This window comes from Mycetohabitans endofungorum (assembly GCF_002927045.1).
Taxonomy (GTDB): domain Bacteria; phylum Pseudomonadota; class Gammaproteobacteria; order Burkholderiales; family Burkholderiaceae; genus Mycetohabitans; species Mycetohabitans endofungorum.
Genome location: NZ_PRDW01000011.1, coordinates 1 through 110,720, shown reverse-complemented (window position 1 = coordinate 110,720; position 110,720 = coordinate 1). Strand labels below are relative to the sequence as shown.

At 61.9% G+C, this 110,720-nt stretch carries 91 protein-coding genes, 1 tRNA gene, 12 pseudogenes and 2 riboswitches; of the genes and pseudogenes, 37 read left to right on the top strand and 67 right to left on the bottom strand.

Going from position 1 to position 110,720, the window contains the following annotated elements; genetic code table 11:
• Nucleotides 1-423: 423 nt before the first annotated feature.
• Nucleotides 424-1,526 (bottom strand): annotated as a pseudogene (locus tag B0O95_RS17220) (SGNH/GDSL hydrolase family protein).
• A gap of 232 nt (nt 1,527-1,758) precedes the next feature.
• Here B0O95_RS17220 and paaA point away from each other — a divergent pair.
• From paaA to B0O95_RS11680, 8 genes are all read left to right on the top strand, one after another.
• Nucleotides 1,759-2,757 (top strand): 1,2-phenylacetyl-CoA epoxidase subunit PaaA, encoded by a 999-nt coding sequence (paaA, locus tag B0O95_RS11715; protein ID WP_104078049.1) that lies wholly within the window; start codon nt 1,759-1,761, stop codon nt 2,755-2,757.
• 31 nt (nt 2,758-2,788) lie between these two features.
• A complete protein-coding gene (gene paaB / locus B0O95_RS11710; protein WP_104078048.1) occupies nt 2,789-3,073 on the top strand; it encodes a 1,2-phenylacetyl-CoA epoxidase subunit PaaB in 285 nt (94 codons plus the stop codon).
• Nucleotides 3,074-3,093: 20 nt separating this feature from the next.
• Nucleotides 3,094-3,894: a 1,2-phenylacetyl-CoA epoxidase subunit PaaC gene (paaC, locus tag B0O95_RS11705; protein ID WP_104078047.1), complete on the top strand. Its 801-nt coding sequence runs from the start codon at nt 3,094-3,096 to the stop codon at nt 3,892-3,894.
• A 68-nt stretch (nt 3,895-3,962) separates the two neighbouring features.
• The gene (paaD, locus tag B0O95_RS11700; protein WP_104078046.1) at nt 3,963-4,508 is read left to right on the top strand and encodes a 1,2-phenylacetyl-CoA epoxidase subunit PaaD; all 546 of its coding nucleotides are present in this window, start codon (nt 3,963-3,965) and stop codon (nt 4,506-4,508) included.
• A 1-nt stretch (nt 4,509) separates the two neighbouring features.
• Complete coding sequence (paaE, locus tag B0O95_RS11695; protein WP_104078045.1) at nt 4,510-5,598, top strand: 1,2-phenylacetyl-CoA epoxidase subunit PaaE; 1,089 nt, start codon at nt 4,510-4,512, stop codon at nt 5,596-5,598.
• Between the two features lie 170 nt (nt 5,599-5,768).
• The gene (locus B0O95_RS11690; protein WP_104078044.1) at nt 5,769-6,557 is read left to right on the top strand and encodes a DUF1835 domain-containing protein; all 789 of its coding nucleotides are present in this window, start codon (nt 5,769-5,771) and stop codon (nt 6,555-6,557) included.
• A gap of 54 nt (nt 6,558-6,611) precedes the next feature.
• Nucleotides 6,612-7,226, top strand: coding sequence for a TetR/AcrR family transcriptional regulator (locus B0O95_RS11685; protein WP_104078043.1), 615 nt, complete (start codon nt 6,612-6,614; stop codon nt 7,224-7,226).
• A 237-nt stretch (nt 7,227-7,463) separates the two neighbouring features.
• Nucleotides 7,464-8,129 carry a GNAT family N-acetyltransferase gene (locus B0O95_RS11680; RefSeq protein WP_104078042.1) on the top strand — a complete coding sequence of 222 codons (666 nt, stop codon included), beginning with the start codon at nt 7,464-7,466 and terminating at the stop codon, nt 8,127-8,129.
• A 47-nt stretch (nt 8,130-8,176) separates the two neighbouring features.
• Here B0O95_RS11680 and B0O95_RS17215 read toward each other — a convergent pair.
• Nucleotides 8,177-8,445: pseudogene (locus B0O95_RS17215) on the bottom strand (Lrp/AsnC family transcriptional regulator); the annotation flags it as partial.
• A 192-nt stretch (nt 8,446-8,637) separates the two neighbouring features.
• Between B0O95_RS17215 and B0O95_RS11675 the strand changes: the two are divergent.
• Nucleotides 8,638-12,258, top strand: a complete 3,621-nt coding sequence (locus B0O95_RS11675) for an indolepyruvate ferredoxin oxidoreductase family protein (RefSeq protein WP_104078041.1) — start codon at nt 8,638-8,640, stop codon at nt 12,256-12,258.
• Between the two features lie 230 nt (nt 12,259-12,488).
• On the opposite strand, the gene B0O95_RS11670 is transcribed toward B0O95_RS11675, so the two are convergent.
• On the bottom strand, nt 12,489-14,759 hold the full coding sequence (locus B0O95_RS11670; protein WP_104078040.1) for an NADP-dependent malic enzyme: 2,271 nt from the start codon (nt 14,757-14,759) through the stop codon (nt 12,489-12,491).
• A gap of 220 nt (nt 14,760-14,979) precedes the next feature.
• Here B0O95_RS11670 and B0O95_RS11665 point away from each other — a divergent pair, with 220 nt between their 5' ends.
• The 3 genes from B0O95_RS11665 (at nt 14,980) to argC (ending at nt 17,589) form a co-directional block, all read left to right on the top strand.
• Nucleotides 14,980-15,666 (top strand): orotate phosphoribosyltransferase, encoded by a 687-nt coding sequence (locus tag B0O95_RS11665; RefSeq protein WP_104078039.1) that lies wholly within the window; start codon nt 14,980-14,982, stop codon nt 15,664-15,666.
• A gap of 313 nt (nt 15,667-15,979) precedes the next feature.
• A complete protein-coding gene (locus B0O95_RS11660; protein ID WP_104078038.1) occupies nt 15,980-16,552 on the top strand; it encodes a YbhB/YbcL family Raf kinase inhibitor-like protein in 573 nt (190 codons plus the stop codon).
• An 89-nt stretch (nt 16,553-16,641) separates the two neighbouring features.
• Nucleotides 16,642-17,589, top strand: a complete 948-nt coding sequence (argC, locus tag B0O95_RS11655) for an N-acetyl-gamma-glutamyl-phosphate reductase (protein ID WP_104078037.1) — start codon at nt 16,642-16,644, stop codon at nt 17,587-17,589.
• Between the two features lie 507 nt (nt 17,590-18,096).
• Here the strand turns inward: argC and B0O95_RS11650 are convergent.
• The 6 genes from B0O95_RS11650 to ku form a co-directional block, all read right to left on the bottom strand.
• On the bottom strand, nt 18,097-18,744 hold the full coding sequence (locus B0O95_RS11650) for a LysE family translocator (protein WP_104078036.1): 648 nt from the start codon (nt 18,742-18,744) through the stop codon (nt 18,097-18,099).
• Nucleotides 18,745-18,967: 223 nt separating this feature from the next.
• Entirely contained in the window at nt 18,968-19,621 is a 654-nt protein-coding gene (locus tag B0O95_RS11645; protein ID WP_104078035.1) for a peroxiredoxin, read from the bottom strand.
• Nucleotides 19,622-20,114: 493 nt separating this feature from the next.
• The gene (locus tag B0O95_RS11640) at nt 20,115-22,478 is read right to left on the bottom strand and encodes a fimbria/pilus outer membrane usher protein (protein WP_233203316.1); all 2,364 of its coding nucleotides are present in this window, start codon (nt 22,476-22,478) and stop codon (nt 20,115-20,117) included.
• Between the two features lie 131 nt (nt 22,479-22,609).
• Nucleotides 22,610-23,308 carry a fimbria/pilus chaperone family protein gene (locus B0O95_RS11635; protein ID WP_255779207.1) on the bottom strand — a complete coding sequence of 233 codons (699 nt, stop codon included), beginning with the start codon at nt 23,306-23,308 and terminating at the stop codon, nt 22,610-22,612.
• Between the two features lie 93 nt (nt 23,309-23,401).
• Nucleotides 23,402-24,100, bottom strand: a complete 699-nt coding sequence (locus tag B0O95_RS11630; RefSeq protein WP_104078032.1) for a DUF1120 domain-containing protein — start codon at nt 24,098-24,100, stop codon at nt 23,402-23,404.
• Nucleotides 24,101-24,354: 254 nt separating this feature from the next.
• Nucleotides 24,355-25,314: a non-homologous end joining protein Ku gene (gene ku / locus B0O95_RS11625; RefSeq protein WP_104078031.1), complete on the bottom strand. Its 960-nt coding sequence runs from the start codon at nt 25,312-25,314 to the stop codon at nt 24,355-24,357.
• Between the two features lie 303 nt (nt 25,315-25,617).
• Here ku and B0O95_RS11620 point away from each other — a divergent pair, with 303 nt between their 5' ends.
• A complete protein-coding gene (locus tag B0O95_RS11620) occupies nt 25,618-26,382 on the top strand; it encodes a DUF4397 domain-containing protein (protein ID WP_104078030.1) in 765 nt (254 codons plus the stop codon).
• A gap of 268 nt (nt 26,383-26,650) precedes the next feature.
• Here the strand turns inward: B0O95_RS11620 and B0O95_RS11615 are convergent, their stop codons facing one another.
• Nucleotides 26,651-26,953, bottom strand: coding sequence for a DUF2795 domain-containing protein (locus tag B0O95_RS11615; RefSeq protein WP_199180499.1), 303 nt, complete (start codon nt 26,951-26,953; stop codon nt 26,651-26,653).
• Nucleotides 26,954-27,259: 306 nt separating this feature from the next.
• Between B0O95_RS11615 and B0O95_RS11610 the strand changes: the two genes are divergently transcribed.
• From B0O95_RS11610 to B0O95_RS11595, 4 genes are read left to right on the top strand one after another with little or no spacing between them, the layout of a single operon-like run.
• Nucleotides 27,260-28,588, top strand: coding sequence for a glycosyltransferase family 4 protein (locus B0O95_RS11610; protein WP_104078029.1), 1,329 nt, complete (start codon nt 27,260-27,262; stop codon nt 28,586-28,588).
• The gene (locus B0O95_RS11605) at nt 28,588-29,649 is read left to right on the top strand and encodes a UDP-glucuronic acid decarboxylase family protein (RefSeq protein WP_104078028.1); all 1,062 of its coding nucleotides are present in this window, start codon (nt 28,588-28,590) and stop codon (nt 29,647-29,649) included. The genes B0O95_RS11610 and B0O95_RS11605 overlap by 1 nt, the downstream gene beginning before the upstream one ends.
• Complete coding sequence (locus B0O95_RS11600) at nt 29,646-30,338, top strand: PIG-L deacetylase family protein (protein WP_104078027.1); 693 nt, start codon at nt 29,646-29,648, stop codon at nt 30,336-30,338. Before B0O95_RS11605 ends, B0O95_RS11600 begins: the two co-directional genes overlap by 4 nt.
• Nucleotides 30,339-30,346: 8 nt before the next feature.
• Entirely contained in the window at nt 30,347-31,234 is an 888-nt protein-coding gene (locus tag B0O95_RS11595) for a glycosyltransferase family 2 protein (RefSeq protein WP_104078026.1), read from the top strand.
• Between the two features lie 16 nt (nt 31,235-31,250).
• On the opposite strand, the gene B0O95_RS11590 is transcribed toward B0O95_RS11595, so the two are convergent.
• From B0O95_RS11590 to B0O95_RS17210, 9 genes are all read right to left on the bottom strand, one after another.
• Complete coding sequence (locus B0O95_RS11590) at nt 31,251-32,201, bottom strand: glycosyltransferase (RefSeq protein ID WP_104078025.1); 951 nt, start codon at nt 32,199-32,201, stop codon at nt 31,251-31,253.
• Complete coding sequence (locus tag B0O95_RS11585; protein WP_304611015.1) at nt 32,191-33,306, bottom strand: glycosyltransferase family 9 protein; 1,116 nt, start codon at nt 33,304-33,306, stop codon at nt 32,191-32,193. The genes B0O95_RS11590 and B0O95_RS11585 overlap by 11 nt, the downstream gene beginning before the upstream one ends.
• Nucleotides 33,303-34,310, bottom strand: coding sequence for a glycosyltransferase family 2 protein (locus B0O95_RS11580; protein ID WP_104078024.1), 1,008 nt, complete (start codon nt 34,308-34,310; stop codon nt 33,303-33,305). The genes B0O95_RS11585 and B0O95_RS11580 overlap by 4 nt, the downstream gene beginning before the upstream one ends.
• A complete protein-coding gene (locus tag B0O95_RS11575) occupies nt 34,307-36,061 on the bottom strand; it encodes a carbamoyltransferase family protein (RefSeq protein WP_104078023.1) in 1,755 nt (584 codons plus the stop codon). The genes B0O95_RS11580 and B0O95_RS11575 overlap by 4 nt, the downstream gene beginning before the upstream one ends.
• A 2-nt stretch (nt 36,062-36,063) precedes the next feature.
• Nucleotides 36,064-37,254 carry a glycosyltransferase family 9 protein gene (locus tag B0O95_RS11570; protein WP_104078022.1) on the bottom strand — a complete coding sequence of 397 codons (1,191 nt, stop codon included), beginning with the start codon at nt 37,252-37,254 and terminating at the stop codon, nt 36,064-36,066.
• Nucleotides 37,251-37,871 carry a D-glycero-alpha-D-manno-heptose-1,7-bisphosphate 7-phosphatase gene (locus B0O95_RS11565; protein WP_104078021.1) on the bottom strand — a complete coding sequence of 207 codons (621 nt, stop codon included), beginning with the start codon at nt 37,869-37,871 and terminating at the stop codon, nt 37,251-37,253. The genes B0O95_RS11570 and B0O95_RS11565 overlap by 4 nt, the downstream gene beginning before the upstream one ends.
• A complete protein-coding gene (locus tag B0O95_RS11560) occupies nt 37,862-38,611 on the bottom strand; it encodes an SDR family oxidoreductase (protein WP_104078020.1) in 750 nt (249 codons plus the stop codon). Before B0O95_RS11560 ends, B0O95_RS11565 begins: the two co-directional genes overlap by 10 nt.
• Before the next feature lie 227 nt (nt 38,612-38,838).
• Nucleotides 38,839-39,366 (bottom strand): hypothetical protein, encoded by a 528-nt coding sequence (locus B0O95_RS11555; RefSeq protein ID WP_104078019.1) that lies wholly within the window; start codon nt 39,364-39,366, stop codon nt 38,839-38,841.
• Between the two features lie 69 nt (nt 39,367-39,435).
• Nucleotides 39,436-39,723, bottom strand: a complete 288-nt coding sequence (locus B0O95_RS17210) for a hypothetical protein (RefSeq protein WP_199180498.1) — start codon at nt 39,721-39,723, stop codon at nt 39,436-39,438.
• A 295-nt stretch (nt 39,724-40,018) separates the two neighbouring features.
• Between B0O95_RS17210 and B0O95_RS11540 the strand changes: the two genes are divergently transcribed.
• Nucleotides 40,019-40,279, top strand: coding sequence for a hypothetical protein (locus tag B0O95_RS11540; RefSeq protein WP_104078018.1), 261 nt, complete (start codon nt 40,019-40,021; stop codon nt 40,277-40,279).
• A 61-nt stretch (nt 40,280-40,340) separates the two neighbouring features.
• Nucleotides 40,341-40,583, top strand: a pseudogene (locus tag B0O95_RS11535) (zinc-dependent alcohol dehydrogenase); the annotation flags it as partial.
• A 147-nt stretch (nt 40,584-40,730) separates the two neighbouring features.
• Here B0O95_RS11535 and B0O95_RS11530 read toward each other — a convergent pair.
• The 6 genes from B0O95_RS11530 to B0O95_RS11505 all read right to left on the bottom strand — a co-directional run bounded on the left by B0O95_RS11530 (nt 40,731) and on the right by B0O95_RS11505 (nt 46,954).
• Nucleotides 40,731-41,384, bottom strand: a complete 654-nt coding sequence (locus tag B0O95_RS11530) for a GNAT family N-acetyltransferase (RefSeq protein ID WP_104078017.1) — start codon at nt 41,382-41,384, stop codon at nt 40,731-40,733.
• A 3-nt stretch (nt 41,385-41,387) separates the two neighbouring features.
• Entirely contained in the window at nt 41,388-43,205 is a 1,818-nt protein-coding gene (gene glmS, locus B0O95_RS11525) for a glutamine--fructose-6-phosphate transaminase (isomerizing) (RefSeq protein ID WP_104078016.1), read from the bottom strand.
• 59 nt (nt 43,206-43,264) lie between these two features.
• On the bottom strand, nt 43,265-44,626 hold the full coding sequence (gene glmU / locus B0O95_RS11520; RefSeq protein ID WP_104078057.1) for a bifunctional UDP-N-acetylglucosamine diphosphorylase/glucosamine-1-phosphate N-acetyltransferase GlmU: 1,362 nt from the start codon (nt 44,624-44,626) through the stop codon (nt 43,265-43,267).
• A 97-nt stretch (nt 44,627-44,723) separates the two neighbouring features.
• Nucleotides 44,724-45,647 (bottom strand): tRNA 2-thiocytidine(32) synthetase TtcA, encoded by a 924-nt coding sequence (ttcA, locus tag B0O95_RS11515; RefSeq protein WP_104078015.1) that lies wholly within the window; start codon nt 45,645-45,647, stop codon nt 44,724-44,726.
• 1 nt (nt 45,648) lies between these two features.
• A complete protein-coding gene (locus B0O95_RS11510) occupies nt 45,649-46,044 on the bottom strand; it encodes a dihydroneopterin aldolase (protein ID WP_104078014.1) in 396 nt (131 codons plus the stop codon).
• Nucleotides 46,045-46,120: 76 nt separating this feature from the next.
• Nucleotides 46,121-46,954, bottom strand: a complete 834-nt coding sequence (locus B0O95_RS11505; protein WP_104078013.1) for an SDR family oxidoreductase — start codon at nt 46,952-46,954, stop codon at nt 46,121-46,123.
• Between the two features lie 13 nt (nt 46,955-46,967).
• Between B0O95_RS11505 and B0O95_RS11500 the strand changes: the two genes are divergently transcribed.
• Nucleotides 46,968-48,158 (top strand): class I SAM-dependent methyltransferase, encoded by a 1,191-nt coding sequence (locus tag B0O95_RS11500; protein WP_104078012.1) that lies wholly within the window; start codon nt 46,968-46,970, stop codon nt 48,156-48,158.
• Between the two features lie 20 nt (nt 48,159-48,178).
• Nucleotides 48,179-48,373 carry a DUF2905 family protein gene (locus B0O95_RS11495; protein ID WP_104078011.1) on the top strand — a complete coding sequence of 65 codons (195 nt, stop codon included), beginning with the start codon at nt 48,179-48,181 and terminating at the stop codon, nt 48,371-48,373.
• Nucleotides 48,374-48,403: 30 nt separating this feature from the next.
• On the opposite strand, the gene B0O95_RS11490 is transcribed toward B0O95_RS11495, so the two are convergent.
• On the bottom strand, nt 48,404-49,381 hold the full coding sequence (locus tag B0O95_RS11490; protein WP_104078056.1) for an AAA family ATPase: 978 nt from the start codon (nt 49,379-49,381) through the stop codon (nt 48,404-48,406).
• Nucleotides 49,382-49,599: 218 nt separating this feature from the next.
• Between B0O95_RS11490 and B0O95_RS11485 the strand changes: the two genes are divergently transcribed.
• From B0O95_RS11485 to B0O95_RS11475, 3 genes are all read left to right on the top strand, one after another.
• Entirely contained in the window at nt 49,600-50,103 is a 504-nt protein-coding gene (locus B0O95_RS11485) for a hypothetical protein (RefSeq protein ID WP_233203312.1), read from the top strand.
• A 34-nt stretch (nt 50,104-50,137) separates the two neighbouring features.
• A complete protein-coding gene (locus B0O95_RS11480) occupies nt 50,138-50,941 on the top strand; it encodes an endonuclease/exonuclease/phosphatase family protein (protein ID WP_104078055.1) in 804 nt (267 codons plus the stop codon).
• A 192-nt stretch (nt 50,942-51,133) separates the two neighbouring features.
• Complete coding sequence (locus tag B0O95_RS11475) at nt 51,134-51,904, top strand: ferredoxin--NADP reductase (RefSeq protein WP_104078009.1); 771 nt, start codon at nt 51,134-51,136, stop codon at nt 51,902-51,904.
• 353 nt (nt 51,905-52,257) lie between these two features.
• On the opposite strand, the gene B0O95_RS11470 is transcribed toward B0O95_RS11475, so the two are convergent.
• The 3 genes from B0O95_RS11470 to B0O95_RS11460 are packed head-to-tail and all read right to left on the bottom strand — an operon-like array spanning nt 52,258 to nt 54,078.
• On the bottom strand, nt 52,258-53,475 hold the full coding sequence (locus B0O95_RS11470) for a DUF3443 domain-containing protein (protein WP_233203311.1): 1,218 nt from the start codon (nt 53,473-53,475) through the stop codon (nt 52,258-52,260).
• Between the two features lie 16 nt (nt 53,476-53,491).
• On the bottom strand, nt 53,492-53,836 hold the full coding sequence (locus B0O95_RS11465) for a DUF2844 domain-containing protein (protein WP_255779200.1): 345 nt from the start codon (nt 53,834-53,836) through the stop codon (nt 53,492-53,494).
• Nucleotides 53,837-53,838: 2 nt separating this feature from the next.
• On the bottom strand, nt 53,839-54,078 hold the full coding sequence (locus tag B0O95_RS11460; protein ID WP_104078006.1) for a hypothetical protein: 240 nt from the start codon (nt 54,076-54,078) through the stop codon (nt 53,839-53,841).
• Between the two features lie 359 nt (nt 54,079-54,437).
• On the opposite strand from B0O95_RS11460, the gene B0O95_RS11455 reads away from it, so the two are divergent.
• Nucleotides 54,438-55,502, top strand: a complete 1,065-nt coding sequence (locus B0O95_RS11455; RefSeq protein ID WP_104078005.1) for a glycosyltransferase family 4 protein — start codon at nt 54,438-54,440, stop codon at nt 55,500-55,502.
• A 110-nt stretch (nt 55,503-55,612) separates the two neighbouring features.
• Here B0O95_RS11455 and B0O95_RS11450 read toward each other — a convergent pair whose 3' ends face one another.
• From B0O95_RS11450 to B0O95_RS11430, 5 genes and pseudogenes are all read right to left on the bottom strand, one after another.
• Nucleotides 55,613-56,431 carry a Cof-type HAD-IIB family hydrolase gene (locus B0O95_RS11450; RefSeq protein WP_104078004.1) on the bottom strand — a complete coding sequence of 273 codons (819 nt, stop codon included), beginning with the start codon at nt 56,429-56,431 and terminating at the stop codon, nt 55,613-55,615.
• Between the two features lie 116 nt (nt 56,432-56,547).
• A complete protein-coding gene (locus tag B0O95_RS15880; protein ID WP_158249484.1) occupies nt 56,548-56,706 on the bottom strand; it encodes a hypothetical protein in 159 nt (52 codons plus the stop codon).
• Between the two features lie 315 nt (nt 56,707-57,021).
• On the bottom strand, nt 57,022-57,234 hold the full coding sequence (gene rpsU / locus B0O95_RS11440) for a 30S ribosomal protein S21 (protein WP_041752963.1): 213 nt from the start codon (nt 57,232-57,234) through the stop codon (nt 57,022-57,024).
• 784 nt (nt 57,235-58,018) lie between these two features.
• Nucleotides 58,019-58,198, bottom strand: a complete 180-nt coding sequence (locus B0O95_RS11435; RefSeq protein ID WP_104078002.1) for a hypothetical protein — start codon at nt 58,196-58,198, stop codon at nt 58,019-58,021.
• A gap of 195 nt (nt 58,199-58,393) precedes the next feature.
• Nucleotides 58,394-58,663: pseudogene (locus B0O95_RS11430) on the bottom strand (DODA-type extradiol aromatic ring-opening family dioxygenase); the annotation flags it as partial.
• A gap of 71 nt (nt 58,664-58,734) precedes the next feature.
• Here B0O95_RS11430 and B0O95_RS11425 point away from each other — a divergent pair.
• Nucleotides 58,735-59,265: a cytochrome b gene (locus B0O95_RS11425; RefSeq protein WP_104078054.1), complete on the top strand. Its 531-nt coding sequence runs from the start codon at nt 58,735-58,737 to the stop codon at nt 59,263-59,265.
• Nucleotides 59,266-59,415: 150 nt separating this feature from the next.
• Here B0O95_RS11425 and B0O95_RS11420 read toward each other — a convergent pair whose 3' ends face one another.
• Entirely contained in the window at nt 59,416-60,675 is a 1,260-nt protein-coding gene (locus tag B0O95_RS11420; RefSeq protein WP_370641717.1) for an NAD(P)H-dependent flavin oxidoreductase, read from the bottom strand.
• Between the two features lie 113 nt (nt 60,676-60,788).
• Between B0O95_RS11420 and B0O95_RS11415 the strand changes: the two are divergent.
• Nucleotides 60,789-61,100, top strand: a pseudogene (locus B0O95_RS11415) (integrase catalytic domain-containing protein); the annotation flags it as partial.
• Between the two features lie 188 nt (nt 61,101-61,288).
• On the opposite strand, the gene B0O95_RS15580 reads toward B0O95_RS11415, so the two are convergent.
• Complete coding sequence (locus tag B0O95_RS15580) at nt 61,289-62,338, bottom strand: hypothetical protein (protein ID WP_146064061.1); 1,050 nt, start codon at nt 62,336-62,338, stop codon at nt 61,289-61,291.
• A 98-nt stretch (nt 62,339-62,436) separates the two neighbouring features.
• Between B0O95_RS15580 and B0O95_RS11410 the strand changes: the two are divergent.
• Nucleotides 62,437-63,226: pseudogene (locus B0O95_RS11410) on the top strand (IS5 family transposase).
• 532 nt (nt 63,227-63,758) lie between these two features.
• On the opposite strand, the gene B0O95_RS11400 reads toward B0O95_RS11410, so the two are convergent.
• From B0O95_RS11400 to B0O95_RS11385, 4 genes and pseudogenes are all read right to left on the bottom strand, one after another.
• Complete coding sequence (locus B0O95_RS11400) at nt 63,759-64,001, bottom strand: hypothetical protein (RefSeq protein ID WP_146064060.1); 243 nt, start codon at nt 63,999-64,001, stop codon at nt 63,759-63,761.
• 469 nt (nt 64,002-64,470) lie between these two features.
• Nucleotides 64,471-65,166, bottom strand: a complete 696-nt coding sequence (locus B0O95_RS11395; protein WP_233203309.1) for a TetR/AcrR family transcriptional regulator — start codon at nt 65,164-65,166, stop codon at nt 64,471-64,473.
• A complete protein-coding gene (locus tag B0O95_RS11390; RefSeq protein WP_104077999.1) occupies nt 65,163-65,564 on the bottom strand; it encodes a DoxX family protein in 402 nt (133 codons plus the stop codon). Before B0O95_RS11390 ends, B0O95_RS11395 begins: the two co-directional genes overlap by 4 nt.
• A 185-nt stretch (nt 65,565-65,749) precedes the next feature.
• Nucleotides 65,750-66,235: pseudogene (locus tag B0O95_RS11385) on the bottom strand (phage portal protein); the annotation flags it as partial.
• Nucleotides 66,236-66,239: 4 nt separating this feature from the next.
• Here B0O95_RS11385 and B0O95_RS11380 point away from each other — a divergent pair.
• The gene (locus B0O95_RS11380; RefSeq protein WP_158249483.1) at nt 66,240-66,569 is read left to right on the top strand and encodes a S24 family peptidase; all 330 of its coding nucleotides are present in this window, start codon (nt 66,240-66,242) and stop codon (nt 66,567-66,569) included.
• A gap of 1,591 nt (nt 66,570-68,160) precedes the next feature.
• Here the strand turns inward: B0O95_RS11380 and B0O95_RS16570 are convergent.
• From B0O95_RS16570 to B0O95_RS11360, 3 genes are all read right to left on the bottom strand, one after another.
• Nucleotides 68,161-68,478, bottom strand: coding sequence for a hypothetical protein (locus B0O95_RS16570; RefSeq protein WP_233203308.1), 318 nt, complete (start codon nt 68,476-68,478; stop codon nt 68,161-68,163).
• A 299-nt stretch (nt 68,479-68,777) separates the two neighbouring features.
• On the bottom strand, nt 68,778-69,113 hold the full coding sequence (locus B0O95_RS11365; protein WP_013433931.1) for a helix-turn-helix domain-containing protein: 336 nt from the start codon (nt 69,111-69,113) through the stop codon (nt 68,778-68,780).
• A complete protein-coding gene (locus B0O95_RS11360; RefSeq protein WP_104077998.1) occupies nt 69,094-69,471 on the bottom strand; it encodes a type II toxin-antitoxin system RelE/ParE family toxin in 378 nt (125 codons plus the stop codon). Before B0O95_RS11360 ends, B0O95_RS11365 begins: the two co-directional genes overlap by 20 nt.
• Before the next feature lie 197 nt (nt 69,472-69,668).
• Between B0O95_RS11360 and B0O95_RS17205 the strand changes: the two are divergent.
• Nucleotides 69,669-69,951 (top strand): annotated as a pseudogene (locus B0O95_RS17205) (tyrosine-type recombinase/integrase); the annotation flags it as partial.
• Between the two features lie 53 nt (nt 69,952-70,004).
• Here B0O95_RS17205 and B0O95_RS11345 read toward each other — a convergent pair.
• Nucleotides 70,005-70,080: transfer RNA gene (locus B0O95_RS11345), tRNA-Arg, on the bottom strand.
• Between the two features lie 371 nt (nt 70,081-70,451).
• Here B0O95_RS11345 and B0O95_RS11340 point away from each other — a divergent pair.
• The 7 genes and pseudogenes from B0O95_RS11340 (at nt 70,452) to B0O95_RS11310 (ending at nt 81,298) form a co-directional block, all read left to right on the top strand.
• Complete coding sequence (locus tag B0O95_RS11340; protein WP_104077997.1) at nt 70,452-71,066, top strand: c-type cytochrome; 615 nt, start codon at nt 70,452-70,454, stop codon at nt 71,064-71,066.
• Between the two features lie 182 nt (nt 71,067-71,248).
• The gene (locus B0O95_RS11335) at nt 71,249-73,387 is read left to right on the top strand and encodes a UvrD-helicase domain-containing protein (RefSeq protein ID WP_104077996.1); all 2,139 of its coding nucleotides are present in this window, start codon (nt 71,249-71,251) and stop codon (nt 73,385-73,387) included.
• Nucleotides 73,388-73,688: 301 nt separating this feature from the next.
• A riboswitch (glycine riboswitch) is annotated at nt 73,689-73,792 on the top strand.
• Between the two features lie 60 nt (nt 73,793-73,852).
• Nucleotides 73,853-73,996, top strand: a riboswitch (glycine riboswitch).
• A gap of 63 nt (nt 73,997-74,059) precedes the next feature.
• The gene (gene gcvT, locus B0O95_RS11330) at nt 74,060-75,178 is read left to right on the top strand and encodes a glycine cleavage system aminomethyltransferase GcvT (RefSeq protein WP_104077995.1); all 1,119 of its coding nucleotides are present in this window, start codon (nt 74,060-74,062) and stop codon (nt 75,176-75,178) included.
• Nucleotides 75,179-75,268: 90 nt separating this feature from the next.
• Nucleotides 75,269-75,649 carry a glycine cleavage system protein GcvH gene (gene gcvH / locus B0O95_RS11325; RefSeq protein WP_104077994.1) on the top strand — a complete coding sequence of 127 codons (381 nt, stop codon included), beginning with the start codon at nt 75,269-75,271 and terminating at the stop codon, nt 75,647-75,649.
• 64 nt (nt 75,650-75,713) lie between these two features.
• A complete protein-coding gene (gcvP, locus tag B0O95_RS11320; protein WP_104077993.1) occupies nt 75,714-78,716 on the top strand; it encodes an aminomethyl-transferring glycine dehydrogenase in 3,003 nt (1,000 codons plus the stop codon).
• Between the two features lie 355 nt (nt 78,717-79,071).
• Nucleotides 79,072-79,869 (top strand): annotated as a pseudogene (locus B0O95_RS11315) (alginate lyase family protein); the annotation flags it as partial.
• A 40-nt stretch (nt 79,870-79,909) separates the two neighbouring features.
• Complete coding sequence (locus B0O95_RS11310; protein ID WP_104077992.1) at nt 79,910-81,298, top strand: L-serine ammonia-lyase; 1,389 nt, start codon at nt 79,910-79,912, stop codon at nt 81,296-81,298.
• 214 nt (nt 81,299-81,512) lie between these two features.
• Here B0O95_RS11310 and B0O95_RS11305 read toward each other — a convergent pair whose 3' ends face one another.
• From B0O95_RS11305 to B0O95_RS11185, 23 genes and pseudogenes are all read right to left on the bottom strand, one after another.
• The gene (locus B0O95_RS11305) at nt 81,513-82,664 is read right to left on the bottom strand and encodes a branched-chain amino acid ABC transporter substrate-binding protein (RefSeq protein ID WP_104077991.1); all 1,152 of its coding nucleotides are present in this window, start codon (nt 82,662-82,664) and stop codon (nt 81,513-81,515) included.
• A gap of 90 nt (nt 82,665-82,754) precedes the next feature.
• A complete protein-coding gene (gene putA, locus B0O95_RS11300) occupies nt 82,755-86,675 on the bottom strand; it encodes a trifunctional transcriptional regulator/proline dehydrogenase/L-glutamate gamma-semialdehyde dehydrogenase (RefSeq protein WP_104077990.1) in 3,921 nt (1,306 codons plus the stop codon).
• A gap of 272 nt (nt 86,676-86,947) precedes the next feature.
• Nucleotides 86,948-87,148: a hypothetical protein gene (locus tag B0O95_RS11295; RefSeq protein WP_146064059.1), complete on the bottom strand. Its 201-nt coding sequence runs from the start codon at nt 87,146-87,148 to the stop codon at nt 86,948-86,950.
• Between the two features lie 241 nt (nt 87,149-87,389).
• A complete protein-coding gene (locus tag B0O95_RS11290) occupies nt 87,390-89,681 on the bottom strand; it encodes a primosomal protein N' (RefSeq protein WP_104077988.1) in 2,292 nt (763 codons plus the stop codon).
• Nucleotides 89,682-90,136: 455 nt separating this feature from the next.
• Complete coding sequence (gene hemE, locus B0O95_RS11285) at nt 90,137-91,225, bottom strand: uroporphyrinogen decarboxylase (protein ID WP_104077987.1); 1,089 nt, start codon at nt 91,223-91,225, stop codon at nt 90,137-90,139.
• A gap of 375 nt (nt 91,226-91,600) precedes the next feature.
• On the bottom strand, nt 91,601-93,331 hold the full coding sequence (locus B0O95_RS11280) for an AMP-binding protein (protein WP_104077986.1): 1,731 nt from the start codon (nt 93,329-93,331) through the stop codon (nt 91,601-91,603).
• 213 nt (nt 93,332-93,544) lie between these two features.
• The gene (locus B0O95_RS11275; RefSeq protein WP_041752940.1) at nt 93,545-93,970 is read right to left on the bottom strand and encodes a F0F1 ATP synthase subunit epsilon; all 426 of its coding nucleotides are present in this window, start codon (nt 93,968-93,970) and stop codon (nt 93,545-93,547) included.
• Between the two features lie 105 nt (nt 93,971-94,075).
• Entirely contained in the window at nt 94,076-95,467 is a 1,392-nt protein-coding gene (atpD, locus tag B0O95_RS11270; protein WP_104077985.1) for a F0F1 ATP synthase subunit beta, read from the bottom strand.
• Between the two features lie 71 nt (nt 95,468-95,538).
• A complete protein-coding gene (atpG, locus tag B0O95_RS11265; protein WP_104077984.1) occupies nt 95,539-96,423 on the bottom strand; it encodes a F0F1 ATP synthase subunit gamma in 885 nt (294 codons plus the stop codon).
• Between the two features lie 79 nt (nt 96,424-96,502).
• The gene (gene atpA, locus B0O95_RS11260) at nt 96,503-98,044 is read right to left on the bottom strand and encodes a F0F1 ATP synthase subunit alpha (RefSeq protein WP_104077983.1); all 1,542 of its coding nucleotides are present in this window, start codon (nt 98,042-98,044) and stop codon (nt 96,503-96,505) included.
• A gap of 66 nt (nt 98,045-98,110) precedes the next feature.
• On the bottom strand, nt 98,111-98,659 hold the full coding sequence (locus tag B0O95_RS11255) for a F0F1 ATP synthase subunit delta (RefSeq protein ID WP_104077982.1): 549 nt from the start codon (nt 98,657-98,659) through the stop codon (nt 98,111-98,113).
• A gap of 2 nt (nt 98,660-98,661) precedes the next feature.
• A complete protein-coding gene (locus tag B0O95_RS11250; RefSeq protein ID WP_104077981.1) occupies nt 98,662-99,132 on the bottom strand; it encodes a F0F1 ATP synthase subunit B in 471 nt (156 codons plus the stop codon).
• Between the two features lie 121 nt (nt 99,133-99,253).
• Nucleotides 99,254-99,523 (bottom strand): F0F1 ATP synthase subunit C, encoded by a 270-nt coding sequence (atpE, locus tag B0O95_RS11245; RefSeq protein ID WP_041752938.1) that lies wholly within the window; start codon nt 99,521-99,523, stop codon nt 99,254-99,256.
• Nucleotides 99,524-99,585: 62 nt separating this feature from the next.
• Nucleotides 99,586-100,434: a F0F1 ATP synthase subunit A gene (atpB, locus tag B0O95_RS11240; protein WP_104077980.1), complete on the bottom strand. Its 849-nt coding sequence runs from the start codon at nt 100,432-100,434 to the stop codon at nt 99,586-99,588.
• A gap of 51 nt (nt 100,435-100,485) precedes the next feature.
• A complete protein-coding gene (locus tag B0O95_RS11235; RefSeq protein WP_255779199.1) occupies nt 100,486-101,025 on the bottom strand; it encodes an ATP synthase subunit I in 540 nt (179 codons plus the stop codon).
• A 220-nt stretch (nt 101,026-101,245) separates the two neighbouring features.
• Nucleotides 101,246-102,349, bottom strand: a complete 1,104-nt coding sequence (locus B0O95_RS11230; protein ID WP_199180500.1) for an SLC13 family permease — start codon at nt 102,347-102,349, stop codon at nt 101,246-101,248.
• A gap of 86 nt (nt 102,350-102,435) precedes the next feature.
• Nucleotides 102,436-103,326, bottom strand: coding sequence for a ParB/RepB/Spo0J family partition protein (locus B0O95_RS11225; protein WP_104078050.1), 891 nt, complete (start codon nt 103,324-103,326; stop codon nt 102,436-102,438).
• 69 nt (nt 103,327-103,395) lie between these two features.
• Nucleotides 103,396-104,166, bottom strand: a complete 771-nt coding sequence (locus B0O95_RS11220; RefSeq protein ID WP_076787542.1) for a ParA family protein — start codon at nt 104,164-104,166, stop codon at nt 103,396-103,398.
• Nucleotides 104,167-104,234: 68 nt separating this feature from the next.
• Complete coding sequence (gene rsmG / locus B0O95_RS11215) at nt 104,235-104,945, bottom strand: 16S rRNA (guanine(527)-N(7))-methyltransferase RsmG (protein ID WP_104077977.1); 711 nt, start codon at nt 104,943-104,945, stop codon at nt 104,235-104,237.
• Nucleotides 104,942-106,951, bottom strand: a complete 2,010-nt coding sequence (gene mnmG, locus B0O95_RS11210; RefSeq protein WP_104077976.1) for a tRNA uridine-5-carboxymethylaminomethyl(34) synthesis enzyme MnmG — start codon at nt 106,949-106,951, stop codon at nt 104,942-104,944. The genes rsmG and mnmG overlap by 4 nt, the downstream gene beginning before the upstream one ends.
• Nucleotides 106,952-107,276: 325 nt before the next feature.
• Nucleotides 107,277-107,967 (bottom strand): annotated as a pseudogene (locus B0O95_RS11200) (ABC transporter ATP-binding protein).
• 17 nt (nt 107,968-107,984) lie between these two features.
• Nucleotides 107,985-109,403 (bottom strand): annotated as a pseudogene (locus B0O95_RS11195) (branched-chain amino acid ABC transporter ATP-binding protein/permease); the annotation flags it as partial.
• Nucleotides 109,404-110,417: 1,014 nt separating this feature from the next.
• Nucleotides 110,418-110,720 (bottom strand): annotated as a pseudogene (locus B0O95_RS11185) (two-component system response regulator); the annotation flags it as partial.

Sequence of the window (110,720 nt, the reverse complement as noted above, 5' to 3'; positions counted from 1 at the left end):
ACCCGGGCTGTTACCCCCGGGCGCAGCTCGCCCGCACCATCAAGTACCCACACTTATCGGCTGTTACTTGTTAAAGAGCATCGCGCCGACTTCGCTTCAACCTGTCCGGCCTCAGCACCTGCGTCGCGTCGCTGCATCAGCAGCAGAGAAACGAGATTATGAACACAATCTTGCGAAGCGTCAACAACTTTTTTACCACCCCGGTGCGATGCTGATCGCCTCACACCCCGTTGCCCACCCCGCCCGCTGCGTTTGCTCCTTCAGCGGCCCCACTGCCTGCAGCGAGGCAGCGAATCATAGGCGAATGTCGCGCTCACCACAAGGGCTAGCAGATATTTTTTCAGCGCACCCTCTTTGTCACCTTGCTCGCCCCTCCCTAGTACGCCCCATACCCCCACCCCGGCACGCCGCTTGCCACCCCATTTAACGCGGCGGCGCAAACCACGCCAGCGGTACCGCGCCGGCCATCGCGCGATAGCCGGCATCGCTTGGATGTACGCGGTCGCCGCTATCGTAGCGGACCGCCATCCGCGTCGGGTGGGCGGAATTACGCAGCGCCGCGTCGAAATCGATGACGCCGTCGAATTGGTGCTGCTTTCTGATCCAGTCGTTCACCGCGCTGCGCACGGCTTCGCGCGACGCAGGAAGATCCGTCGGCGTAAGTGTCCCGATATAGATTCGGACGTTGCGCCGGCGCGCATCTACAGCCACTCGCTGATAGCCGTCAATCAGTTGCGGCGCACCGACGACCGTATGCGGGAAATCGCAGTCGAGGCCAGCCCGCGGCGACATGGCGCCGAAATTGATATCGTTGATCCCGACCAGCACGATGACTGCGCGCACGCCCGGTTGTTGCAGTGCGTCGCGCTCGAATCGCGAGACGAGCCGTTCACCGTAGCAAGCCGAGTCGCTCAACAAACGATTGCCGCTGATCCCCAGATTGACCACCGATACGCCGCCCAAGCCCTGGCGCGCGAGCCTTGCCGCCAACTCGTCCAGCCACCGCCGGTTCAAGTTCAGCGTCGAGCGCATGCCGTCGGTGATCGAATCGCCGATGGCCACCACGGTATAGGCGGCGGCACGCCCGCGTCTACATAGACGCTGATCGCCACCGGCTCGCCCGGCCGCATCGCAATGTGCACCGGATCGCTGATCAACGTGCCACCCGGCGCGATCGTGGCCGCGACATGCCTGCCAAATGTCACCTCCCGTAGCGTCCCCGCCCTCACCGCGCCGCCGCCCGCAGCAAGCGCAATGGCCGTACGGCCGATGCGCATCGGTCGCGTGCCATAGACGTTCGACAAGCGCACGCGTACCGCCCCGGACGCCATGCGCGAATAGACGATCTGCCGGACCGTGCGACCCGCGACATCCGGCGCACGGTTGAATGAAGGTGTCTGCGGATGCTGCACCACCGCCTGTGGGGCCACCGCCCATACGGTAATCCAGCGAGCCGGCTGAGACGCGCCTAGCGCGTCGGGTTGGCGTTGCGCCATCGCAGGCACGCCCATCAGCGCCGCGGCCATCAGCAAGACGATCGCCACCCGGCGCGTCAGGCGCCCGGGCAGCAGGCAACGATGCAGGACGCTCGCCTGGCTCGACATAGCTTGCAAGGGCATGGAAGGCCGCGCGATCGACAAGGCGCGGCCATCGGCATGACGCGCCGCCCGGGCCGGCAGCGGATTCACAGGATAAAAAACTATTAACCGACCGGTCGGTAGGTTTATACTGCTCGAAGAATCCTGATGGAGACTCCCCATGTATACGCAGTCGCTCGACCTACCGAGCAACGCCGCGCTGGCCGACAGCCCCGTTGCCAGCATAGATCAGCAGCGCTTTGACGCGCGCATCGCCGCGGACGACAAGATCGAGCCGCAGGACTGGATGCCTGATGCCTATCGCAAGACGTTAGTGCGGCAAATCTCGCAGCACGCGCACTCCGAAATCGTCGGCATGTTGCCCGAAGGCAACTGGATCAGTCGCGCGCCGAGCTTGAAACGCAAGGTGATCCTGTTAGCCAAGGTGCAGGACGAGGGTGGTCATGGGCTGTACCTGTACAGCGCCGCGGAAACGCTGGGCGTGTCGCGCGATCAGATGCTCGATGCGCTGCACAGCGGCCGTGCGAAATATTCGAGCATTTTTAACTATCCTACGCCGAGTTGGGCCGACGTCGGCGTGATCGGGTGGCTAGTCGATGGCGCTGCGATCATGAACCAGATCCCGCTGTGCCGCTGCACGTATGGCCCTTATGCGCGCGCGATGATCCGCATCTGCAAGGAAGAGTCGTTCCACCAACGCCAAGGTTTCGATGCGTTGCTGGTCATGATGCAGGGTACCGCAGCACAGCGCGAGATGGTGCAACAGGCCGTGGACCGCTGGTGGTGGCCAGTGCTCATGATGTTCGGTCCGAGCGACAAGGACTCGGTGCACAGCAACCAGTCCGCCAAATGGGGTATCAAGCGCATATCGAACGATGACCTTCGGCAAAAATTTGTCGACGCGACCGTCGAGCAGGCCAAGGTCCTCGGCGTCACGCTACCCGATCCGGACTTGAAGTGGAATGAGGCGCGCGGCCACTACGACTACGGCACGGTGGACTGGGAAGAATTCTGGCGCGTGGTCAACGGCGACGGCCCCTGCAACCGCGAGCGGCTGGCCACGCGCGTGAAGGCGCATGAGGACGGCGCTTGGGTACGCGAGGCGGCGCTAGCGTACGAGGCCAAGCAGGCTCGGCGCAACAAACAGAAAGCGGCGTAGTGGTGCGCCAGCAAGGATCGAGGAGGAACCCATGAGCAAAGAATGGCCGATTTGGGAAGTATTTGTACGCAGCAAACAGGGGCTGGACCACAAACATTGTGGCAGCCTGCATGCGGCGGACGCACAAATGGCGCTGCGCATGGCGCGTGACGTCTACACGCGCCGGCAGGAAGGCGTGAGCATCTGGGTCGTACCAGCCGCGGCGATTACCGCGTCGGCGCCCGACGAAAAGTCCGAACTGTTCGATCCGGCCGGCGACAAGATCTATCGCCATCCGACCTTCTATCAGTTACCGGACAAAGTCAACCATATGTAAAGTCAGGACGGACCACGCCCATGCCAACGCAACACCATCTGGCGTATGTGCTGCGCCTCGCGGACAACGCCTTGATTCTCGGCCAGCGCAATGCCGAATGGACCGGGCATGGCCCGGTCCTCGAAGAGGATATCGCGCTGGCCAATATCAGCCTGGACCTGATCGGCCAGGCCCGGCTGCTCTATACGCACGCCGGCTCACTGGAGGCCGCGCTCACTGGCCAAGCACGCGATGAAGACGACTACGCGTTCTTCCGTGAGGAGCGCGAGTTCTGCAATTACACGATGCTCGAGCTGCCGCACGCCGGCCCGTATGGCAGTACTGTACGCCCCGACCGAGACTATGCGGTAACGATCGTGCGTAATTTCCTGTATTCGACGCTGATGCTGCACGTCTGGAATGCGCTGCTGCACTCAAGCGATGCCGAGTTGGCCGCGATCGCCGCCAAGTCGCTCAAGGAAACGCGATACCACGTGCACCACGCGCGCGACTGGCTGGTACGGCTCGGCGACGGCACAGACGAATCGCATCGCCGCACACAGGCCGCAGTCGACTTCCTGATGCCGTACACGAGCGAGTTCTTCTCCAGCGACGAACTCGAGCAGTCCATCGCGGCACAGGGCATCGGCCCGCGGAACGCGACGCTGCAGCCGGATTGGTCGGCGCATGTCCGGGCGGCGCTCAACGAAGCCACGCTTGCGTGGCCGACCACGGGTCAATATGTGACGACCGGCAAGCTGGGCGAGCACTCCGAGCACATGGGCTATCTGCTGGCGGAAATGCAGAGCCTGGCCCGCCAGCATCCCGGCGCCCGCTGGTAGGACGGTGCGGGCCACTCCCGGTCCCATTCCGACATTCGCGCCAGCTTCCGGATTCGACAGAGAAACGCATGCCAGACAGTTCGACCGACACTTCACCCGTTGCCCGCGCGTGGGCGGCGCTGGACGCGGTACCCGACCCGGAAATCCCGGTCGTGTCGATCCGCGAACTCGGCATTCTTCGCGACGTGCGACAAGCACCGGACGGCGTCATTGAAGCGGTGATCACGCCAACCTACTCGGGTTGTCCGGCAATGGAGCAGATCGCCAAGGACATCGGCGCGGCGCTGGATGGCGTGGGGCTCGCGCCGCACCGTGTCATCAGTGTACTCGCGCCTGCGTGGACCACCGACTGGATCACCGAGGGCGCGCGCGAGAAGCTGCGCCGCTACGGGATCGCACCGCCGTCACGGGCTTGCGCGACGCAGGGAACGCAAGCGCAGCAGCCGGTCAGGATCGTGTCGCGCGACGAACGCGAGCAAACGCAGCAGCCCGCCTGCCCGCACTGCGGCTCGCCGAACACCGAGCGGCTGTCGCAGTTTGGGTCGACCGCGTGCAAGGCGCTATACCGCTGTATTACCTGCCGTGAACCTTTCGATTACTTCAAACCGTATTAATATGGCCACTGTGCAATTTCATCCGCTGCGCATCCGCGAAGTGCGCGCCGAAACGCCGGACGCAGTCTCGGTCGCTTTCGAGGTCCCTGTCGAACTGCGCGATGCGTACCGGTTCACGCAGGGGCAGTTCGTCACGCTCAAGGCCCATATCAACGGTGAGGAAACGCGCCGCTCGTACTCGATCTGCGTCGGCGTCACCGACTACGAGCGGGATGGCGAATTGCGCATCGGCATCAAACGGGTGCGCGGCGGCCGCTTCTCAAACTTTGCATTCGACACACTGCAACCGGGGCACACGATCGATGTGATGACGCCCGATGGTCGCTTTTTTACACACTTAAATGCCGATCACGACAAACAGTATCTCGCGTTCGCGGGAGGCTCGGGCATCACACCGGTGCTGGCCATTATCAAAACGACCTTGGATGTCGAGCCGCGCAGCACTTTTACGCTGATCTACGGCAATCGCAGCGTCGACGCAATCATGTTCGCCGAGGAATTGGAAGACCTGAAGAACCGGTACATGAACCGGCTGATCCTGTATCACGTGCTGTCGGACGATGTGCAGGATGTCGAGCTGTTCAATGGCGTGCTGGACCGGGACAAGTGCGACGCCTTCCTGCAGTCGCTGGTGCCGGCCGAATCAATCGACGAAGCCTTCATCTGCGGCCCAGCGCCGATGATGGATGCCGCCGAGGACGCCTTGAAAGCCGCCGGGGTGCCGCAACAGCGCATCCATGTGGAGCGCTTCGGCACGCCGCTGCCGCAAGCCGGCGTACCACCGGTCGAAATAACCGAACACACTCCTGCGGCGGACCTGGAAATCGTGCTCGACGGCAAGCGCCGCAAGCTGCGCCTGCCCTATGAGGGCGTGAGCTTACTCGATGTTGGACTGCGCGCGGGGCTCGCGCTGCCGTACGCGTGCAAGGGCGGCGTGTGCTGCACGTGCCGCGCCAAGGTGATCGAGGGAGAAGTCCGGATGGAGAAGAACTACACGCTCGAGCCCCAAGAAGTGGATGCCGGCTTTGTCCTCACTTGTCAATGCCACCCGGTCAGCGAACGCGTGGTAGTCAGCTACGACGAACGCTGAGCCGTGCCCTGCGCTGTCGGCCGTTCTCATTTGCTGCGTCGCCGGCCACGATCCGGAACGATCGCTTACACTAGCGCCTGTTCACATATAGCCTGGCTCGCGCAGCGCACTGGCGGCATGCCGGGAACCACGCAGCGCGGGCCCGCTTGCCGCGTAAGCGGGCGACTTCCATGACAACAATCCATATTACCAACGGGGATGTGGCGGCCGCCTCGCTTCGTGCAGCGCTGGCCAGTACGCAACGCAACGAGGAAGTCCTCGCGTTGCGTGACGATCTCGCGTTTGGCCCGATCCGCGCGCTCGACAGCGACGTGCATGGACGCGCGGCGTTCTGGCAGCAGGTCCTCGACGAACGGGACCGGGATGTCGTGTCCGAACTGAACGAGCAGAACGCCACGTTGGAACGTCTCGTCGGATCAGCGATGAATATCGTCGTCTGGCACGCGCAAAGCGCGTCGGACCAACTGATGCTGCGTCGGGTTGCATGGTATCTGCGCACCCAACCGCAACGGCTCAATGAAGTGGCCCTTGGCGCACGCGAGTTGCCACGCGAGACCGCGCCGCGTGCCGACGGCGCGAGCGCAATCGGCATGTTCGGAGCCGACGCGCTGGCCACGCGCATCCGGAAGGCCGCGCCGATTTCGGTGTTGCGCATCGGGCGGCTTGCGCTGGAGTGGCAGGACGTGCGGCGGCTCAATGGCGACGTGCGATGCTGGCGCGAGAACCGCTTCGTGACCGGCACCTATGCGCCGATCGACGACGCATGGTTGCAGCATACCGATGATCGATGGCAAATGGCGACCAACGTTGCCGCCCAGGTCATGAAGATCGACTGCGGCGTCTGCGTGACCGATGCGATCGCGTTGTGGCGCTGCAGGGAACTGGCCACGGCTGGCCGCCTCGCGCTCAGCGGCGAGGCGCGTCAACAGTGGCGTGATGTGCAAGTGCGACGGCCGTAGGCTAGCGACGTGTATGTCACGCTAACCGGACAGATCCTCAACCGAATTGCCCCCATGGCACGCACCCGAGCCCCTGATCACGAAAGCCAGCGCGAGCAGATCTTGAATCTGGCCGCCGAGAAATTCGCGCAGACCAGCTACCCGAGCACGTCGATGGCGGAGCTGGCCGCGGCCAGCGGCACGTCGAAGGCGCGCCTGTACCATTATTACGAGAGCAAGGAGGCCATTCTGTTCGATTTGCTGGACCGGTACACGAAGCGACTGATGCTGATCATCGCCGAGGTCGAGGGCGCCAGTCAGCGACGGGAACTGAACGAGCAACAAACCTTCGCGGAGTTAATCCGCGCTTTCCTCGCTGAGTATGAGACGTCGCACATGCGACACGTCGCGCTGCTCAACGACGTCAAGTATCTGGTGCAAACGCAGCGCGAAATCATCCTGGACCGGCAACGCGACATCGTTGCCGCGTTTGCACGCCAGCTGGCTCGCGCCTATCCGCGGCGCGTGACCAAGTCCAACCAAATGGCGCTCACCATGATGGTGTTCGGCATGATCAACTGGACCTTCACGTGGCTCAAGCCGAGCGGCACGATGACCTACGCGAACTTCGCGAACGAGGTCGTCGCCGTGCTCGAGCGCGGGCTGGTCGCGCCGCCGGACGTTGCATAGCAGCATCGTGCCCCGAGTGTGACAATTCGCCCGGCGTTGGGGGGTGCAACAACACCCGCAACGCCTGTCATAAGGCGTTTTTACGCTACTTGATGGCGATTTTAGAACATCAACTCCAATCCAACTCAGGGTTTTCCCGGGGAAATCTAGGGTTTTCCTGTAAAATGCATATTGCAGCGCATCAGAAGCTGATGCGAAACGGGCAGGCGGTAAGCCCGCCGCCCGCAGGAGAACCCGATGAAAGCGTTGAACCCGGCCCCTGGTCCGATAACGGTGCATGATCTGCGCCGCGCCTCGCCAAAAGCGGCGCTCGTGCGTGAATTGTCGTCACGCGATCGCGCACGGCTGCACGCACACTTCCTGTCGCTGAGCGATGACGACCGGCTGCTGCGGTTTGGGCAAAGGGTTCCCGACCATTTGATCGAACACTACGTCGAGGGCATCGACTTTTCCCGCGATACGGTGTTCGGCGTCTTCGACGACAACCTCGAGTTGGTCGGTGTCGGTCATCTTGCCTATCTGCCTGGCAACGGCGACAAGCGTACCGCGGAGTTCGGCGTGTCGGTGCTTGAGCGCGCCCGCGGCCGCGGCATCGGCACGCAACTGTTTGAGCGCGCCGCGATGCGTAGCCGGAATACCCGCGTGACAACGCTGTATATGCATTGCCTGTCGCGCAATTTGACGATGATGCACATCGCGAAGAAGGCCGGCATGAAAATCGAATACGCGCACGGGGAAGCCGACGCATACCTGACGCTGCCGCCAGCGGACCCATCCAGCATCATGGCCGAGCTGCTGCAAGAACAGGCTGCGATGTTCGACTACGCGATGAAGCGCCAGGCGCGGCGCGCGGCGCAGCTATTCGATGTTTTCCGCATGGTACCTGCCGGGCTGGCCGCTTGATACCCTTCGCGCCGCACCGATGGTGTGAGGCTGGACGCGTCAACCCATCGCTGCAGATAGTCCATGTCGCCGGTCATCGCATAGCACGCTACGACCTCTAGCCACGACCCGACCGCGGCACAAAAGTCTGCCGTCGGCGTCGCAGTGCTTAGCCAGCGCGGCGCACACCACCAGTGGGTGCGTCCGCACGCGGATCATCGTCCGCCCCGCCTCCCAATCCGCCCCACTTTTCCAGCCGCACATTCACTTACGCCAGCAAGCCCAGTCCCACTGCACCGGGATCGAACAATGCGGCGTATCCGCGTATTCCCCCCACGCCTCCAGCCGACACTGTCGCTGGCCTGTTGCCGGGCAGGAGCGCATCCTACCGCTGCGCATGTGGGGGGTTGACCCAAGTGCGAATATTTTTGGCAACGACAAAAATAACGCACTGAGTCCATGTGTCCACAAGACGCCACGACTCTTTTGAAGTTTTGGTGATCCCAAGCTCCATCGGAGGAAGACAAACATGAACGCCCCGCTCGACTCGAAGGCGGCATCGGAAACGGCATTGCTGGAAGCGTCGCGATCGAATGTCTCGCTCGACGACAAATACACCCTCCAACATGGCCGGGTTTACATGAGCGGCATCCAGGCACTGGTACGGCTGCCGATGTTGCAACGCGAACGCGACTTGGCCGCCGGCCTGAATACCGCCGGCTTCATCTCTGGGTATCGTGGCTCACCGCTCGGCGGGCTCGACCTCGCGTTATGGAACGCCAGGCAGCATCTGAGCCAACACGAAGTCGTATTCCAACCCGGGCTGAACGAGGACCTGGCGGTCACCGCCGTCTGGGGCACGCAGCAGGTCAACTTGTATCCCGGCGCAAAATACGACGGCGTGTTCGGCATGTGGTACGGCAAAGGTCCCGGCGTAGACCGCTCCGGCGATGTGCTCAAGCACGGCAACTCCGCTGGGTCGTCCCGCCACGGCGGAGTGCTAATGCTGGCCGGCGACGACCACGCCGCCAAGTCGTCGTCGCTGGCTCACCAATCTGAGCATATCTTCAAGGCGTGCGGCCTGCCGGTGCTGTTTCCCGCCAATGTCCAGGAATACCTCGACTTCGGGCTGCATGGCTGGTCCATGAGCCGCTATTCGGGGCTGTGGACCGCCATGAAATGCGTGACCGATGTCGTCGAGTCCTCCGCCTCCGTCGATGTGGATTCCGAACGCGTGCGCATCGTCCTGCCCGAGGATTTCACGATGCCGGACGGCGGACTCAATATCCGCTGGCCTGATCCGCCGCTGATTCAAGAGGCGCGCCTTTTGGACTACAAGTGGTATGCCGCGCTGGCGTATGTGCGCGCGAACAAGCTCGATCGCATCGAGATCGATTCGCCGAATGCGCGCTTCGGGATTGTAACCAGCGGCAAGGCCTACTTAGACGTGCGCCAGGCACTGGTCGACCTGGGCCTGGACGACGAAACATGCAAGCGGATCGGCATCCGCCTATACAAGGTGGGCTGCGTCTGGCCGCTCGAGGCGCAGGGCGCACAGGCATTCGCCAAAGGCCTGCGGGAGATCCTGGTGGTCGAGGAAAAGCGCCAGATTCTCGAGTACGCCATCAAGGAAGAGCTGTATAACTGGCCGGATGGGCAACGGCCGCGCGTATTCGGCAAATTCGACGAAAAAGACGATGGCGGCGGCGAATGGTCGGTGCCGATGGGCAACTGGCTGCTGCCGGCCCACTATGAGTTATCTCCCGCTGTCATCGCCAAGGCACTCGCCACGCGACTGGATAAATTTGAGTTGCCCTCCGACGTGCGCGCGCGCATCGCCGCGCGCATGGCGGTGATCGGAGCCAAGGAAAAGGCGCAAGCGGTGCCGCGCGTGGAAGTCGAGCGCAAGCCGTGGTTTTGCTCAGGATGTCCGCACAATACATCGACCAACGTGCCTGAAGGCTCGCGCGCGATGGCGGGCATCGGATGCCATTACATGACCGTGTGGATGGATCGCAGCACGAGCACCTTCAGCCAGATGGGCGGCGAAGGCGTCGCCTGGATCGGCCAAGCCCCCTTCACCACGGACAAACATGTGTTCGCCAATTTGGGCGACGGCACGTACTTCCATTCCGGGTTGCTTGCGATCCGTGCCGCGATCGCATCGAAGGCGAACATCACCTACAAGATCCTGTACAACGATGCCGTGGCCATGACCGGGGGACAGCCGGTGGACGGCGTGCTGACCGTGCCGCAAATCACCTTCCAGCTTACCGCGGAAGGCGCCAGGAAGATCGTGGTGGTCACCGATGAGCCGCAAAAGTACCAGGGCGTGCGGCTAGCCGAGGATGTCGCCGTGCGCCATCGCGATACGCTCGACGCGGTCCAGTGCGAGCTGCGCGACATTCCGGGCACCACGATCCTGATCTATGATCAAACGTGTGCGACCGAGAAGCGGCGCCGGCGCAAGCGCGGCACGTATCCGGATCCCGCGCGCCGCGTGGTCATCAACGAGGCTGTGTGCGAGGGTTGCGGAGACTGTTCGGCGCAGTCCAATTGCCTGTCGGTCGAACCGCTGGAGACGGAATACGGCACGAAGCGGCGAATCAACCAATCGACGTGTAACAAGGACTTCTCGTGCCTGAAGGGCTTCTGCCCGAGCTTCGTGACAGTCGAAGGCGGCCAATTACGCCAACCGCAGGCTGCCGAAATTGACCTGAGCGCGCTCCCCGCTGTGCCGCCGCCGCCGTTGCCAGCCATCGCACGCCCGTACGGGATTCTGGTGACGGGCGTCGGCGGCACGGGGGTGGTCACGATCGGTGCGTTGCTGGGCATGGCCGCCCATCTGGAGCGCAAGGGCGTCACCGTCTTGGACGTGACAGGACTCGCGCAGAAGGGCGGTGCGGTCATGAGCCACGTGCAGATCGCGAACCAGCCGCAGGACATCCACGCAACCCGGATTGCGATGGGCGAGGCCGAATTAGTGATTGGCTGCGACGAGATCGTGACAGCCAGCGGCGAATGCACGTCAAAGATGTGTGTCGGCGTGACGCGCGTCGTCGTGAACAGCGCAAAGACGCCGACGGCCGAATTCATCAAGAACCCGAATTGGACCTTCCCCGGAGCCAGCACCGAGCGAAATATCCGCGCTGCTGCCGGCGACAATGTTGAGCTTGTCGACGCCAATCGCTACGCGGTCGCACTGCTCGGCGATGCGATCTACACCAACCCGTTCGTGCTCGGCTATGCATGGCAGCGTGGCTGGATACCGCTGTCGCATGCATCGCTGACTCACGCCATCGAACTCAACGGCGTCCAGATCGACAAGAATCTTGCCGCGTTCGAATGGGGGCGCCGTGCGGCGCACGACCCCGAGCGGGTCAAGCAAGCCGCAGTGCCGACCATGCCCCGCAAGGGCGCGGCTGCGCCGCCGGGCAGTAACGCGACGGTAATCTCGCTGCATACGAAGCACGCTCTGGACGCGTCGATCAAACATCGCATCGACTACCTGCGTGCCTACCAGAATGACGCTTACGCGACGCGCTACAGCACGCTGGTCGAGCGCGTGCGCAACGCCGAATCGGCCCTCGGCGCAAACGGCGGGACGTCACCGCAGGAGCCGTTGACCAAGGCGGTGGCGCACAACCTGCACAAGCTGATGGCGTACAAGGACGAGTACGAGGTAGCGCGTCTGCATGCGGATCCGGCGTTCGTCGGCAAACTGCGCGCGCAGTTTGCCGGTGATTGGAAGCCCAAGTTCTACCTTGCACCGCCGTGGCTGGCCAAGAAAAATGCGCATGGCCACTTGATCAAGCGGTCCTACGGGCCGTGGATGCTCACCGCCTTCAAGCTGCTCGCCAAGCTGAAGTTCCTGCGAGGCGGACCACTGGACCTGTTCGGGCGTACCGCAGAGCGGCGTAGCGAGCGGGCACTGATCGGCGAATACGAGATGCTGGTGAACGAGTTGATCAGCGGCTTGACGCGGAAAAACCTGCCCCTGGCCGTCGAGCTCGCGAGCCTGCCCGACGGGATCCGCGGCTACGGTCACGTGAAGGAAAACAACCTGCGGACCGTGCGGGCAAAGTGGGATGTGCTGCTTGCACGCTGGCGCGCGTCACCGGCTGGGGGTCCCGAGTGGGCAGTGGCCTGACGGCAAACGGCTCAGACGAGGTTGGCCCACCGGAGCACGGGGCCGCCGCATAGGCGCCGGGCTCACCGGCCGACGACCGAAAAGAGGTGCAAAACCGGCCCGGCTCGGGACACGCGCCGGACGCGGCCGCGGCCGCATCGCGCTCGCCGGCGCGAGCGGTCCGAACCCGCAACTGCGCAACCGGCTACGGCAGCCGACAGGGGCAACCGACTGCAACCATGAGGCGCCGCTCAGCCAACGCGTGCGTTGGCCGATGCCACCGCAGTCATGTTGATGATGCGGCGCACGGTGGACGCCGGCGTCAGAATGTGCACAGCCTTTGCTGCGCCGAGCAGGAATGGCCCGACCGTCACGCCCTCCCCGCCAATCATCTTCAGCAGGTTGTACGTAATGTTGGCCGCCTCGACGTTCGGCATAATCAGTAGATTCGCCTCGCCGCTGAGCGTGGTGCCGGGCATCGCCTGCTTGCGGATCACCTCGGACAGCGCCGCATCGCCGTGCATTTCGCCATCGACCTCCAGATGCGCGGCACGCTCGGCAATCAGCGCACGAGCCTGAGCCATGCGCTGCGAGGAAGCCGTCGGCACGCTGCCGAAATTTGAGTTCGACAACAATGCGATCTTCGGCACGATGCCGAATTTCTCGACCTCGCGCGCCGCCAGGATCGCCATGTCGGCAAGCTGCTCCGCGCTCGGCACTTCGTTCACGTAGGTATCGCAAATGAACAAGTTACGGCCGGGCAACATCAGCAGGTTCATCGCCGCATAGTGCTGCGCGTCGCTGGCGCGGCCCAGCACCTGATCAATGTACTTTAGATGGCTATGGAACGATTCGATCAAGCCGCACACCATGCCGTCGGCGTCGCCGAGCCGCACCAGCATGGCGCCAATCAATGTGTTCGACTTGCGCATCGCGGCCTTGGCCACTTCAGGCGTCACGCCCGCGCGCGCACCAAGCTCGTGGTAGGCCTGCCAGCACCGGTGGTAACGTGGATCGTCTTCCGGATCGACGACCTCGAAGTCATGGCCGGCGCGCAGCTTCGAGCCCATCTTCTTCAAACGCATCTCGACCACGGCCGGACGTCCGACGATGATCGGCTTGGCGATGCGCTCGGTCAGCACGAATTGTGCGGCGCGCAGCACACGCTCGTCCTCGCCCTCGGCGAACACGATCCGTGCGTTGGACGCCTTGGCTGCGGCGAATACGGGTCGCATTACCATGCCGGTGCGATACACCGTCGTGGCAAGCTGCTCCCGATAGGCTTCCATGTCGGCGATCGGACGCGTCGCGACGCGTGAATCCATCGCCGCCTGCGCGACAGCCGGCGCAATCTTGATGATCAGTCGCGGATCGAACGGCTTCGGGATCAGATACTCAGGACCGAATTCGAGCGTGTGGCCCTCGTACGCCTTGGCCACCTCGTCGCCCTGGTCACTCTCCTCGGCCAGCTCCGCGATCGCGCGCACGCAGGCGAGCTTCATCTCTTCGGTGATCGTGGTCGCCCCCACGTCGAGCGCGCCGCGGAAGATAAACGGGAAACACAAGACGTTATTAACCTGATTCGGATAGTCGGAGCGGCCCGTGGCGATAATGCAATCGGGCCTGGCCTTCTTGGCCTCCTCCGGCCGGATCTCCGGCTCCGGATTGGCCAGCGCCAGAATCAACGGCTTGCCGGCCATCTCCCTGACCATGTCCGGCTTCAGCACGCCAGCGCTCGAGCAACCGAGGAACACATCGGCACCTTTGATCGCGTCAGCTAGGGTGCGCGCCTCGGTGTGCGCGGCATAGCGTTGTTTGGACGGATCGAGATGGCCGCGTCCCTCATAGATCACGCCCTTGGAGTCGGCCACGAGAATATTGGCCTTGCTCAGACCGAGCTTGACCAGCAGGTCCAGGCACGCAATTGCCGCCGCGCCCGCGCCCGAGGCGACCAACTTCACCTCGGCGATGTTCTTGCCGACGACCTTCAGGCCGTTCAGGATCGCCGCCGACGCAATGATCGCCGTGCCATGCTGATCGTCGTGGAACACCGGAATCTTCATCCGCTCGCGCAGCTTCTGCTCGATGTAGAAACACTCCGGCGCCTTGATATCCTCTAGATTGATGCCGCCCAGGGTCGGCTCGAGCATCGCGATCGCCTCGACGAGCTTGTCCGGATCAGATTCCGCAAGCTCGATGTCGAACACGTCGATACCGGCGAATTTCTTAAACAAGCAACCCTTGCCCTCCATCACCGGCTTGGCGGCCAACGGCCCGATGTTGCCAAGCCCCAATACCGCCGTGCCGTTCGTGACGACGCCGACCAAATTGCCGCGCGACGTGTACTTCTGCGCGTCGAGCGGCTCGGCATGGATCGCCTCGCACGCGGCCGCAACGCCTGGAGAGTAGGCGAGCGACAGGTCGAACTGGTTAGAGAGCGGCTTGGTCGGAGTGACCGAGATCTTGCCGGGCTTTGGATTCTGGTGATAGGCCAGAGCGCTTTGCTTCAGTTGTTCGTCCATGGTGCGACGTGTAGGTAGATGGAAATTGGATATGGCGGGGGCGATAAGTGTACACCCCATGAACTGCTGTCCGATAACACAGGTACGGAGGATCAATCCGTGGCGCGTACCGTGACCCCAGGCGCGGTCAGCCAGCATGGTGTCCGACTGAGCTATAATAACGGGCTACGCGCGTCGCGCAGTCCCGCCCGACCCACCCCCGATTCCAAGGATTTTCCCGATGATAGGCATCGATCGTCAAACGATCTCCGACACCACCGCCAGGATTCTGCTAGAGGTCCAGGCCGTCCACTTCAACGCCGAAAAGCCGTATATCTTCACGTCCGGATGGGCGAGCCCGGTCTATATTGATTGCCGGAAGCTGATTTCTTATCCCCGCGTACGCAGCGCGCTGATGGACATGGCCGAATCGACGATTTATGCTGGTGTCGGTTTCGAGCAGATCGACTCGGTGGCGGGCGGCGAAACTGCCGGCATCCCGTTCGCCGCGTGGATTGCCGACCGCATGGGCCTGCCGATGCAATATGTTCGCAAAAAGCCAAAGGGTTTTGGCCGTAATGCGCAGATCGAGGGGTTTCTGCAAGAAGGTTCGCGGGTGCTGCTGGTCGAGGACCTGACGACCGACAGCCGCAGCAAGATCAACTTCATCAATGCGTTGCGCACCGCCGGCGCGAGCGTCGAACACTGCTTCGTGCTGTTCCACTACCACATCTTCAAGGAAAGCGTGTCGGTGCTCAAGGATGTTGGCGTCAATCTGCACGCGCTGGCGACCTGGTGGGACGTGCTGCGCGTGGCCAAGGATAAGGGATATTTCGACGCGAAAACGCTGGACGAAGTCGAGAAGTTCCTACACGCCCCCGCTCAATGGTCGGCCGCGCATGGCGGCGCGACATCCGCGCCGCAATAGCGAAACCCATCGGGGCCGATGCCAGATGCGACAAAGCCGCCCTCACGGGCGGCTTTGTCGCATCTGGAAGGCCTTCAGCCGTGCTCGCCCGCGCCGCAGCTACCTTGCAAGCGGATCCGGATGATAGACTGCCTGTGTGTTTACCGGCGCTGCCCGGTCCCGCTCCGGCCGACCGGCACCGAACGCGCTGTGCCTGACTGTTCGTTATAACAACGTTGCGTCAAGGACAGGAGGTTTCCGGCCCATGCGCCCGCGTCGCCAGCAGTCTCGAGCATCTCGCCGTTTGCATGTTCGCGTGTGGCAGACCTTGCCCATGGCCGGGTGGCTGCTGATCGCACAACCTCTCGCCCAGGCGGATAATGCACCCGCCAACACCATGCCGACGTCGGCGGGCGGCGTGAACCGCCCATTCGAGTTGTACAGCGCAGCGTTGCACCCCAACCAGGACGTGCCGCACGCGCATGTCTACAACAAGGGCGGCTGCAGCGGATCCAACCATTCCCCAGATCTGTCGTGGCGTAACGCGCCGCCCGGCACCCGGGGCTTTGCGGTGACGGTCTTCGATCCCGATGCACCGGGTCGCGGCTGGTGGCACTGGGCCGTCGCTGGCATTCCAGCTAACGTCCATCGATTGCCGGCCAATGCCAGCGGATCGGGCTTCCTGAAGTCGATCGGCGCCATCGAGGCCCGCAACGACTTTGGCGATGACGGCTATGGCGGCCCATGTCCGCCGGCCGGCAGAGCGCATCGCTATATCATCACTGTCTGGGCGCTGCGCACCCAGGACCTGCGGCTGGCCAACGGTCGTCCTGCCGCGGTGTTCGAGCACGAAATCTCGGTGGCCGCCCTCGCCGCCGCGCGGATCATCGTGACCTATACCCGATAACGACATTTTTTTCGCAACCGCCACGAATCTGTCCCGCCCGGGCCTTAGAATACCTGTTTAACGGTATCGGAGCACAAGGCGGGCGCGCAATGACAACCAAGGTTTTTGTCGATGGGCAGGACGGCACAACGGGGCTGAAGATCAATGAATACCTCGCGCAGCGGCGCGACATTGAGGTATTGCGTATCGACGAGGCGAAGCGAAAAGATCCTAACGAGCGGCGCCGGCTGATCAACACCTCCGACGTCACGTTCCTGTGCCTACCGGATACCGCGTCGCGCGAGTCCGTGTCGCTAGTTGACAGTGACCGCGTGGTCATCATCGACGCCAGCACCGCGTTCCGCACGCAACCGGACTGGGCGTATGGGTTGCCCGAGCTAAACCGCGCGCAGCGGGAAAAAATCCGCGTGAGCAAGCGCATTGCGGTGCCCGGATGCCATGCGTCAGCGTTCGTGCTGGCCATGCATCCGCTGGTCGCTGCCGGTATCGTGCCGGCCGGCTTCATCGCAACAGCCTATTCGATCACCGGATACAGTGGTGGCGGCAAGAAATTGATCGCGGCCTACGAGGATAACCCGGTTCCCGCGTTGTCGAGTCCGCGCCCCTACGCGCTCGGGCTCACGCACAAACACCTGCCAGAAATGACGGTCCATTCCGGGCTGACGGTGATGCCAGCGTTCACGCCGATCGTCGGCGCGTTCTACAAGGGGCTCGCGGTTACGACCTATCTTCCCCAGATGCAATTAGCACGGCAGGTGACACCGGCCGACGTTCATGCCGTGCTGGCCGACCACTATGCCGGCGAAGCGTTTATTCGGGTCATGCCGCTGGGTGCGCCGGAGAACCTGGACGATGGCTTTTTCGATGTGCAAGCCAATAACGGCACCAATCGCGTCGACCTGTTCGTCTTCGGCAATGAAGAGCGCATCATGACGATCGCGCGGCTCGACAACCTCGGCAAGGGCGCCTCCGGTGCAGCCGTGCAGTGCATGAACCTCGCCATCGGCGCAGATGAACGGATCGGTTTGACGGTTTGACGTTGCGGGTAGCATGGGGCATGCATGCCCCACTAGCACCATCACGCCGATACGGTCAGCCGTATCGGCTTTTTTATTTCAGCACGCGGATTTTGCAATCGGCCGCCGTGATGCATGATGAAAAAAAAGCCCGCCATTCGGCGGGCTGAATCCATATCAGAGGAGACATGGAGGAGACGGCTCCACTATAGCAAGTTGTTTGGTGCATTGCAACATACTGCTGCCCGTAACCGGGTTATCCTGCTCAGTGTTGCAATGATACAACACACCTACGCCGCGCCGATCCATTCCTTTCTAAGCCCCGACGCGTTCACGACGTCTCGCGCATTGCCGATTCCCGGCATCCAGGACGCACGTCTGCGACCGCAAGGAAAAGCACGCGAAATTCATCAACTCATTGCGCGTTGCGCGCCCCCATTGCGGCCGTGATGCTGTCGGCCGATCTCGCGGCGCCAGCCTACGCATCGCTGGGAGCAGCGGCCCGTACTTCGCGTACTGAATCGGCGCTTAGTGCCGCACCAGCGCCATCAGCGCGCCAAAGCCGACGAATGCGCCGCCGGTGAGCCGATTGAACGCCTTCGCCATGCTACGACTGCGAAGGCGTTCTCCGATCCGCGAGCCGCATCCGGCATAGACCACGTACCAACCGACCTCGATGATCGCGAAAGTTGGCACCAGCACGCTGAACTGCGGCCACGTCGGTGCAGCGGCGTTAATGAACTGCGGCAGCAGTGCGGCAGCGAAAAGTATGGCCTTCGGATTGCTTGCGCCCACCAGGAAGCCCGTGCGAAACATCGCAAAGCGCGTGACACGATGCACCACATCGCGCTCGACCGGTCGCGTATCGGCTGCACCGTGCGGCGCCGATTCCACCGGCGCGCGCCACGCTTTGATGCCCAGGTACACCAAGTAAGCAGCGCCTGCCACGCGCAATGCGTTAAACATCGCCGGCCAAGCTTGCAGGAATACCCCCAGCCCGGCGGCCGAGACGGACAACATCAGCACCAGCGCCGACAGGCAGCCGGCCATCGCCCAACTGCTTCGGCGCAAGCCGTGCCGCGCGCCGCTGGACATCATCAACAGCATGTTCGGGCCCGGAATGGCCGATACAGCGAACACGGTTGCAACGAAAAGCCACCACGTATGGAGCGTCACAGCGTTCTCTTATCAGGGTCGTCAAGTAATAATACGAGGAATCGGCATCCACAGGAGTGCGCCCATGCTGGGCGCACAAAAAAAAGCCCGCCAATGCGGCGGGCTGAATCCATATCGGAGGAGACATGGAGGAGACGGATCTAAGTATAAACCCTGATCCTCCAAAAACGCAAACCCCCTGTGCGAATCCACAACGGTCCGGATGAAAGGCCGCCCGCCCGGGTTACTTCGGCTGCGCGACAGTGCGCAGGTACGGCTTGAGCGTCTTGAAGCCTTCCGGATACTTTTTCTTCGCTTCTTCGTCGGATACCGACGTCGGGATGATCACGTCGTCGCACGGCTTCCAGTTCACCGGCGTCGCCACGGAATGCTTCGCGTTCAGTTGCAACGCATCGAGCAAGCGCAGTATTTCGTCAAAGTTGCGCCCCGCGCTCATCGGATAGGTGAACGTGGCCTTGATTTTCTTGTCCGGACCAACGATGAACACCGCGCGCACGGTCGCATTGTCATTCGCATTGCGCGGTCCAGCACTCGCATTGGGGTGAATCATGTCGTACAACTTCGCGACGCTCAAATTTTCATCACCGATCAACGGATAGTTGATCGGATAGCCTTGTGTCTCGGCGATGTCCCCCACCCAACGCTTGTGGTCGCTGACCGGATCGATCGACAGGCCGATCACCTTCGTGTTGCGCTTGTCAAATTCGGGTTTCAGCCGCGCGACGTAGCCCAACTCGGTCGTGCACACCGGTGTGAAGTCCTTCGGGTGCGAAAACAGAATCGCCCAATGGTCGCCGATCCATTCGTGGAAACGAATCTGACCTTCCGTGGTGTCGGCGGTGAAATCGGGTGCTTCGTCGCCTATGCGAATCGACATATCGGACCTCCATTAACGTGGTGATGGCGCACGACCGCACGGCCAAACCGCGCGGCCGCGGCACGGATCTGCGTCAACCAGTGCGTACGAACCGGCAATAAATGAAAGAGTAGCGTGCCTGCCTGGCACCGTCCATCGGCGCGCGCCGCTGGGCTGACCGGCTTGGTCAGCCCGGCTGCTTCGCCGTCACCGCGCAAGGCAGCCGATGTGCGCCCGTCTTTAGCCGTTATCCACGCATTGCTTTGGACAACCTCTGGATAGGCGGGCGCACAGCCGTTGCGCAGAATCTGGATAACTCATTGACAATACAAGGGAGGAGCCGGGTTGTCCCACTTTTGCTTTTGCTATCCAGTGATGCTCTGTATAGTTATCGGATCGGTATCGTATTGATCCATAACAGCGTTTTTGCAGTTGTCCACAACGCGCTGCGGTCATTGTTAACTACCATTACAAATATATCTATATAAATAAAAAAACTGAAAGCAGGCCACTATTAGTCCACAGATATCGTGTAACAGCGCGCCGGTGCGCGCTCGAACGTGCGACTCGGGTCCAGTGTGTCGGATAATGTGTACACGAGCTGGCAACGTCGGCCGTTGGCAAGCTTGACGATCAAGGCCGCATCGGATGTCGCCCGAGACATGAATATCCGCTGTTCGTCGAGTACGGTCGCGACCACATGGCCAGCGCTATCAAGAATCAGTGAACCGCGCTGCAACGCAATCCCGTCGTCCGTTGTTATATCCAACAGCATCCGATGCACAGTGGTCACGTTGAATCGCACCTTTTGCACCGAGCCGCGCGCCGGCTGCAAGGTCCGATAGCCGTTGTCCACATCGGCGCTTCGAGGCAAGGTCCGCGTCGCGATCTGGACAGGCGAGGTGGCATACGCAGGCAACGACGGCAAGATGGCTTGCCCACGACTGTCTGTCTGAACGATGCCCGCCCGCGTGGAGATTTTTACGTCAGGCACGCCGTTGGTCGATGCAATGCCAAACGTATCCGCGATCCGGTACGGCGAAAACGTCAACCCGCCATCATGGACTGCCAGTGCGCCGCTGAGCACCGCCGAATAGGACGATGCCCCCATCGAATGCCAGACGCCGCCCGATAAATTGGCAAATCGATTGCGATGGTTGAAATCCAGACCCGCCGACACATCACGAGCCGCGTGGTTGCGTTGAATTGACGCGTTATAGTCCGTGTGATCACGAATTCTGCCGTGCATGCGTGTGCCAGTGAGCAGGCCGGCATCGGACAACGACGCGTGTCCGCGCGTACCGCTGCGCCCGAATGGCATGCTTACGCTCATGTATGTCGACATACCGGAACGGCGCGAGTGGTACGAATAGCACTGCGCGGCCAACGTCACCGACAGGTCGGCGAGCCGCATTGAAACGGAGCCCGTCATGTAGCGCCCCACCATCGTGCCGGCTTGAAAGGATTGGCCATAGCCCAGGCTGATCGAGCCATAGGAAGGCATTGCAAAGCTCAGTCGAGCGGTCAAGTCCATCGCGTTGCAGCGACCAAGGCGTGTGCGGGCCTCTGAATGGTGTCGAAAACCAGCTGTCCTGTAGTTTCCCGAGAGGCTGGCCGATACCGTATGGCCCACGCGGGCGCCGATGCGGACATGGGCGCCCGCGCCCGAAACGCCGCTTGCGCGATGGCGGGATAGATGCAGTCGCGCAGCGACGTCGGAGCCGGTGCGCGGCGCGATGAACAACGATGCCGCGGCGCCCTGGTAGCCGGACGAGAGCAGCGCCGTGGCTGATGCACTGATGGACGGATTCAGGTTGCGCCCCGCGCTTACGGCCACCGCGGGATAGAACCCGCCGAGCGTGCTGAACCGGCCGACTGCCACTGACAGCCCCGCAGCGCCGACCGGGGAGCCGGCCGCGAAAGACGTTGCAGGCACCACGAATTCGCGCTGTGAACCGTCGCTTTCCGTCACCGTCACGATCAAATCCGAGACTTCGTTCTGGACTTCCAATTCGTCGATACTAAACGGCCCGGGCGGCACCACAGTTGTATAGAGCTGCTGCCCCGCCTGAGACACCTCCACACGGGCTTGCGACGATGCAATCGCATCAATACGGGCAGCACGGGGCCGGGATCGGCTCAGCGCATCGTCCGGCAGAATCTGTATGCCATGCAATGCGGCTGCGCCCGTCACCGCATTGGCCAGCGTGAGCTGTCCGACTTGCAGGAGCGTGCCGCTACCGTGAAAGGTGCGTTGCGCGTACGCCGCGTCGTGCGACACGGCGGCGCCCCACGGTGTGTGGCTCAATGACTGTCGCGAACGTACGATCCAATCTTGTGCATTGAACCCCGCCTCGATACGTGCGCGGACACGGGAGCGCGAACCCCGCCCGTATCGCCATTGCGCCATGCGTATGTCGTAGTTCAGCATGCCGGCGCTGCCGCCGCGGGCAAATTGCCGCACCGGCTGACGCTGCGGCCGCACCGCCCGCAAGGGCACGATCAGTTCGACCCGTGCCTGCGCAGGGAACAATGCGATTTGTGTGCCAGGGAATATCGCCCGGTAGTCGTAGCAGGCCGGCGGGGATGGTGGGGGGAGCGCTGGGCCGGATACTGGCAAAGCGTGGGGATGGATCCTAGCCGCCTTTGCATCGGGTAACACCAATCCACCTTGCTCGAGCAGCTCGGCGCTCATGCAAATATCGCCATCGGGATCGAAGTATGCATCGATATGTCCGCGCGGCATCCCATTCACTTTCAACGCGATGCGGTGATATCCCGGGCTGAAGCGAGGGCCGTTTGCATAGTAATCGGCCAGCGCGACCGGCAGTCCCCGCGCCCGCAGCCGGCTCAAATCGAATTGAACGGGCGCGGCCATCGATTGCGTCGCCGTGATGGCAATGCAAAGCGTGGCCGACCAGCTCACGGCCTGCCTCAGCGCGGCCTGCCGGCATCGCATTTGCCCAACGTGCATCATCGCAGGATCGCATTGCCCCGATCGTCGGACGATCAATGCGAAGCCGCGTCCTGCGGCGGCTTGAGTTGTCCCGCGGGCAAGTCATACGTGCCCGTCGCATACCCATAACGCGACAGCGTGGACAATCGCAGTGCATGGATACGTTGTGGCGCGATGTGATCGCCGAGCGGCAGTTCAACATGCGCTTTGGGCAGGATATAGCGCTGTGGCAGCGTCAGAACAGCCCCTTGAGGCAGGATCGTCACACGCTGCTCGAGCCTGACGACATACGGGGACGGGTTGGTGAGCGTCAGCACGCGGCCGCGCAGATGCCACGACAGGTGTTTCCACGGCTGCTCATCGACCTGGAGTCCGCGTGGCGTGACAATAACCGGCAAATCCTGCCGCACGGTGAACGCGACGCCTTCTTTGCCAGCTGCGGCGGGTGGTATTCCTTCGAAGACCACGCGTTTCAGGCGTTCCGTGCGCAATGGTTCGTCGTTGACTAACATGAATCGCACTAGTTGCTCGTCGCCGGGTTCCAATCGGGTTGCCAACGGCGTGGCGACCACCAGCGGCTCGCGATCCTCAGCGGTATCGCTCACTGAGGTGTAGAGGATGACCGGAAACGAATCCGTGTTGCGCACCTTGATCGCTGCTTCGCCTTTTCCTTCAGCCAACAGGACGACCGAGGTTTCTGGCATGACGCCCGTAGCGCATGCGATGCTGGGGAACAGACACACCAATAGCATGCGTGCGGCGTGCCGCCGAAGCGCCATACAAGCAAAATTCCACATATTAAATTGCTAAGTCAAAAAGGCATTGAACCGAAAACGTCATCGATATCAATACGTCAGTGTGATCGTCGTTTGACCTCGGTAGATGATCTCACGGCTCAGATCCATCTCCTTTGCCGGTCGAAAAAAGGGCATGATGACAATGTTGGCCGAAAATTCTGAGCCCACGGCGGGAGTATTTCCTTCGCTACTCTTCCAACTAATTTCCCGATAATGCTCACCGTTCAACAGGTTGGTTACTACCGGGCTCCAATTTCCTTCGCCTTTGTTTAACCGACCGATGGGTACGGACATGTGGTGGTGCCCATTGTGCGAATAGCTCATGTTATCCAGCATGAGAGCATACACGCCCACGACCGTCTCGCCGGTGCTCAATATTCCCTTCAGTTCCTGGAGCGGCGTATTGTTGTCGTCACTGCCCAGATCCATGAAAGGGTTGTAGCCCTCTACCTCATTCTGCGACACAATTCCAACCGACGTGTTCGTCGGGCAGTTGATAGACAGTTCGACTTCTTTGCTACCCAGCTGAATATATTTTCTATCCGTTTCCAACTCTTCTGAGCGAAGTGGCTCCATCTCGACATGAGAAGGCGATAAGCGCAGCTCGCAAGGACCTGGCGAAATTCGACCTTGGATAGTGAGTGTGGCAGATTCAGCAGAGTTGCGCGAATCCGACCCCGCTAATACATTGGAAGAAGTACTAATGATAAAGAAAAATAAAAACGCGTATTGATTTAATCTGTTCATGACACGGGTGTATGGATTGATACGTCGCCCCGCATTTGCGGACCAACATTATAGTGAAGCCTAACAGGGGGCGACTCAGCAATACGATACGCTCATCGACAATCCGAATTTCGGCGACACAGAAATTGCCAACAGTGGAGAATCCGTATTACCGCAATGAAGGCTCGCTTTTTCCCGATTGGGCGCCGCAACCCAGCCTGTTCAACGTAATCAGGCGCTCGCGTCATCATCGCATACTGGACAACATTGCAGCACTAGGCCGCATGGCGTTTGCGCGGTACCGACTTCTTCGCTGGTTTGGGGGCCGATCGGGTCGTGCGCTTCCTGGCAGGGCTGACCGTCGCCTTGCGCAATGGCGGCTTTTTCGGCGTATCGCTGCTATCCGGGCCTGCGCTCTCGTCGGTGCTTGTTCCGTCCTTGCGCCGCCCCAGACTGCGCCGCAGCAGTTCGGACAAGTCGACGACGTCTGCACTGCGCCGCCTTGCCGGAGCCTCAATATCTGAAATCTCTTGTGTTTTGTCCGCGCGGATCTTCTTCTCGACCAACGTCAGGATGTCGTCCCGGAACGTATCGTGGTAGTCCTCAGGTTTCCATGCCCCACTCATGTCATTAATCAGCTTCTTGGCCATGTCCAACTCGCGGGCCGTGACGCCGGCCTTTTTCGCATCGGCCTCCGGCAACGGGAGTTTGGCCAGCGCCCGCAATTCATCCTTCCAGCGCAACGTGTCCAACGCGAGCAACGGACCCACCGGAATCAGCGCACCAAGGTGTTGGCGGCCATGCATGACGACCAACGCGATACCGATTTTGCCGGTCGCCTTCAACGCTTCGCGCAGCAACGCGTAAACCTTCTCACCCTTGCGCTCCGGCATGAGATAGTACGGTGTGTCGAGGTATAGAAACGACACGGCGTCTGAATCAACAAAGGTCAAGATATCGACCGTCTGCGTCGAATCCGGATTGGCCGCGCGGATCTCCTCGTCGGTTAATACCACATAGCGCTCTTTATCGTACTCGTAACCGCGCACGATATCCTCGCGCGGCACTTCCTTTCCTGTGCGCTTGTTGACCTGCCGATAGCCGATCGGATCCATCGAATGCTTGTCCAGCATCCGGAACGATGGCTTCACCGTCCGGGTGGCCGGATACAGCTGCACCGGTACGTGCACGAGGCCAAAACTGATTGCGCCTTTCCAGATCATTCGTGACGCCATGGAGCCTCCTTCGTGTGATCCTGCGGCGCACGCGCGCCGTATTGTCGGCTTCATCGCCGCTTGCCGTAGCGTTCCGATTGTGCAAGTTCCGTACCAACCGGGCTGCCCGCACGCCCCTACTCCGTTCGGGAACAGTGCTTGCTGCTTTGGAACGCCCTCGTTATGTCCGTTGGGCATACGATGAGGTCATTGTTGAAATACCAGAACAGAGCCATGCACGGGTGCGACGTTAAACAAAACGCTGTTGCAACAGCGCAATCCAGCATTCGTTCGCTTTGTGCTGCTTATCACTGAGAGGACGTAATGAAATCGATCCGTACCGTTGCCATGTTGACCCTCGCCACGCTGGCGTTGGGCGCTTGTGGAAGAGGAGGTAAAGACCTAGGCACTGAGCTGGGCCTGACCTCTGCGCAGGCAAGGTTCATCAATGCCATTCCGACCGCCCCGAATCTGGATTACTACCTAAACGGGCAAGCGAACGCGACCAACGTACAGTACAAGGGCGTCACGCGTTACCGCGATGTCGGCGCAGGCACCCAGACCGCCACTTACAATGCAACTGGCACGTCTGTGACGCTGGCCTCGCAGGCGTTCAATGCAGCCAAGGGACACCAATACACGACGATTGCGATCCTGGGTTCGTCGTCCGCGATCTCCGTAATCGACGATCCGTATGACAAAGGCTTGCTGTCGGACAAGGCGCGCGTACGGGGATTCAATGCGTCGTTTAACGCGCCGAACGTGGACATCTACGTCGTAGCGCCCGGTACCGACATCTCCGGCGTGGCGCCCACGGTGTCCTCCATCGCCTATCAGCACGCGGTACCCGCATCCGGTCAAGATTCAGTATATCTGTCCGGCGGCACGTATCAGGTCATCGTCACCAATGCCGGTACGAAGACGCCGATTCTGACGAGCGCGCCGGTCAGTTTGGCCAAAAACGCCGACTGGCTCATCTTGACGATCCCGTCGGGCGGCATCGGCAACATCGTGCCGGGCAACATCCATGTTCTGGTCGCCCAGGGCAACGATGCCGATACGTCCGCCCAGGAACTGACGCCCCAATAAGGGCACCGCGCGTTGCGACAGGCTTACCCGGCATCGATACCATAATCGCGCCGGATTCCACATGTTGTGGGCAACGGTCTTCACGCTGTTGCTGACGGCGGCCGTGTAGCACTGTTCCACGCATATCAGGCGGGGCGACGGCACCGGGTTGATCGAGAACAGCCGTCGCTGCTATTGCGCTGCGATCGCCAAGGCGCTGCCGTCATGTGACGACGGTTAAACTCGTCAACCTCAGCGCCAGCGGTCATGCTCGCGCGGCGCACCCGAATCACATCAGTTTTCCGACTTCCTTGGAGACTGAAGCCGGCGTGCCGTACTCCCGCTCCGGAATACGCTTGAGTATTTTCAGCACGCTGCCGTCGGCATGCGAGCGCTGCGCGCATTGAATGACGTCTTCCTTGCTGGCCGGATAGGCCATGCCCTTGAGTGCCTTCTGAATATCGACCGGACTCGGCGCTTTGCCATGCCCGCTCTGGTGGCCGCCCTTGTCATGGTCTTGCTGGACGCGGTCCCCTTCATGCGCCCGCGCGTGGCTCAATTCGTGACCGGTGTGAGGATGACGGGAAGTCATAGCAATCTCCTTTGAAAGCCGATGACACAGTGGAATGGGCGCGGCAGGCATGCACGCGCCGGTCCACCGTTGTCGCGCAAACCGCGTTCCCTGTTGCCGATCCTGCACCGCTGCGCCGGGTAACGCGCTGCGGCGACACCTCCAATTGCGTCGTGCGGTTGTAACTTTTTCGGGTTACCCCGAAGCCAGCTTCGATAGTTCGCACCGCAATGCAGATGCCGCGGTGCTATCGGACGGGCGGGTACATCGCTTGCGTACTGCAGCGGAGATAGGCACCCGTTGCCTTCATCAATCGGGAGCAGCTACATGCAAAAAATCGCTCTGATCAGCGAGCATGCCTCGCCGCTGGGCGTAATCGGCGGCGTCGACTCAGGCGGCCAGAACATTTACGTGGCCAACGTGGCCAAGCAATTGGCGTTGCGGGGCTGGCACGTTGATGTCTTTACCCGCCGTGACAACCCCCACTTACCGGAGGTGATGCGCATAGGTCCCAGGATGCAGGTCATCCACGTGCCCGCGGGGCCGCCCAACGATATGCCGAAAGAGGCGCTGCTGCCGCACATGGCGTGTTTTGCCGACTTCCTCGTCGACTATTTCAGGCGGCAACCCGAGCCTTACGACGTGATGCACGCGAACTTCTTCATGTCGGGCAAAGCAGCGCTGCGCGTGAAGCAGCGGCTCGGTATCCCGCTGGTTACCACTTTTCATGCACTGGGCCGAGTGCGCCGGCAGCACCAAGGCACAGCCGATGGGTTTCCGGACGAACGTTTTGCGATAGAAGATAGGCTGGTGCGGCGCTCGGATCGGCTGATCGCCGAATGTCCGCAAGACCAAATTGACCTGACGACGTTGTATCCAGGCGACCCGCGACGCATCCGAGTCATTCCGTGCGGCTTTGATAGCGACGAGTTTCAACCGGTACCGAAGCTCGAGGCTCGTGCGCGACTCGGATGGCGGTCGGACGAGTTCGCCATATTGCAGTTGGGACGGCTGGTGCCGCGCAAAGGCGTTGACAACGTGATCGAAGCGCTCGCCCATTTGCCGGCGCATTCTGGACAGTCAACGCGGCTGTATGTGGTCGGAGGCGACGACTATACGCCCGACCCCGAACGCTGCCCCGAATTGGCGCGGCTGATGCGCGTCGCCCAGCAGGCGGGCGTTGCCGAACACGTGACGTTCGTCGGCCGTCGCGACCGGGATGTGCTACGACTGTTCTACAGTGCGGCCGATGTATTCGTAACCACGCCATGGTACGAGCCTTTCGGCATTACTCCAGTGGAGGCGATGGCCTGTGCCACGCCGGTGATCGGCAGCAATGTCGGCGGCATCCGCAGCACCATCGTGGATGGCGTAACGGGCTACCTGGTGCCGCCGCGCGAGCCCGCGGCGCTGGCCCGCAGGCTGGCGGCGCTGCGCAGCGATCCGCAACAGGCGGTGGCGATGGGCCTAGCGGGCCGCCAGCGCGCGCGGCGCGACTATACGTGGGAGAGCGTTGCCGCGCAATTGGTCCACGTCTATGACGAGCTGCGCAACACAGCACGGCGGACCGCGCGCGCGGCTACCTCGCTTGGGAGCGGCCGGCGCTCGCCCATCATGCCGGCGACCGCCATCCCGAACCAGAAGGAGAATGGATGATGAAAGAATATGGCCGCAAGCGGATTCTGGTCACCGGTGGCGCCGGCTTTCTTGGCTCACATTTGTGCGAGCGCTTGGTGACAGCCGGCCACGATGTGCTATGCGTGGACAACTTTTATACCGGCACCAAGGACAACATTGCCCATCTGCTCGATGCGCCAAATTTTGAGATGATGCGTCACGATGTGACATTCCCGTTGTACGTTGAGGTCGACGAAATCTATAACCTCGCGTGTCCCGCCTCTCCGGTCCACTATCAGCAGGACCCGGTCCAAACCACTAAGACCAGCGTGCACGGCGCGATCAACCTGCTCGGGCTGGCCAAGCGCGTGAAGGCGCGTATCCTGCAAGCGTCGACCAGCGAGGTCTATGGAGACCCGTCGGTGCATCCGCAGCGTGAGCAGTATTGGGGCAATGTCAATCCGATCGGGGTGCGTTCGTGCTATGACGAAGGTAAGCGGTGCGCCGAGACCCTGTTCGCTGATTACTATCGGCAGCATCGCGTCGATATCCGCATCGCGCGGATCTTCAACACGTACGGTCCCCGCATGCATCCGGCCGACGGACGCGTGGTGTCGAATTTCATCACCCAGGCGCTGGCCGGCGAAGCGCTGACTGTCTACGGCGATGGGACCCAGACGCGCTCGTTCTGCTACGTGGACGATCTGGTCGACGGCTTGATCCGCTTGATGGAGGCACCAAGCCCGTTTGCGGAGCCGGTCAATCTAGGCAACGCCACCGAAGTGACGATCGGCGAGATCGCCCGCGAGGTTATCCGCTTGACCGGGGCCCGCGTGCCAATCCGATACGCACCGCTACCAGCGGACGACCCGCGGCAACGTTGTCCGGACCTGACGCTCGCCGCCCGGCGCCTCGGCTGGTCGCCGACCACGACGCTGGCGGATGGGCTCACGCGCACCGTCCGCTATTTCGTCCAACGTGCCGCGCCGCGCGTTCACCGGCTGCACGACGGCACGCCTGCGCAGGCAGGTCGCACGATATCCGCCGCGCATGCACATTCCGCGCAGGCCGGCGAACCGGCGCAGCAGGTACGGGCATGAGTGAGCGTTGGCTAGTCATTTCGCCGCATCTAGACGATGCGGTATTCGGATGCGGTCGGCTGCTTGCACAGACACCCGGCTCGATTGTCGCGACCGTCTTCGCCGGCATACCGCCCCGCGCCATGCCGACGCCGCCGTGGGATCGCGACGCAGGTTTCGATTCTGCGTACGAAGCCGTACAGGCCCGTCGCGCGGAGGACCGGCACGCACTGTCGATTCTTCGCGCCGAACCTCATTGGCTAGATTTTCTGGATGACCAGTACGAGTGCGCCTTACCCGACGATGCGTTGCTCGACGCGCTTCGCTCGCTGCTGGATGCGCATGCGCAGATGGGGGTGCTGGCGCCAGCCGGCTTGTTGCACCGTGACCACCTCCGGGTGCAGCACGCGATGCTGGCGCTGCTCGGCGAGCAACCCACCACCCGACGTTGGTTCTTTTACGAGGATGCATTGTATCGGCGCAAGGAGGGCCTGATGGAACAACGGCTGGCTCACTGGAAGGCACAAGGTTGGACAGCGCAGCCGGCGGCGCTGGTGGACGAGGACGCAACCGACGGCAGCGTGCTCGCGAAAGCCGAGGCCGTGCGGGCGTACCGGAGCCAGGTCGCGCTGTTCAGGCCCGATACGCTGCTCGACCTTGAGCGCGCGGAGTGCTACTGGCGATTGCAGCGTGTTCCTGCAGCATCGTGAGCGCGTCGATGAACAGCCTGCACCACGAGGATCGCATCACGGTCATCGTGCTCACGCACCGGCGCCGCGACGAGTTGGCTCGGACGTTGACCCACCTGACTGCGCTGCCCGAGCGCGTGCCAATCATTGTAGTCGATAACGATTCGGGTGACGGCACCGCGCAAGAGGTCACGCGGCGCTTCGCGCATGTCACGCTGATCCAGGCGCCGAGCAATCTTGGCGCCGCTGGCCGTAATCTCGGCGCGACCGCCGCGCGTACCCACTACATTGCCTTTTGTGACGATGACACGTGGTGGGAGCCCGGCTCGCTATCACTGGCCGCCGATCTGCTGGACGCCTATCCACAAGTCGGTTCCCTGACCGCTCGCGTGCTGGTCGGCCCGCAGCGTCGCGAGGATCCAGTCTGCGAGCTGATGCGCACCAGTCCGATTGCGCCCCCTTGCGCCCTTCCCGGCCCACCGATCCTAGGTCTGCTTGCGGGGGCTACCGCTTTTCGCACCGACGCGTTCTTGGCGGCCGGCGGATACCATCCACGCTTATTCATTGGCGGTGAAGAAGCGGTGTTGGCGCTCGATTTGGCCAGTGCCGGATGGTCGCTCGTGTACGCCCCGCAATTAACCGTGTGCCACTATCCGTCGCCGGTCCGCGACGCGGGCCGGCGACGCAGTCTGCTGGCGCGTAACGCCGTATGGGCCGCGTGGCTGCGTCTTCCGGCCGGCGCCGCATTACAGCGCACACTGCAATTGGCGCCGCGCGTATGGCAGGAGGGGGGCGGTGTAACGGGCTGGTGGCAGGCGCTGCGCGGGCTCGGATGGGTGCTCAGCGAGCGCCGTGTGATCCCGCCGCACGTCGATCAGATGCGTCGCTGCGTCGAGGTGGCCGAAGCCGGCGGATAGCGACTGGTCATCCGCCTCACGCGGCGACGTCGCGCAACGCGCGATCCCAGTCGGCGGCAAAGCGTGCGATGTTGAACCGTTCCTGCGCATCGTGCCGTGCGGCGTCACCCCACTGGCGGGCCAGCGCCGAGTCTTTGAGCAAGCGGTGCATCGTGTCGACCAGTACGGCGGGCCGCGTATCGGCCATGCCGTTGTGGCCACTGCGCACAACCTGCGCCATCTCGGTCGTTGCCAGCGCAACGATTGGCGAGCCGAGCATCATCGCTTCGACCACTGCCAGGCCCAGGCTCGTATAGCGGATCGGGTTGAAGAAGAAACGATAATCCGCAACGAAGCCAGGCAATGCTAAGTTCGGGATTTCGCCGATGCCCCCTAGTTCGGTGGACCCCATCCCGACCAGATCCAATGGCACTGCGTCGCGTACCGCTTCGAATATATCTGCGCCCAGGCGTCGGCCGCGCTTGCGCAGATGATTGACGACCGTCACGCCCTTGGCCAGCGTGCCGCGATACGCGATACCGTCCGGCAGCAGCACACCGTGCTCGATCACGCGCGTGGGTGTTACGCCGTTGTCCCACATCAGCGCATTGAACGGCGTGACGTGCACCAACAGAACATTGGAATCCTGAACCGGATGCAATGTATCGGTCGGATGCTCCCGCGGTGGGTCGTGTTCGACAAAAAGTGCTGGCAATTGCCGCTGTGCTTCGCTGAGTGCGTGTTGCCGGTCTTCGGCATAGTGCTTGTGGTGCTGGTACAGCACGCAGTCGAACGAAGCCGCGCGCACCTGATCGTACGGCACCTCGTGCATATTGGAGCCCCACGGCAGGTTTCCTGCGCAGCCGCCATAGCCGGGCGGCGAGCCAGGTTTAGTCACGACATAGAAATCGTGCGGCGTCTGCGACAAATAATAGAGGTAGTTTCCGTGAACGTGCCAGGTGAGCACTCGCAAACGTTTATGCGGCATCGTAAGCCTCCGATTCGAGCATCTGCTCGAGTTGATGCGTGACATCCCGTACGTCGATCGCTGTCGCGCATGCGTGCTGGTACGGACAGACGTCGAACATGCACGGCCTGCATGTCGGATAGTTAGCCAATACACGATGGCGTTCCCGATCCAGCGGCGCCCATCGGGCGACATCGCTGCCGCAGGCGACCACCACACTGGGCGTGCGCAACGCCGCCGCAATATGGGACACCCCGGTGTCATTGCATACGAGCATCTTGCTTCGTCCGATCAAGGCGGCCATTACGCCGAGTGACGTACGCCCACACAAATTGACACACGGCACATCGAGCCGGCGGGTCAATTCGTCGGCAAGCGTTGCCTCGGATGCCGTACCGGTCACGACGATGCGTATGCCGCGTCGCGACAGCCAGTTGGCCACCGACGCAAACCGCTGTGCCGGCCATCGCCGCGATGGCATGCGTGCTCCGGGATGAAAGACCGCGAACTGTTGTGGCGGCAATTCGTGCTGCTCGCAAAGCGCACGGCATGCCGCATGGTCGAGCCGAGTAAGCGGAAACTCCAGGTGCTCGCCCCAATCACCATAGTCCAGTGCCTGCATGAACCGCGTATAGCGGGTGATCTCAGGGACCGACTCGGGCCATGGGATCGTCTTGTCGAGCGGGTGCGCCGTGCCACCCGCTGCCCCGCCGCCGGGCACCGGCATGAATCCGGCCGTCTGGGCCGCGCCGAGCTGTGCGACGATACGGTTGGTATGCGTGCCGCTACCATGCAACTGAATCGCCAGGTCGAAACGCCGGGCACGGCATTGCTCGAAGAACGCCGCAAGGCGCGCCGCATCGGCCGGCTGTTCAGCCAATCCGGGTGCGCCCGGAAACGGCAGAAAGTCATCGATGTACCCGGCAAAGCGCTGCGCGAATTGCTCTGCCCACGGCAAGCCGATTAGCGTGATCCTGGCATGGGGCTCGCCGTGCCGCAGCGCACGCAGCGCGGGCACGGCACACAGCATGTCACCCAGCTGCAACGCGCGAAATACCGCTATGTTCGCGTGTCCGGCAGGCTCGCGCGTTGCCTTGCCGGTCTGTTTCACTGTATCGGGTGTCATAGGAAAAGCACCTTAAAGTGAAGCGCGCCACGCAGCCGCCAATACAGCGATACAGGCGGAATCGCAATCGACGTGACGATCATTTCGGCAATATGGGAGGCAGCGCGTGAGGTGCCACGCAACCGCCGCCAGCAAAACCAGGTGGTCACCGCTGCCCAGACGACCAGCGCTACGCTGCCCGCAACGCGTTGACCGGCGCCAAGCAATACCGCGGCCGAGAACAACGCCGCCACGGCGATGTAGTAATGCCAGGGTGGCACCCGACGGATGTGCTGGCGATACACGCGTCGATGCTTCTTGTAGAGCAACGCATCGAAGAACACTTTGGACTGCTGGCCGATGCTCACGCCCCAATGGGCCGCGCGCACCGGATGTAGGACCCGGGCCTGCGGTGCGTCGATGATGGGCCCGACTTGCTCGCGCAACACGAACATGAGGTCAGCGTCCTCGCGCCAAGCGCGAGTGAAGCGCTCGTCGAAGCCGCCGACCCGCACGAGCGCGTCGCGGCGCACGAAGCAGTTCGCCGTCGCGAATTCGGCATGCGCCAAGCCGCTGGCGTCGCGCTCGTAATCGGTTGGCGCATCGCCAAGCGGCACTTCGATGCGTCCCGCAACCGCGCAAGCCATCGGATTGCGCGCCAGCGCATCACACCCTTCTCGCAGCCACATCGGATCGGCAATCGTATCGTCGTCGGTAAACGCAATGATCGCTCCTTGCGCGCTGCACCAGCCCGCGTTACGCGCGCCCGCCGGGCCGCGGGTGCGCCAGGCCGGAATGTAGCGCACGCGTGGCTTCCCGCTGCTGCGTTGCGCGAACGCGTGGACCACGTCTTTCGCGCTGTGACGCGCGCGGTCATCATCGACCACGAGTATCTCGAAGGTGCTCGGATCGAACACCTGTGCGCACAGCGCGTCCAAGCACCGTGCCAGCAGATCGGGACGTCGATAGGTTGGCACGACCACTGACGCAATGATCGGCGATGCTGTGTCCGGGGCAGGGGTCATCGGCGTTTCTCCAACAGAAACGGGCCGATCACTAGCGCGTCGAGCGGCGAGGTCCAGAAGCACTCTAGCGCATCGCGTGGCGAGCACACGATCGGCTTGCCGCGCGTATTGAACGACGTGTTCACCAGCACCGGCACACCAGTCAACCGGTCAAACGCCGTCAGCAGCCTGTGATAGAGCGGGTGCTGGTCTGTGTTCACTGTTTGTACCCGCGCCGTGCCATCGACGTGGCGTACCGCCGCAATGGCCTCTTCCCGGCCGGGCGCCACGTCGCACACGAACAGCATGAATGGGGCGCGCAGCCGACCTGGCTTACGTGCGGTAAACCATTCATGCGCTTTTTCCTCCAGTACGGCGGGCGCCACCGGACGGAAGTCCTCTCGATCCTTGATGCGGTTCAGGCGCTGCTGCATGCCGGGGTCGATCGGCGAAGCCAGGATTGAGCGAGCGCCCAGCGCACGCGGACCAAATTCCATGCGTCCCTGGAACCATCCGATGATCCGGTTGTCGGCCAGCAACGCGGCGGTCTCGGCCGCCACATCGTCCAGCCGTCGGTAGGGCAGTTGCGCCTCATCCAGCAAGGCCTGGATGGTCGCCTCGTCGTACGCCGGACCGAGGTACGCGTGGTCCATCGCTTTGCCGCCGCGCACGCCGCGCTGCTGGAAATCCGTCCACAGCGCCGCGCCCAATGCCGTGCCGGCATCGCCCGCGGCGGGCTGGACCCATACGTCGTCGAAGTACCCGCTGTCGCGGACCTTGGCGTTCATGACGCAATTGAGCGCCACACCGCCTGCCATCACAAGCTGCTTTTCGCCCGTAGTGTGCGCGAGCCACTGCACCATGTGCAGCACGACTTCTTCTAGCATTGCCTGCAGCGAATGAGCGATGTCATAATGCCGCTGCTCGAGCGGGCCGCCGCGCTCGCGAGCTGGCCCAAACAGCGAGATGAGGTCAATACTCTCGACTTCGTAGTCGCCATTGTCGACATAGCGCACGAGGCGGCGCATCGCGTCCATGTAGGCCGGTTTGCCGAACGACGCGAGCGCCATCACCTTATACTCGTCCGACGAGTGCAGGAAGCCGAGATAGCGCGTCACTCGTTCGTAAAGCAATCCCAACGAATTGGGCAGATTGACCTGTTTGATGCGTCGATACTGGTGTCCATCGAACACGCCGTAGCTGGTGGTGGCTTTTTCGCCCCGGCCATCCATTGTCAGCACTGCGCAGCGCTGGAACGGTGCAGCCAGGAACGCACTCGCCTCGTGCGACAAATGGTGTTCGACAAAATGCCATTCGAAGGGTCCATTCGGCATCACGCCGCGCCAGCGCTTCTGCAAATGGTGCGGCACCCCGTCGGCTAGTTGCCGCGGCGCGTTGACAACGTAGGATAGGAACAGCGGATCCCACGGCGATACGTGTCCACTTGCCTTGCGATGGGCGGACGGGGACAAAGGCAACGTGAACATCGGCTCTTGTTGCCCGTGATCGATTTGCAGCCAAGGGTCATAGGAATACGCGACGTGGTGCACGTCGCGCAATACGATGCCCGCTTCCGACAGACAATAGTCGATCGCGTGATACGGCAATTCCCACGTCGAGAACGGCACCGGCCGCTTGCCATGCTTAATGTGCGTGAAGCGCTCCTCCTCGGCGGCGGCGACTACCACGCCGTCGCGCACCAGGCACGCGGCGCTGTCGTGGAATGCGGCATTGATCCCCAGGGTATAAAGTGGAGTACGGGTGTCTGGCATGGTCAGGCCCTCGCTATCGCGGTTGCGATTGGAATTACGTTGGCAGGGGACGGGCTGCCCAGCTGCCAACGACGTGTGGCCCAGCGCTCAGCGTGGGCAGCATCGTGTCCGTCCAGCAAGCTGCGCGCAGCCGCGACGACCTCGTCGACCCCCACGCCGGTCAGGCACGGGTGTCCCGGTTCGCTGCACTCGCTGCGGTAGCAGTATTTGCACGGAACGTCGGCAGACAATACGCGGTGCGGCACGCGCCATGGCGTATGTTGCGGGTTGGTTAACGCATAGAGATCGACGACTGGCGTGCCGACGGCGGCAGCAAGATGCGCCGGTCCACTGTTGTTGGTGATCAACACATCCGCTGCACCGACCAACGCGCCCATCTCGCCCAGCGACAACCGGCCGGCCAGCGGCACCGCGCGCTTGCCGGCACGTGCGCATACCGCGTCGACTAACTCGGATTCTGCCGCGCTGCCGGTCACTGCAACCGCGTCGAACTGCGGTGCGAGTTGCGCAGCCACTTCGCCGAAGCGCTCCGCAGGCCACCGTCGCGACGGCGCGCTGGCCCCGGGGTGAACCACCAGCCAACGTCCGAGGCCGGGCTGCACGAACGGCGCGCCTTGCCGGCGCAGGGTGGCCTGCAGCCGACGCTGCAATGACCGTTGATCTTGTTCGCTGCAGGCAAATTCCATTTGCCAATTGGTTGTCGTCGCACCGATCGAGTGGACCAGTTCGAGTTGCCGGACCACTTCGTGGCGAACGCGCTGGTGCGGCTCGGTTTCCACGACGCGGTCGGTTAACAAGCGGTAAGGATTCTCGCGGCAGTGCGCCAGGCGCAGCGGGATACCCGCCAGCCAGCACATCATCGCAGCCGGCAACGGGCTCTGGCTGTAGACCGTGAAGATGACCGCGGCATCGAACCGGCCGGCCGCCAGCCGCTCAATCATCGCGAAGTCCGGCGCTGCGTTCGACGACGCGTTCGGGTGCTTGACCCACGGCGCATCGTATCCCCACACCTGATCGACCATGGGCAGGTGCCTATCCAGCGCGGTGCCAACGCTGGAGGTGAGCAGCGTCAGATGGCGATGGCTGTCATCGCCCTTCAGCGCGCGCAGTGCAGGCGTGGTCATCAGCACGTCGCCCATGTTGTCGAGCCGGACACACAGGATGCGCCGCGCGTTGTTCCAGCCTGTGCTCATGTTGCCGCCTCCTGTCCGATTCTCTCGGCGGGCGTGCCGTTGCACTGTGCGGCGATGATGCGGGCCGCGGCGTCGAGCTGCTCGACCACGAAGTCCGGCTCACGCTGTGGGTCGTACCGCCATTCGGTTTCGTTGCCGCAATCGACCAGGATCGTGCGACAACCTGCGCCACGACCTGCTTCGATATCGTCGAGGATGTCCCCGACCATCCAGCTGTACTGCGGCGTGACGCCCAGAAACGCGAGGGCCTGCGTCAGCAACGCCGATCGCGGCTTACGGCAATCGCATTCGATTGCATAGTGCGCTACCGCCCCCTTCGGATGGTGCGGGCAATAGAAGAACCCCGCGAGTACTGCACCGTGCTCGCGAAACAGCGCGCAAAGCCGCTCACGCACGGTGCACAGCGCTACCTCGGGAAAACAGCCAAGCGCTACACCGGGCTGGTTCGACACCACCGCGAGTGGCATGCCCAGTGCGCCAAGCCGGCGCAGTGCTTGTGCGGCGCCCGGCGCCAGCACCATGCGCGCCGGGTCAACGTTGTAGGGCACATTCTTCAGCAGTGTGCCGTCCTTGTCCAACAGCACCGCGCCGCGGCCGGCTCCGCGCGTCACGGCCATGACGTCTCCTTCGTCGGCAGCACCATGACTTCAGGAATCACCGTGCCGGGCGGCTGCGTCAACACGAACCGTACGGCCGCGGCCACGTTTTGGGGTGGCTGCAGTGTATCGACGTCGATATCGGGGAATCGGTCCAGCAAGAACGGCGTACGCATGCCGCCGGCCACAATGGCCGACACGCGGACCCCGGCTGAGCGCAACTCCGCATGCATCGCATGCGAGAAGCCCAGCAGCCCCCACTTGGTCGCGTGGTACGCGGAGGCGTTCGGCCATGCGCGCTTTGAAGCGGTCGATGCGATGTTGACGATATGGCCGTCGCCGCGTGACTTCATCATCGGCACGACCGCCCGGCATATCAGATAGGGGCCGAACAGGTTCGTCATCAGCACGCGCTGCCACGCGGCGACGTCAACGTCCTCGATCGCGGCCGTCACATCAATCGCTGCGTTGTTCACGACCACATCGAGCTCGCCCACCGACTCGCGTATCGCGTGCATCGCCTGTTGCACCGACGCCTCGTCGCTGACGTCGATCCGCTGCCACACGACCTTGACGCCGTGCTGGCCCAACTCGGCCGCCGTGGCACGCGCCTGGTCCTCGTGAAGGTCGGCCACGACGATGTTCATGCCCGCGCGTGCCAGCTCCTCGCATATCGCTGCGCCGAGGCCACGGGCGCCTCCGGTAATCAACGCTGTCTTGCCGGCAAGGACCGGGTTGGATAGGTCTGCAGTGTGTGCCACTTTCGCTCCTTCAGTGAGTCAGACGGTTGTCGAGACAAACGTTCTGGCTCCTGTTGAGCGAACGGCGTGCCCGCCCCGCCCCGATGCGCCCGCAGACGATCAAGCTCATGCAGCCGCCATTCTGGCCAGGCCACTGCCCCGATCCGCTACCCATTTTTATAACGGCACTGGCAAAAAACGCTCAGGTGTGGTGTGACGGGGTGCGTGGCGCGGGCCCGCAGTGGTGATCACAGCGCCAGCGTGCCCGCCGCCGCTTCAGCGCGATGCCGCGCGATAGCGCGCATGCAATGCGCGACACATCCGGCCAGCGCCTCGTCAAACCACGGTTGGGCCCCCGAGACGCCCACCACGATGCCGTGTTGAGCCACGCTGCCCCACAGGTTTGTATCACCGCGGCGCAAGCGGTGCGGTTGACTGGACTGAACAAGCTGGCTATCCATGCCGTGCTCCCACGACAGCCGCGCTTTGGCCCGCGCATACGCGCGGTAGTCGGCGTCCCACTGCGCCGGATCCGGCATCGAATGCTCATACAGGATCGCATCCTCGAAGCACGCGTCGCCAGGATCGAGTGCCGGATCCATCACGACGATATGCAGGCACCCGCTTTGGCCGACGACTGTGTTGTGCAGCGCCGCCGACAGCGTCGGCAGCAACATCTCAATCGCGGCGCTGGCCGCGCTGCGGTCGGCATACAGGCTACCGGTGCGGCGCGGGGCGGATAGGTTCCCTGACGTGCTGGGGGGCGTCAAGCTCATAAGTCTCTCCTAAGTAAGTGGCTAATGCCCTGAGTACGGCAATTAAATCGACCGCCTTGACCGGCTTGGTCAGATAGCCGCGACAACCGACTTCGACGGCACGCGCCCGTTCATACTCGCTTGAGTAGCCGGACAGCGCGTCGCGCGCCTCCTGGTGATCATCATGCGGCGCTGCATTCGCATGCGGCGCCGCGTGAACATCACCGTATAACTCGCGTAGACGGCAAATGACGTGCGCGCGGTATAGTCGGCCACGGTCTGCGTGACTTGCATAAACGTCATGTCGTGCACCTCGCCCAACGCAGTAACGATACGGCGGCCAGCACTCGCATCCTGTGGCGCCAGATGGCATGCCATAGGTCGGCGGTGATCCGGGTGCGCAACCCGCCAACGCGGGCCGTACCTGCAAAAGCGGACGAAGTCATGGAAGCCGGTTCGGTTTGGCGCGTGACGGCGCCATCGCAAGTTCCGTACCGCTGACGGCCGTGACTGCCAGTGGGTTGAGAATTCAGGCCGTGGCGCAACGGCGGCGCCGGTGTCTGGTAATTACGGCAGACTGTTGCAATTTGTGCGATATGCCTCGATCGACGTACCGAGCCAATACGACGACGTGCGCAAACGCTATCGGCAGGTTTGGCGGTAGACTATTCGCATGGACGAATGCCGTTACTGCGGAAAAATCCGCGACGAATGGAATTGCTACGGCCAACAATGCCGACGAGCCATTGTTAAGGCGCTGCGCCGGCAGCGCGCCGGCCTGCCGATGCGACTTGATACGATCCGCAACGAAATCCCGGCCGGTGCGACGACGCAACAAGTCATCACGGTGTTGTCCCGGCAGCGACTGCGGGCGCGGCGCGGCAACGAAGCGCGGCGCGAGCGCAAGGAGATTGACGAGCCATCACAGGGGTGACGCGCCGCGGGCGCCGCGACGCCGGCTTAGGCCGCCAATACTAACGGAATGTCTTTTAAGGATCGGCGGCGTGCACGGCATGCTAGTCACCGCCGTATCGCGCAGTGCGTTCGCCAAGGCGCTCGGCATGGTGCAACGCGGTGGCACCGTATCGCTCAATGGTCTGCCGCCGGCCGACTTCTTCGCGGCGCAGGGGTGGGTGCGCGCGCACATTCACCATGACCGGTTGAAAAATATTAATTCGGTGTTTGGGAAGCTGCGCGAAGGCCAGGTTGACAGGCGTATTGTGCTGACACTCGACTGACGGCGCTCAATTGAGCGAACGGCTTTGACGGCTGCCGCGTTGCCGCGTTGACCATGGTTCGCTTTGACCGTGCGTTTGCCGCCTCGACCACAGCCCGCTTTGACCGTGCGACTGCTGCGTCGATCACAGCCCACATCGAGCTGGGCGTCAACGCGGCAGCGCGCCGCCGGATGCGGGCTGGATGGCAGAGATCGCCGGGGCGGCGTCGCATGGCGCACGCCGGAAGTGCTGGTAATACTGATCCTCGGCGACGATCCTGAACCCTTGGCGCAGATAGAACCGCGCGGCGCGCTCGTTGAGTTTAAAAGTCTGCAGCTTGACCGCGCGGCCCTCACGATGGGCTGCGTCACATATGCGGTGCAGTAGGGCCGCGCCAATCCCCCGGCTCTGGAATGCCGGATCCACCAGCAGCAGGGCGACCTCCACCCCGCCGTCTTCGCACACCTGCGTGGACAACACCCCCGCCGCTCGCGACACACCGTCGACCACGATGGCCTGGCACCGCACAACCGGGTAGCTCACTCGGAAAGCCGCCCGGCGGAAATCGTCCTCCCAACCCAGCGTTTGCCTGAAGTAGCCGCTCAGAGAATCCCGGTACAGGTGAAAGAAGTATCTGTAGTCCTCACGAGTCGCTGCACGCAGCGCGACCGGCGGTATTGTCGGACCCTGGCCCGGGTCTTCGATTAGCGCATTCATCGTCTTGCCTATTTGGTTTTCTTTGGTCTCCTGCCCGACCCAAATGGCGCACGATGTGGCCCGCGTCGGAATATGGATCCGGTGAGCGCCCGCAGGATGCCGCACGAGTCACTCCACCGTCACCGACTTGGCCAGATTTCGCGGCTTGTCCACGTCGGTGCCGCGCGCGCAGGCCGTGTGATACGCGAGCAATTGCAACGGCACCACATGCAGGATCGGCGACAGCAGCCCATAATGCTCGGGCATCCGGATCACATGCAGGCCTTCGTCGTTGACGATTCGCGTATCCGCGTCAGCAAACACATACAGCTGGCCACCCCGTGCGCGGACTTCCTGGATATTGGACTTCAGTTTTTCCAGCAGGATATCGTTCGGTGCGACGGTGACCACCGGCATCGCTTCGGTCACCAGCGCGAGCGGCCCATGCTTGAGTTCGCCGGCCGGATACGCCTCAGCGTGGATATACGAGATTTCCTTCAGCTTCAACGCGCCTTCAAGTGCAATCGGATAATGCATGCCCCTGCCAAGGAACAGCGCGTTTTCCTTGCGCGAAAATTCCTCTGCCCACGCGATGATCTGCGGCTCGAGCGCGAGCACGCTGTTGAGCGCCGCCGGCAGGTGCCGCAACTGCTTCAGGTACTGCGCCTGAAGACTCGCGTCGACATGACCGCGCAGCCGTCCCAGCGTCACCGCGAGCACGAACAGGGCAACGAGCTGCGTTGTAAATGCCTTGGTCGACGCCACGCCGATTTCGGTGCCCGCGTGCGTCAGCAAGCGCAGCGCGGTGAGTCGCACCATCGCGCTGCTCGCCACGTTGCAAATCGCCAGCGTATGCGAGTGTCCGAGCGCCTGCGCATGCTTGAGCGCGGCGAGCGTGTCCGCCGTCTCGCCGGACTGGGAGATCACCACGACGAGTGACCGGGAGTTCGGCACGGAGTCACGATAGCGATACTCGCTTGCGATCTCGACTTGCGTGGGGATTTTCGCGATCGATTCGAGCCAGTACTTCGCTGTCAAGCCGGAGTAGTAGCTGGTGCCGCACGCAAGGATCAGCAGGCTGTCGATCCCGTTGAACACGTCGCCGGCGCCAGCACCGAACAGCTCGGGATCGAATGCGTCGGTCTGCGCAATCGTGTCGGAGATCGCCCGCGGCTGCTCAAAGATCTCTTTTTGCATGAAGTGCCGGTACGGCCCAAGCTCCACCGCGCCACCATACGCGTTGACGGTGCGCACCTCCCGCTGCACGAGGCCGCCGTCGCGGTCCGCGATCCGCACGCCGTCCAGCGCCAATTCAACCACGTCGCCTTCCTCGAGGAAAATGAAGCGGTCGGTGCTGCCCGCCAGCGCGAGCGCATCCGAGGCCAGGAAATTCTCCTGTTGGCCCAGCCCGACCACCAGCGGCGAGCCGGCGCGCGCGCCGCATACCCGATGCGGCTGATCTTTCGAGAACACTGCGATCGCGTAGGCGCCATGTAGCTGCTTCACCGCCTCGCGCACGGCGGCAAACAAGTCACCGCGATAAAGGCTGTAGATTAGGTGGGCGATGACCTCAGTGTCGGTCTGCGTCACGAACTCGTAACCGTTCGCGCGCAGGCCTTCACGCAGGGTTTCATAGTTTTCGATGATGCCGTTGTGAACCAGTGCAATCGTGTCGTGCGAGAAGATCGGATGCGCATTGTGCGTGACTGGCGCCCCGTGCGTCGCCCAGCGCGTATGCGCGATGCCAGTTTCCCCCGCCAGTTGCGTGTCGCGGATCTGCTGGTCGAGGTCCGCCACGCGCGATACGCTGCGGGCGCGCCGGGCGGCGCCCTCGACGATAGCAGCTACACCACATGAGTCGTAGCCGCGGTATTCGAGACGTCGCAACCCTTCGACGAGGACCGGGACGATGTTACGTTGCGCTACCGCGCCGACAATGCCGCACATGATGTTTATCCGTGGAAAATGGAGGGTGACCGTTGAGCCGCCTCATCGGCGCCGTGCATTCAGGCCTTTTTCTTGGCCGGTCGCGCGTACCCTGGCTTTGCGACCTGCGTTTTCTCGTTCAACACCAGCGCCCCGGCGGGCACGTCGCGCCAGACGGTGGTGCCGGCTGCGAGCGTCGCCCCTGAACCCACGACGACCGGCGCGACAAGCTGCGTATCGGAGCCAACGAATACGTCATCGCCGATCACGGTGCGATGCTTGTTCGCGCCGTCATAGTTGCAGGTGATCGTCCCGGCGCCGATGTTCACGCGTGCCCCGACGTCGGCGTCGCCGATATAGCTCAAATGGTTAGCCTTCGCGCCATGCCCGAGCACCGCGTTCTTGACCTCGACGAAGTTGCCCACATGCGCGTTGCTGGACAGCACGGCCCCGGGACGCAGCCGCGCATATGGGCCGAGCACGACGTTCTCGCCCACGCGTGCGCCGTCGATATGCGTGAACGCGTCCACGCGCGTGCCCGCGGCGATCGTCGCCTCGCGGATCACGCAGTTTGGCCCGATGCTGACGTGGTCACCCAGCACGACGTGTCCTTCGAACACGCAGTTGACATCGATTGACACGTCGGCGCCGCACTCCAGCGTGCCGCGCACGTCGATGCGCGACGCATCAGTCAACGTGACGCCAGCGTCCAGCAGTCGCAGCGCCTCATTACGCTGGTAGACGCGCTCTAGGTCAGCCAATTGTCGCTTGCTGTTCACGCCGAGCGTCTCCCATACGTCGTCCGGCTGTACACCGACGACCTCGACACCGTCTTCGATCGCGCGCTCGACGACGTCGGTCAGGTAGAACTCGCGCTGCGCGTTGTCGTTTGTCAACGAGCTCAGCCACGCGTCAAGCCGCCCGCTCGGCGAGATGACGATGCCAGTGTTGATCTCGCGGATTTCCCGTTGCCCCGGGTCGGCATCCTTTTGCTCGATGATCCGTGTGATGCGTCCGGCGCAATCGCGCACGATGCGACCATAACCGTGCGGATCGTCCAGCGTGACAGTAAGCACCCCATAGTGGCCGTTGGCCGCCGCGTCGACCAGCCGCCGCAGTGTCGAGGCGCGCGTGAGCGGCACGTCGCCGTACAGCACCAGCGTGGGTAGTGCCGGGTCGATGAACGGCAGCGCCTGTTGAACCGCGTGACCGGTACCCCGTTGCTCGGCCTGCAGCGCAAACTGGATATCGGGCGCGGCGACGGCCTCGCGCACGGCCTGGGCGCCATGCCCGACCACCACGACGAGCCGGCTCGGCGTCAGCGCGCGCGCCGTGTCGATGACATGGGACAGCAATGGCCGGCCAGCCAGTGAATGCAGCACCTTTGGCCGCGCGGAATGCATGCGCTTGCCCATGCCGGCTGCAAGAATGACGATATTCACGGCGTCAACGTCCAACGAGTCTCGAAGGGCCGATTTTAGCATCGGGCTTGCTGCATTCCGTCGTGCAACCCACATACGGCGCGCCGGCGTCGCGGCTTCACAGCGCGTCGAATGGCACGATCGGCACGGTGCCGCTGTCGGGTGTTGCACAAGGTTCATCGTCGAACGCGATGTCGCCGTGCGGATCGGCTACGCCCGTGGCGCGCAGCCCGGCGAACGGAAACAGCCGATGATCCATCAGGTGCGACGGCACGACGTCGGCTAATGCACTGAACATATTGTCCACCCGTCCGGGGAAGCGCTTGTCCCATTCCTGCAGCAACGTCTTCATCTCGGCGCGCTTCAGGTTCGGCTGGCTGCCGCACAAATTGCATGGGATGATCGGAAATTCACGCAATTGCGCATATTTCTCCAGATCATTCTCCTTCACATAGGCGAGCGGCCGGATCACAATGTGCTTGCCGTCGTCGGACTGCAGTTTTGGCGGCATGCCCTTGAGCTTGCCACCGTAGAACATATTCAGCAGCACGGTCTGCAGGATGTCGTCGCGGTGGTGGCCAAGCGCAATCTTGGTCGCGCCCAACTCACCCGCGACACGGTATAGGATGCCGCGCCGCAGCCGCGAGCACAGCGAGCACGTCGTCTTACCCTCGGGCACGAGGCGCTTGACGATGCTGTACGTGTCCTGATTCTCGACATGGAACGGCACGCCGCGTGCCGTGAGATACTCGGGCAGCACATGGGCGGGAAACCCGGGTTGCTTCTGGTCCAGATTGACCGCGATAATGTCGAAATCAATCGGCGCGCGCTCGCGCAGCCGCAGCAGGATGTCCAGCAACGCATAGCTGTCCTTGCCGCCGGACACGCAAACCATCACCTTGTCGCCGGCCTCGATCATGTTGTAGTCGGCAATGGCCTGGCCGACCTGCCGGGCTAGCCGCTTAAACAGCTTGTTGTTTTCGTAGGCCTGTTTCTGCTCGCCACGGGTCAAGGTCCGCACGGCGGTCTCGGGTGCATTCATGTCAGGCTTCCTTGATACGGATGACTTCGACGCCCACCGACTCGCAGTCGGGGTAGACGTCCGGCTTCTCGGTCGACACGCGCACCGCCCTCACGTTCGGGTGCGCCAGCATCGCGGCGGCAACGTCATCGCATAACGTTTCTTGCAGATGGACGTGTCCGCGCGAGACCCGTTGGGCAATCGTCGAGCGCATGAAATCGTAGTCCACGACTTCGGGCAGCTTGTCGGCGCGCGGTGTCGACTCGGCCAGCGGCACGAACAGGTCGATGTTGACGATGACGCGCTGCTCGGCGCGTTTCTCGAAATCATGCACGCCAATGTTGATGTAAATCTCGTAGTTGCGCAGGAACAGGCGTCGACAGTCTGCGAGGCTCGGGTGCGAAAGGGCGGAGAGCATGGGCGATCCAGTCAAAAGTGGGGGCGGTGGCCGTGCGGTACGGCCCGGCCTGGCAGTAGGCACGCATGCATCGCGCTCACGCACCGGTCATAAACATCACGTCGCGCGGCGACGGCACGAGGTGCTGCCCGCCATCGACCAGCAGCGTCGCACCCGTCACACCGCGCGCGTCGGCCAGGTAGCACACCGCATCGACCACGTCGGCCGGCGTCGATGCGCGTCCAAGCGGCGTGCGCCGGTGCGCGTCGGCAAAGTTTTCTTCGGTCTGGCTACCGGAGCGCAGCGTGAGCCCGGGCGCGACGGCCACGACCCGCAGCTTTGGCGCGAGCGCCTGGGCCAGCGTCACGGTGGCCGCCTGCAGCGCGGCTTTCGTCAACGTATACGATAGATAGTCCGGATTCATGTTGTACAGCTTCTGGTCGAGCACGTTGATGACCGAGCCGCGCAACGTTTCGTCTTCGCGCGCCGCCTCCGGAATCGATTCGTGCAGCGCCCGCGCTAGCGTCAGCGGCGCGCCGACATTGATCGCCGTCATGTTCAGCAACGTGCCGTATCCGAACGTGGCTGCCGTATCCTCATCAAACAGCGACGCGTTGTTCACCACGCATTCGATACGCCCGAGCGCGGCGATGCTATCCGGCACCAGGCGCTGCACCTGTGCCTCGTCGGCCAGATCGGCGCGCAACGCGACAGCACGCCGGCCCAGCGCCTGGATGTCGGCGGCCAGCGACTGCGCGTCGGCCTCGGACGTATGGTAGTGGAGCGCAATGTCCCAGCCCCGCGAGGCCATGCCGAGCGCCAGCGCACGGCCGATGCGCCGTGCCGCGCCGGTTACCAGTGCGGCACGACGCGCGGGCGGCGCGCAAGAGGAGAAAGCCGGATGCTGACCGGCGCACGACGGGTCGCTCATTTACAATGCCGGAATGAAGCCGAATACGACGCAGCCCGATAGTTTACCTGTTCCTGGCGATACTGCGCTCGCGCACTTGCGCGCGTTAGTGCAGCACATCGCTAGGCAAATCGCCGCGGCCGGAGGCTGGCTGCCATTCGACCGGTACATGGAACTTGCGCTCTATACGCCGGGCCTAGGCTACTACAGCGGTGGTTCAGTCAAGTTCGGCCGCGGCCCCGACGACGGTAGTGACTTCATCACCGCGCCGGAACTCTCGCCGCTGTTTGCGCAGACGTTCGCCAAGCCAGTGGCCGAGATACTCGGCGCCACCGGCACGCGCCACGTAGTCGAATTCGGGGCGGGAACAGGTAAGTTCGCCGCTGGCCTGCTGCGCACGTTGGATGCGCTCGGTGTCGGGTGCGCGCGCTACACGATCGTGGAATTGTCCGGCGAGTTGCGCGCGCGCCAGCGCGAGTGCATTGCGGAAACCGCACCACAGTTCGCCCCTTGCGTCCAATGGGTTGATGCGCTGCCCGAGCGCGTGGATGGCGTGATCGTCGGCAACGAAGTGCTGGACGCCATGCCCGTGCGTCTGTTTGCGCGGCAGGACGGCCTCTGGCATGAACGCGGCGTCGCCGTGGCGGATGCGAGCCGCTTCGTGTTCGCCGACCGGCCTCTGGCCACCGCCGCCGTGCCGGCCGCGCTCGCGTATGTCCCTGGCCGGCACGACTACGTGACCGAGACACACGAGGCGGCAGCCGCGTTCGTGCGCACCGTGTGCTCGACGCTCGGCCGCGGCGCCGCGTTGTTCGTCGATTATGGTTTCCCGGCCGCTGAGTATTACCATTCGCAGCGCACGCAGGGCACGCTGATGTGCCACTACCGGCATCGCGCGCACGGCGACCCGTTCCTCTACCCCGGTTTGCAGGACATCACCGCGCATGTGCAGTTCAGCGCCATCGAGCAGGCAGCCCACGACGCGGGCGCGCATTTGCTCGGATACACGTCGCAAGCGCGCTTTCTGATGAACGCGGGCATTACGGACTCGCTGGCGCAACTGGACCCGGCCGACCCGGCCCGCTTCCTGCCCGCGGCCAATGCAGTACAGAAGCTGCTGTCCGAGGCGGAGATGGGCGAGCTGTTCAAAGTGATCGCGTTTTGCCGCGGCATGGATGTCGCACTGGGCGCGTTCGAGCGCGGCGACCGTTCGCACATGCTGTGACTCATGAGGCTAGCCTGCCCATGTTCCGTTGGCTGCTGACCACCTTCATGGCAACCGCGATCCTCAGCGCAACCTGGCCTTGGCTCGCCCGGCTGGGCATCGGTCGCTTACCCGGTGACCTCGCGCTCAGCTGGCGCGGCCGCCGCCTGCCGTTGCCGTTCATGTCGACGCTGCTGTTGACGCTGCTGGGCTCGCTGATCGTGCGGCTGCTATAGCCGCGCACGGCGCGCGCGGCCCGGGCGGCGTCAGAAACCGATTGAGCGTCTGCGCGCGTGGCGATCGAGTACCACGTCGTGCGCGCTCACCGCATCGCGTCCCGCCAGCCGCGCATTGCCGAAGCCGTGGAGGATGGCACGCCGCATCACGCGCGGCGACAAGCTCGACAGCACGTCCAGCGGCGCTTCTTCGAGCGCTTGCGGAAAACGCGCGCCCCATGCGTGCGATTCGCGGATCTCTGAGTAGATCGACTGGGCAATACGGCGCGCACCATCGCGATCCGGCGTCGGGATCTCATAGACGCTCATCCGGTTCAGGATCGGCTCCGGGATGCGGTGCACGTCGTTGGCCGTCGCGACCCAAAGAACACTGGATGCATCGATGGGCACTTCGGCGAACTCGTCGATGAACGACTGCGCGGTGTCGTGCTCGAGCAGCGCATACAGCGCGCCGAGCGGATCGTACTGCGCATCGCCGCCGGCCTTGTCGATTTCGTCGACCAGCACCAGCGGATTCGCATAAGCGCCGTTGACCAGCGCGTCGAAGATCTTGCCTGGCTTGGCGTTCTTCCACTGCGACGACGCCCCGGACAGGATCCAGCCCGCAGTGAGCGAGCTCATCGCGACATAGTGATAGCCGGTGCCGACCAGACGCGCGAGTTGCCGGGCAAAGTGCGTCTTGCCGATGCCGGGTTCGCCCAGCAGCAGCATGGGCATCAATTCGAGCCTGTCGTCAGTCTCGGCCACCAGCGCGATCTGTTTGCGCACGTCCTCCAGCGGCTCGCTAAAGTTCGGCGACTCGTCGACGAGCGCGTCGATCGACGGCAACCGGTTGGGCTTGACGCAAAAGCGCAACGCGCCGATCTTCAGCATTTTCTCGTAGGTGCTTCGCAACGCCTCGCTGGCGCCATCGGACAAGTCATGCAAGGCCGTCTCGATCTGACTTAAGTCATAGATCGGCTTGAAAGCCGCCACCGCGATTTCCTGCCTGACCATTGCGTTAGTCATATTCACCTCCTCTGCTGCCACGCCGCCCCGCGCGGCGCCAATTCAGTGTATCGGCGTCAATAAGTTGTGCAAGCTAGCAGTCGCGCGACGTTGCTGCCAACGCCGCGTCGCGCACGCACACGCGACCAAACCCCGCTATCATGACTGTTTCGCGCACGCAGACCCCGGGCGCCGCGCGGGGCGTGAACCCATCGCGGCGACCTAGGTCAGAACCCCTTATGACAAGTCTGTTGAATGCCCTTCGTACACTCGCCACAGGCGTGCTGCTGGCCTTGGCCGCCGCCATGGCATGCGCACAAGATGGCCCGCCAAAGGTACGCTGGGATGTCGAAGTTGTGCAGGATGGACGCAGCGTCGACCATTTTGGCGCAACGACCACGGTCGGCCAAGCGAAGTCGGAGACACACAAGCGTAGCGTCGTGCATGAGGTCGGTTGCCAGAACCAACCGGTGGCCAGCGTCGAGTTGTCGCGCACGCTGACCGTGTCGCCGACCCACGTTGACGACGGCAAGGCGGTTCTGTCGCTGGACGTACAGGAGATCTTCGAGGATACGCGTGCCGCACAGACCGCTGAGGGTTGTGCGCTGCCCCCGCAGCCGCGTCGAGTCACCGCTGTCCATCCCGGCCTGCTCGTGCCGCCCGGGCGAACGGTATCGTGGAAGCTGGTGGACCACGACCCGCAACTCATCTATCGCGTACAGGCGAGCATTGTGGAACAGTGAGCGGGTGATGAACTCGCGTAAGGATAGTCGACCGATGCGACACGGCGATACCTTGCCCAACGTGCCGTGCACCGGCGACAAGGAATTCGTCGCCGTCAGTTGGAATTTGCACAAGGGCCGCTCGCCGCTCGGCTTGCAGGCATGGCAGTCGATGCAACGCTGGATGCAGGCAACGCCGGCCGACCTGTATTTCCTGCAGGAGGCCATGGCGCGCCGGATGCCCGCGCCCGTGCTGGCCAGCAATGGCTTCGGCGAGCCGCTGCAAGGCGCGCTTACCGACGTGTGGCAGTGCCAGGCTACCGAAATAGCGCAAGCATTGCGCTTGCAGCTGGCGCTCGGGCCAAATGTCTTCAAGCCATCGTGGCGACACGGCAATGCGATCCTGTCGCCGCATCCGCTCGACCTAGGAGGGCGCTGGGACATTTCCGCGCACCGCTTCGAGAAGCGGGGCTTGCTGGTGGCGCGTGCGACGCTTTACAACACGCCGATCACATTGCTGTGCGTCCATCTGGCGCTCACCCGCCAGTCGCGATTGCGCCAGATGAACTGGATCGCCCATTGGATCGCCCGCGAGGCGGCAACCGGCCCGTTGGTGCTCGCCGGCGATTTTAACGACTGGAAGAACGACTCGGAGCCGTTATTCGCCGAGATCGGTTTGCGCGAGGTAGCCTCAACGCTGGGCGAGGCTGGCAAGACGTTTCCCGCCTTCTCGCCCGCGCTGGCGCTGGATAAGATGTTCGTACGGGGCGTCACGCCAATGCAATGGCTCGAGCCCGCACCCCGCACCGCGTGGTTATCGGACCACTTGCCGTACATAGCGCGGTTGCGGCTGGACTAGGACGGGTCCACGGCGTTGCAATGCGCCTACTACCCGTTGCCCCGCGTGCCGCTCGTCACGTCTGGCGACGCGCCATTGCCCAAGCATCGGTTAACTTTGCCGCGACGCGTTAAAATGGTAACTTGCCTGATACTTTTTAGCCAGACCGTCGCGCGTGCCGGGCCCGACGGCCACCGATCCGACTGAAACACCATGAGCAACCTGACCCAACAAACCGTTCTCAGCGTGCATCACTGGACTGACACGCTGTTCAGCTTCACTTGCACTCGCGATCCGGGCTTTCGTTTTGATAACGGTCAGTTTACGATGGTCGGCCTGGAAGTGGATGGCAAACCGCTGCTGCGCGCGTATAGCCTGGCGAGCGCGAACTACGAGGAAAACCTCGAATTCCTGAGCATCAAGGTGCAGGACGGCCCGCTAACGTCGCGGCTGCAGCACCTGAAAGTGGGCGATCAGATCTACATTGGCAAGAAACCGACTGGCACGCTGGTAGTCGACAACCTGTTGCCCGGCAAGACGCTGTGGCTGCTATCCACCGGCACCGGCCTGGCTCCGTTCATGTCGGTCATCAAGGACCCGGACGTCTACGATCGCTACGAGAAGATCGTGCTCACGCATACCTGCCGTTTCGTCGACGAGCTTGCGTACAAGGAGTACATCACCGAGCATTTGCCACAGCACGAGCATATCGGCGAGCTGATCCGCGATAAACTGGTGTATTTCCCGACCGTGACGCGTGAGCCGTTCCAGAATCGCGGGCGCATCACGGAGCTGATCGAAACGGGCGGATTGTTCGAGCGGCTCGGCGTGCCGCCGTTCTCGATCGACAACGACCGCATCATGTTGTGTGGGAGTCCGCATATGCTGCGTGACACACGGCAACTGCTCGATGGCATGGGCTTCACCGAAGGCAGCAATTCGGCTCCGGGCCACTATGTGGTCGAGAAGGCCTTTGTCGGTTGACACGCCGGACCACGGGCGAAATCATCGCCAGGTCGCTGTCCGCCGTGACTGTGACTCGACGATGATGCGCATGTCGCGACTCGGCACGGCTTCGCCGAGCAGGCTTTGCAGCACCCTATGCAACGTCGCGGAGCGACAGCGTCTTGGGCGCTCGGTACTCGGTGAGCTTGGACGCGCGCAAGACAAGCAGTTCGGCAAATGGTCCGCGGTGTGGGGGTTGACGCGCTTCCTTTGGCTCTCGCCCGGGTTATTTCGCAAGTCAACGCCGTCTTTCCTGCGATACTTCGTGCCGGGATTCCGTCCCGCGGCCACCGGTTACCGGTTACCGGTTACCGGTCACTCAGTGCATCACGTCAAAATGCCACATAGGGACCATTGCCTGATGGCGTGGACTTGCCGCTGATCGCCACCGCCACGCGCCGCCCATAGAAAAACGGCATGCCTAAGTCGAAGTAGCGGGGCATCGGTCCGGCCAAATCGTTGAGCGCAAACGTATTAGGCGTGCTGAGCAGCATCGACGCATTGCCCACGTTGAGATTGACGGCCTGGGTGGCGCCATTCGCGCCCGTCACGGTGAGGAGCTTGGCCTGTTGGCCGGGCGGGCAATAGAACGGGCTGCCGGAGCCGCATACGGGCAACGACGCGTCGGTGAAGAACAGGCCGTTGGAGCCGGTATCGGTGAACCCGGTGATCCTCGAGCCGTTGTACGTCGCGCTGAAGCTACCGGAATCATCGGTGGTCAATACCATCGCACCGCTGCCCAGCCGGTTGTTGGATGCGGTGCCGATACCCAGCAACAAGGTGCCGCTGACTGAAGACTGTCCCGAGGGGCCGATTGCGGGCATATCGACGATTACGCCATTGTTGTCGACCGGCACGTTCGCCACCGGTTTCGCGATCTGTTGGGCAAGCGGCACGACGGTTTGCACGCAGTTGGACGCACTCGCGCAGTTGAAGTAGGAACTGGCGGCCGCATTGGTCGCGCATCGGTTGCCGCAATCCACGGCCGCCGCCCCGACACCGAGGATGCCGCGAGAATGCAACTCCGACGCGGCGTTCTCCGATCGACCCACGACGCAGTCGGACGGCACCGTCGGAAATTTAGAATCGCCGATTAAATGGATTGGGATCGCACTGGCGGTCCGCCCGCCTAGCGTCACGTCAGCAATGCGCACCGAACCGAACGAATACCCGTCCGCGAACAACGCGCACGAAGCAAGCGGCGCATTCGAATTGGGCACGGTGGCCTGCTGCAGCGCGCCGCGCAATGTGGGTGACAATTCCGCGGCGACCACCCGTAAGCCATACGAACCCGTGTCGAGTTGGATGTTGTCAAGCGTCTGGCACTGCGCGGCGTTGCCAGCCGCGCAGATGGTGACGGACACGGTGCCGATGTTGGCCACCCGGTCGAGCCCCTGCGCCACCGTGATCGGCACAACGTTGGCTGCCAGGGGGGCAGAACTGGCCGCCGAATTGGCATTGCCGCCGCTTCCGCACGCGGCCAGCGTTATGGCGCCCATGAGCGCCGCGGCGCGCCATGCGAGCCCGCGGCGTGTATTGACTAGGGTCACGATAGCACTCCTGTGTTCAGCGGATATCCGCTTCGGTCATGCCGGCCGGCAAGGCCCGCGGTAGGAAGGCTTGCCCGCTGAAGTCGCCCATGTGCCTGCCCGAATGTACGACTAGCTCGCCGCTGCGCATCCACACCGGCCCGTGGCCGCCCTGTTCACGGCGTTGCGCCTGGATGTCGCTAACGTACTGTGGGAAGTAGGTACCCAGCAACGTGCGCATCTCGGGCATTTGAGGGCCGGGCCAGGCGATGCCGAATACGGTGCCATCGGCAATGTACTCGCGCACCACGGTGCCCCGTTCCTGTTCCAATGGGTTGCAATCGTACGCGGCGACGCATTTGCGCGCCCATCTTTTACTCAATCTCAGAGCCCAAGACTGGTCAATAGATCATCGACCTGGGACTGGTTGGTGACGCTGTCGGTACGCCCTTCGTAATTGATCTGCGGATCATAGGGCAGGCTCGACGGACTCCCCGTCGAATATGGGGCATGCGCGGCGGTGAGCTGCTCATGCCGGTTGGCCGACATGTACTCGAGCAACTGCACGTTGTTGGCCTGTGTCGACACGGGCAATTCCTGCAGGAACGAACGCGTCTCGGCCATCAGTGTACGCACTTGCTCGCCGTCGATCGGTGCGCCATACCACGCTGCCCAACGTGAATCGAGTTCTGTAGCACACTCGGCGTTCGTCGCGCCTCACGATGTGCTAATGCGGCGCAATGGATCGGAATGCGATGTTGCGCCGATGTTTCGTGCTGTAACAATATTAAAAGTTTGAAAAATTGCTCGAATTCCTCGCTCTCGCCTCGATAATAAAACTTTCGATCGCGATATCGCGATCCGTCGGGCTGACCGCGACTGCGGCATACCGGTGGCCCGATTCGCCGATTTTTTCCGCGTTGCCCACACGCAGCGCCTCCAGCAACGAGGCGCAGGGCGATTTTTCGTAAGGAGAGCACGCAATGCGTATCGCACAAATCGCACCGCTGCACGAAGCTGTGCCGCCCAAACTCTACGGAGGCACCGAGCGCGTGGTGTCATACCTGACGGAAGGGCTGGTGGAGCTGGGTCAAGATGTGACACTGTTCGCGAGCGGCGACTCGCATACTTCGGCACGCCTTGAAGCGGCGTGGCCCCAAGCATTGCGCCTGGACCCGTCCATCCGCGACTGGATGGCGCCGCATATGTTGATGCTCGAACAGGTGCGCCGCGTGGCCCACGAGTTCGACATCCTGCATTTTCACCTTGATTATTTGCCGTTGCCCCTGTTCTCGCAGATCGACACGCCGTTCGTCACCACACTTCATGGGCGCCTAGACCTGCCGGAGCTGCAACCGATCTTTGACAGCTTCCCGCAGGCACACGTCATTTCGATCTCGGATTCACAGCGCGTGCCGCTGCCGCGTGCCGGGTGGGTCGATACCATCTATCATGGACTGCCGGAAAACCTACTCGTGCCGCAAACGGACATCAAGCCGACGTACTTGGCGTTCCTAGGCCGCATCTGCCCGGAAAAGCGCGTCGATCACGCGATCCGCATCGCCGCGCAGGCCGGCCTGCCGCTGAAAATCGCCGCCAAGGTCGACAAGGTCGATCGCGAGTACTTCAAGAACGAGATCGAGCCTCTACTCTCACTCGGCGATGTCGAATTCATTGGCGAAATCAACGAAGCACAGAAGCCTGCTTTCTTGTCCGGCGCGAAAGCGTTGTTGTTCCCGATCGATTGGTGTGAGCCGTTTGGACTGGTCATGATCGAATCGATGGCATGTGGCACGCCGGTGATCGCTTTCAACCGCGGCTCAGTGCCCGAGGTGGTCGAGCACGGCGTAACCGGCTTCATTTGCGAGGATGTCAACGGCGCAGTGGCTGCTTTGTTGCAGGTAGAGGCGCTGTCCCGCGAACAAATCCGCGCGCGCTTCGAACAGCGCTTTACGGCGCGGATCATGGCACAGCATTACGTCGACGCGTATGCGTCATTGGCGCGCGGCGCGCGCCAGCCGATGCTTCGCAAGGTTGCGGCAGGCTGACAAAGCCGCCCGCGTGGCGGCGTCACCCGCACCGGTCTATGCGCCGCCACCCGCAGTGTATGTCGCTCCTCGCCCCGTCTATTATGGCTATGACGACGACTGTCTCCGCTTTAAGCGGGCTCGCGCTGCGGTGCGAACAATGCGCGCAAATGATGGGCGACACCGGCCTCGAAATTGTTGCCGATGCGTGGGACATGGGGTAGCCGCGCGATCAATCCGGGGTTGGCGTTGCCCATCATGAACGGGTGTCCGACTGACTCCAGCATGTCGATGTCGTTCATGTTGTCGCCGAACGCGATGCACCGTTCGGCGGACAGGCCAAGTTGCTCGAGCACGAGTGCCAGCGCACGTCCCTTCGACACGCTAGCGGCCATCACCTCGAGGCAATCGGGCAGCGAATACGTCACGTACAACGCATCCCCGAAATGCCGAGCCAGGTTACGCTCGACAACGCGCAGGTCAGCGGCGTCTCCGATGTACAGTACCTTCGCCACCCCTTGGCCATCATGTGCCGCGAGGTTGGCAACCTCGTAGCGAAATCCGGAATCCTGATGGAACGTCAACAGCTGAGGCGCTTCGCGATCGATCAGCCATGCATCGTCGACAAACAAGTTGACGATGACACGGCCGTGCGTGCCGGCGATATCGGGCGCCACTAGCCGTTTGACGATATCCTCGGGCAGGTCGTGCGCATGGATACGGTTGTCTCGCACGTCGTGCACGCGCGCGCCGTTGGAAGTGACCAGATACGGCCGGATGCCGAGCCGGTCACGGATTCCCGCAACGTCGCGGAAATGCCGCCCGGTCGCGATCACGAAATGCAGGCCGCGCGCTTGCAACTCCTGCAGTGTGGCGACAGTGAACGGATCGACCTGGTGATCGCTATTGAGCAGCGTGCCGTCCAGATCAGTGGCGATGACTTGGTACATAGATAGGTCACTGAGAACGAAGTACGCTGGCGAGATACGGTTTGCACGCACGGCCGCGTGCTATCCACGCATCCACGCGCGTGAAACGCGCTAAAGCATACCACTTTAACGCCACTTCAGCGCAGCACGCTCGGCGATTGTGTGGCGGCCATCGCGTCGATATCGCGGCCGGCCTCGGCAAGCAAGCGCGCGGCAAACGGGTGGTCGGCATGCGCCAGCACAGTCGGCGCGAGCGCAGCATAGCGCGACTGGGTAGCACGGGTGCACCAGCTCACCAATTCATCGCGACTGGCAAAACCGCCTTGCCTCGATTGCGCAGCAGTTCGATTTGAGATGCGACTTGCTGTGCCGGGTCACCTGAACCGCATTTCACTGCGGCAGCATGGAAGGCATGCGCCAACACTTCCCCGACATGGGCGAATAACGTATTGTCGGCAGGTATCTCGCGCAACTACGATTGTGCTTACGGTACCTTCGAGCGCCAGCTTGGGCCGCCATCATCGACGCAAAGGCGACAAACGGCCCATGTCCGGTGGACATGGGCCGTTTGAATCGATGCGTATCCGCCTGCGGGCGGACCGGCAAGCCGTTTAGTGGAGCTTCTTCGGAAGTTGCTGGCTACGCAGACGACGCTGCAGGCGCTTGACTGCGGCGGCCTTCTTACGCTTGCGCACAGCCGTCGGCTTCTCGTACGACTGGCGCTCGCGCAACTCGGCGATCAGGCCATTGCGCTCGATGGTTCGGCGAAAGCGGCGGATTGCCACTTCGAACGGCTCGTTTTCCTTGATAACAATCGTGGTCATGTTGTCCCTGGCTGGTTCAATACGTTCATCGCCCTGTCGCCTTGCATTGCCGCTTTCCCCCCCGCTCACGCAAGACGCGTCGACACGCGGAAGCCCGATGGGCGCCGCAGCAGTACTGACGTGCCCGGAAAATCGGACCACAACTGCGCCGGCCGCACGATGGCGGGCAGGCCCTCAGGGAATATGGGGGGAAGCAAACGCGTAGGCGGGCGCGATGAGAAGCGGTGGAACACCGGAACAGGTCAACCGGGACACCCTTCTCGCTCCAAAGCGTAGCAGGATAGCATAACCCCCAGCGTTTTTCCAGCGTCTCGGATCATTGAGGTGTGAATCATCGTCGCAACAATCGCCGCCGTTGGTGCACGTCGGGGCCGCAACGCCCGGATTGGGCACGTAGCCCGCTACTGCTTTTCCATGACGAGCAGAATGCTGGATTTGTCGGGCGTTTGGACAAACATTTCCAGTTGCGTATCGTGCATCACGGCGATCCCGCTCTCCGGGGTAGCCGGGTAGGCGCAGCAACCGACGCCGCCATCGAAATTCAGTGTCGCGTCATAGACGTTGCTGCCTACGCGCGGCGCGAGCGTACCGGAAAACCGACAATGCTGTGACAGGCCGACGATGCCCTCTTGGCGTCTACGGTGAGCCGCAGGGCATCGAAATCGACTTGTGTCTCCCGGTGAGTCATCCCCACGCCGCAAAAGCTGCCGGTCGCGGCCACCAACGTCGCTCGGGCCCAGCGCGGATCATAGCGCGCATTCAGTTGTGCCGTTCTGCCGTCCGCCTAGGTCGCCTTGGCCGCGATTGCTTGGCGGGCCGCATACATGCCGCTCCAGGTCAGCGTCGTTACGCCTGGGTCGCCGTAGTTGTAGTCGATGCCGCTGCCATGGGCGACGCTCCCGTCGCCCGATGCGTTCGTACCTGCGACCACGCCGGCCAGCGCACTCGGTATGTCGGCCTTCATGTATCGCACATAGAAACGGCCATCGTCCAGCACCAGGATCCGGGCGGATTGTCCGTTTCTTATTTTTCCTCGCTTCTCGATTATCAGGCTGTTTGCGACCGATAATTTTAAGAATTGAAATTAAGGCAGCGCTAGGAAATTGCCAAATCAGTATCGTTGGCAGTTGCCCGGCGTAGTCACGTTCGCGCCACGGCCGTCAATCTCGTGCGCGTGCGTGTGCACGCCGTACTCGGTCGCAGTCTGAGCAATCAACCGTCCCAACGCGGGGTTGCCCGGGTACACATACGTCATGTCCTGGATGAAGTGCGGCAACTCGTTGCTCGTGTACGTTCCTCGAAAACGAGCGTTGCAGTTTACGTGGTAGTCGGCATTGACCAGCCAGCGCACATCGGAAACGATAATGGTATCGACGTTCAGCGCACGGCAGCGCTCGCCGATGAGGCGATGGCCGTCGATGGCTGCTTGTCAATCGACGCGCCATGACGTCCGACCTGCCGGTCGCCCGGCCCACCATCACAACAACAGAGGATATCAAGATGCCCGCCACCCCCGCGACGGATCGTTATTCCAAACCCGCCATTTTCTTGCACTGGGCGATTTTCCTGCTCGTTGCACTCGCCTATGTCGCGATCGAGGTACGCGGCCCGAAAGGCAGCGACAGCCGCGCGTTCTGGAACACGATTCATTTCTGTTCCGGCTCGCTGGTGCTGGCCCTCGCGTCGCTGCGGTTACTCTGGCGCCTGTGGCACGGGGTGCCCGCAGAGGTCGAGTCGACGCGCATACTGGTGTTCCTCGCGCGCGTCGTGCACTTGGCGCTGTATCTGTTCATCTTCACGCAGCCGCTGCTCGGCATCCTGATGGTCAACGCCGGTGGCAACCCGGTCTCGCTGCCGATCGTCGGGCTGGACATCCGGCTAATTGGCGCAGATCCCGTCGCGCGACCACTGCTCAAGGCAATGCACAAATTCACCGGCAACCTGTTCTACTGGGTGATCGGATTGCATGCATTGGCCGCGATCGGCCGTCACGTGCTGCTGCGGGACCGGACGCTGCGCCGGATGCTGTAGCCCATGTGCCGCGCGCGGCCGGCGCGGTGCCGGCCGTCAGCTCAGAGGTCGACGACCCAATGTGCATCGAACGCCGGATTTTCTCATTGCAGTTCGGCCGACACACCTGAGAACCCGTACTACACCAACTCTTCGCAACTGCCGGTCGGCTTACCGACGATCCGTTTGAGGCATTGGAGCACCAGGACGAGTTGCAGCGGAAATACACCGGCGGAACGGCCCTGCATCTGTATATGGCCGAGCCGCTGTCGTCGGCGCACGCGTCTGTGTCACGCCACCCAGCAGATAGTCGAGTAACTCGCGCACCGGACGGATTGCGTGGCCGAACGGCAATGTTTCCGAGCCGCGAAAGAACAATCCGCGCTCGACGTCACCCGAGAGCGCATGGGCCAGCCTCATATCAATGCAGAACTGCCCATGCTTGCCAATGCCATCGCGCAGCCCGCACTGCTGCAGGCAGTCGAATCCGACCGTGCATCGCCGCGGCTTGGCGGCCCGCTGCAGCTTCTGTTCCTTCTCGAGGTAGCTGGCCAGCCACGGCGTGCGCACGGCGCGCGCAGGCAAGCCGGCCACGCTCATGAACGTCACGATGTCTTCTGGCTTCGCCTCGACCAGCACCTTTTTGAAATTCGGATGCGCGTCACCTTCTTCCGTCACCGCGAACGCGGTTCCCAGTTGCACGGCGCTGGCGTCGAGGTCGAGCAGATGCCGAACCTGCTCGTGGCTGTGGATTCCCCCCGCGACAATCAACGGGATATTCTCCACCTCCAGCCCAAGCGTCTTGAACAATTCGCGCGCGCCTTCCAGCACATGCTGGAACGCATAGTTCGGATGGTCGAACCCATCGAGCGTCGGCGCGCCGAGATGCCCAGCCGCATAACGGGGGTTCTCGATGATAATGGCGTCCGGCAGGCGGTTTCTGCGCATCCACTTTTTCAGCACCAGGCCGATACCGCGCGCATCCGACAAGATCGGGATCAACGCCACGTTCGGAAAGTCGGCGGTCAGCTCCGGCAGGTCCAACGGCAGCCCCGCGCCGACCACGACTGCACCTGCGCCACTTTCGCATGCCTGGGTGACGTATGATGCATATGAGGACACCGCGCGCATCACGTTGACCGCGACCAGGCCATTGCCCGAAGCCAGCTGCAATGCGGCGACCACTTCCCGGCGCAGCGCCTCCAGATTCAGCGAATCGATCAATTGCCGGTCGCGCGAACGCCGGCTTTGTTCCATTAAATCCGGATGGTGACGGCGCAAGTCCACACTCGAAATCGTGCCCACCGCACCGAGCGATGCGACAGTTCCCGCTAGACGATGTGCAGACACGCCCACGCCCATGCCTCCCTGTACAATCGGCAGCAGTGTCCTGCCCTTGATCTTAAGGCGTTCGCATACGACATTTTGCACAAGCACGGTTAAACCTCTCGACGATGGCGGCAGCGCGCCCAAAATGGCAGTGTGCGGCAAACGCGGGCGGCCCACTTTAATCTTCGTCAACAAAATGCGCTGCCGGCTCGCGCGTTTATCGCGAAGCGGGGCTGGCCGTGCGGCGCCGTCGGCGGCGCCACAGCGTCATGATTGAAAGCGAGTAGCTGACGTTGTCCAGTGGACCCGACGAGATTGGGTCGATCGATTGCGTGATAGACGCGCTGCCGAACGGGCGGTGTCTGAAGTGCCTGATCATCGTCAACGATTTCACAAAAGAGGCTGTCGATATCGTCGTGGACCACGGCATCTCGAGCTTGTACGTCGCCCAAGCGTTGGACCGAGCAGCGCGTTTGCGCGGCTATCCGAAAGTGTGCCGAACCGACCAGGGGTGGAATTTTCACTCGTTGATGGAAGTTCGACACGCGCTTCGGTTACGGCGTCGTAGCGACATTACGCCGATCCCGCTATGACGCCAACACGTCGATCCGGTTTGGCTGCCATAGCAGCGATCATTGACAGATAGTATAGGCGCGGTCCGACAACGCATTCATAACCAGAAATTTACACGTTGTATCTCCCAATATTTATATATTCACCTTCTTTCAACCCCCTTTTTACAGGTTTCGTCGAGTGCGTGCGCCCATTTCCAGTGTATCCAACATCGACAGTTCGGTGAAATGGAGTATGCGGGAGCGAGCGGCGCAGATAACGACGCGCTATTTCCGGATAATTTAAGCTCAACCTTCTTTAAATCAATGTAAATATTTTCGTGTTCACTAACGTACGACTCGAATTTTTCGCGAATCTCGCTGAAATCGACCAAATTTTGGGCACCCCGACCCTGTTCCACAGACTTTTGCAATAACATTGCCTGACCTAACACGCCAAGCGCATCACTAAGAAGAAATTGATTAATTTGATAAATAAATGGATCAGGTGGATAACGCCATGACTCGGTTGCCATTGCGCTGTGCGCAATGATGTCGAACAATGACGATACATGATCGTAACGCCTATGGCGCTCTTCATCAGGATCACCATAGACGTCCAACAAAACGACATAGCGTTCGAAATTATGGTGATGCAGTAGATTCAGTGCTCTGATCACAGCAAGCATGCTATCGTCATTGAGCCGAAACCTATTCATCAGCCTAAATACGAGCAAGGCAAAATTTTTATCTTCGATGCTATCGAAGCACTTGACCTGTCGATAGTGCAACATACTCTTTATCTTTTGTAGGCGTGACGGTATCGGCTCGAAGCTGACGCTCCCCGCGTTGGGTGAACGGGGTGTGAATGGAGTTGGGATTGGAGACGCTCCTTCCGATACGAAAGGTAACCGGACATTCTCATCATTTGAGGTGATGTGCTGCTCTGTCCGTGAAGTCGTCAATGCAGCACTAGCCGCTTGCATATCTGAAAAATTGGTGGCGGTTCTCTTCACTGTCTCCGCTGCTAAGAAATCTGGTGTCCGGCTTTCCTTCAATGAGTCGGACAATCCAGATCCCGAAGTAGGTGAGATAAAGTCTTTATCATTTTGACTCGAGGTGCTTGGTGTATTCCCTCCGCAGCCCACGAGCATCATGATTACGCCGAGCATAATCGACAAAATTTTAAATTGTGGACAATGCTGTTTTTTCATCCAAGCACCTTATTGATTATATGGAGAAAATCTAAACCAAAACTCTGGCAATCTAGAGCGCGTTAGGCATTTTTGGGCAGAGTTGTTATCCTGTGGGGATGACAGAACGCAAGCCTTATCCAACGGATGTATCGGATGAGGAATGGAGCTTCGCCGCTCCCTACCTGACTTTAATGAACGAAAACGCACCGCAGACGTCGATACGAACTGCGTGAAATGTTCAACGCGCTGCGCTGGGTGGCACGAGCGGGTGCATCCTGGTGTATGCTGCCGACCAACTTTCCGCCATGGGAACGGGTCTACCAGCAAACGCAGCGTTGGCTGAACGCGGGTTGCTTCGAAGCGATGGCCAACGATTTGCGTTCGGTGCTGCGCGTGGTGGCGCAACAGCGCCAGGGTCAGCCCAGTGCAGTTATCCTGGATGGACGCACGTTGCAGTCCACGTGCGAAAGCGCTCCGTGTGCGGGTTACGACGGTCATAAGCGCAAGCGAGGCAGCAAGGTTCATATGGCTGTGGACACGCTGGGCCTGCTGCTGGCGGTGCACATTACGCCGGCCAACGCGCAGGAGCGCGCACAGGTGGCCGAGCTTGCGCGTCAAGTTCAGCATGTCACCGCTTAGACGGTGAAACTTGCATTGGCTGACCAGGGCTATACGGGCGGCACGCCTGCGCAGGCCGCTCGCGATGAAGGCATGGAGCTGCAGGTCATCAAACTGCCTGAGGCAAAGAAGGGCTTCGTGCTGCTGCCCCGCCGCTGGGTGGCCGAGCGCAGTTTTGCCTGGCTTAACCGGTTCAGGCAACTGGCACGTGACGGCGAGCGCCTGCCCGAAACCTTGGCCGGCCTGCATTTCGTCGTCTTCGCTATGCTCATGCTGTACCCGTTATGAAAATGCATGACACGCTCTAATAAACTAATGAATTTCAGTGCCACCTCCGCAGCTTTTAGAAGGTATGGCAGAAGCCGTTTGAGCAGGTGGTGTCAGGGCAAACTGTGCTACGCATCGGTGCAAAAAGGGAAAACACAAAGGCATTCATGCACGGATCAGCCCAAAACTGCCGCCTGACATCTATCCGCGACCCATACTGAATGTCCGTGCTCCTTTAGCGAGTTTGGATGCGCGTAGTACCGTCGATTTGCTCAAGTTACTGAGCCTAACGACGCAGATGTTGTCGACAATTTTGATCATCACCCACTCATTGATTGCCCAAAGCACCCCCACGTTGCTGGCCGTCGTTCAGAGCCGCGGCTATAAGCTCGCGGAGCACAAAATGTCATTGACCACTTTATACCCTACACGGATTCGGCAGGTACTTATGGTGTGTGAAAATCAGAACGGACCTGTCCGAATTTTTGTGGACGACGCATATCTTGAGAAGTGAAGTTATGAATATGCCAATGAATAGGCGCACATTAGCTTCTTAGACTGTGGCCCTCGGGCCACTGTCTGAACTGCCTAAGGCACGGCTGGACGAGCCGGCGATGAGAGTGATGACGCCACCCAGGGGCAGGACGTGATGCCGGCGTTCAACGAACTCAAGACCTCGCGTCAATTGAACGCGGGTTGCGCCAAGCGCCAGGCGGTCGATTTCGCATGCGGCCAACGCGCTGAAAAGCGGCATATTCGGCAGGAAGTTCTGGATGCGGATCTTGCTCTTTGTCATCGGCACCGTTTGGCCGAACCCGCCTTGAGCCGGACGCCGTCCCGCCTTGGCTCTGCCGACTGGCGCACTGGCCAGCATGCGACATACTACCCGAGCGAGACAATCCACAGGGCCGTATGCAAGGCGGCCGCCCTTGCAGCATCATGCTACCGATGCAGCAATATTGTCCCGATTACCGTGTCGACGAACTTGATTTGGGTCAGCCAATGCGGGCGGTGACACGTTTCGCGTGATCAGTCTGCGCAAAGCCAATAACCGGGAGATTAGCCGCTATGAACAAGCAACTGAAATTGATTCGTAACACTGCGCAGGAAGAAGCCGCAATCGAGCGCGGCATTGCCGCTGATGCGGATACGTTCGTGCCCACTGACGAACAGTTTGCACAGATGAAGCGACGGGTGGACGGCCGAAGGATGACCCAGGTGGAAGCCGAACGATTGTTAGCCGAATTGCCCGAAGCCACTGCCGCTCAGCGAGCCCTAGTGGATCCTTCTCGAGCGCTCTTTGTTGACAATGTCCCCTCACTCCCAAAGTCACTTGACCCATAAAATTTCATAAACACGTTGATACCGTGATCGACCTTCTTCTTTAGCTGTGCAGCAGTGAACGGAGCGCGTGCCCCAAGCTTGACCTCAAGGTTAGAGAAGCCAATCCAGAGGCCGGCGAGGTCATCCGCCGCCTGTACGGCATTACATTCTCTCAATCTGCCCTTTTTGATCCCATCTTGGATGAGGGAGGTTAGAATGGTTTGTCCGCGCCCTGGACCGCTGGCAAAGAAGCGTTTTGGTAGCTCAGGGTTCCTTTTTGCGGCTGCTGCGATTAGCCGGTCCCATCCGGCTATCTCGCGCTCATTGATAAACCGCACGAAGCGGATCCCGAATTCATGAAGCGCAGGCACAATATCCATTGCCAAGCTTTTCTCATATTCTGTATCAGTCACCGTGCGGTCGGACTCGCGCCGTATCACCGCATCTATTAAATCATCCTTATCTGGAAAGTGCGCAAAAAGGGTGGCCTTTGCTACTCCTGCTTGAGAGGCAATAGCGCTTGTTGTAACGTCTGCGCCGTGCTCTAAAAGCAGCGCGCGCGCCGCATCAAGAATTGCCTCGCGCTTGACAAGGTCTTTAGGTCGTCCACGTGATGATGTCATTTGAAATGCAATCATTTTAGAGTGGCAATTGCTGCCATCAGCATACCGCCTGCAACCGAAATATGTTCGAGCGCGATATGCAATTCTTCGGTTCGACGCGGCTCCGGGAAAGTCCAAAATGCGTGACCGTAAGGGATGGTTAAAAGCGTGAACACTCCGAGTGCGCCCGCACCGATCCACCCCCAGCCATTGAAGTTTCCAATCAGAAGAAACGATCCAAGGAGCTGCACCGATATCGTCGCAACCGCAAAAGCGGCTGGCGCGGGAAGGACAACAGCTTCCATTTCCGAAACGATGGATGAAAAGTTAAATAGTCCAAAGATACCGGCGCTCCAGAAAAGCGTCGTGAGAATTATCCGACCGACTACCAAAATGATCGGACTTCCCAGAACAACGGCGAGAAAAGTTGGCATTCACGGTCCCGAAGATTGATGTCGGGGAAGTATATACTGTACCAGACGGTCTAGTATATGCATGTGCGAGTTATAGTCGCTAATTTGCCACGGCGAGCAGTACCGTATGCGTTGCGGGCTTCCGCTCGTCGCCGTCACAAGAAAAAATGCAAAGGCCATGGCAGGCAACCCGCGTTCGCGACGACTCAGGCTGCCGCCTGAACGTCGTTCGCGTACGGCTCGAACCGTACGACTTCATCGCCCACCCATTCGTTGAACGCCAGAAACTGCGCCTGCAGCGGCAGGATCTTATTGCGCCCGAACACTTTGGCCGCCTCAAAGCCGCCGGTGTTGCCCGACACGATCCCCAGCCATTGCGGCGGCACGCGGTGTGCGGCCAGCAAATTATCACGTGTGGCATTCCTGATATTGAAGCACTCGTCTTTGGCGGCCGCTTCCGATACCGGAATCAGCTGGATCCCGTCTTTCTTGCCATGGGGCGTGTAGTAAAAGAGGTTACGGAAATTGCCCGGCCCCTTCGCGCTTTTGAGCGCGGCGCGCATGTTGTCCTGATTCTGTGCCGGATCCGTCACGTACAGGATAAAGCCGGCGTGACTGCCATTCTCGTAGTAGCGACACCGAAACAGCGTCGATGACTCGTTGAGCCACGCCGCGTGCAATGCGCCAAGGTACCCTGTGCTGCACGACGGTGACAATATTCTTATCAATTATGCATTCACGTCGTCGCAGAACGGCATCTACGTTATTCGAGTGGACGGTCAGCTACTTGTGAAGCGACTGCAACGCTTGCACGGCCCCTTTCTTCGGGTAATCTCCGCGAACCCAAATTACCCGCCGTCGTATGAGGCGCCAATAGAAGACGTGAATGATCAGCGGGGGGCGCTGTCATTGGGCGCGTGGTGTGGTTCGGGCGGTATGTGTGAAGTGAGGCCGCCTTCGATCATTGCATGCTATTTGACGCCGTCGCACTGCTTGCAGGCGCAGGTGCTATTGCACTATCCGTAGTTGGACCTACGCATTTTTTGTCCTCATACAACGCTGTAAGCCGCTTAATTCGCGCTTGCGCAGCTTTCTGCTCGACCGTAGGAGCGTTCCCTAGATCCATAAAGAACCATGGCACAAGCAGGAACGCACCTGCCACCCCCAAGCCAACGTTTTTGGCCGTCTTAACATTTCCCTCACTTTGAGTAGAAAGTACTAGCGCCTTCATGTCTTCTATTTCGTTGACGATTGTTCGGCAACTCATGCTCTCGTCGCCGACCTGTGCCACTTGTACAGGATTCGCTGTGGTATGAGCGCATCCACTTATGATAGATGCAACGGCTATAAAAATTAATCCCTGACGCATGTAATTAATCTTATTATCGATTCGATACTATATTACGAATAAATATGGCTTGAATGGTGAGCGACAGTTATGTATTAACGATTCCGAGACATCCTCCACAGAAGTAGTGTTAATCCAAAGTGTCCAAAATGATCCAGGCGGAACAGGAATAGTTACATTGCGACCTTGATCTCCATTCCTTAGCAACCATAGTAACCTGTTTTGTTAGCTGATCCTAAATTAATACCTCGTCAGCCCACCTCGGCTTTTCCTTAGTCACAATACCTCCTAGTATATTTCCCCGTCAGGCGCGTAACAAGGAGTGTTGGCAAATGCACCATGATAATTGGCGGCTTAGTATCCCTTGTGTTTCATAGCGGCTTCATACCGAATATAATCCGACAAGCAATCACATGAGTACAAGGCTTACAAACTGCCGCACGGTTATTGTGGAAACTCCACTATCACCCTAGGAGTACTCCGCTTCATCGGCCCCTGACGGGCGCCGTTGTCACTGGCACTCGTCGCGTTGTTTCGCTCGCTCCAGGAGTGCGGCACATATACGCGACTTGCGATGATGTCGGCAAGCCTCTCGGCAGCAAGCAAAGAATGATGTGTTGTGTCGGTAAATATTGAATGAGGAGACCGCACAGCGCAAAACGGAAAATAGATACCGCACTCACGCACGCGCATTCATGCCAATAACAACAATAAATGGGAAAAGGACAACGCGGGAAACTTTCGATTGAAGAGCCGGCTTGACCCTGAATTTAGATAAAGCAAACAAAACGCTCCATATTTTTAACGTAACTGCACAGAGGCAGTAGATCATGGCGCTTCACCGCAAAGCGCGAAGGCAAATCGCGTCACTTTCCGCCTAAAAAACCGCGTTGAGAACTTCGGGCTCACATTGCCACGCCAGCGTAGCAGGCAATACTCGATCTGCTTGAATTGGGGCTTTGGAGATTTCTCGCTCCAAAGCCAACTTCAAACCGACATAGTGTGAACCCCTAGGCTGATGCCACGTCGATAGGTGGCACGGCACCGGTCGCGTACAGAATAAAGCCGGCGATAATAGTGACCGCACGGCGACAATCAAGTTGGCCGGTATTCGCGACTTTTGGTGACACAGTCTGCGGCGCACATGGTGGATGGGGAACGCTCGAAATGATGCAGCGCTACGCGCACCTGTCGGCGGTTCACCTGGCGCAGTAGATACGGCCGTACCTGCCGGCGGCTCCAATCATCAGGTTACCGCAGGAAACCTCGTCAGCGACAATCGAAACGCCGCTGGCCGTCACCAGCTAACTGTAATTTCACTGTAGTGGGAGAAATCGATGAAGTAGCGAAAGCGCCGAAAACCGTTGTCCAGTTTGGCGCGCCCGGCTGGAATCGAACCAGCAACCCCTGCCATTGGAAGCGATTGACCATGCCAACGTGGTGATGTATGCCGGAACCGCTGACAATTCCGCCGCCAGGATTTGTGCGGAACAAGCAGTCGTCGTCTAATTCACCGTAGCACAAGCTGTCTGGATACAGCGCCGTCAACTCTGACAGCGTGTTCTGAATCTCTTCCAGCTTGGTCATCATGTAGGAAACCTGTTTGCCCAGATCGCCGGCTAATTTAAACAGAGGTCAGCGACCTAGCTGCGCAATCCCTCGTTGATGACCGCCATCGGCAGTTGATGCAGCGTCAACAGGTCAGTGCGAAGCTGCGTCGGCGTGGCGTATTCGTCATCGTTAAGATCGCTGTGCAATCGTCCACGACAATCGACAGTACGCAGGCACCATCGACAGTACGCAGTAGCGAAGCCGTCTCGATATTCTCGTGAGGCAGTTGCCCCACGCTTCATCGGTAATGCAGGCACCCATTGGGTAGCACTGGGTCAAGCGAGCGCGAGCGTCAGATGTCCGACCGGCTCGGCTGCCGGCCGCACCTTTATTTCGATGTCATAGCCGAGGCGGTTCAAACAGTCCATTAGCTTGCGCTCAGACAGGTTGGTAAAGTCACCACGCATCATTCCTGACACCTTCGGTTGCGGCACGCCCATGCGTTTGGCCGCTTCTTGTTGTGTCAGCCCGAGGGCGCGCATTGCCTTCCTGATCTCGACCACCAGGCCGGTCTTGATCTTAAGCTTTTCGGCATCGGGCAGTCCAAGGTCGGCAAAGACGTTGCCTGAGCTGCGCTGAACCTCGACGCCTTTAATGATTCGTTTTTGCATTTCGTAGCTCCTGTGCCCATGCTTCGGCCACTTTCAGCCGAGCGCGAATGATGTCTATGTCTGCCTTCGGCGTGGCGATCCCGCTCTTGCTCTTCTTCTGAAAGCAGTGTAGGACGAACACCGCTTCCGCAAACTTCACCGTGTAGACGGCCCGGTACGTGCCGCCAGCATCATCCTCGACTACCTCTAGCACGCCGGCACCGCCGAAACCTTTGAGCACTTTTACAGCGTCATCTTGATCGCCCCTCTGCGCCAACGACAGCGCATAACCGAAACGCCTGCGCACCTCAGGTGGCAACGCCATCAGATCCTTGTAGCTGCTCGCGATCCATTCAAGCGGTTTTTCTTTGCCAGACATGGAAACAATTTATACCTGTTCAGGTAAAATGGCAAGCACTGCGCCCTACAAAACAGAAGTCGCCAAACAATTATTTGGCGATGTCACCGCGCTGGAGTCGGGATTGCCGCCTTGAGAAAGGCAAAACGTGTGTGACAAACCATTCACGAACACGGTTCGCTGGAACATCGCCGTGTCGCCGGACACGGATTAGTCCGCGCGCATGTTCCTTGCATTGCAAGGCGGCGGCTGCAAGGGCAAGTTTTCCCGTTTCATCGAAGAGGCTGTGCGTACCTATATTTTCGAAAAACGACTTGCGGCACACCTGGGCGAGTTGGCACGTGCAGCGCGGCACGCCGTTGCAGGTGCTGAAGGAATTGGGCGGCTGGCAAACGCTAGAGATGGTGCAGCGGTACGTGCACCTGTCATGCCGACCAACTGATGCAATGGGTGACGCCGCTCACGAAGCTACACGACGAACGGAAGTTAGCTGTATTTTAGCTATACCGGGGGTAACCCAGAAAGAGGGAATCGCAGAAAACCGTTGTCCAGCTTGGCGCGCCCGGCTGGGATCGAACCAGCAACCCCTGCCTTCGGAGGGCAGTACTCTATCCATTGAGCTACGGGCGCATCGCATTGAAGGGTATCCGAGGGAAACGGACGCCAAAGCAGTCTAAAAGTATAACGCAACTCGACTGTGTCGTCCATCCGATGTGGGGGAAATACCAGCCCCCAGCCATCGCGGTCCCGCACCGATTCCCGTACATGGACGCCCCCCAGCCTACCAAGCTCTCAGTAGGTGACGACGCGAGGTAAAGATTTGCACCGGTACATTCGGGCTCTGATTGGGCAAACGCACGCTTAATAGCACGGGAAGCTCCGTCACGTCCCGTTTCTTTGCGTCTATAATCGATCGACGGTTGTTATCGGCAGTCGTTCTGGCAGGTCCTGTCGTTCGCTACCACGCTTTACCGAATCCATTATTAGAGAGACGAGACAGCATGAGCGAAGCACACGAAGCCCCAATCAAAAATCCGAAGCAACTCATTGCGCTGGTCATTGCCAGCTTTGCGCTCCCGGTCATCATCATTGCGTTGCTCGTCAATTATGTGGACAACGCCACCCGCACCGGTGCCGGCACCGACGGTTTGTCGGACGAGCAGGTTTACCGCCGTATCGCACCCGTAGCCCACGTGGAGATCCGCGACGCGAGCACCCTAGGCCAAGGCCAACGCGCGTCCGACACATCGGCCGCCGCAACGCAATCCGCCGCGTCGGCAAGTAGCAGCAACGCGCAAGCCGCCGCAGCCGCAATCGCCGCGATTCCTTCGGCGCCGCCGTCCGGCAGCGCCGCCACGTCCGCAAGCGCGGACGCCGCGCAGACCGGCAAGGCGCTGTACCAGCAGGTCTGCCAAGCGTGTCATGGCGCCGGCGTAGCCGGCGCACCCAAGCTCGGTGACAAGGCCGCCTGGGCGCCACGGCTAAAGGAGTCGATGGACACTGTCTACCATTACGCGCTGCACGGCAAGGGCGCGATGCCGCCCAAAGGCGGCTCGAATGCGTCCGATGCCGACGTTAAGGCGGCCGTTGACTATATGGTAGGCGCAGCCAAATAGCCGGATCGGCACGGAGCGGCGCAGTCAACCCGTCTCCGAACTTTAGGCCCACGCGGCGCGTCGGCTGTCCACGACGCGCCGCTGTGTTAGCGCCGCTGTGTTAACATCCCCGGTCCCAGCGAACCACATCGTTCGACGCGATGCATCCGTGCAGCGCGCGTCGTCGCCCTCCGCTACGCTCCATGTATGGCCTAAACCCCGCGCAAAGTGCCGCCGTCACCTATCTCGACGGCCCCTGCCTCGTGCTTGCCGGCGCCGGCAGTGGTAAGACGCGTGTCATCACGCAGAAGATCGCCCATTTGATCGAGGCAAAAGGTTTCGAGCCACGTCACATTGCAGCGGTCACCTTCACGAACAAGGCGGCAGCCGAAATGCGCGAACGGGTTGGCAAGCTGCTCGAGGGCAAAACGCTGACGGCGCCTGGCAAGGAAGGCCGCAAATTGCCCGTCAATCAGCTGACGGTATGCACGTTCCATTCGCTGGGCGTACAAATCCTGCGTCAGGAAGCGGCACATGTCGGCTTGAAGCCGCAATTCTCGATCATGGACGCGGACGATTGCTTCGCCATGATTCAGGAGCAGGTCGGCACGACGGATAAAGGACTGATTCGCAGGATCCAGTCGATCATCTCGCTATGGAAAAACGGCATGGTCACGCCGGAACAGGCCAGTGTGCTCGCGCAGAACGAGGACGAGATGCAGGCGGCGATCGTGTTCCGCAATTACGCGGCGACGCTGCACGCGTATCAGGCGGTGGACTTCGACGACTTGATCCGGCTGCCCACGGAATTGTTCCGCGGCAATGAGCCGGTGCGCGACAAATGGCAGAACCGGCTGCGCTACCTGCTGGTGGACGAGTACCAGGACACCAACGCGTGCCAGTACGAGCTGCTGAAGCTGCTCGCCGGTCCGCGCGCGGCGTTCACGGCAGTCGGCGACGATGACCAGGCGATCTACGGCTGGCGCGGCGCGACATTGGAGAACCTCGCGCAATTGCAGGTGGACTTCCCTCGTCTGAAGGTCATCAAACTCGAGCAAAACTACCGCTCGACGGTGCGCATCCTGAACGCCGCGAACAGCGTGATCGCGCAAAACCCGAAACTGTTCGAGAAGAAGCTGTGGTCCGAGCATGGCATGGGTGACACGATTACCGTGACGCCATGCAATGACGAAGAGCACGAAGCGGAATCGGTGGTGTTCCGCCTATCGGCGCACAAGTTCGAACGCCGCGCGCAGTTCCGCAACTATGCGATCCTGTATCGGGGCAACTTCCAGGCCCGGATCTTCGAGCAGGTGCTGCGCCGCGAGCGTATCCCGTACGTGTTGTCCGGCGGACAGTCATTCTTCGATCGCGCCGAAATCAAGGACATCTGCGCCTATCTCCGGCTGATCGCTAATCACGACGACGATCCGGCGTTCATCCGCGCGATCACCACGCCGCGCCGCGGTGTGGGCAACACGACGCTAGAGGCGCTCGGTTCGTTTGCCGGCCAGGCGAAGGTGTCGCTGTTCGAGGCAGTCTATATGGGCGGCATTGAGGCGCGGCTGTCGCCACGTCAGGTCGAGCCGCTGCGGGTGTTCTGCGATTTCATTCAGCGCATCGCGGCGCGGGCCAGCACCGACCCGGCAACGACGCTGCTGGATGATCTAATGGAAGCCATTCATTATGAAGCGTACCTGTATGACGCATTCGACGAGCGCCAGGCGCAGACCAAGTGGACGAACGTGCTCGAGTTCCTCGAATGGCTCAAGAAGAAGGGCACGAAACCGGAGCGCGATGCCACGCTCGGCGGAACCGACAAGCCAGGCGGCGAGGATGCCGATGACGATGACGAACAACACGCATACGGCTACGATAATGCGGACGGACTGGCCGATACCGGCAAGAACCTGCTGGGTTTGATTCAGACCGTCGCGCTGATGTCGATGCTCGATGGCAAGGACGAAGATCCGGACGCGGTACGCCTGTCCACCATCCATGCGTCGAAGGGCCTCGAGTATCCACACGTGTTTTTGGTGGGCGTTGAGGAAGGCATTCTTCCGCACCGCGGTGGCGCCGATGATGAGCTGATCGACGACGCGCGGATCGAGGAGGAGCGCCGCCTGATGTATGTCGCGATCACGCGCGCGCAGCGCAGCCTGCATCTGAATTATTGCAAGAAGCGAAAGCGCGCGAGGGAGACGCTCGTGTGCGAGCCGTCCCGCTTTATTGCGGAAATGCGTCTGGACGATGCGCCGCCGCCCACGCAGGACGAAGCGCCGATGACGCCCAAGGACCGGCTGGCGAGCCTGAAGGCCCTGCTGCAGAAACAGCCAGGCTGAATACCGTCACGTCGCGCAGCACGGCCACGCCCAACGACACCCATGTGCCGCTGGTCCGCGCCTGCCAGTCAGTGCCCGTGATGCGGCCGACGGCCTGGCGATCATCGAAAAGGCGCGTGAAAGCGCGGCAACCGGACGGCTCCTGGACTTCGCACAATGAAAACCCGTGCGGGTTCTCCGCCGTCGGCCACCATGACTGGCGCGTCCCGATCCGGACCGGCGCGGACCCGCATGCCGCACGCGCGAGCCGATGTCGCTCGCGCGAGCCGATTGACACAGCGGCGCGCGGCGCGCACAATCGCCACGCGCGCCGGGAGAGCGCGCCGGTTTCATGCGACGAATCGCAAGCCGGTGCCGCCGAAGGGGCAACCCACAAACTCTCAGGCAAAAGGACCGTGCGCGCCGGACTGCCGACTCGTTGTCGCGCGCCACGCCGCCCGTTGGCACGTGTGCGCCAACCGGTCGGCGCCGCACTCTGGAGAGCGGTAGTAGCAGCCGTGCGCGTGTAAACGCAGCGGCGCAGGCTACCCACCGAAGGGGCGCGCGCCGATGCGTGGCAGGCAAGCCGCGCGGCGCAATCTCTCAGGTACCGAGGACAGAGGGGGCACGCATGCATCCACCGCCGCCCGGATGCTCGTGCGCCTTTTTGTGTTCGCGCTACTGAGAGCTTTCATGACACAATTCAAGATCACCCCGCTCAACGCGGTCCATCGTGCGCTTCATGCACGCATGGTCGACTTCGGCGGCTGGGATATGCCGGTGAACTATGGCTCGCAGATTGACGAGCACCGCGCGGTGCGTAGTGACGCCGGTATGTTCGACGTGTCGCACATGTGCGTCGTGGATATCGCCGGCGCTGGCGCACGGGCGTTCCTGCGCATGACATTGGCCAACAATGTTGACAAGCTGCAAACACCGGGCCGGGCACTGTACTCGTGCATGCTAAACGCGAGCGGCGGGGTAGTCGACGATCTAATCGTGTACTACTTCGCCGACGATACATTCCGCGCTGTGGTCAACGCCGGTACCGCGGACAAGGACATCGGCTGGCTTGGCCAACTCAATGCGGAAGGCAGCTTCGGCGTCACGCTGACGCCGCGCCGGGACCTGGCGATCCTCGCCGTGCAAGGCCCGCATGCGCGGTTGAAGGTCGGGCAGGCCGTGCCGACGGTGCAACAGCCGGGTGAAGCGCTCAAGCCCTTTAACGCCACGCGCGTGGACGGCACACCGTTCGGTGCACTGATGGTCGCCCGCACCGGCTATACCGGCGAGGATGGTTTCGAGCTTATTGTCGAAGCTGCACACGTGCAAGCGTTATGGCAGGCGCTGGCCGCGCAGGGCGTCAAGCCATGCGGCCTGGGCGCGCGCGATACGCTGCGGCTGGAGGCCGGCATGAATCTGTACGGGCAGGACATGGACGAAAACGTGTCGCCGCTTGACGCCGGCCTCGCGTGGACCGTCGATTTGTCAGGCGAGCGGGATTTCGTCGGCAGCGCGGCGTTGCGCGCGCAAGGTCAGCGCGCGGCGTTCGTGGGCTTGGTGCTGGACAAGGATCCGCAGGGCAAGCCGGCTGGCATTCTGCGTGCGCACCAGAAGGTGCTCACTGCGCACGGCGACGGCGAGGTCACCAGTGGCACGTTCTCGCCATCGTTGCAGCAATCCATCGCATTGGCGCGCGTGCCGACGGCTGTGTCGGCCGGCGATACAGTACAGGTTGTGATCCGCGATAAGGCGTTGCCCGCGCGGGTGGTTAAACTGCCGTTCGTGCGCCACGGTAAGCCGCTCGTCTGACGGCGGCGCGCCGCCACCGCCGCGCGCCGAGCACGGTCCGCCCGCGCCGAGCACACCGATTCACGACCTCAACGATATCAGGAGTCATCCATGACCATCCCGGCCGAACTCAAATACACCGAATCCCATGAGTGGATTCGCAAGGAAGACGACGGCACGCTGACCATCGGCATCACCGACCACGCACAAGAAGCGCTGGGCGACGTCGTGTTCCTTGAACTTCCGGAAGCCGGCAAGCAGGTCGAGGCCGGCGACGTGATTGCAGTAATCGAGTCAGTCAAAGCGGCCTCCGACATCTATGCGCCGGTTGCTGGCGAGATCGTCGAGTCCAATGACGCGCTGACCAGCGCGCCGGACCAGGTCAACGGCGCGCCGTACGAGTCCTGGTTGTTCCGTATCAAGCCCGCGGATACCGCTGCGATGGACCAACTGCTCGACGCGGCCGCGTACGGCCAGGCGATCGGCGCCTGATTGACCCCAACGGGTCCACGCCGGCCCCGCGCGTCGCGGCGGTGTGGGCCGACAGGATTTCGATATGAAGCCAGAACACCCGGATCACCTGATGAATCGCGCCAACCGCCCCACGTTCGCCGAGCTTGAACGACACGACGCTTTCGTCGAACGTCACATCGGGCCTAGCGCCGACGATCAGCGGCAGATGCTGGCGGTGCTCGGCTTCGATAACCGCGACGCGCTGATCGACGCGGTGATTCCGCCGAGCATCCGGCGTCGCGACAGCCTGCCGCTTGGCGAATTCACCGCGCCGCGCAGCGAGGCCGAAGCGCTCGCGCGGCTGCGCGAACTGGCGTGCCAAAACGAAGTGTTCCGCAGCTACATCGGCCAGGGCTACTATGGCACACACACGCCCGCGGTGATTCTGCGCAACGTGCTCGAGAACCCAGCGTGGTACACCGCCTATACGCCGTACCAGCCCGAAATCTCGCAAGGCCGGCTCGAGGCGCTGCTCAATTTCCAGCAGATGGTGATTGACCTGACCGGGCTGGACACCGCCAATGCGTCGCTGCTCGACGAAGGCACGGCGGCAGCCGAGGCCATGACGCTGCTGCAGCGCGTGGGCAAGCCGCGCTCGAACGTGTTCTACGTGGCCGACGACGTGCTACCGCAGACGATCGAGGTGGTCCGCACGCGTGCACAACCGGTGGACATCGACGTGCGGGTTGGCCCTGCCGCAGCGGCGGCGCAAGCCGGCGCGTTCGGCGTGCTGCTGCAGTATCCGGGCGTCAACGGCGACGTGCGTGACTATCGCGACCTGGCTGCCGCGATCCATGAAGCCGGCGCGCACGTGGTGGCTGCTGCCGATCTGTTGGCGCTGACGCTGTTGACGCCGCCTGGCGAATGGGGCGCGGATGTCGCGGTGGGCACCTCGCAGCGCTTTGGCGTGCCGCTCGCGTTCGGCGGCCCGCACGCCGCGTATCTTGCCGTGCGCGACGCGTTCAAGCGGCAGATGCCGGGGCGGCTCGTCGGCGTGACCATCGATGCACAAGGCAAGCCCGCGTTGCGGCTGGCATTGCAAACCCGTGAACAGCATATCCGTCGCGAGAAGGCGACCTCGAACGTGTGCACCGCGCAGGCATTGCTGGCCATCATGGCCAGCATGTACGCGGTCTACCACGGTCCGCGAGGCCTGCGGCAGATCGCCGAGCGCGTGCACCGCACCGCGGCGATTCTGGCGGCCGGCGTGCGGCAGCTCGGCTACGCGCTCGCCAATGACACGTTCTTCGACACGCTGACGATCGAGTCGGGCACGCGCACCGAAGCGCTGCACGAGGCTGCGCGCGCGCGGCGGATCAACCTGCGCCGGATCGACAACGCGCGCGTGGGCGTGTCGGTCGATGAGACAACGACGCGTTCGGATCTGGCCGATTTGCTCGCGCTGTTCGCCGAAACGGCCAGCGAGGCGCCCGCGCTCGCCGGCGTGCAGCCGGGCACCGTGCACACGCAAAGCGGCGCGCCGACGTTGGACATCGACGCGCTGGACGCTAGCGTCGAAGACACGCTGCCTGGCGCGTTGTTGCGCCGCAGTGCGTACCTGACGCATCCGGTGTTCAACCGCCACCACTCCGAGACGGAAATGCTGCGCTACCTGCGCCGGCTCGCCGACAAGGACCTTGCACTGGATCGCGCGATGATCCCGCTCGGTTCGTGCACGATGAAACTGAACGCCACGTCGGAGATGCTGCCCGTCACGTGGCCCGAGTTCGCGCAAATCCATCCGTTCGCGCCCGCGTCGCAAACCGTCGGCTATCGCAAGATGATCGAGCAGCTCGAGCAGATGCTGGTGGCGTGCACGGGCTATGCCGCGGTATCGCTGCAACCGAATGCCGGCTCGCAGGGCGAGTACGCCGGGTTGCTGATCATCCACGCATACCACGCGTCGCGCGGCGAAGGACATCGCAACGTCTGCTTGATCCCGGCTTCCGCGCACGGCACCAATCCGGCATCCGCCCAGATGGCCGGCATGCAAGTCGTGGTCGTCGCGTGCGATGCGCAGGGCAATGTCGACGTCGAGGACCTGAAGACCAAGGCCGCGCGCCATGCAGACAAGCTGGCGGCGATCATGATCACGTACCCGTCCACGCATGGCGTGTTCGAGCAAAACGTGCGGGAGATCTGCGAGATCGTCCACGCGCACGGGGGTCAGGTGTACGTCGACGGCGCGAACATGAACGCCATGGTGGGCCTGACCGCGCCCGGCCAGTTCGGCGGCGACGTGTCGCATCTGAATCTGCATAAAACTTTTTGCATCCCGCATGGCGGCGGCGGCCCCGGCGTCGGGCCGGTCGCGGTGGCCGCCCACCTGGCGCGCTTCCTGCCAAACCAGCGTTCGGTCGGCTATGTGCGCGAAGACGCGGCGACGCCGGCCGGTAATCCGGACGGGATCGGCGCGGTCTCGTCGGCGCCGTACGGTTCAGCCGCCATCCTGCCGATCTCGTGGATGTACATTGCGATGATGGGTGCATGCGGCCTCAAGTCGGCGACCGAGACGGCGATCCTAAACGCGAACTACATCGCCAAGCGCCTCGCCCCGCACTACCCGGTGCTGTATTCGGGGGCCGGCGGCCTGGTCGCGCATGAGTGCATCCTGGACTTGCGGCCGATCAAGGACGCAAGCGGCGTGACCGTCGAAGACATCGCAAAGCGGCTGATCGACTACGGTTTCCACGCCCCGACGATGAGCTTCCCGGTGCCCGGCACGTTGATGATCGAGCCGACCGAGTCGGAATCGAAGGCAGAGCTGGACCGCTTCATCGACGCGATGATCACGATCCGCGATGAAATCCGCGCGGTCGAGCAAGGCCGCGCGGACCGGGACGACAACCCGCTCAAGCATGCTCCGCACACGGCCGCGGTCATTGGCGCCGACACGTGGCCTCATGCCTACGGGCGCGAACAAGCTGCGTATCCGATCCCGTCGCTGGCGGCCAGCAAGTACTGGCCGCCTGTGGGCCGCGCCGACAACGCGTACGGCGATCGCAATCTATTTTGCTCGTGCGTGCCAGTCTCCGACTATGCGTAACGCGACACTGTCACGTTAGCGCCGAACGAACCCCACGTTTTCGGCCCAACGCGACAGAGAGGCTTGCGTGCGTTGCAGATCAACCCACGCATGCGTCGCTCATGTTCCCGCACGGGCTGTTCACTCGTCCAGTTGCTTCACGAACACATGGGCCTTGCACGCGGCGCCGTCGCGACCGAGAATCGGCACGGTTCAGCGCACGGAACCGCATCGTTTGCGTGAGCCATCCGCGAAGAAAGGCTAACATCTCGATCCGACCACAGCCCAGAGAGCGGAGCCCTGAATAGTGGACGCGTTCCGATCCGATCCAACACGCCGCCGTGCCGCCGCACGCGCCACGATCGCGCTCGTCGCGATGGCGGGCCTGCTGGGCCTACTCTGCGCGGTGTCGGTGCGCGCAGCGATAAACTTTTGCGCGGCGCCAGCGCTGCAGAGCAGCGAGCGCACTCATGCCGACCCCGGGGTGCGTGCGCTAGTGCAACAGACCTGCGTGGGGCTCAACAACGCGCCGCGAGCGGTGGATCGATTGCATACCGAAGGCACGCTGCCCCACCAGGGCATTTACGATCAAAGTGTCGACGCGCAAAAGGATTTCAAGCTGATGCGCAACGCCGCGCTCGCGTGGCGCGCAACCGGCGACGAGCGCTTCCTGCGTTATGTCGCACGCTTGCTCGACGCGTGGGTCACGACTTACCAGCCAAGTTTCAATCCGATCGACGAGACGAAGCTCGATGGCTTGATTCTCGCGTACGACCTGACCGCCAGCGCACTGCCGGCCAAAACGCGCAACGCGACGATCGCGTTCCTGCGCAAACTGGCGCGCGGCTATGTCGAGCGCATCGACAGCCAGCCTCGGCCACTCCGGCATACGTTCGCGAACAACTGGCAGAGCCATCGCGTCAAGCTGATCGCGATGGCCGCGTTCACGCTGGATGATCGCAAGTTAATCGATGCCGCGCAGCGGTTGTTCGTCGAACAGATCGGCACAAACATTGCCCCGGATGGCACAACACGGGATTTTGGCGAGCGCGACGCGCTGCACTACGCGACCTATGATTTGCAGCCGTTGGTGATGGCCGCGCTGGCCGCGCGCCGGCACAACCGCAACTGGCTGCGCGAGCGCAACATCGACATTGCAACCGCCTGCCCCGCTGGTCCGGCCACGGGTGTGGCGTGACACTTCTGGAGTCGCCATGGCCGTCAGCGTATTCGATTTGTTCAAGATTGGCATTGGCCCGTCGAGCTCGCACACGGTCGGCCCGATGCGCGCCGCACTACTGTTCGCACAAGGCCTGCAGCGCGACCAATTGCTGCCGGCCACCGCATCGGTCAAGGTCGAGTTGTATGGCTCGCTCGGTGCGACCGGCAAGGGCCATGGCACCGACCGTGGCGTCATGCTCGGCCTGCTTGGCGAGGCGCCGGACACCGTGCAGGCCGAGACGATCGCGGACAAGCTCGAGCACGTCACCTCGTCGCGCACTCTGGCACTGCTTGGCACGCACCCAATCCCGTTCCTGCCGAAGGAGCACATCGTGTTCTATCGACAGGCGTTACCCGAGCATCCGAACGGCTTGAAGCTACGGGCGCTCGATGCCGACGGCAGCGTGCTGCGCGAGTCGACCTATCTGTCCGTGGGAGGCGGCTTCGTGGTCACGGCCGGTGCGTCCAACACACGCGTGCTCAATGCGCACGAGCAGCTGCCGCACCCGTTCTCGACCGGCAGCGAGCTGTTGCAGCGATGTACGCAGACCGGGCGCACCATCGCGCAACTGATGTTCGAGAACGAGCGGGTATGGCGCAGCGACGACGCGATCCGTGCTGATCTGCTGCAGATTTGGGACGCGATGCAATCATGCGTCGCGCGCGGTTGCGGCATCGGCAACCCTGCGGCAGACGGCAACCTGCCGGGCCCGTTCCAGGTGCGCCGGCGGGCGCCGCAGTTGTATCGCGACCTGTCGGGCAAGCCCGAGATGGTATTGCGCGATCCGCTGTCGATGGTGGATTGGATCAATTTGTACGCGATCGCGGTCAACGAGGAAAACGCAGCCGGGGCCCGCGTGGTGACAGCGCCAACGAACGGCGCAGCCGGGATCATCCCAGCCGTGCTGCATTACTACACGCGCTTTGTGCCTGGCGCAAACGACGCGGGCGTCATCGATTTCCTGTTGACCGCCGGTGCGATCGGCATCCTGTACAAGCTCAATGCATCAATCTCCGGCGCCGAGGTCGGTTGCCAGGGCGAGGTCGGGGTCGCCTGCTCGATGGCGGCCGGCGCGCTGACCGCGGTCATGGGGGCCACGCCCGCGCAAGTGGAGAATGCAGCAGAGATCGGCATGGAGCACAACCTGGGGTTGACCTGCGATCCGGTGGGCGGCATGGTGCAAATCCCCTGTATCGAGCGCAACGCGATGGCTTCGGTCAAGGCCGTCAATGCCGCGCGGATGGCGCTGCGCGGCGACGGCTCGCATTACGTGTCGCTCGATTCAGTGATCAAGACGATGCGCGAGACCGGCGCCGACATGAAAACGAAATACAAGGAGACGTCCCGCGGCGGTCTCGCCGTGAACATCGTCGAGTGCTGACAGGGTACGCGGATAAGCGAGTAAGCTTGCGTTGCGTGGCCGGCGGCGTGGAAGCGGCAAGCCGCCCCGTGCATGCCCACCAACGCGTGGCGGTATCAGCCCGTGCGCCATCCGGCTGCACCAAAGCGACGAGCCCCACTCGGGGGCTCGTCCATTCACGCTGCCGTTCGACCCGCCCGCCCGTGTCGTCCACGCACGGACGCTCAGCTGCGACTTACTTACCGCCTACGCTTTGCAGCGTGGTCCATTGACCGTTGACGACCTTGTACAGCGTGATGCCCCCGTTCTTCAGGTCGCCCTTCGCGTCATACGCGACGTGCTTGGCTGTGACGCCTGACATATCGGTCCTCGCCAGCGCCGGCAGGTACTTCGCCGGATCGGTCGAGTTGGCCTTCCTCATCGCGTCGAACATGGCCATCGCGCCATCGTACGCATACGGCGAGTAGGTCTGCACCTCTTCGCCGAAACGCTTCTTGTACTTCGCGACGTAGTCCTTGCCACCCGGCATTTCTCCCAGCGGCAGCCCCGCCAGCGACGCGATCGTGCCGTTGGCCGCGTCGCCCGCAATCTTCAGAAATGTGTCGGTCTTGACCATTTCGCCGGCCATCAGCGGCGCCTTGATGCCCAACGCCTTCATTTGCTTGACCATCGGGCCGGCCTGCGCGTCTGCGCCGCCGTAGTAGACCAGATCCGGTGTCATCGATTTCACCTTGGTCAGGATCGCCTTGAAGTCGACCGCTTTATCGTTCGTGTACTCGCGGTCAAGAATCTTCGCGCCCGAGGCTTTCGCGGCCTTCTCAAACTGATCGGCTAGGCCCTGGCCGTACGCGGTCCGGTCGTCGATGATCACAACCTTCTTCAGTTTCAGCGCCTTCACCGCGAACGTGCCGGCCACCGAGCCTTGCTGCGTGTCGGAGGTCATCATCCGGAACGTCGTTTTGTAGCCCTGCTGCGTGTATTCCGGCGCGGTTGCCATCGCAATCTGCGCAATCCCGGCGTTCGCATAGATGCGCGATGCCGGAATCGTTGTCCCCGAGTTGAAATGGCCGAGCATGCCCTTGATACCGTCGTCGACGAGCTTTTGCGCAACGGTCGTGCCGGTACGCGGGTCAGCCTGGTCATCGCCGGTGTCCAGCACGATTTGCACCGGCTTGCCGCCGATCACCGGCTTGGTCGCGTTGAAGTCCTCGATCGCAAGCACAATGCCGTTCTGCATGTCCTTACCATAGTGCGCCTGGGCGCCGGTCATCGGTGCGGCAAAGCCCACCTTCACCTGCTCTGCCTGCTGCGCGTGCGCTACGCTCCCCGTGACCGACAAGGCGGCGAACAACGTCGCGCCTGTCAGCTTTTTCATCGTGTGTTCCATCGAGACATCTCCTTTTGGCTTTAAGGGTGAGGCGTCGCCCGGGGGGCCGCCGTGCCCCGCCTCGCTTCGTGCCAAGCGACCAAGTGGTGTTCAGCCGATTGTCATCAAACTTGTATTACCGCCCGCGGCGGCCGTGTTGACGCTCACCGAACGCTCGGTCAACAGCCGCTCAAGCGCATAGCCGTCGCTGAAGGTGCCATCGTCGAACGCGCCGGCCGCAACGCCCTGCACGCTGACGATCGGGCCACCGCGCTCGGCGATCCGCCGTACCAGCGATTGCAACACATCGCTGTCGCCCTCGAACAGCACGGCATCATACTCGAGGCCGAGGTCGCCGTCGCGGCTCACCGCCGCGTGGCTGCGCAACGCGGCAGGCAGCGCACCGACCAGTTGCTCGCCGCTCGCGCCGATGAACAGCGCGCGGTTGCCGGTGGCCAGCACCGCCGCCAACTGTGCGCGTGCGCCGCTGGCCGTCGACGCGATGCACAGTACTGTGCCACGTGCGCTGAGCGCATAGGTGTTGCGCTCCCCGGTCGGGCCCGGCAGCACGACCGTGGCGCCGGCGAGCACCTGGCTCAGGTAGCCGTCGCAACAGGCGGCAAGCTGGGCATCGCGCTCGCCGATCAACCAGTCGCGAAACGCCGTGAGCGCCGCCGGTCCGCCGCCGGCCGGCGACTGCTCCGTCAGCGACCTGGCCAGCGACGCGGGTAAGCCGTTCGGACGCTTGGCCAGCAGCCGCTGCAAGGTCAGCGGTCCGCCCGCCTTTGGCCCCGTGCCCGAGAGCCCTTCTCCGCCGAACGGCTGCACACCAACCACCGCGCCGATCACGTTTCGGTTCACATAGATATTGCCCACATGCGCGCGTTCGATGACGTGACCGATCGTCTCATCAATCCGCGTGTGGATCCCCAGTGTCAGCCCGTAGCCGGTCGCACGGATGGCCTCCAGCAGCGATTCCAGCGCATTGCGTCGGTAGCGCACCACATGCAGCACCGGCCCGAACACCTCGCGCTCCAGCTCGTCGATGCTGTCAAGCTCAATCAGTGTCGGCGGCACGAACGTGCCATGCTGACAGCCGTCCGGCAGCGGCAACTGGAACACCTTGCGGCCCTTGTCGCGCATCACCGCAATATGCGCTTCGATGCCGCGCTTAGCTTCAGCATCGATGACCGGGCCGACGTCGGTGGACAGACGATCTGGACTGCCAATCGACAATTCACGCATTGCGCCGGTCAGCATCTGCAACGTACGCTGCGCCACGTCCTCCTGCAGGCACAGCACGCGGAGCGCCGAGCAACGCTGGCCGGCCGAGTCGAACGCCGACTGCAGCACGTCCGCGACGACCTGCTCGGCCAGCGCCGACGAATCGACGATCATTGCATTCTGGCCGCCGGTCTCGGCGATCAGCGCAATCGGCTTACCGTCCGGGTCAAGCCGTTCGGATAGCGTACGGTTGAGCAAGCGTGCGACCTCAGTGGAGCCAGTAAACATCACGCCACGGGTACGCGGATCGGCGACCAGCGCAGCACCCACCGTCTCCCCGTCACCGGGCAGCAATTGCACGGCGCCAGCTGGAACGCCGGCCTCGTGCAGGATGCGTACCGCCTGCGCGGCGATCAACGGCGTCTGCTCGGCGGGTTTTGCCAGCACCGTATTGCCGGCGGCCAGCGCCGCCGCGACCTGGCCCATGAAGATCGCCAGCGGGAAGTTCCATGGACTGATACAGACGATCGGCCCGAGCGGACGGTGCGTGTCGTTTGAAAGCTCGCCGCGGATCTGAGACGAGTAGTAGCGCAGGAAATCGATCGCCTCACGGATCTCAGAAATCGCATTCGGCAACGACTTGCCCGCCTCGCGCACGATCAGCCCTATCAGCGTATGGGTCTGCGCTTCGAGCAGGTCGGCGGCGCGGGCCAGACAGTCGGCGCGTGCCTCCACGGGCGTGGCCTGCCAGATCGGCGCGGTGGCAAGCGCATTGGCGAGCGCGGCTTGCACGTGCTCGGCCGTTGCGTTCACCACCGTGCCGACCACGTCGCGATGATCGGCGGGGTTGCGCACCTCACGCGGCGTGCCACTCATCACCGCGCCGGGCTGCAGCGTCGGCGCGGCATGCCACATCACGTTGGTGCTCGCGAGTAATGCCGAGGACAGCGACGCGAGGCGATGCTCATTGGACAGGTCCAGCCCCATTGAGTTGACCCGTTCGCTGCCATACAGCGCGCGCGGCAACGGGATCTTGGGGTGCGGCGCCCCGAGCGGCACGATCCGCGATGCCTCGTCGACAGGATCCGCCACCAGCTCGGCCAGCGGCACCGACTCATCGGCAATCCGGTTCACGAACGACGTGTTCGCACCGTTCTCCAGCAGCCGACGCACCAGATACGCAAGCAGCGTCTCATGGGTACCGACCGGCGCGTACACGCGGCACGGGCGATTGAGCTTGTCGCGGCCGGTCACTTCCTCATACAGCGGCTCGCCCATCCCGTGCAGGCACTGGAACTCGTACTGGCCCGGATAATAGTTCTGGCCCGCAACATGGTAGATCGCCGACAACGTGTGGGCGTTATGCGTGGCAAACTGAGGGTACACTGCATCGGGCGCGCCCAGCAGTTTCTTTGCACACGCGAGATAAGACACGTCGGTGTAGATCTTGCGGGTGTACACGGGGTAGTCTTCGAGTCCGTCCACCTGCGCCCGTTTGATCTCGCTGTCCCAGTACGCGCCCTTGACCAGCCGCACCATCAGGCGATGGCGACTGCGGCGAGCCAGATCGATCAAGTAGTCAATTACGAACGGACAGCGCTTCTGGTACGCTTGCACGACAAAGCCGATGCCGTTCCAGCCGGCTAGCTCCGGATCGAAGCACAATGCCTCGAGCAGATCCAGCGAGATCTCCAGCCGGTCCGCTTCCTCCGCGTCGATGTTCAGGCCGATGTCGTAGCGGCGCGCCAAGCGCGCCAGCGCTCGCACCCGCGGCCGCAACTCGCTCATCACGCGGTCGTACTGCGCGCGCGAGTATCGCGCATGCAGCGCCGACAGCTTGATCGAGATCCCCGGTCCCTCGTAGATGCCGCACCCGCCGGCGGCCTTGCCGATCGCGTGGATCGCCTGCTCGTACAATGCGTAGTAATGCTGAGCATCCTCCTCGGTCGTTGCCGCCTCGCCGAGCATGTCATACGAATAGCGGAAGCCGCGCGCCTCGTATTTCCGGCTGTTCGCCAACGCCTCGGAAATCGTCTCGCCGGTGACGAATTGCTCGCCCATCAACCGCATTGCCATGTCCACGCCCTTGCGGATCAACGGCTCGCCACCCTTGCCGATTATCCGCGTGAGTGCCGATGACAGGCCCGCCTCGCTGTTGGTCGCGACCAGCTTGCCAGTGATCATCAGGCCCCACGTCGCGGCGTTGACGAATAGCGACGGGGCATGGCCGATGTGCGACTTCCAGTCGCCCTGACTGATCTTGTCACGGATCAGCGCATCGCGCGTGGCCCGGTCCGGAATCCGCAGCAGCGCCTCGGCCAGGCACATCAGCGCAACGCCTTCCTGGCTCGACAGCGAGAACTCATGGATCAACCCTTCGACGCCACCGCCGGTACGCTTGGCGCGCAACGTCTCGACCAAGCGCGTAGCGAGCGCCTGCACGCCGCTGACCAGCGGCACCGCCAGCTGCGCCTGCCCAATTAGGAACGGCACGCACTCCGACTCCGGACGCCGATAGGCCGCGGTGATCGCCGCACGCAGCACCGACTGCGGCTGCACGTTCTGCGCAAATTCCAGGAACGGGTGCGGCGCGCCGTCGTCCGGTTCGATGCCCGACTCGCCGGCGTCAGCCACCCCATTGGACAGCGACAACTCGGGGGGCAGCGTACCGTGCTCGATTTTCTCCAGGTACGCGAAAATTGCCTGCTTGACCAGCCAGTGCGGCGTGCGCTCCAGGCGCAGGGCCGCTTCTTTGAGTCGGGTCCGCAGCAGATCGTCGACCTTAACGCCAAGGGTGGTGCTAGCCATGATTCCTTTCCATCGGCGTCGCCGCCGGACCACTCGAAAAATCTGGCTGATCCTACTTCGTACATTAAAAAGGTGCAACCTTTCCGGCCGATGGTTGCGCCTGCATAAAATGGTTTATTTACAACGACTTACTAAGTTGCTCCCGCAACGAATCGAGCGGCTGAGCGTCGGTGTTTTCCCTAGTCATCGGGATAGGGCAGCCCGCCGTTAACAAGACGAAGGGCGCAGCAAGACGGAGCAAGCGCATCGCACCCGTCGCGCGGCGATACCAGTTAATCGTCAAACCGGCGTCGGCAACTATCGGCCACGCCGGGACCGAAGCAGAAACTGAATACGGAGAGACCTGCCATGGTGTGCTCGAGACTTTTTGCGTCGGCGTCGCGGTGCCGGCAATCGGCACAACTGCCGTACACCCGCATCGGCTCGCCGACGGACACGCCGCTGCGGCGCTCGCCCGTCACCGGGGAACTCATTAGCCGGAATCAGCCCAGTAGCTACCGAACACGTGCACTGACAGCACGCAGCCGGCTACTCCGTTGACGGTGCTGCTCGTCTCCGTCTTTCGGTTCTGTCTCTCCGCTCCGCGGTTCCGTCTTTCCGTTCCGAGCGACCAGTGCAGGCGCCGTCGCGACGCTGCCGCGCGATTTGACCCAGTCAGACGCGGCGCGCAAAGCGACGGCTTCGCCGAAGGATCGGGCGTCATGCCATGCGCGCTTAGATATCTAGCGGATCGACTTCCACATTCCAGCGCAGCGCTCCCTTGAGTTCGCGCAGCCGCGGCATCCAGGCGCGCAGCGTACGCTGCAGCGCGGCACGCGAAGCGCTTTCGAGCAGTAGCTGTGCGCGGTGCACGTGCATCACCTTGACGATGTTCAGCGGCACCGGATCATAGCGCGTCACGCACTCGGCGCCGGGTACCGCGTCGAGTATCGCAGCGGCCTCATTGAGAAACCGCAGCGCATCGTCCAAGCCGCGTGCTTCGGCGCGCAGCAAAGCCTGGAAAACGAAGGGCGGCAGATGCGCGTCGCGTCGCTCGGCCAGTGTCGTCTCGGCAAAGCCCACGTAATCGTGGCGCGCCAGCGCCGCATATAACGCGTGCCGCGCATGCCCGGTCTGGATCAGCACCTCGCCGCAGGCGCCGCTCCGCCCGGCCCGGCCCGAGACTTGCATCAATTGCGCAAACAGCCGTTCCCCCGCGCGAAAATCATGCGAGAACAACGCGGCGTCCGCATTCAGCACGCCGACTAGCGTAACCCGTTGGAAGTCATGTCCCTTTGCGATCATCTGCGTGCCAACCAGGATATCGACATCGCCGGCGTGCACCCCTGACAACAAGGCCTGTGCACTGCCCTTGCGCCGCGTGCTATCCGCATCGATGCGCAGCACCCGCGCACCAGGTACCGCCGCACCGAGCGCCTCCTCGATACGCTGCGTACCGCGGCCGAACGGCGCCAAGTCAACGTTGCCACACGCCGGGCATGCCCGCGGGATGCGGCTTTCCCCACCGCAGTGATGACATCGCATGCGCTGCTCCGGCTTGTGCAGCACCACATACGCGCTGCAGCGCGGGCAGCCTGCGACCCAGCCGCACGCATCGCAGGCCAGCACCGGCGCGTAGCCCCGGCGGTTCAGGAACACCAGGCTTTGTTCACCGCGCGCCAAGCGCTCCTGCAACGCTTTCACGAGCGGCATCGACAACCCGTCCGCGCGATGGCGCCCCGCCTGTTTCTCCGCCTCCATATCGATTAGCCGGACTCTGGGCAACGCCGCGTCCGCTACCGCGCGCCGCGACAACGCCAACGTCGTGTAGCGGCGCTGGCACGCGTGCCACCATGTTTCGAGCGACGGCGTGGCCGAGCCGAGCACGACGGGGAGGCTCAACTGTTTGGCCCGCCACACCGCCAGGTCCCGTGCAGAGTAGCGCAGCCCTTCTTGTTGCTTATAGGCAGGCTCGTGTTCTTCATCGACGATAATCAGCGCCAGCCGCGGCAACGAAGCGAGCACCGCCATGCGCGTGCCCAGTACGATCCGCGCACCGGCGGCGTGCGCCGCCAGCCAATTGCGCGCTCGCTCGCCGTCCGCCAGACCACTGTGCAAGGTCACCAAGGCGGTGGCCGGCCAGTGCGAAAAACGCGCCCGGAACACCGCTTCGAATTGCGGCGTCAGGTTGATCTCCGGCACCATCACCAGCGCCTGCGCATCGGGCCGGCGGGCGAACAAGGCAGCTAAGCCGTGCAGGTACACCTCGGTTTTGCCACTGCCGGTCACGCCATGCAAGACGAACGGTGCGAAGCCGCGGGCGGCGTCGATCGCCGCGACCGCCGCACGCTGTTCAGCATTGAGATCGGGCACCGTGCACCGGTCCAGCTGTGACGATACATCGTGCCCGGCCCGCCCCGGTGGCTGCGTCGCGCCGCTCATTTCCAGTGCCTCGACGGCGCTGTGCCATTGCACGTGGACCCATCCGCGCTCCTGCCACTGCTCGAGCGTCGCAACGGCCTTCGGGTGTATCGCGCGGGCCTCATCAGCGCCCAGCGTGTCCGCCTGCAATAATGCCTGGGCAAGCCGTCGCAACGCCGCCGCACGGGCCGGCAATGCGTCAGGCAACTTGTTGCGTCCGGCCGCCGTCAGCCGATAAGCCGGCTCGCGGGCAAACAACCGTGGCCAACGGGCAGCATCGCGCAACGCCTGCGGCAACGCTGGCAACGCTACCTCGCCGCGGCCGCGCTGATAGTAATCTGCGGCAAACGCGATCAATTGAAGCCAGTCCGCGCTCAGCGGCGGACAATCGATGCACGCGCTTTGGACGTCTCGCAATCGATCCTGTGGCACGTCAGTCTCATCCGCGACCTCGATAACCAGTCCCACTGTCTGCCGGCGACCAAATGGCACTTGCACAAGCATGCCGGGCAGCGGCTGCAACGGCAAGGTCCAGCGGTAGTCGTACAGCGCCGAAAGCGGATGGTCCAGCGCGACTCGGACGTAACGAAAAAGCGTCGGTTGCATGGGTCGTGTGTCAGCGCAGCCACAGCGGTCCGAGCCGGCGCGGCGAAGCGTCACCAAAATAAGGGACAGTTCAGCGTGAAGTTAAAGTAAAACATCGCAACCACCGCTAAGCCATGGATTCATCGTAACAATTTATGGTCGCTCGGCACCCTGTGGATAACTTTGTGTAAAAACCCGCGGCCACCCCCGTGGAACGACCAAGTGGCGCGCCTTTCGCCGAAATCGGGCATTGCGTCGGCTCGATTTGAGTTCCTTACAAATCAATGACTTATTCAAATAGGCTGCACGTGATGCTACCGTGCTACACCAAAATCCGCAGCGCAGCAAAGGTGGCGAAAAAATGTGTATAAGTGGCCGTCGGCAGGTCTTGACAAGTCGCGGTTACCGCAGTTTGCGCGAGTCTGGGCCCCAGACGACCAGAGCCCACGCTATGGCATTGCCGCAACGACCGGCGGTCATTCGCCGGCGCGCATCGCGCGGCTGTACTGGTGTACTTCGTCGACCAGTTCGGTGACCGCCTGCGCTGGCGTGAATTGCGAGATGCCATGCCCGAGGTTGAATACGTGCCCTGGGTGATTGCCGTAAGCGTCCAGCACTTGCCGGGCCTGCGCGCGAATCACTTCGGGCGGGGCAAACAACACGTTCGGGTCAAGATTGCCTTGCAAGGCAACCTGGCCGCCCACTCGCGTCCGCGCCCGCGCCAGATCAACGGTCCAGTCCAAGCCCACCGCATCGACGCCGCTCGCGGCAATGGCTTCAAGCCACTGCCCGCCGCCCTTGGTAAAGGCAATCACGGGGACGTGCTCGCCGTCATGTTCGCGCTTGAGCGCCGCGACGACCCGGGACATGTACTGCAGTGAAAACGACTGGTAAATGCGGTCGGCCAGCACGCCGCCCCAGGTATCGAAGATCATCACCGCTTGCGCGCCGGCATCGATCTGTGCGTTCAGATAATCGGCGACCGCGCGCGCATTGACCTCCAGGATCCGGTGCATCAGATCGGGCCTGGCATACAGCATCGACTTCACGGTACGGAAGTCGTCACTGCCACCGCCCTCGACCATGTAGCACGCCAGCGTCCACGGCGAGCCAGAAAAGCCGATCAGCGGCACGCGCTGGCGGCCGTCGACACCGGTCAACGCGCGACGGATCTGCGCAAGCGCATCGGTCACGTAGCGTAACGTCGCATCGATGTCAGGCACTGCAAGCCGGGCGACGTCGGCCTCGGTGCGCACCGGGCGCGCGAAGCGCGGCCCCTCGCCGGGCGTGAATTCGAGCCCCAGCCCCATCGCATCGGGGATCGTCAGAATGTCCGAGAATAGGATGGCCGCATCGAGCGCGTAGCGATCGAGTGGCTGTAGCGTCACCTCGGTCGCGTAGTCAGGCTGCTTGGCCAAACCGAGGAAACTGCCCGCACGGGCGCGTGTGGCGTTGTACTCGGGCAAATAGCGGCCCGCCTGGCGCATCAACCAGATCGGCGTGTACTCAGTCGGTTCGCGCCGCAGTGCGCGCAGGAAAGTATCGTTGGCGAGATTGTGAGGCACGGTGCGCTCTGCCCGGGAAAAGCACCATTTTAACGGACGCGCGCAGCGACAGTCGGATTACGGAAACAATCCACTTGCAAATAACAATCGGAAGGACGTTACAACCTGAAACACTTTGTTACCCCACGCGTGGCGGGTTTCGCTCAGAATGCTTCCGATGGGCTCCAACACGGATGTGGTCTGATGTGTCGTATGAGCGGATACGACGCGTGAAGACCGGTCGGCACTGCCGAAGCCCTCTTGCGCAGGGGCATCCTTGTTGGAGCCGCGTCAGACGCGGTAACGCAACGCCACCCATGGTCTCCTCGCGCTAACCCCGTAGCGTGTGGTTTTTAGCGGGCTTTGAGCCCGCTTTTTTTTGCCCGCGCTGGCTGCCTACGCGGTCTTCTCCGACGATAGCTTCAACTCGTCGATCATCTTGGCGCGCATCACGAATTTCTGCACCTTGCCCGTTACCGTCATCGGCAAGTCCGACACGAATCGGACGTATTTCGGAATTTTATAGTGAGCGATCTGGCCATGGCAAAAGTCCCGGATGTCCTGCTCGGTCGCCGTCTCGCCGGGCCGCAACACGATCCAGGCGCACAACTCCTCGCCATATTGCGCGTCCGGCACCCCGAAGACCTGCACCGACTGTATCTTCGGATATCGAAACAAGAATTCCTCGATCTCCCGCGGATAGATGTTCTCGCCGCCACGAATCACCATGTCCTTGAGCCGTCCTACGATATTACAGTACCCCTGAGCGTCCAGGGTCGCCAGGTCGCCCGTATGCATCCAGCCGTCGATGATCGACTCGCGCGTCTTTTTGTCGTCGTCCCAATAGCCCTGCATCACCGAATAGCCTTTGGTGCAAAGCTCACCGGTCTGCCCGACCAGCACGATATTGCCCAGCGCATCAATGATCTTCGCCTCCAGGTGCGGCTGGATCCGGCCCACTGTCGTGGTGCGCTTTTCGAGCGGGTCTGACGTCGAACTCTGGAATGACACAGGGCTCGTCTCTGTCATCCCATACGCAATCGTGATTTCGCCCAGGTGCATGCGTGCGACAACCCGCTTCATCGTTTCGATCGGACACGGTGAGCCAGCCATGATGCCAGTGCGCAGCTGGCTCAAGTCATATTGCTCGAAATCGGGGTGGTCAAGCTCGGCAATAAACATCGTCGGCACGCCGTGCAGCGCCGTGCATCGCTCGAGCGCCACTGCGGCAAGCGTGGCCGCCGGATCGAACCCTTCCGCTGGGAATACCATCGCGGCACCGGTGGACACACAGGCGAGCACCGCGAGCACCATGCCGAAACAGTGATACAGCGGCACCGGGATACACAACCGGTCCTGCTCGCTCAGACGCATCGACATCGCAATGAAGCGCGCGTTATTAACGATATTGCGATGGGTCAACGTAGCGCCCTTCGGGTTGCCGGTGGTGCCGCTGGTGAACTGAATGTTGATCGGGTCATGCGCATCGAGCGTGCCGCTTATCGCGGCGAGCTGCGCCATGTCCAGGCGGCTGCGTCCTTGCTGCACCAGATCGTCGTAGCGCAGCATGCCCGGCGTCTGGCCAGTGCCCATCCTGATCACGTGGCGCAGCTCGGGCAGGCGCGCTGCCCGCAGTTCCCCCGGCGCATGCTGCGCAAGTTCCGGTGCGAGCGTCTGCAACATTTCGAGATACCGCGACGTCTTGAATTGCTCCGCGGCCACAATCGCGCGGCAGCCAACCTTGTTCAATGCATAGTCGAGTTCGGCCAGCCGATAGGCGGGGTTAATGTTGACGAGGATCGCGCCGATGCGCGCGGTCGCAAACTGCGTAACCAGCCATTCGACGCGGTTCGGCGACCAAATGCCGACTCGGTCCCCCTTGCCAATGCCCAGCGACGCCAACCCGGCAGCCAACACGTCGACCTCCTGGGAGAATTCGCGCCATGTCCAGCGCACGCCCTGCTCCCGGAACACGACGGCCAGACGGTCAGCGAAGCGTTGCGCGGTCTGCCCAAGGAACTCGCCCACCGTCGCCCCGGACAGTGGGACATCGGTACGGCCACGAACATAGGACCAACCGTCCTTAGGCTCGATTTGCGCCGGCGGCAAGACGAGTGCAGTGGCCATGATCGTCTCCGGTTTTATCCTCTGATTCGTTCAGGGGAACGTTGACGTATTGGGAAACTTTCAATCGGGTTGTGACCGTGCAATATCCCATTGGACATCGATTGAAACCCGGGTGCAACTGCAACGCTCGAAAAGGCGAAAAAAAACCCACATCGTTCGATGTGGGTCCGTTCAGACTGGCGCGGCCGCGCGCTTGCCGCAGCTACGTCCGGGTCAATGCTGTCCGCGACGACGACGCAGTTGCGCGATGGCCGCAAGTTGAGCAGTGGCATAGGCCAGCTCGGCTTGTGCCGTAGCGTACTCGAGGTTCGAGTCGGTGTTTTGCAAGGCCTCTTCGGCACGCTTGCGCGCCTGCTCGGCCTTCGCCTCGTCCAGTTCCGCGCCACGGATCGCGGTGTCCGCGAGCACCGTCACCGCGCCGGGCTGCACTTCGAGGATGCCGCCGGCAACGAACACGAACTGCTCGTCGCCATTTTCGTCCTCGATACGCACGGAGCCCGGGCGGATACGCGTGATGAGTGGCGTGTGGCCGGGCAGGATGCCCAGCTCACCCGCTTCGCCCGGCAGCGCGACGAATCTCGCGTGTCCCGAGAAAATACTTTCCTCGGCGCTGACGACATCTACTTTGATGGTTGCCATATCGACTCCTGGTTGAGCGTGAATCGCTGGGGTGAGAACGGTCAGTTTTGACTATCCCGGCGCCCTCAACAAGAGGACGCCTCCCCGATACGAACACCCGACCGATTAGATCTTCTTTGCCTTCTCGAAAGCTTCGTCGATCGTACCCACCATGTAGAACGCCTGCTCCGGCAGATGATCGCACTCGCCATCGACGATCATCTTGAAGCCGCGGATCGTTTCCTTCAGCGGCACGTATTTGCCAGGCGAGCCCGTGAACACTTCTGCCACGTGGAACGGCTGTGACAGGAAGCGCTGGATCTTACGCGCACGAGCCACCGTAAGCTTGTCTTCCGGCGACAGTTCGTCCATCCCGAGAATCGCGATGATGTCACGCAGTTCCTTGAAGCGTTGCAGCGTCTGCTGCACGTTGCGCGTGATCTTGTAGTGCTCCTCGCCAATTACGTTCGGGTCGATCTGGCGCGACGTCGAATCGAGCGGATCGACCGCCGGGTAGATACCGAGCGACGCGATGTCACGCGACAACACGACGGTGGCATCCAAGTGGCCGAACGTGGTCGCCGGCGACGGATCAGTCAAGTCATCCGCCGGAACGTACACGGCCTGCACCGATGTGATCGAGCCGGTCTTCGTCGACGTAATGCGCTCCTGCAGCTTGCCCATTTCCTCGGCGAGCGTCGGCTGGTAACCCACTGCGGACGGCATCCGGCCCAACAGCGCCGACACTTCTGTACCTGCCAGCGTGAACCGGTAGATGTTGTCGACGAAGAACAGCACGTCGCGGCCTTCGTCACGGAAGTGCTCGGCCATCGTCAGGCCCGTCAACGCCACGCGCAGGCGGTTACCCGGCGGCTCGTTCATCTGGCCGTACACCAGCGCGACCTTATCCAGGACGTTCGAGTCCTTCATTTCATGATAGAAGTCGTTCCCTTCGCGGGTACGCTCACCGACACCGGCGAACACGGAGTAACCGCCGTGCTCCTTCGCGATGTTGTTGATCAACTCCATCATGTTCACGGTCTTGCCCACGCCGGCACCGCCGAACAACCCCACTTTCCCGCCCTTTGCAAACGGGCAGATCAAGTCGATCACCTTGATGCCCGTTTCAAGCAGCTCCGTCGATGGCGACAGTTCGTCAAACGCCGGTGCCTTCTGATGGATCGAACGCGTGTTCTCGTGCGAGATCGGGCCCGCTTCATCGATCGGCCGGCCGAGCACGTCCATGATCCGACCGAGCGTCGGCGTGCCGACCGGCACGGTGATCGGGTTGCCCGTGTTCTTCACCGTCAGCCCACGGCGCAAGCCTTCGGACGATCCCAAGCAGATCGTGCGCACAACGCCGTCGCCGAGTTGCTGCTGGACTTCGAGCGTCAAATCGCTGCCTTCCAGAATCAGTGCGTCGTAGATCTTCGGCATCTGCTCGCGCGGGAACTCCACGTCGATAACGGCGCCGATGCACTGTACGATCTTGCCTTCTACCAAAGCAGTAGTACTCATCGCATTTCCTTTAGATACTTGATTCTTTCCCCGCGCGCGGCGCGTGGTTCCGGGCTTCGTCCGCGCGGGGCTCAAACCGCCGCCGCACCGCCGACGATCTCCGACAGTTCCTTCGTGATCGCTGCCTGACGGCTCTTGTTGTAGACGAGCTGCAGGTCGTTGATCACCGTCTTCGCATTGTCGGATGCCGCCTTCATCGCCACCATCCGCGCCGATTGCTCGGACGCCATGTTCTCGGCCACGGCTTGGTACACCAGCGCTTCCACATAGCGCACCAGCAGGTCATCAACCACCGCCTGCGCATCGGGCTCGTAGATGTAGTCCCACGACGACTTCGGCGTCGGGTCTTCATCCGCGCGCTTCTCGAAGCGTTCGTCGGTCAACGGCAACAGTTGCTCGATCACCGGCTCCTGCTTCATCGTATTGACGAAACGTGTGTAAGCCAGGTACACCGCCGACAACTCGCCTTGCGAATACCGGTCGAGCTGGACCTTGATCGCACCGATCAACTTCTCCAAGTGCGGGGTATCGCCCAGATGCGTGACCTGCGACACGACCTTGCCGCCAAAACGGTTTAAAAAGGCGAGGCCCTTGCCGCCGATTGCGCTCGACTCAGTCTTGATGCCCTGTGCGTCGAGGTCCTTAAACTTCTGCACCAGCGCACGCAGCACGTTCGTGTTCATGCCGCCGCACAAGCCCTTGTCGGTGGTCACCACGATGACGCCCGCCGTCTTCGCGCCGGCGTTCTTCACCATGAACGGGTGACGATACTCCGGATTCGCCTCGCTCATATGCGCGGCAATATCGCGAACCTTGTCGGCGTACGGACGGGCCGCCCGCATGCGTTCCTGCGCGCGTCGCATCTTCGACGCGGCCACCATTTCCATCGCCTTGGTGATCTTGCGCGTGTTCTGCACGCTCTTGATCTTGCCGCGGATTTCCTTCATGCCAGCCATTGCTTACTCCTTGTCCGAAGCGGCGCGGCCCGTCGTGACAGCGCACGATGCAGGCCGCATTCTGTCCGCGTTCCCGAGATCAGTAAGCGCCGGACTTCTTGAAGTCCTTGATCGCCGCATGCAGCGCAGCCTCATCGTCCTTCGCCAAGTCCTTGTTGTCTTCGATACGCTTGATCAGCGCGGCATGGCTAGTCTTCAGGAACTCGCCCAGGCCCTTTTCGAACGGCAGCACGTGCTTCACTTCCAGGTCGTCCAGGTAGCCGTTGTTCGCGGCGAACAGCGCGACCGCCAGTTCCCAAACCTGCAGCGGCTGATACTGCGGCTGCTTGAGCAGTTCCGTGACGCGACGGCCACGCTCGAGCTGCTTGCGGGTCGCTTCGTCCAGGTCCGACGCAAATTGCGCAAACGCCGCAAGTTCGCGATACTGCGCCAAGTCGGTACGGATGCCGCCGGACAGCTTCTTGATCACCTTCGTCTGCGCCGCGCCACCGACCCGCGACACCGAGATACCGGCGTTGATCGCGGGACGGATACCGGCGTTGAACAAATCGGTTTCCAGGAAGATCTGACCATCGGTAATCGAGATGACGTTGGTCGGCACGAACGCAGTCACGTCACCGGCCTGCGTCTCAATCACCGGCAGCGCAGTCAGTGAGCCGCTCTTGCCCTTCACTTCGCCGTTCGTCAACTTCTCGACATATTCTTCGGACACACGGGCTGCCCGCTCGAGCAGACGCGAGTGCAGATAGAACACGTCGCCAGGATACGCCTCGCGGCCTGGCGGACGACGCAGCAGCAGCGAGATCTGGCGGTACGCCCACGCTTGCTTGGTCAAGTCGTCATAGATGATCAGCGCGTCCTGGCCGCGATCGCGGAAGTATTCGCCCATCGTGCAGCCGGCGTACGGCGCGATAAATTGCATCGCGGCAGAATCAGATGCCGAGGCGGCCACGACGATTGTGTAGTCCATTGCGCCATGCTCTTCGAGCTTGCGCACGACGTTCATGATCGACGACGCCTTCTGGCCGATCGCGACGTAGATACACGTCAGGTTCTTGCCCTTCTGGTTGATGATCGCGTCAACGGCCACGGCAGTCTTGCCGGTCTGGCGGTCGCCGATGATCAGCTCGCGCTGGCCACGGCCGATCGGCACCATCGAATCGATCGACTTCAGACCGGTCTGCACCGGCTCGGACACCGATTTACGCCAGATCACACCCGGCGCAATCTTTTCGATCGCATCGGTGGTCTTCGCGTTGATCGGACCCTTGCCATCGATTGGGTTGCCCAGCGCGTCGACGACGCGGCCAATCAGTTCCGGACCGACCGGCACCTCAAGGATGCGGCCCGTCGTCTTGACCGTGTCGCCTTCGGAGATGTGTTCGAATTCACCGAGAATCACCGCGCCGACCGAGTCGCGCTCCAGATTCAGCGCCAAGCCGAACGTGTTGCCCGGAAACTCCAGCATTTCGCCTTGCATCACGTCCGACAGACCGTGGATGCGGACGATACCGTCGGTCACGGAGACCACAGTTCCCTGATTGCGGACGTCAGCGTCGGCCTCCAGTCCCTGGATCCGGCTCTTGATCAGCTCGCTGATTTCAGAGGGGTTGAGTTGCATAATCGCTCCTGATGTTCAATTCTGTTGCGCGTCGCGTTGGCTTGACGCTGGCGGATCGCAATTCGGTTATGCGGTCAACGCCGTTTGCATCGCCGCGAGCCGCGCGCGGACCGAGGTATCGAGCACTTCGTCACCGACCGTCACCCGCACGCCGCCAATTAGTGCAGGCTCGAGCTTTACCGCCGGCTTCAGCTTGCGCTGGAACTTGCGCTCAAGCGCCGCGACCAGATCGGCAAGCGACTGCCCGTCCAGCGCAAACGCACTCTCGATGGTCACGTCGGCCGCACCTTCGTGTGCATTCTTCAATGCATCGAACTGGGCAGCGATTTCGGGCAGCAACTGAACCCGGTGGTTTTCCACCAGCATCTGCACAAAGTTCTTCGCGGCAGACGAGTCCTTTGCCGGCGACTTCAGCGCGGCAAGTAGCACGTCGACGACTTGCTGGCGGCCCACCTTCGGGCTCGACACAATCGAAAGCACCTCGGGAAGACGCGCAACCTGCGCCAACTCCTGCACCAGTGCAGACCAGGCGGCCAGATCGGCGGCTCGATCGGTCGACGCTACGCCAAACAGCGCCTCGGCGTACGGACGGGCGATGGTTGCTAGTTCGGCCATGATCAGAGCTCGGCTTTCAGTTGGTTCAGCAGTTCGGCGTGCGCGTTCTGGTCGATTTCGCGCTTCAAGATCTGCTCAGCACCCTTGACCGCCAATGCGGCAACATCGCCGCGCAACGCGTCGCGGACCTTGACCACTTGTTGCTCGGCTTCGGCCTTCGCTTGCGCGATGATCCGCGCCGCTTCAGCCTGTGCGTTGCGCTTGATCTCGTCGGCCACGAGCTGCGCGCGCTTTTCCGCCTCCGCGATGCGCTGCTGCCCTTCATTGCGCGCGTTCACCAATTCCTGGTCGATCCGCTTGTGTGCTGCCTCAAGTTCCGTCTTGCCCTTGTCGGCGGCGGCCAGCCCATCGGCGATCTTCTTCGCACGTTCGTCGAGCGCGCTGATCAGCGGTGGCCACACGAACTTCATCGTGAACCACGCGAGGACCAGGAACACGACCATTTGCGCAATCAAAGTTGCGTTCAGATTCACGGTGTTTCCTTAACGATAGCTTTGCCGGAATTGAAAGCGGGCGCGTTCGCAGGATCTAGCGAAGCTCGCGCCCGTTTCTTCAATACGCCGCGCATCATGCGGCGCGTGGTAACCGAAAACCTTAGCCAGCGAGCTTGGACAGCAGTGGGTTCGCAAACGCAAACAGCATGGCCACACCGACACCGATCAGGAACGCCGCGTCGATCAGACCTGCAAGCAGGAACATTTTGGTCTGCAGCGGGTTCATCAATTCCGGCTGGCGCGCGCACGCTTCGATGTACTTGCCACCCATCAACGCGATACCGAGGCAGGCACCGATCGCACCCAGGCCGATGATGATGCCGATACCGATAGCGGTCAGACCTTGGATGTTGGCGATGAAAGCTTGCATGATCACTCCTTTTTTAAAAGACTTGAGAACTGAAAATCTGAACTTGTTAGGCCGGGGGCGCTTTAGTGAGCGTCATGTGCCTGGCCGAGGTAAACCAGCGTCAGCATCATGAAAATGAAGGCTTGTAACAGCACGATCAGGATGTGGAAGATCGCCCAGATGCTGCCAGCGAGCACGTGACCGACAAAGCCGAACACCGTGGTGTCCGCACCAAAGCTCCAGATACTGCCTAGCAGCGCGATCAGCAGGAACAGCAGTTCGCCTGCGTACATGTTGCCGAACAACCGCATGCCGAGCGAAACGGTCTTCGCGAGAAACTCGATGAGGTTAAGCAACAGGTTCGGCAACCAAAGCAACGGGTTCGAGCCGAATGGCGCCGACACTAGCTCACGTACAAAGCCGCCAGGCCCCTTGATCTTCACGTTGTAATACAACATCAGCACGAGCACGCCGAGCGCGATACCCAGCGTGCCGTTCAAGTCGGCGGTCGGCACGAGCCGATGATGTGAAACCGTGTTCGACAGGCCGATCCATTCGATGATGCGGCCCGGCAGGTCGACTGGAACAAAGTCCAGCGAATTCATCAACGCAACCCAGACGAACACGGTCAGCGCCAGCGGGGCGATAAAGCGGCGATTGCCATGGACGATTGCCTTGGACTGGTCCTCGACCATTTCGACCAGCATTTCGATTGCGCATTGGAAACGGCCCGGAACACCTGGTGTCGCGGCGCGCGCAGCAATCGCCAGTATCACGATCGTGACAAGCCCCATCGCAATCGACCAGAACAACGTGTCGAGGTTGATGATCGAAAAGTCAACAATCGAAGTCTGGTGCTTCGTCGCGAAATTCTGTAAGTGGTGCTGGATATACTCGGACGGATCCAGATGCGTTCCTGCGCTAGCGGCCATGACGTGTCAATCCAATAAATCGAAAACCTGCTTCGTCGGGTACCGCACCGCTCAGCGCCATGCCAGCGCGAGCCAGTACGTTTTCAGCGCAATGAGGTAGGTGACAAGCAGCGCCAGCCAGTGGACGTTCCGATACAGCATTGCGGTCGCAACAAACATCGCGACTGTCGATGCGATCTTGACCGCCTCGCCCAGCACCCAGGCAAGAATGCTCTCGGTGCTGCCCTTCCTCCTCAGGCGTGCCGCGAACAACGCACTCGGCACCCAGCATATCGCCCCGCCCAACACCGCGGACAGCGCAGCATGACCCGGCGACTTTGAAAACAGCCACCACGCGAGCGCCGCTGCCAGGGATACAACCATTTGCGCTGCCACGACCTTCGTCGGCGTGACACGCGATGGACGGCTCACCTGCGGCCCGAACATACGTTCGGCTTCGCCCCGGGTGAGCGGAACGATGTCGTTATCTTCCAGCTCGTCGTCCCAATCGTTGCGCGCAGTGGCGGGCCGGTTTGATGGCTTGCAAGGCGATGGCGCCGAACCCGACGCAACGGCCGGATCACGCTCGTTTTCCGGTACGCCGGTCGTCATCACAAATCCTTTGCAGCCCCACCACGCTTACGCGCGCCTTTCGGGGTAGGCAAGCTGATAAATCCGGGCGATTGTAAGCGATTGTTGCAGCCTATTCAAGGCTTTATTGCCGCCGGCACGCGCGCATCCGGCCCGGCGTGCAGCGATGCGCAGCATCGTTTGCCGCAGGTTTTTCCTTACTGCACGCTAACGCGGACATGCGTCATGGGGCACGCCTGCGCTATAACAATACCCCGCCCAGCAGCAACGCAAGCACGTAAAATGGCAGCGAAATCGCGTGAAAGCGCCACCAGCAGCCATGCGCGCCGACCAGACGCATCGCAATGAGGTTCGCCAGCGAACCGATCGCGATGCCAAAGCCGCCAACGCTGACGCCGAATGCGAGCGCGCGCCAATCCTGCGAGAACTCGGCGAGCATGATCGCAGCCGGCACATTGCTAACGAGCTGCGACACCAGTGCGCCGGCAAGGTAGGCTGGCCCCGGCCGCGTGAGATCGGCGCCCGCCAGCAGCCGGTGCACGATCGGCAGCGACGCAGCACTGCGCAGCACGACGAACATCAGCACGAAGATCAGCAGTAACAGCCAGTCGATGCGCATCACAATATCGCGCCGCCACGCCCCCAAGCCCAGTGCCACCAACGCAAGGCCGATTCCGGCGTGATGTGCGTCGGCCAGCGCCACGAAGCCGGCAAACGAGGCCACGGCGGCGCAAAACAACGGCCAATCAAGCGTGCCCGGCAATGGATCACGCGACAGGTCCAATGGCCGCGAGCGGCAGATCACCAGCGTCAACGCCACCAGCACGGCCATCAGCGCGGCGCACAGCGGCGCAAGCGCGACGATAAACGCGAGAAACGACTCGCCGCTGCGCTGCCACAGGAACAGGTTCTGCGGGTTGCCGAACGGCGTCAGGATGGAGCCGGCATTGACCGCCAAAGCCACGAGGACCACCAGGCGGCCGACGGGCAGCGGCACGAGCGCATGCAGCGACAGCATCAAGGGAACGACCACAAATAACGCAACGTCATTGGTGAGCAGCGTTGACAAGCCGGCGGCGAGCAGCCACAACGCGAGGCCCCGTTCACTATGGATACGACGCACCAGGCGATGCGACGCCCATGTCAGAAATCCTGAATATTCGACCGCTTTGGTCAGCATCAGCAGACCAGCCAGCGTCATCACGGTTTGCCAGTCGACTTGGGCCGGCATGGTGCGCCAGGGCTGCGGGTAAACGCACTGCAATAGTACGAACGCAGCGACCAGCGTCGCCAGTATGGGCTCCTTAGCAAACCCGCGACGCACTGCCACGATAACGCGACGGATCCGGCGATAGGCGGCGCCCGTGCCGCGTGGCACAGCGTCGGGCTGCGCGCGTTGCACGAGGCGCGACGACTCCTGGTGAGGCAGCTTCACGCAGTTGCGTCGCGACGCAGGCGTAACAGGATGCCATCCAATGCATCGAGGCTGCCAAAGTCGATTGTCAGCTGCCCACGGCCACGTCGGCCCATCTTAATCCTGACCGTGGCCGCGACCAGGTCAGACACCTCCTCTTCGAGCCGCATGATGTCACGGCTGCGCTCCTGGCTCGCCCGCTTGGCCGATGGCGGTGCCTCCTTGGCAGTGGCCGCAACTAGCTTCTCCGTTTCACGGACCGACAATCGGCGGTTGACCACCTGGTTCGCCAACGTGATCTGGGTCGCACCATCCACTGCCAACAGTGCCCGGGCATGTCCCATGTCGAGATCGCCCGCCAGCAGCATGGTCTGAACCGGCTGTGCCAGATTGAGCAATCGCAGCAGGTTCGACACCGCGCTACGCGAGCGTCCGAGCGACTCGGCTGCTTGCTCGTGCGTGAACTTGAATTCGTCGAGCAGTCGCTGGATGCCCTGCGCCTCCTCGAGCGGATTGAGATCCTCGCGCTGAATATTCTCGATCAGCGCCATCGCGGCCGCCGCTTCGTCCGCGACCTGCTTGACCAGCACCGGCACCTCGTCGAGGCCGGCGAGCCGTGCCGCGCGAAAGCGCCGCTCCCCGGCAATGATCTCATAGCGCTGCGCCGCCACCGGTCGCACCAGAATTGGCTGCATCAACCCCTGCGCGCGGATGCTCGCAGCAAGCTCCTGTAATGCACCTTCGTCCATCCGCGTGCGCGGCTGGTATTTGCCGGGTTGCAGCCGGTCCAGCGGCAGCACGCTCGGCAAGCCCTGCTGCTTGACGGCCTCGGTAATGTCGGCACTGCCCCCGAGCAGTGCATCGAGGCCCCGACCCAATCCCTTCTTCTTGACTGCTGCTGCGTTCATCATCGTCCCTCACGACGCGGCTCCGCCGCGACGCCTGTTTCACCCGACCTGTCCATGCGCAAACAAGCCCTATAGCGCACGCACGCGCTCAATCATTTCTGCACCGAATTGCAGGTATGCCTGGGCGCCCCGTGACGCACCATCGAATACGATGCCCGGCATCCCATAGCTAGGCGCTTCGGCCAACCGGACATTGCGGGGAATCACCGCATTGAATACCTTGTCGCCAAAATGCTGCTTCAATTGATCTGATACCTGCTGTTGCAGCGTGATTCGTGGATCGAACATGACCCGCAACAGGCCGATCACGGTCAACTCGCGATTCAGGTTCGCGTGAATCTGCTTGATGGTATTGACCAGGTCGGACAATCCCTCGAGCGCGAAGTACTCGCACTGCATCGGGATGATCACACCATGTGCCGCGCATAAACCATTCAGGGTCAGCAACGATAATGCCGGCGGGCAGTCGATCAGCACGAAGTCGTAAGCATCGGCAACCTTAGCTAGCGCGTCCTTGAGCCGTCGCTCGCGTTGCGGCGCGCTCACGAGTTCGACTTCGGCGCCCGCAAGCTCACGATTCGCCGGTAACACGTCGTATCCCGACGTCGGCGCGCGGGTGCAGGCATCGGCGATCGCCACGCCGTCGACCAATACCTCATAGACAGTGTTATCGCAATTGGCCTTGTCCACGCCACTGCCCATCGTCGCGTTGCCTTGTGGATCGAGATCGATCAGCAACACGCGCTGTCCCTGCATCACCAGGCTCGCGGCAAGGTTAACCGACGTCGTGGTCTTGCCAACGCCGCCCTTCTGGTTCGCGATACAAAAGATTTTGGCCACGGCTTGCTGGCCTGCGGGACTGGTCGCGTTCACCACGCGCGACTCGGCCAGGGTGTTGTCAGCATCGCTCATTCAGGCTCCACGGCTATTTCAACAAGATGACGCTCGGCATCGAGCGACGGAACAGTCAGATGAATGACCTGGCGCACTGTCGCGCCAGCCGGCAACCGGGCGATCTCCTCATCCGGACGAACGCCCTTCATGGCCCACAACGCGCCGCCTGGCGTGACCAAATGCCGAGCGAGCGTAACAAAATCGGCCAGCTCCGCAAACGCGCGCGATACGATCGCATTGAATCGACCCGGTACGTCAGTCTCGGCACGCAACGTCTGCACGTGGCCGGTCACGATAGACAGGTTCGGCAAGCGCAAGCATCCCTTGGCTTGCTGCTGAAATGCGGTTTTCTTGTGCACGATATCGTTGGTCACTACGTCGCAGAACGGCATAGCGAGCGCGATCACGATCCCTGGCAGACCACCGCCCGAACCGACATCGAGCAATGACGCTGGCGAACGGGACGCGATATGCGGCACGATCGCCAGCGAATCGAGCAGGTGCTGGATCACCATTTGGCGCGGTTCGCGAATCGCCGTCAGGTTGTAGACCGCATTCCATTTCGCCAGCAAGCCGACATAGTCCAACAATCCGCCGATCTGCCCTTCCGACAGCGGAACGCCCAGCTCAGTGGCACCGCCACGCAACAATCGCTCAAGCTCGGGCCGTTGCGCCGCGAAGTCTTCGGGCGTGTTTCGAACTGCTCCATTCCCGGTACGTATCATTGCGCAGTAGACCGAGTGGAGGAAGCGCCCGTTGTGGCATCGACGGCTTCCGATTCAGTGAGAGTGGTATTCGCCGCCACCGCGCTTTTTTTCGGTGTCGAGCGACCCAGGCCTTTCTTCAGATGAACCATCAACAGCGAAATGGCCGCGGGTGTCACGCCGGAAATCCGTGAGGCTTGGCCAATGGTTTCAGGACGATGATGATTCAGCTTTTGGCGGACCTCGAACGACAACCCGCGGACCTGCGCGTAATCCAAGTCCGCCGGCAGCCGGGTGTTCTCATGCGCTTCGTTTCGCTCGATTTCGCCTGCTTGTCGCTCGATATAGCCTTGATACTTGATCCCGATCTCGATCTGGTACTTGACCTGCTCGAGTAGCCCCGGATCATCGACCAATACGTCGGGTGGCGCATAGCGGCTGGCCTGCAGTGCCATCAAGCCGTCATAGCCCACTCCAGGACGACGCAACAAATCCGCCAGGCTGTATTCATGGTCGATCGGCTTGCCCAGCAACGCAATCGCATCCTCCTGTGGCAACGTCTTAGGATTGACCCATATCGACTTCAAACGGGCTGTTTCACGTGAAACAGCATCGCGTTTACGCGAGAATGCCTCCCACCGCGCATCGTCGACGACACCCAATTCCCGGCCGACCTCCGTCAGCCGCATATCGGCGTTGTCTTCGCGCAGGCTCAACCGGTATTCAGCCCGGCTGGTGAACATGCGGTAAGGCTCAGAGACGCCCCGCGTCACAAGATCGTCGACGAGCACACCCAAGTACGCCTGGTCGCGACGGGGCACCCATGCATCGCGCTGTTGCACAAAGCGCCCCGCATTGATGCCCGCCAGTAGCCCCTGAGCAGCGGCTTCTTCATACCCGGTCGTTCCGTTGATTTGTCCGGCAAAGAACAATCCTGTGATCGCCTTCGTCTCCAGCGATGCCTTCAGTGCCCGTGGATCGAAATAATCATATTCGATTGCATAGCCCGGTCGCAGGATATGAGCGTGCTCGAGACCTTTCATCGAACGAATCAGGTTCAGTTGCACGTCGAACGGCAAGCTGGTCGAGACACCATTCGGATAGAACTCGTTCGTCGTCAACCCTTCCGGCTCCAAAAAGATCTGATGGGAGTCCTTGGTGGTGAATCGATGAATCTTGTCCTCGATCGAGGGGCAATAGCGGGGGCCTACGCCTTCGATCACGCCGGTGTACATCGGTGAGCGATCCAGACCACTACGGATGATCTCGTGCGTCCGCGCGTTCGTATGCGTCACCCAGCACGGCACTTGCCGCGGGTGCTGATCGACGCGACCCAGAAACGAGAATACCGGGATTGGATCCAAATCACCCGGCTGCTCTTCCAGCTTCGAGAAATCGATGGATCGGCCATCGATCCGGGGCGGTGTGCCGGTCTTCAATCGTCCCTGTGGTAGCTTCAGTTCCTTCAGGCGCGCTGACAGCGACACCGCGGCCGGATCGCCGGCGCGACCGCCCGTATAGTTGTTCAGGCCGACATGGATTTTGCCGTCCAGGAACGTGCCTGTGGTCAAGACAACCGCACGAGAACGGAAGCGAATGCCGACCTGCGTGACAGCGCCTGCTACACAGTCGCCTTCGATGATCAAGTCGTCAACGGATTGCTGGAACAACCACAGGTTCGGTTGGTTTTCCAAACGGCGTCGAATCGCCGCCTTGTACAAGATACGGTCGGCTTGTGCGCGAGTCGCTCGAACGGCGGGGCCTTTGGACGAATTGAGAATACGAAATTGGATTCCGGCTTCATCGGTGGCAGCCGCCATTGCCCCACCCAAAGCATCGACCTCCTTGACCAGGTGTCCTTTACCAATGCCCCCAATCGAGGGATTGCAACTCATCTGGCCAAGCGTCTCGATGTTATGGGTCAGCAGCAACGTCTTCGCGCCCATCCGGGCGGAAGCAAGCGCGGCTTCGGTGCCGGCATGTCCGCCGCCAACCACGATGACATCAAATTCGGTGGGGTAAAGCATGATGATGACGCGCCGAGCAACCGTGCGCGCCCCTGCAAAAGAGATAAGGGAACCAGCGAATTATAGCGGCTCAGCCACGCTGGTGAATTAACCCGCACGACCTATGCGTGAAAAAAGCGTCGTGTTTCACGTGAAACAACTGCGGAATCATCGCCTCATACTGGACGAAGCGGCGCTGACTTGATGCCCACGGCATTGCGCCCCGAGGATTTGCGCCGAAAACGACAAAGCCACCGGATGACCCCAGCGGCCTTGTTAGCCCGGCCCCCCTTCTCGGCGTCCTCGCCTCGCCGGCCCTAGCCGCAAGGCCGGTCGCGAAGAAACGCTACGCTGCGGTCTTCTTGGCAAGGTCCAAGTAGGTCGCAATCACGCGAGGATTCAACATAAGCGATGCCGCCGGGCCATCCCGCACCAAGTCGCCAGTCTCTATCACATAGCCGAATCGGACGTTTGCAACGCGGCGCGCGCGTTCTGCTCAATCAACAACGTCGCTACGCCGGTCCTGCGCAGGTTCGCGATGATATGCAAGACTCCTTCGTGATCAGCGGCGCCAATCCCAGGGCCCGTCGAGCATCAACAGATCGGGCTTGCCCATCAACGCGCGGCTCACTGCCAACATTTATCGCTCCCAGCCGGACAGCGTGCCCGCGGCTTGCTTGCGCCGCTCCTTGAGCCGGAAGAACAAGCTGAAAACCGGCTCGGTCTGATTCAGGTAGTGGCGTTCTCCGGCACGCTTGCGTCGATAGGCACAAGCACTAAACACATGCTACGCGCGACGCGGCGCTCCACCTCGATGCCGTTGACGTCTTCGCCCAGATAGCGGATCGAGCCCTGAGCGTGGCCCGTGCTTGGCAACGATCCCATAAGAGCGTTGAGCAAAGTGAACTTGCCCGCGCCGTCCGCCCGATGACCGTCACGTTCTGCCCCGCGCCCACCTTGATGTGCGCATCGCGCAGCGCGTCGATCTTGCCATAGCGCACGCCCAAGTGCGACACGTCGAGGATGGTTTTATCCAGATTGTTACCGGTGGCCTTCAGACTCTATCCCCCAAATACACGTCGAGCACTACGGGGTCTGCTTGCACTTCGTTGGGCAATCCCACCGCGATCTTCGCCCCGAATTCCATGCTGACCAAATGGTCGATCAAATTCATCACGAAATCCATGCCGCGCTCGACCAGTAACACGCTCACGCCTTCAGTATTGAGGCGACGCAACAACTCGGCAAACTGCTGTTTTTTCTAATATCGCAGCCCGGCTGCCGGCTCGTCCAGCAGCAGCGTTGGGTCATAGCACAACGCGCGGGCAATTTTCAGAATCCGTCGTTGGCCAGGGCGAGGCTGCCAGCTTCGTCATACATCTGCTTCTTCAGCCCCACGCGCTTGATCTGCATTGCCGCCTCACCCAGCAGGCACGTCTCCTCCGCGCCGTTCAGCTCCCGTGATACTGCGCCATACGCCAGTCGTTCCATGTAGATGGTCGCCAATCGTGACAATTTCGAGCCACTGTCATGGTTGACGGCAATTTCACGTGGAACGTACGACCGATGCCCCGCTTGACGATATCGTGCGAACGGAGTCGATCGATGCATTGCCCGCGGAACGCGATCTCGCCGCGCGTAGGCCGCAGTTCGCCGGCCGTTGGCTTTGCACGTTGCGGCAGCGGCGGCTGGACTGACTGCGGCGCTTGCGCCCGGCGACTTCGCGGTAAAAAGCGCACGATGATAGGCCAGACGCCGTTGCGCGCATATTGCAGCAGCAACACCATCAGCACGCCGAACACGATGACCTTGAAGAAGTTACCATTCTCGCCGAGCAGCTTGGGCAGCAGCGACTGCAGCCAATCCTGCAGCACCATCAGGATCACCGCGCCAAGCACAGCACCCCATACATGCTTAATGCCGCCGACGACAGCCACGAACAGAAACTCGATTCCATGGTTCAGGCCGAAGGGCGTCGGATTGACGGTACGCTGCAAATGCCGTGTACAGGAAGCCCGAAATCGAGGCCAGCACCGCTGCATACACGAAATCACGATCTTCATCTATGTCGTGTTTACGCCCATCGCTTCAGCCAGCGCCCCCCCGCCGCGCAACGCACGGATTGCACGTCCGGGCCGGCTGTTCAGCAGGTTTTGCACCGACACGACCGTGGCCAGCACCACCATCCAAATCAAGTAGTAGATGCTGCGGTCACTATCCAATATCCAGCCGAACAACTCGAGCGCCGGGATGCCGTTGATCCCGTCGTACTTGACCAGCAATTCCATATTGCCGAGCAGGAAGAACAGAGAAAGGCTCCAAACAATCGTACCCAGCGGCAGGAAGTGCCCGGACAGCCACATCATGATGGCGCCGATCGTCAGCGCGGCCAGCGCCGTGATAACGACGCTGGCCACCAGGCCGATCCATGGCGAGATCCCTAGCGGGTGCCCAGAAACGCAGTCGCATAGGCCTGCAGCGGCGAAGTCACGGTTCCGTATGTATGCGTGTATGCCGTTGATTGGCCACTTATTTAAATTATTAATATTGTTTCGGAAAAGCCACGGGTAGTTTCCCCGACACTCAGCAGGCGAATGGGCATGTTGAGCATGCATTGCACCGTCCGGCGATGACGCAGAAAAGACGGCGAATCGGTGCACGCTTTTAAGTCGACCAGATCTCACGCTCTCCTCCATTTCGTGATTCTCCATACGCCCGTTGCGCTAATACCGCATCGTGCATAATGATCGGACGTACACCGGTCTCGCCCGCACAGCTGCCGCGCATCATACAATCGGGTTGGTCCACGTCAGGCTCGCTATACCCAATCGACCGGTTATGTAATTTTGCATAGCGAGTGCGGCGGTGCAGCGTGCCTGCGGCAAGCGCGATCGTGACGACAGGTGCGGCCGCCGGCGCAGGGTAAGCGCAGTCCGGGCACGATCGTAACAGTCATCATGATGGTGACCGTGCCCGGCACACGCAACAGTCACACCGGGTGACACGGCCTCTTGAATCGTGGCTGACATACAATCGGCGATCACGCAATTGTCTAATAAACATTAATCGACGGTGCAAATAAAAAGCGCTGTTGGACATTTATCCAACAGCGCTTTCGTTTTCGGGCGCTTTACGCCACTTGTCTCCTCGTTCTCCACTGCAATGCGGTGCGTCGAACGGTTTGAAGATTAAACAATCACCTCCCCAGTAACAACTAGCATTTACCCTAGTGGTACATGAAGCTCGAAATGGGTGCCTCCCCATTGCATCGCCGCGATGTGCCACACCGCTGTTGCAGCAGCAACGCACGATACAGCCACGCAGGCGCGGCGTCGCTGCCGCCTACCGTGTTGCACGGCAAGCGGTTTTCCCCCGGCACTGTTTGCAGCGCAGCGACTCGTTTGTTATGGATGGTCCCCACTCATGCTGGATCAACGTCGTGGCACGCTCGGCGATCATCACGTCGGCGAATTGGTATGGCAGGGCGTCATCTATCTGCATCACACCCCGCGGCCTTAGCCAGATGCCCCCCCGCCTTGAGCCGGCGCGCCAGTTCCACAGCCACCCAGTTCAGTCGCGCCGGCTTTTCAAAGGGTTTCACGTCGTATTGCTGGATCACCCGCGCCACCTCATCCTCGTTCGCCTCGCCTGTCACCAGCTTACCCGTGAGCAACAAAATGGGCGCGTCGCCGTGGCGCGACTGCCGGATCGACTGGATAATCGCTTCGGCCGTGCCCGTCTCCAGTAGCCAGTCAACTATAAACCCGTCAAACACATTCTCCCCAAGCGC

Excerpts from the sequence above, each read along its gene's own strand:
- paaA (WP_104078049.1), top strand. The coding sequence starts at position 1,759 with ATGTATACGCAGTCGCTCGACCTACCGAGCAACGCCGCGCTGGCCGAC.
- paaB (WP_104078048.1), top strand. The coding sequence starts at position 2,789 with ATGAGCAAAGAATGGCCGATTTGGGAAGTATTTGTACGCAGCAAACAG.
- paaC (WP_104078047.1), top strand. The coding sequence starts at position 3,094 with ATGCCAACGCAACACCATCTGGCGTATGTGCTGCGCCTCGCGGACAAC.
- paaD (WP_104078046.1), top strand. The coding sequence starts at position 3,963 with ATGCCAGACAGTTCGACCGACACTTCACCCGTTGCCCGCGCGTGGGCG.
- paaE (WP_104078045.1), top strand. The coding sequence starts at position 4,510 with ATGGCCACTGTGCAATTTCATCCGCTGCGCATCCGCGAAGTGCGCGCC.
- B0O95_RS11690 (WP_104078044.1), top strand. The coding sequence starts at position 5,769 with ATGACAACAATCCATATTACCAACGGGGATGTGGCGGCCGCCTCGCTT.
- B0O95_RS11685 (WP_104078043.1), top strand. The coding sequence starts at position 6,612 with ATGGCACGCACCCGAGCCCCTGATCACGAAAGCCAGCGCGAGCAGATC.
- B0O95_RS11680 (WP_104078042.1), top strand. The coding sequence starts at position 7,464 with ATGAAAGCGTTGAACCCGGCCCCTGGTCCGATAACGGTGCATGATCTG.
- B0O95_RS11675 (WP_104078041.1), top strand. The coding sequence starts at position 8,638 with ATGAACGCCCCGCTCGACTCGAAGGCGGCATCGGAAACGGCATTGCTG.
- B0O95_RS11670 (WP_104078040.1), bottom strand. The coding sequence starts at position 14,759 with ATGGACGAACAACTGAAGCAAAGCGCTCTGGCCTATCACCAGAATCCA.
- B0O95_RS11665 (WP_104078039.1), top strand. The coding sequence starts at position 14,980 with ATGATAGGCATCGATCGTCAAACGATCTCCGACACCACCGCCAGGATT.
- B0O95_RS11660 (WP_104078038.1), top strand. The coding sequence starts at position 15,980 with ATGGCCGGGTGGCTGCTGATCGCACAACCTCTCGCCCAGGCGGATAAT.
- argC (WP_104078037.1), top strand. The coding sequence starts at position 16,642 with ATGACAACCAAGGTTTTTGTCGATGGGCAGGACGGCACAACGGGGCTG.
- B0O95_RS11645 (WP_104078035.1), bottom strand. The coding sequence starts at position 19,621 with ATGTCGATTCGCATAGGCGACGAAGCACCCGATTTCACCGCCGACACC.
- B0O95_RS11640 (WP_233203316.1), bottom strand. The coding sequence starts at position 22,478 with ATGGCCGCGCCCGTTCAATTCGATTTGAGCCGGCTGCGGGCGCGGGGA.
- B0O95_RS11635 (WP_255779207.1), bottom strand. The coding sequence starts at position 23,308 with ATGCTATTGGTGTGTCTGTTCCCCAGCATCGCATGCGCTACGGGCGTC.
- B0O95_RS11630 (WP_104078032.1), bottom strand. The coding sequence starts at position 24,100 with ATGAACAGATTAAATCAATACGCGTTTTTATTTTTCTTTATCATTAGT.
- ku (WP_104078031.1), bottom strand. The coding sequence starts at position 25,314 with ATGGCGTCACGAATGATCTGGAAAGGCGCAATCAGTTTTGGCCTCGTG.
- B0O95_RS11620 (WP_104078030.1), top strand. The coding sequence starts at position 25,618 with ATGAAATCGATCCGTACCGTTGCCATGTTGACCCTCGCCACGCTGGCG.
- B0O95_RS11615 (WP_199180499.1), bottom strand. The coding sequence starts at position 26,953 with ATGACTTCCCGTCATCCTCACACCGGTCACGAATTGAGCCACGCGCGG.
- B0O95_RS11610 (WP_104078029.1), top strand. The coding sequence starts at position 27,260 with ATGCAAAAAATCGCTCTGATCAGCGAGCATGCCTCGCCGCTGGGCGTA.
- B0O95_RS11605 (WP_104078028.1), top strand. The coding sequence starts at position 28,588 with ATGAAAGAATATGGCCGCAAGCGGATTCTGGTCACCGGTGGCGCCGGC.
- B0O95_RS11600 (WP_104078027.1), top strand. The coding sequence starts at position 29,646 with ATGAGTGAGCGTTGGCTAGTCATTTCGCCGCATCTAGACGATGCGGTA.
- B0O95_RS11595 (WP_104078026.1), top strand. The coding sequence starts at position 30,347 with ATGAACAGCCTGCACCACGAGGATCGCATCACGGTCATCGTGCTCACG.
- B0O95_RS11590 (WP_104078025.1), bottom strand. The coding sequence starts at position 32,201 with ATGCCGCATAAACGTTTGCGAGTGCTCACCTGGCACGTTCACGGAAAC.
- B0O95_RS11585 (WP_304611015.1), bottom strand. The coding sequence starts at position 33,306 with ATGACACCCGATACAGTGAAACAGACCGGCAAGGCAACGCGCGAGCCT.
- B0O95_RS11580 (WP_104078024.1), bottom strand. The coding sequence starts at position 34,310 with ATGACCCCTGCCCCGGACACAGCATCGCCGATCATTGCGTCAGTGGTC.
- B0O95_RS11575 (WP_104078023.1), bottom strand. The coding sequence starts at position 36,061 with ATGCCAGACACCCGTACTCCACTTTATACCCTGGGGATCAATGCCGCA.
- B0O95_RS11570 (WP_104078022.1), bottom strand. The coding sequence starts at position 37,254 with ATGAGCACAGGCTGGAACAACGCGCGGCGCATCCTGTGTGTCCGGCTC.
- B0O95_RS11565 (WP_104078021.1), bottom strand. The coding sequence starts at position 37,871 with ATGGCCGTGACGCGCGGAGCCGGCCGCGGCGCGGTGCTGTTGGACAAG.
- B0O95_RS11555 (WP_104078019.1), bottom strand. The coding sequence starts at position 39,366 with ATGAGCTTGACGCCCCCCAGCACGTCAGGGAACCTATCCGCCCCGCGC.
- B0O95_RS17210 (WP_199180498.1), bottom strand. The coding sequence starts at position 39,723 with ATGGCATGCCATCTGGCGCCACAGGATGCGAGTGCTGGCCGCCGTATC.
- B0O95_RS11540 (WP_104078018.1), top strand. The coding sequence starts at position 40,019 with ATGGACGAATGCCGTTACTGCGGAAAAATCCGCGACGAATGGAATTGC.
- glmS (WP_104078016.1), bottom strand. The coding sequence starts at position 43,205 with ATGTGCGGCATTGTCGGCGCGGTAGCGCAACGTAACATCGTCCCGGTC.
- ttcA (WP_104078015.1), bottom strand. The coding sequence starts at position 45,647 with ATGAATGCACCCGAGACCGCCGTGCGGACCTTGACCCGTGGCGAGCAG.
- B0O95_RS11510 (WP_104078014.1), bottom strand. The coding sequence starts at position 46,044 with ATGCTCTCCGCCCTTTCGCACCCGAGCCTCGCAGACTGTCGACGCCTG.
- B0O95_RS11505 (WP_104078013.1), bottom strand. The coding sequence starts at position 46,954 with ATGAGCGACCCGTCGTGCGCCGGTCAGCATCCGGCTTTCTCCTCTTGC.
- B0O95_RS11500 (WP_104078012.1), top strand. The coding sequence starts at position 46,968 with ATGAAGCCGAATACGACGCAGCCCGATAGTTTACCTGTTCCTGGCGAT.
- B0O95_RS11495 (WP_104078011.1), top strand. The coding sequence starts at position 48,179 with ATGTTCCGTTGGCTGCTGACCACCTTCATGGCAACCGCGATCCTCAGC.
- B0O95_RS11490 (WP_104078056.1), bottom strand. The coding sequence starts at position 49,381 with ATGACTAACGCAATGGTCAGGCAGGAAATCGCGGTGGCGGCTTTCAAG.
- B0O95_RS11485 (WP_233203312.1), top strand. The coding sequence starts at position 49,600 with ATGACAAGTCTGTTGAATGCCCTTCGTACACTCGCCACAGGCGTGCTG.
- B0O95_RS11480 (WP_104078055.1), top strand. The coding sequence starts at position 50,138 with ATGCGACACGGCGATACCTTGCCCAACGTGCCGTGCACCGGCGACAAG.
- B0O95_RS11475 (WP_104078009.1), top strand. The coding sequence starts at position 51,134 with ATGAGCAACCTGACCCAACAAACCGTTCTCAGCGTGCATCACTGGACT.
- B0O95_RS11460 (WP_104078006.1), bottom strand. The coding sequence starts at position 54,078 with ATGGCCGAGACGCGTTCGTTCCTGCAGGAATTGCCCGTGTCGACACAG.
- B0O95_RS11455 (WP_104078005.1), top strand. The coding sequence starts at position 54,438 with ATGCGTATCGCACAAATCGCACCGCTGCACGAAGCTGTGCCGCCCAAA.
- B0O95_RS11450 (WP_104078004.1), bottom strand. The coding sequence starts at position 56,431 with ATGTACCAAGTCATCGCCACTGATCTGGACGGCACGCTGCTCAATAGC.
- rpsU (WP_041752963.1), bottom strand. The coding sequence starts at position 57,234 with ATGACCACGATTGTTATCAAGGAAAACGAGCCGTTCGAAGTGGCAATC.
- B0O95_RS11435 (WP_104078002.1), bottom strand. The coding sequence starts at position 58,198 with ATGAAGGCCGACATACCGAGTGCGCTGGCCGGCGTGGTCGCAGGTACG.
- B0O95_RS11425 (WP_104078054.1), top strand. The coding sequence starts at position 58,735 with ATGCCCGCCACCCCCGCGACGGATCGTTATTCCAAACCCGCCATTTTC.
- B0O95_RS15580 (WP_146064061.1), bottom strand. The coding sequence starts at position 62,338 with ATGAAAAAACAGCATTGTCCACAATTTAAAATTTTGTCGATTATGCTC.
- B0O95_RS11400 (WP_146064060.1), bottom strand. The coding sequence starts at position 64,001 with ATGACAAAGAGCAAGATCCGCATCCAGAACTTCCTGCCGAATATGCCG.
- B0O95_RS11395 (WP_233203309.1), bottom strand. The coding sequence starts at position 65,166 with ATGATTGCATTTCAAATGACATCATCACGTGGACGACCTAAAGACCTT.
- B0O95_RS11390 (WP_104077999.1), bottom strand. The coding sequence starts at position 65,564 with ATGCCAACTTTTCTCGCCGTTGTTCTGGGAAGTCCGATCATTTTGGTA.
- B0O95_RS16570 (WP_233203308.1), bottom strand. The coding sequence starts at position 68,478 with ATGACCAAGCTGGAAGAGATTCAGAACACGCTGTCAGAGTTGACGGCG.
- B0O95_RS11365 (WP_013433931.1), bottom strand. The coding sequence starts at position 69,113 with ATGCAAAAACGAATCATTAAAGGCGTCGAGGTTCAGCGCAGCTCAGGC.
- B0O95_RS11360 (WP_104077998.1), bottom strand. The coding sequence starts at position 69,471 with ATGTCTGGCAAAGAAAAACCGCTTGAATGGATCGCGAGCAGCTACAAG.
- B0O95_RS11340 (WP_104077997.1), top strand. The coding sequence starts at position 70,452 with ATGAGCGAAGCACACGAAGCCCCAATCAAAAATCCGAAGCAACTCATT.
- B0O95_RS11335 (WP_104077996.1), top strand. The coding sequence starts at position 71,249 with ATGTATGGCCTAAACCCCGCGCAAAGTGCCGCCGTCACCTATCTCGAC.
- gcvT (WP_104077995.1), top strand. The coding sequence starts at position 74,060 with ATGACACAATTCAAGATCACCCCGCTCAACGCGGTCCATCGTGCGCTT.
- gcvH (WP_104077994.1), top strand. The coding sequence starts at position 75,269 with ATGACCATCCCGGCCGAACTCAAATACACCGAATCCCATGAGTGGATT.
- gcvP (WP_104077993.1), top strand. The coding sequence starts at position 75,714 with ATGAAGCCAGAACACCCGGATCACCTGATGAATCGCGCCAACCGCCCC.
- B0O95_RS11310 (WP_104077992.1), top strand. The coding sequence starts at position 79,910 with ATGGCCGTCAGCGTATTCGATTTGTTCAAGATTGGCATTGGCCCGTCG.
- B0O95_RS11305 (WP_104077991.1), bottom strand. The coding sequence starts at position 82,664 with ATGGAACACACGATGAAAAAGCTGACAGGCGCGACGTTGTTCGCCGCC.
- putA (WP_104077990.1), bottom strand. The coding sequence starts at position 86,675 with ATGGCTAGCACCACCCTTGGCGTTAAGGTCGACGATCTGCTGCGGACC.
- B0O95_RS11295 (WP_146064059.1), bottom strand. The coding sequence starts at position 87,148 with ATGAGTTCCCCGGTGACGGGCGAGCGCCGCAGCGGCGTGTCCGTCGGC.
- B0O95_RS11290 (WP_104077988.1), bottom strand. The coding sequence starts at position 89,681 with ATGCAACCGACGCTTTTTCGTTACGTCCGAGTCGCGCTGGACCATCCG.
- B0O95_RS11280 (WP_104077986.1), bottom strand. The coding sequence starts at position 93,331 with ATGGCCACTGCACTCGTCTTGCCGCCGGCGCAAATCGAGCCTAAGGAC.
- B0O95_RS11275 (WP_041752940.1), bottom strand. The coding sequence starts at position 93,970 with ATGGCAACCATCAAAGTAGATGTCGTCAGCGCCGAGGAAAGTATTTTC.
- atpD (WP_104077985.1), bottom strand. The coding sequence starts at position 95,467 with ATGAGTACTACTGCTTTGGTAGAAGGCAAGATCGTACAGTGCATCGGC.
- atpG (WP_104077984.1), bottom strand. The coding sequence starts at position 96,423 with ATGGCTGGCATGAAGGAAATCCGCGGCAAGATCAAGAGCGTGCAGAAC.
- atpA (WP_104077983.1), bottom strand. The coding sequence starts at position 98,044 with ATGCAACTCAACCCCTCTGAAATCAGCGAGCTGATCAAGAGCCGGATC.
- B0O95_RS11255 (WP_104077982.1), bottom strand. The coding sequence starts at position 98,659 with ATGGCCGAACTAGCAACCATCGCCCGTCCGTACGCCGAGGCGCTGTTT.
- atpE (WP_041752938.1), bottom strand. The coding sequence starts at position 99,523 with ATGCAAGCTTTCATCGCCAACATCCAAGGTCTGACCGCTATCGGTATC.
- atpB (WP_104077980.1), bottom strand. The coding sequence starts at position 100,434 with ATGGCCGCTAGCGCAGGAACGCATCTGGATCCGTCCGAGTATATCCAG.
- B0O95_RS11235 (WP_255779199.1), bottom strand. The coding sequence starts at position 101,025 with ATGACGACCGGCGTACCGGAAAACGAGCGTGATCCGGCCGTTGCGTCG.
- B0O95_RS11225 (WP_104078050.1), bottom strand. The coding sequence starts at position 103,326 with ATGAACGCAGCAGCAGTCAAGAAGAAGGGATTGGGTCGGGGCCTCGAT.
- rsmG (WP_104077977.1), bottom strand. The coding sequence starts at position 104,945 with ATGATACGTACCGGGAATGGAGCAGTTCGAAACACGCCCGAAGACTTC.
- mnmG (WP_104077976.1), bottom strand. The coding sequence starts at position 106,951 with ATGCTTTACCCCACCGAATTTGATGTCATCGTGGTTGGCGGCGGACAT.